Below are 110067 nucleotides of genomic sequence, written 5' to 3'. Positions count from 1 at the left end.
CCATCGAGCACATCGTCGCCCGTGCCACCAGTCAACGTGTCGTTGCCCGCTCCGCCGTACAGCTTGTCGTTGCCAGCCATGCCGAGCAAAGTATCGTTTCCGGCCAGCCCATCGATTGAATCGTTCTCGACACTCCCCTCGAATCGGTCGTCACCATTCGTCAGTTGCTGCGCAATCGACTTCACAAAATCGAAGTTCCAACTGGTTCCATCGATGAACCGAATCTGCTCGACCTTGTAGCCACCCAGTCCTTCTGCGTTGAAGTAGGAGTTGACCAGGATGCTGTCAAGGCTGCCTCTCAGACGAAGGAGAAGCGAATCTCCGGTCCTGGTCACCACGATGTCAGCGGCCGCGATGTCTGGACCGAATTCGATCCTATCCGTCTTCCCCGTGCTGTTGTCGTAGTTGTTGAGCGTGTCCTGACCCCAACCGCGCGCGAACCGATACGTGTCTGATCCTTCGCCTCCCGTGAGTGAGTCATTTCCACCGCCGCCCTCGAGGACGTCGTTGCCGGTTTCGCCGTACAGCGAATCGTTGCCCGAACCTCCCAGCAGCGTGTCCGCGCCCGCGCCGCCCGACAGAGTGTCGTTGCCTGCCCCTCCGTCAACGATGTCGCCGCCCGCGCCTCCGTTGAAGCTGTTGGCGCTTGCGTTGCCAACGTAGATGTCGTCCTTAATGCTGCCCGCTGCTGCTCCGCCCGAATAAACATTCATGGCCCCAAGCTCCGACCTCAGTACAGAGTCTGCGGAAAGAGATTCGACCCAGTTGCGCAGGCGATCCAAACCATCGAATCCCACGGCGCGCAGCGTATCCTGTGCGTAGCGATTGAGCTCCACAAGGTCGATCAAGGCGCTACGCTCGTCACTGGCCTTCAGCGCATCCAGTTTCGCGACCAGTGCTGTGACGTCGAACCCAATTTCATCACTCTGGTCAATCGCCAGGCCAACGGAGTCCAGATAGGGCTTGAGCCTCGTCTGCAAAACCAAAGCACCGTAGATGCTCTCTTTTAGCGCCTCGTAGCTTTGTTTCAGCAACGCCAACTGCGCCGCAGGAGGGTTAATAAGGTAGCCCGGCCTTATCAGAGTTACTCCACCCGAAGTGCTCGTTGTGGTGCTGGTGGTTAATCCAGCAATGGGCCGAGCCGGAGGGGCCGAACCCGGCTTTTCGTAGAAACGCTCACCGTTGAACACCTCCAGCACGCCGATCAAATTGCGGAACTGCTCCTGCGTCATCCCTGCCGGCACCGTAATGCTCAGGCTAAGGTTGTCTTTGCCACCAAGGTTGTCCTCGATGCTGCTCCAGAAATCGCTGCTTTTGGCCCAGCTTGTGATCAGACTGTCGATCAGAGCCATCTGCGCATCACGCGTCGTGGCCGAACTGAAAGTCCCCAGTGCGATGGCCAATTCTGGGCTCAGACTCACGGCCTCCGCCAAATCGCGCACTCTGCCCGACCCCTGCATCGTCGGCAGCGCCTTCGCCATCTCGGTCAATGGAACCTTGTCGGTGAACTCCCGGTGGAAGTTGCTTGAATCGAGATCGATGGCACCTGCAGAAAGGTTGGCTGCTGCCACGCTGTGGTTTTCGCCGTTGCGCGTGAAGCTCGCACTCTGCGCGATGAAATTGCCATTGATGGTCGTCCCGGCCTGATTGCCCCCGGTCGTGTTGGTCGCGCTGCCGTTTACCCCGATGCGGGTGATGCCCAATTGGTCCAAAGAGAACAGTTCGCCAGCATCGGAAACGCCGTCCTGATCGAGATCGCGCCAGACCTTGACTTGGTTCCAGGCCAAGTCGGCGCTGGAGAAACTGCCGTCGGCGTTGCTGTCCAGGTCGGCCAGGGCGTCGAAGGCATTGGCGGCTTTTTCGCCATTGCGCTTGAGAGTATCGACACCGAAGAGCTCGCGTCCGGTCTGGATCAAACCATTGCCGTCGAGATCACGAACGAGGATGCCGTCATCGGAGCCGATCCAACCGGTGCCGGTACGGATGCCGTCTGCGTCGTGATCGAACAGAACCGAGCCGTCGGCTCTCTTGAGCTCCAGACCGTCGCCATCCAAGTCAAGCATCAGTGGGTCGACCGGCTGACGCCAGCCTTTGGCGCCATTGAAGCCTTCATTGACATCCGATTTGATATCCGATCCGGGCCATGGCATTCCCGTGAAAGGATCTCCACCGATATTTGGTACATCTTCGGGGAAAAGAACTTCTCTGTATCGCCACAGAATTTCTGGCAACTGACGCAACAAGTCAAGAAGTGGAGGGGCATTTATTGCCCCAGCATCCCCATTTCCTGGACCAACATTTTCCACCCTGTTATACAAATCTCGCCAGTATCTTTGATCATTCAGTTCTGCGGCTTTGGCTGGAGAAGCGGGGTTGGTGAAATCAAAAGTGGCATCCCATAGCGATGGCTTGTACCAGTTTCCATCCGAAGGGTTATAGCTATAGCCGTCGATAACATTTGGATTTTGATACCCTCCTAAATTTCCTGCATTCAAAATAGCTCCAGGCCCCAAAAGGCTGGGGCCCACCGTCTGGGCTGTTACACCATTCACACCAGCCGACCCCAGAAATCTTGAAAATGCGCTCATGATTCCCCCAAAATTAATATAGCCACAATTAGAACAACCACTATCACCAAAAATCCAGCCGTCACATATGTCCAAGCATTTCTTTCACGGCGCTTTATCCCGAAAATCTCCAAGACAAAAAACACAGCAAGGCCTATTCCATAGCAAATAGCGTTCAGCAAGAAATCAATAATCATTGATGAAGGCTTTCAAAAAATCATCATCCTCTCAAACTCTCACTCGCAGCCCGCTTCGTTATTTTTCGTTTTCGAGACTCAGCCGTCAGCGCTCCCTCAAGCTCTCACTCGTCGCCCGTTGCACGGGACTGAGCAAGAACTCAATAACCCGCCTCTTCCCCGTCTTGATCTCCGCCGTCAGATTCATCCCCGGAGAGAGCTTGATCGGCTTGCCATCCACATCGATGCTGGTGGCGTTGAGGTTGAGCGTCACCGGGAAGATCGCCCCGCGCTTCTCGTCATTGACCGCATCGGCCGTCACCGTCTTCACCGTCGCATCCACCGTCCCGTAACGCGTGTACGGGAAGGTCTCCAGCTTGATGCGCGCTTCCTGTGTCGGGCTCACGAAGCCGATGTCCTTGTTCTCCAGCGTCACCTCGGCCGTGACCTGCGCGTCGTGCGGCACGATCACCATCAGCGGCTGCGCCTCGGTCACCACGCCGCCCTCGGTGTGCGTCACCAGCTGCTGCACCGTGCCGGCCACCGGCGCCTTCAAGGTCGTCAGGCGCTCTCGTTGCCCCGCCTTGGCGAGTTCCTGCGTGCCCTGCTGGCGCTTGAGCTCGGCCGCGGCTTCCCTGGTGCGCAGTGCATTGCGGGTCTCGGCGATGTAGGAGGCCCTGGTGTTCTCGCTCTCGCGCAGCGTCGCGTTCGCCTCGGCCAGCCGCGCGCGCTGAGTGGCGAGGTCGCGCTCCAGCTCGATGCGCTCGCGCGTGCGGTCCTGGTTCGCATGGCTGGACATGAAGCCCTGGTTGGCCAGCTGATGGAAGTCGGCCTCTCTCTGTTTGGCAATCGGCAGCGTGGTCTCGAGCTTGGCCACCATCTCGCGCACGGTGGCGATCTCGGCCTGGCGGCGCTGCAGTTCGGCCGCCGCCTTCGCGAGCTTGGCGGTGATGTCGCTCCATTCGTCGCTCAGCTGGAGCTTCGCCGCGGCGACGTCCACCTCGCTCCACGCCGGCAGGTTCGTGCCCAGCTCCGGCGCTCGGGGAGATGAGGCATTGAGTGCCTGCAGCAAGGCCCGTGTCCTTAGAACCTCCGACTGCGCCGACTTCAACTGCTCGTCGATGCTGGTCTTGTCTGCATTGGCGCTGGTCGGATCGAGCTCGACCAATGCCTGTCCGGCCTCCACATGATCCCCATCCTTCACCAGCACCCGCTTGACCACGCTGACCTCCAGCGGCTGGATCAGCTTGGTGCGCTCGCTCACCACGATCTTGCCCGGCGCCACCGCCACGATGTCCACCTGCCCGACGATGGACCACACCAGCGCGATCAGGAACAGCGCGATCAGCGCGAAGGCCAGTCGCCTCGGTGCGGGGTGCACGGGCGTGTCCTGCAGGCTCAGCGCCGCCGGCAGGAAGGCGGCTTCGTCGCTCAGGCGCTTCGGTCCGGCCAGCTCATGGCGGTGCCGCCAGGCGGCCCGGAAGACCGAGCCATAGCGCCCGAGTAGCTCGAACACCGGATGGCGCACGCTCGGCTGGTTGGCCGCGTCGGTGCGTTGGATGGGGACGGTCATGCCGGCACCTCCATGCCCGCGGGCTTGCCGCCGTTATTGCCCTCCATGTGCCCACCGCCCTGCATGTTCCACAAGTACGCATAGATGCCCTTGGGCCGATTGAGCAGCGCCTCGTGCGTGCCGCCCTCCACGATGCGCCCCTTCTCCATCACGATGATCCGGTCGGCATAGCGCACGGCGCTCAGGCGGTGGGCGATGATGAAGACCGTGCGCCCCTTGCAGATGTGGGCCATGTTGCGCTGCACGATGGCCTCGCTCTCGTAGTCCAGCGCGCTGGTGGCCTCGTCGAAGATCAGGATGCGCGGCTGCGTGAACAGCGCTCGCGCAATGGCGATGCGCTGGCGCTGGCCGCCCGACAGGCTCGCGCCCTGTTCGCCCACCACGGTGTCGTAGCCCTCGGGCAGCTCGCTGATGAACTCGTGCGCGCCCGCCAGCCGCGCCGCGTGCAGCACCGCCTCCAGCGGCGCGGCCGGGTCGGCGATCGCGATGTTCTCGCGCACGCTGCGGTTGAACAGGGTGTTCTCCTGCAGCACCACGCCCACCTGTCTTCTGAGCTGCGCCGCGTCGATCAGGCCGATGTCGATGCCGTCGACCAGCAGTCGTCCCTGCTCGGGCGTGTACAGCCGCTGGACGAGCTTGGTCAGCGTGCTCTTGCCCGAGCCCGAGCGCCCGACGATGCCGATGACCTCGCCCGGGCGCACGTCCAGGCTCACGCCGTGCAGCACGGGCGGGGCCTCGGGCCGGTAGCGGAAGGTCAGGCCTTCCAGCGTGACGCGGCCCTTGAGCGCGGGCAGTTGGGCCGCCGTGCTCGGCGGCACCTCGGTACGCGTGTTGAGGATGTCCCCCAGCCGGGCCATGGAGATGCCGGTCTGCTGGAAGTCGGTCCACAGCTGCGCCATGCGCATGATGGGCTGCGACACGCGCTGGGCGAACATGTTGAAGGCGACGAACTGGCCCACGGTGAGACCTGCACCGGTCGCGTCGTTGTTCATCACGAGGTGGGCGCCGTACCAGAGGGTGGCGGCATTGACCAGCTTACCGATCAGGTTCACGCCCTCGTGGGCCCAGCTCGCGAGGTTCTGGGTGCGGAAGCTCGCGCTGACGTAGGCGGCGAGCTGGTTGTCCCAGCGCCGCGCGAAGGCCGGCTCCAGCGCGGTGGCCTTGACCGTCTGGATGGCGCCCACGGTCTCCACCAGCATGGCCTGGTTCTCCGCGCCGCGCGCGAACTTCTCGTCCAGGCGTCGGCGCAGGATCGGCACCACCGCCAGGCTCAGGCCGAAGTACAGCGGCAGGCTCACCAGCACGATCAGCGTGAGCGGCACGCTGTAGAACAGCATGATGGCCACGAAGACGACCGAGAACACGACGTCCAGCAGCACGGTCAGGGCGTTGCCGGTGAGGAAGCTGCGGATGTTCTCGAGCTCGCGCACGCGCGCCACGGAGTCGCCCACGCGCCGGGCCTGGAAGTAGGCCAGGGGCAGTTGCACGAGGTGGCGGAACAGCCGCGCGCCCAGTTCCACGTCGATGCGGCTGGTGGTGTGGCTGAAGACGTAGCTGCGCAGGCCATTGAGCAGCGACTCGAAGATGACCACCACCACCAGCCCCACGACCAGCACGTCCAGCGTGGTGAGGCCGCGGTGCACGAGCACCTTGTCCATCACGACCTGGAAGAACAGCGGGCTGACCAGCGCGAACAGCTGCAGCATGAACGAGATCAGCAGCACCTCGCCCAGCAGCCGCCGGTGCTTCACCAAGCTGGGGATGAACCAGGAGAAGTCGAACTTGGCCAACTCTCCCACGAGGCTGGCGCGGCTGGTGACGAGGATGAGTTCGCCGCTCCAGTGGGTGGCGAAGACTTCCAGGGGTTCGATGACGGGGCGCGGGGTAGGTGCGGCGGGGTCTTGCAGCAGGACGCGCTGGCCGTCGCACTGGGCGAGGATGACGAAGCGCTCGCTGCCGTCGGGATCACGCAGTGCCGCGAGGGCGGGCAGGGGCGTGTGGGTAAGGCGCTCGATGCCGCTGCGGCTGGACTTGGCCTTCAGGCCCAGGTGGCGGGCTGCGCGCAACAGGGTTGCGGTGTCGACAGCTTCCGAAGAGGCCAAGCCCAGTTGGTGGGCCAGCAGGGCAGGGTCTGCTGCGATCTGGTGGAAGCGCGCGAGCGTGCACAGCGCGGCGAGGGCAAGCCTCGCGTCGGGCGCGCTCATCCCGTGCACTGTGGCCGACGCCGCTTCGGCCGGGTCTTTTTCCTGGCCAATGTTCTCCCCCACTCCCATGCGAGGATCTCCCGATGTTGTTGAACATCAAGATACCTGAACTACAACTGACTAACAACTGAAAAACTAAGACACACCTTTGGTCCACCCCTTTGGGGGATTCCTTTCTTCTTACAAGAAGTGAAAGGCACGCCCACAGCGGTGCCCTCCGATCGAGTTAGCGGCGCGGTCCCTTCAGTTGCCCGAAGCAAGCTGCGAAGCCTTAGCCACCGACGCAGCCAGCAGAAACTCCGTCACCTCCTCCGAGAACGCCTTGCGCTGCCCATCGATCAGCACCGTATCGGCACTCGCCGGATCGGGCCGCGCGGTCGGCATGCCATGCGCGACCAGCGCCTCGGCGCAGCCGAGCCAGTCGCCGTCTTCCACGGGCTGGTTGTACGAGGCCCACGACAGCGAGCCGATGGCGTTGTCGCCATAGCCGTGTTTCTCGGTCCAGCTCGCGCCGTGCTCGAGCAGGAAGCGCGCGAGCGCGGCGTCGCCGCGGAACACGGCCTGGTTGAGCGCAGAAGCATCCCAGTCGCCGCCGCGCGCGGCGATCGGCCAGCCGCAGCGCACCATGGTGCGCACCGCATCGCCGCAGCCTTCCTGCGCCGCGAGTTCGGACAGCAGGCGAAGCTGCGATTCCGACAGCATGTCGACGAGGCCGGGATGCGCGGCCTGCAGCGCGCGGGCCGCCGGCTCATCGGCGCGCGCACAGGCCGCGATGAAGGCTTCCTGCGGCGAGCCTTGCTCAGTGCTGCCCGCGCCTTCGAGCAGGCGCGCGACTTCGACCAGCCCGAAGCGCAGCGCCAGCGTGCGCGAGTCGATGCCTTCGCGCGTGCGCACCGACGCATCGGCCCCCGCGGCCAGCAGGGCTTCGATGTGGGCCGGCGAACGGCGGCGGCGGATCGCCCACAGCAGCGGCGTGCCCCACTCGCTGGTCGGCTCGCTACGGGTGCCTTCGTTGGCATCGCCGCCATGGGCGAGCAGCAGCTTCAGCGCCTCGACATCGTCGAGGTCGAGCACGCGATAGAGCGCGTTGGTGCCGGTCACGCGCGCACCCGCCGCGAGCAGCAGCGCGGTGCAGGCGCGGTTCTCGAGCGAGTGGTAGAGCGACTCGTTGTCATTGGGATCGGCGCCGGCATCGAGCAGCAGCCGCGTGGTCTCGGGGTCGCGCTGCTGGCCGGCCGCGCCGTACAGCGCGCTCAGCCGCTCGTTTTCGTTGGGCATGTCCAGCGACGCGGGCGGCCAGCGGTTGCCGATGGACTGGTCGGCCTGCGCACCGGCCGCGAGCAGCAGGCGCACGCAGGCGCGCATGCGTTCGCGGTACGCCGGCAATTGCAGGAAGGCCGAGTGCGTGACGGCCACCAGCGGCGGCAGCTTCAGCGGCCCGCCCGCGCGATACACCCACGAGGGATCGCGCGCGATCGCGGCGCGCAGCGCGGCCTCGTCGCCGACGGCGCAGGCCAGCCAGGGATCGTCGCCCAGCAGCTGCGGCGTTTCGGCGAGCAGCCGCTCGGCCACCGCGGGCCGCGCGCGGTGGGTGCCGCCGGCCACGTCGCCCGCATAGACCAAGCCGAGCCAATGCCGCAGTGCCTTCGCGGGATCGGCCACGGCCGCCTGGCGCGCGAGCACGAAGCCCTGCAGGTCGGGCCAGGAGACGAAGCCGTATTCGCGCGCGATGCACGACTGCGCGTCGTGCAATCGCAAGTCCATCGCGGCGATGGCCGCGTCGCTCCTCGCGGCCGCGGCCGGCAGGTGCGCGCGAAACTGCGCGATGGCCGCCGTGTCGCCCTGGCGGTAGGACGACAGCAGCGTCTTGGCTTGCTTCTTGAGATGGCCCAGGTCGGGCCGAGGGGGGATGCGCTTCACAGGAACCTCCGTGCATCGACGCCGAAGACCCGCAAATTCGGCTGCACAAAGGACTGCTGGTTGCTCAGCGTGCGAAGGCAAGTGGGTTCAACCCTTCCCGCGGGCCCGGGCGCGGCTTGCAACCGCGGGCCGGATGTTAGCGCATCGCTCAGGCTTCGATGCGCAGCCACGGCCAGCGCGCGCGGTACGAGGCCGCCTTGCGCTCGAACAGTTCGCGGTGCGGCACCAGCGGATTCATCGTGAGCACGCCCTCGTACAGCAGTTCCAGCCCGTTCGGCGCATAGAGCTCGCCGGGCCGCACGCCGACGCAGGTGGCGGGCACGAGGAAGCGGTCGATGCCGTCGCGCGCGCTGTGCAGCGCCTCGTAGCGCTCGCCGAAGTGCGACTCGTACCAGAGATGCACGCGCGCCTGGTTCGCCACCTCGACCTCGATGCCGAGGTCGCCGAGCAGCGCATCGGCGCGCGCCTGCACGCGCGCTTCGCCGGCCTGGCTCAGGTCCTCGGCGTCGAAGTAGAACAGGTCGTAGTCCTTGATCCGCGACGCCGGCGCGTCGCCCGAGCGCAGGTTCCAGACGGTCTGGAACAGGCACCCCGCGACCAGCCAGCCGTCGGGCAAGGCCAGCGCATCCCAGCGCTCGAGGATGGCGCGGTTGTTCGGGTTGCGGCGGATGTCGTCGAGGAAGCGGTCGTGCATGGAAACGGGAAATCGGCTGCGATCGGAAGCCCGGCATTCTGCGCCGTCTCCGCGCCCCGGATCCACGCGCGACCTCAATAGCTCGCGCGCAAGGTCAGCCGCACATTGCGCGGATCGCCATACACGCTGTAGAAGCGCGAAGGCAGCCGCGCGTAGTAGACGCGATCGAACAGGTTGTGCACGTCGAGCGTCAGCGACAGGTTCCTGTTGAAGCGGTAGCCTACCTGCGCATCGGCCACGGCATAGCCGCCCTGCACGGCCGCGCCACGGTCGGTCTTGCTGACGGCGCGCACGCCCAGGCCCACATGCAGGCCCGCGACCGAAGGCTGCTGGAACTCGTAGCGCGTCCAGAGCTTGACGGTGTGTTTGGGCTCCTCGCTCGAGAAGGGCTTGCCGGCGTTGCTCGGGTCGTCGGCGTAGCGCGTGTCGAGCCGGGTGTAGCCCGCGTAGAGGTCCCAGCCGCGCGCGAGGCGGCCCGAGACCTCGGCCTCCCAGCCCTTGCTGCGGACCTTGCCCTCGGCGACGAAGAAGCCGGGGTTGTCGGGGTCGGTGACGGCGCGGTTGCGGTCCTCGATGCGGAAGGCGGCCAGCGAGGCATTGAGCCGGCCGTCCATGAAGCTGCCCTTGGTGCCGATCTCGAACTGCCGGCCCACGCGCGGCAGCAAGGCGGCGTTGCCGACCGCGAGCTGGGTCTGCGGAATGAAGATGTCGCTGTAGCTGCCGTAGACCGAGATGTCGGGCCGCAGCTCGTAGACCAGGCCGCCATAGGGCGAGAACTTGTGATTCACGCCGCCGGCGTCGCTCTTCCATGCGCCGGGCGTGGGCAGCAGCGTCTGGCTCTCGCTGCGGTAGTGGCTCACGCGGCCGCCGAGCACCAGCGTGAGCGGGTCGGCGAGCCGCAGCCGCGTCTGGCCATAGAGGCCGCTCTGCTCGCTGCGCGTGTTGCTGCCGAAGCGGAACGGGATCGGGCGGTCGGGAACGTAGAGGTTGTAGATGTCGACCTGCGGGATGCCGACCGAGCCCGAGAGCGAGGTCTCGTCGCGCTTCGAGTGGTTGGCGCCGATCAGCAGGTCGTGCTTGCGGCCCCACAGCCTGAAGCTGCCCGCGAGGTTCAGGTCCAGGCCCTGCCAGGTGGTCTCGCCGCTCTGCGCCTGCAACGTGTAGGCCGCGCGGTTGTCGAGGCGCACCAGGCCGTTGATGTAGCCGTAGCGCGAGTCGCCGTCGATGCTGCGCCGGATGTAGGCGGCCTTCGCGACCCAGTCGTCGTCGAAGCGGTGCACGAACTCGGCATAGACCTCCTTGGCGGTGCCCGAGCTGCCGCTCCAGGCGGTGCCGAAGAAGGTCTTGCGCGGCGCGTTGAGGAAGCTGCCGTTGGTGTAGGTGCCGGGCCCGTAGTCGACACCGCGGTCATGCTGCGGCTGCACGCTGCCCGACAGGCTCAGCGTCGAGCGCGGACCGAGGTCGGCCTCGACGATCGCGTAGCCCAGTGTGTGGCGGCTCGTGCCCTGGGTGCGGAAGCTGTCGCCGCCCTCGGAGGACAGCAGCGCGCGGCCGCGCACGGTGCCGGCTTCGTTGAGCGGGCGGCTGATGTCGATCTCGCCGCGGTGCTGGTTCCACGAGCCGGCCGACAGCAGGCCCGAGATCGCGGGCTCGGCCAGCGGTCGCTTGCGCACCAGGTTCACGGTGCCGGCCGGCGTGCCCGATCCCTGCAGCACGCCGGCGGGACCGCGGAACACCTCGACGCGGTCGTACATCGAGAGGTCGAACTGGCGCAGGTACTGGATGCCGTTGTTGAACGGCAGGCCGTCGTACTGCACCTCGGAGGCATAGCCGCGCGACTGGAAATAGGCCGTGCCGTCGCCGTAGGGAATGGCGGTGACGCCGACGGTCTGGCGCAGCGCGTCCTCGACCGTGGTCATGTTCTGGTCGTCCATCTGCTGGCGCGTGATGACCGAGACCGAGTTCGGCACGTCCTTCCACGGCGTGGGTGTCTTGCCGGCCACGGTCACGGCGCGGGCGGCGTAGGAGCCGCTGCCTTCGGTGAGCGCGCTGCGCTCGCCGCGCGCGGTCACCACCACGGGGGCCAGGCCGCCGTCGCCCGATGCCGCGGCGCCATCGGCCACCGCCTTGCGCAGGCGGTAGTTGCCGGGCGCGACCGGCACCGCCTCGAGGCCGCTGCCGGCCAGCAGGCGCCGCAGGCCCTGCTCGATGCCCTGGCCGCCTTCGAGGCCGGGCGAGCGCAGGCCCTCGGTCAGCGCCGGATCGAAAGACAGCGTGATGCCGTTCGCGCTCGCGAAGCCGTAGAGCGCCTGGCTCAATGGCCCGGGCGCGACCGCCTGGTTGGCGGGCGCGTCGGCGGCCTGGGCGATGGCGGGCGGCAGCGCGGCGGCGAGCGCCGCGGCGAAGGCGATGGCGGTGAAGCGATGGCGCGAAGCGAAGGAGGAAGGCATGGCGGGTCCGGTCGGCAAGTCGGTGAAAAGGTGTTGCTTTCTGACTTGTCGAACGAGCGCCGAAAAAGGGACACGCAGCACCGCGACGCGCGCGCCGGCCGCTCTTAACCCGGTGCGCGCGCCCCGACCGTGACCCAGTAGCGCGTGCGCGTACGGACCTGCACCGGCAGCGTCTGCGCCAGGGTGGCGAGCACCTGGTCGGTGTCGGCGACCTGGAACACGCCCGAGATGCGCAGGTTCGCGACCTCGGGCGCGCAGTGCAGCACGCCCGGGCGGTAGCGCGAGAGCTCGGCGAGGAAGTCCTCGAGCCGCTGCCGGTCGGCCACCAGCGCGCCCTGCGACCAGGCATCGGCGCCGGCCGCGATGGCGCGCGGCGTGCCGGCGGCGTCGCGCGTGAAGTCGACCTCCTGGCCGGCGCGCACGACGAGGCGGGTAGCGTCGGTTGTGCGCGGCGCGATCTCGACCGCGTGCTCGAGCACCGCCACGCGCGTGCGCTCGTCGCCGCCACGCACCGTGAAGCGCGTGCCGAGCGCGCGCACCCGGCCCTGCGCGGTCTGCACGAAGAACGGCCGCGCGGGCAGCCCGGCGGCATGGCCGGTCTCGACCAGGATCCGGCCCGCGCGCAGCAGCACCAGCCGCTCGCGCTCGTCGAACACCACGTCGGCCGCGCTGCCGGTGTCGAGCAGCAGCCGGGTGCCGTCGGCCAGCACGAAGCTGCGCCGTTCGCCGACGGCCGTGCGGTACTCGGCCGCGAGCTCGACGCCCCAGGTGCGCCAGGCCAGCCAGGCGGCCGGCGCGCCGGTGGCCAGCAGCACCGTGGAGCGCAGCAGCACGCGGCGGCGCAGGCGGCGCGCGCTCTCGAGCGTGGGCACGCCGAGTCCCGTCGGCACGCGGCCGAAGGTGCGCGCCAGTTCGTCGGCGGCCTGCCAGGCGCGCTCGTGCTCGGGCGCCTGCGCGCGCCAGGCATGCAGGGCGCGGTGCCCGGCCTCGTCCATCTCGCCGGCATGCAGCTTCACGAGCCAGTCCGCGGCCTGCAGCACCACCGGGTCGTCGCCGCGCGGGCGCGTGGGGTTCAAAGCATCGAGGCGATGCATTGGGCAAAACCCGTGCGCATGTCGCGCTTGACGGTGCGCACCGACACCTCGAGCCGCTGCGCGATCTCCTCGTAGCCCAGGCCCTCGAGCTGCGACAGCAGGAACACGGTGCGCGTGCGCGCGGGCAGCGCGTCGAGCATGGCGTCGATGCGGTGCAGCGCCTCGATCACGAGCAGGCGGTCTTCGGGCGAGGGCGCCAGCGGCTCGGGCATGGCGGCCAGTTGCTCGACATAGGCCTGCTCGAGCGCGCGGCGGCGGAAGTGATCGACCAGCAGCCCGTGCGCGACGGTGCGCAGGTAGGCGCGCGGCTCGTGCAGCTGCTGCGCCTTCGAGGGTGCGGCGACCAGCGTGAGGAAGGTGTCATGCGCCAGGTCCGCCGCATGGTGGATGTCGCCGAGCTTCCTGCGCAGCAGGGCCTGGAGCCAGCCGTGGTGGTCGGCATAGAAGGCTTCGACGGCTTGCATTGGCGTGGCGCGCGGACCCATGGCGAGACTGTCTACACAAGAGAGGACGCTGGGCCCTACGATGCAAATGAGAACTATTATTATAAACAGACGCTCGGCACCGTCCGCATCGAAGCGCGCGAGCGCCCGCTCACTTCAGCAACGGAAAGCTCTGCGGCAACACCGCGAGCCAATGCCGCGCGGCCACCGACAGCCGCGTGGTGCGGCGGCGGATCAGCGAGATCCGGTGGCGGAAGCTCGCGAGGTCGGAGATCGCGATCCGCCGCATGCCCCACTGCTGCGCGATGTCGGCGGCATAGCCCGGCACGATCAGGAAGCCGGCGCCCTGCCGCGCGAAGCCCAGGGCCGCCGTGAGCGACCCGACCTCGATGTGGTTCTCGAAGCGCAGCGGCGTGCGCGCGAAGATCTGGTCGAGCGTGCGGCGGATGCTGTAGGAATCGCGCAGCGAGATGTAGTTGTAGGGCAGCAGCTCCGCGGCCCGGATGGAACGCCGGCGCGCGAGCGGATGCGCGTCGTCGACGATGGCATACATCGCGTCCTCGATCGCCACGGTGGCCTCGAGGCCGCTGATCTCGGAATCCGTGGTGCAGAAGCCGATGTCCACCACGCCCGAACGCACGCGGTCCAGCGTCTCGTCGGTCGAGCATTCGTGGATCTCGAAGTCGATGCCCGGATAGCGCTGGCGGTAGCTCGCGATCGGCCCCGCCAGCAGGCCGTAGTGCATCAGCGGCGAGGCGGCCACGCTGACCTTGCCGCGCTCCAGCGTGATCAGCTCGGTGATGCTGCGCTTGGCGGTCGCCATGGTGGCCGTCACGTCCTGGGCGAACTCGAAGAACTCGCGCGCCGCATCGTTGGGCACCACGGTGCGCGTGGTGCGCTCGAACAGGGTCATGCCGAGCTGGTTCTCGAGCTCGGCCACCATCTTGCTCGCCGCGGACTGCGAGATGTGCAGGCCGTTCGCCGCCACGGTGAAGCTGCCGGCCTCGTAGACGGCGAGGAAGACCTGCAACTGGCGAAAGGAGATATTCATTCCATCTTCTACTGAATGCAGTAGAAAAATTCCATTGTGGCATGGGACTTCGCCGCGCAAGATGCGCCGGCTCACACAGACCAGAGACATCCCATGCATCCCTCCGACACCCGTCCCCAATGCCATGTCGCCCGCACCGCCGAAGGCGTCGTCACGGTCCGTTTCGACAACGGCCGGCTGAACCTGCTGACCGGGGACGCCGCCCACATCTACGCCGACACGCTGCAGGAACTGGCCGCCGACGAGACCACGAAGCTGCTCGTGATCCGCGGCGGCGACAGCGCCTTCCTCGGCGGCGCCGACATCAAGTTCCTGAAGGACGCCTCCAGGCGCGACATCGATGCCTACATCCGCAGCGTATGGCGGCTGTGCGAGACCATCCGCGACATCCCCTTCGCCACGATGTCGGTGATCTCGGGCTACTGCCTGGGCGCCGGCATGGAGGTGGCCGCCGTCTGCGACATCAAGCTGGCCGCGCACGACGCCAGGTTCGGCATGCCCGAGGTCAAGCTCGGCGTGCCCTCGGTGATCCACGGCGCGATGCTGCCCGGCATGATCGGCGCCACGCGCACGCGCGACCTGCTGCTCAGCGGCCGCATCATCCCGGCCGCGCTGGCGCTCGACTGGGGCCTGATCACCGACGTCGCGGGCGACGACGGCCTCGATGCCGCCCTCGCGCACTGGCAGGCCGAGATCGAGGCCAACGGCCCGCTCGCGATGCGCATCCAGAAGAAGCTGATCCGCGACTGGGAGCGCATGCCGCTGCAGGAAGCCATCAACGTCGGCATCGCCGGCCTCGTGAGCGCCTACGACAGCGACGAGCCCAAGCGCTACATGGAAGCCTTCCTCGCGAACCGGAAGCGCCGCTGAGACGGCACCGGCGAGCCCACGAGACATCCAAGGAGACACCATGAAGTTCAAGCCCCTGCGCCGCGCCCTGTGCGCCCTGTTCGCGCTGCCCTTCGCCCTCGGCGCCGCGCATGCCGACGACTATCCCTCGCAACCGCTCACGCTGGTGGTGCCCTTCGCGGCCGGCGGCATGACCGACATCCTGGCCCGGCAATTCGCGAAGACGGTGCAGGAGAAGCTGCGGCAGACCGCCATCGTCGACAACAAGCCCGGTGCAGGCGGCGTGATCGGCGCGACCCGGGTCGCGCGCGCCAGGCCCGACGGCTACACGCTGCTGATCACCACCACGGCGCACGTGGTGAACCCCTCGATCACCAAGAACCTGCCCTACGACACCGAGAAGGACTTCGCGCCCATCGCCATGCTGGCGCGCACGCCCAACGTGCTGCTGGTGAACCCGTCGCTGCCGGTGACGACGGTGCCCGAGCTGCTGGACTATGCGCGCAAGAACAAGGGCGTCACCTACGGCTCCTCGGGCACGGGCGGCACCACGCACCTGTCGGGCGAGCTGCTCGCGAGCCGAACCGGCGCGCCGCTGATCCACGTGCCCTACAAGGGCACGGCGCTGGCGGTCAACGACCTGCTCGGCGGCCAGATCCAGGCCTCCTTCGTCGACGGCCTGAGCGCGCTGAAGTACGTGAAGGCCGGCAGCCTGCGCGCCATCGGCGTCTCGACGCGCGAACGCAATCCCACGCTGGCCGAGGTGCCGACCATCGCCGAGCAGGGCGTGCCCGGCTACGAGACCGAGATCTGGATCGGGCTCTACGCGCCCGCGGGCACGCCGCCGGCCATCCTCGAGAAGCTCAATGCGCTGGCGCTGCAATCGATGGGCGAGCCCGGCTTCCGCAAGACGCTCGACGAGCAGGCGACCACGCCGGGCACCATGGACGTGGCCGCGACGCGGCGCTACGTGGCGAGCGAGATCCGCAAGTGGGGCGACATCGTCAAGAAGGCCGGCATCGAGGCCCAATGACGACCGCCGCGACGCGCAACGCCGGACTGCCGCTGTCCGGCATCCGGATCCTCGACCTCACCAGCGTCATCATGGGTCCGTTCGCGACCCAGATGCTGGCGGAGTACGGCGCCGACGTGGTCAAGCTCGAGCCGCCCGAGGGCGACATCATGCGCGAGATGGGCCCGCACCTCGAGCCGGGCATGGGGCCGGTCTACCTGAACCTCAACCGCGGCAAGCGCAGCGTCTGCCTGGACCTCAAGCAGCCCGAATCGCGCGAGGTGATCGCGCGTGCCGCGCAGGCAAGCGACGTGTTCGTCACCAACATGCGCAAGAAGGCGCTCGCCAAACTGGGACTGGACTGGGACACCCTGCGCCGCCACAACCCGCGGCTGATCTACGTCTTCCTGGCCGGCTTCGCCGAGCACGGCCCCGACGCGGGCAAGCCGGCCTACGACGACCTGATCCAGGGCATGGTCGGACTGCCGGGCCTGGTGGCCCGCGCCGCGGACGGGCGCCCGCGCTACCTGCCGCTCAACATCGCGGACAAGACGGTGGGCCTGTACGTGGTGCAGACGGTGCTCGCCGCGCTGCTGCAGCAGCGCCGGGCCGAGCAAGGCCAGTACATCGAGGTGCCGATGTACGAGACCATGGCCTCCTTCATGCTCAGCGACCACCTGGGCGCCGCCACCTTCGCGGCCAACGATGCCGACCAGGCCGGCAACCCGCGCCTGCTGTCGGCCTACCGCCGGCCCTACCGGACGGTCGACGGCTGGATCTGCACCATCGTCTACACCGACCGCCACTGGGAGTCGTTCATGCGTCTCGTGGGCGACGGCGAACTCTGGGACCGCGATGCGCGCTTTCGCAGCATGGCGAACCGCACGAAGCACATCGATGCCGTGTATGCCTATGTGGAGAGCCGGCTCGCCACGCGCAGCACTGCAACCTGGCTGCAATTGCTGGCGGATGCGGACATTCCCGTGGCCGCCTGCCCCGAACTCGGCGAGCTGATCGATTCGCTGGAGAGCGCCGAGCGCGGCGTCGTGCATCGTTACCAGGATGCCGCAGGCCGCTGGTACCGGGGCCTGTCGCCGACCGTGCAATGGACGCGCACCCCGCTGGCTGCCGGCGCGATGGCGCCGCGCCTGGGCGAGCACACCGACGAGGTGTTGCGCGAGTGGATGGGCGTGGCGGTTCCGCTTTGATGCCGCCCTCTCCTTGAATTGGCGCGCGTCATCGCGCCAATTTACTGCGCCAATTCATTGCGCCATGGCAGCATGGCTGCGCGCAATTCACCGATCCGAATTGGCAATGCGCCATCGCGAATGCCAAACCCTCATGGCGCCATGCAAAAAAATCGACCCGCGCCAGGGCCGATGCACGCCTGTACAGAGGGCCAGGGTAAGTAATCGGTAAGGAAGATTTCCAACACTGGTTTCGACATTGGCGATCGCGCCGATGTGCAGATCGGCCGCATCCGCGGACCGCAATAACACCTCATTGGAGACAGACCATGAACAAGCGCCAGGCAGCGTTGGCTTCGTCACGCCCATCGTTTTCGCATCCCTCTTCATCACGACCGCGGCGCCATGCGCTGGCCGCCGTCGCCGTGGCCGCGCTGCTGGCCACGGCCTGCGGCGGCGGCGGAGGTGGCGGCAGCGGCTTCCTGCCGATCGCGGGCGGCGGCGGCACGGGCGGCGGCGATGGCGGCAACAACGAACCGCCCGTGAAGATCCAGGCGCTGAGCACGCTGCAGGGCAGCACCAAGGACGTCGCGATCGAGTTCCACGAGGGCACCAACATGGCGGCCGCGCCCTCGCCCGATGGCCAGCGCGTGGCCTTCACCGCGCAGGGCGTGCTGTGGGTGGTGCCGATCGCCGGCGGCAAGGCCACGCGCATCACGGGCTGGGACATGGAGCCGACCTCGCCGGTGTGGTCGCCCGACGGCAGCCGCATCGCGTTCCAGAACTACGACGCCGAAGGCAACTTCCACATCTGGACCGTGCGGCCCAATGGCGCGGACCTCACGCGCATCACCAGCGGCGCGTTCGACGACCGCGAACCGGCCTGGACGCCCGATGGCCGCACGCTGGTCTTCGCCTCCGACCGCAGCCAGGACCGCCAGTACAAGATCTGGCAGGTGGAACTGGGCTCGCGCAAGTACTCGGCACTCACGCAGGGCGCGGGCACCGAGAGCAACCCGGTGGTCTCGCCCGACGGCACGCAGCTCGCGTTCGTCAGCGCGCGGCGCATCTTCATGCAGCCGATGGGCAGCACCGAGGCACCGAAACTCGTCGGCCCCGGCGTGCTGCCGGTGTGGCTGCCCGACGGCTCGGGCCTGGCCTACCAGGGCACGACCAAGTCGATCGTGGTCGCCGGCAAGGAGGTGGTGGCGCCCAACGAGGACATGTTCGCCTTCCCGCCGCGCTGGCTGCCCGGCGGGCGCTTTCTCTACACGGCCGACGGCAAGATCAAGATCCGCAACGCGGGCGGCGACGGCCTCGCTGAAGTACCGTTCAGCGCCACGCTCGAGGTGCGCCGTCCGGTGTTCGCCAAGTCGCGCGAGCGCGGCTTCGGCGTGCTCGGCGACCAGCCGGTGCGCGGCATCAGCAGCCCGGTGATCTCGCCCGATGGCCGCCGCGTCGCCTTCGTCGCGCTCAACGACATCTGGGTGATGCCGATCGGAGGCACGCCGGTGCGCCTGACCAACGACAAGGACCGCGACGGCAATCCGCAGTTCACGCCCGACGGCAGCGCGGTCTACTTCTCGACCGAGAAGGGCAACGGCGGCGCGCTCGCGATCGACCGCATCGACATCGCGAGCCGCGCGCGCACGCGGCTCGGCGCGCAGACCGGCAAGTCGATGGTGATGCCGAAGATGTCGCCCGCGGGCGACCGCATCGCCTACACCACGGGCTCGGGCACGCTCGAGGTCTGGGACATCGCCTCGAAGACCGCGCAGAAGGTGGTCGAGGCGGTGGGCTCGCAGATCAGCACGCCGCAGTGGACGCCCGACGGCAAGAAAATCGTGGTGGTCGACAACGACTCGGTCAGCAGCCGTTCCTTCGAGGGCTACAACAAGCTGCGCGTGATCGACCTCGGCACGAAGAGCGGCACCTTCTACCCGGTGGGCGACGCGCCGCGCCAGATCTCGGACCGCGAGGAAGGCGCGGCCGTGGTCTCGCCCGACGGCAGCAAGGTGGCCTTCGTGATGGACTCGGTGCTGCACGTGATGCCGCTGAAGGCCGACGGTTCGCCCGACGGCCCCGCCAAGGCCATCACCACCGAGGCCGCCGACCTGCCCTCGTGGGCCGGCGACTCGCGCACGCTGCTCTACAAGGCCGCCGACAAGCTCAAGACCATCGGCGCCGACGGCGCGGGCGCAACCGAGGTGCCCGTGAGCCTGACGTGGAAGCAGGCCACCTCTCAAGGCACGACCGTGGTGCGTGCGGGCCAGCTGTGGAGCGGCAAGGACGGCCAGCTGCAGAACGACGTCGACATCGTCATCAAGGGCAACCGCATCACCGCGATCCAGCCGCACGACGAGGCGGTGGCCAAGGCCGCGGACAAGTACGTCGATGCCTCGGGCCTCACGGTGATGCCCGGCCTGTGGGATGCCCACTCGCATCCGCTGACGCTCTACCAGGGCGGCCAGTACGGCCAGGGCTCGGCCTCGATGCTGGCCTACGGCGTCACCTCGACGCAATCGGTCGGCGGTCCGCTGCACCAGAGCATCGAGATGCGCGAGGCGCTCGAGGCCGGCAACCTGCTGGGCCCGCGCCTGTTCGTCTCGCCGCCGCTGTGGGACGGCAACCGCATCACCTGGAGCTTCGCGCGCAGCGTGCGCACGCCCGAGGCGGCCGACCTCGAGATCGCGAAGGTGCGCACGCTCGGCGTGGACTACCTCAAGGCCTACATGCGCGCGCCGATCCCGCTGATGCACAAGATCGCGCAGGCGGCGCTCGACATCGGCATCCCGAGCGGCACGCACAACCTGTCGCCGGGCGCGGCCTCGGGCCTGGCGGAGACCACGCACCTTTCGGCACCGCAGCGCCTGGGCTACGGCTGGTCGCGCTCGGCCGGCGGCACCACCTACCAGGACGCCTACGACCTGCACGGCAAGGGCGACTTCCGGCTGATCCACACCGCCCTGTTCGCCTATCCCTTCGTCGGCGCGGACCTGACCGGCGGCGACCGCTTCGAGCTGCTGACCTCGCCGAACTTCCTCGATGTGCTGCGCAGCAATCCGCAGCCGCCGACCGAGGCGGCCGTGGCCAGCGCGCGGCTGCAGGAGGACCAGGTGAGCAAGCTGCGCACGGCCGGCGCCATGATCGCCATCGGCACCGACTCGCCGCTGGTGCCGCCGGGCATCGCGCTGCACAACAACATGCGCGCCGCCGCGCTGACCAACTCGAACCTGCAGGTACTGCAGGACGTGACGGTCAATGCCGCGCGCATGAGCCTGGTCGACAAGGACCTGGGCACGGTGGAGGTGGGCAAGCTGGCCGACCTGGCCATCGTGCGCGGCAACCCGCTGCAGGACCTGAAGGCCGCGGCCGACGTGCGCTACGTGGTGAAGAACGGCGTGAGCTACTCGCTCGCGGAGATCCTCGCGCCGTTCCGCACCCCGGCCGCGCTGGCCGAGCGGCGCAGGACGGTGCTGGCCTACCAGCGCCTGTGCCGGACCACGCCGCACGAATGCGGCGAGGTCGCGAGCGGCTATGGGCATGACCACCACCACTGAGGTGGCACGCGGCCGGAGGGCGGGGCCACGGCCCCGCGCTTCAGCCGCGGCGCAGCACCATGCCCGCGTGCGCGTCCTTCAGCACGCCGTGCGCGACGGCCACGCGGCCGTTGACCAGCACGGCGTCGATGCCATCGGGCGCGGCCAGCGGGTCGTCGTAGCTCGCGCGGTCAGCGATGCGCGCGGCATCGAAGACCACGAGGTCGGCCGCGCAGCCCGCCGCGATGCGGCCGCGGCCCGCGAGACCGAAGCGCGCGGCCGGCAGGCCGGTCATCTTGTGCACCGCGGTCTCGAGCGCGAACAGCTTCAGGTCGCGTGCATAGTGGCCCAGCACGCGCGGAAAGGCGCCCCACAGCCGCGGGTGCGGCTGCACGTCGTTCGGCAGGCCGTCCGATCCGACCATGGTGCCGGGCGCCGCGAGGATGCGCTGCACGTCGGCCTCGTCCATCGAGAAGTAGACCGCGCCGGCCGGGCAGAGGCGCTGCGCGGCCTGCTCGAGGCCCAGGCCCATCTCGGCGGCGATGTCCGCGAGCTCGCGCCCGGTGTGCTGCGGCATCGGCTCGGACCAGGTGATGCGCACGCGCGCCGACTGGCTCACGCGCGCGGGAATCAGCAGAGTGGAAGAAGCGGCATAGGGATAGCAGTCGATGCACACCGGCTGCCCCTTTGCGGCCCGCGCGAGCAGGCGCAGCGTGGACGCGGAACGCCCGTGGTTCGACAGGCCCGTGAGCTTGTGGTGCGAGATCACGAGCGGCACGCCGAGCGCACGGCCCACGCCGAGCGCCTCGTGCAGCGCTTCGTCGATCGCATCGGACTCATCGCGGATGTGCATCGCGATCAGGCCGCCGTGCGCGCGCAGCGGCTCGCCCACGGCCGTCATCTCGTGCGCCGTGGCGGCGCGCGCCGGGGCATAGAAGACGCCGGTCGACAGGCCGATCGCACCCGCCTCGAGCGCTTCCTCGACATCGCGCGCCATGGCCGCGGTCTCGGCGGGCATGGCGGCGCGATCCAGGTCCCGCACATGCTGCGCGCGCAGCGTGGTGTGGCCGACCAGGAACGCGGCATTGGTCGCGGGACAGATCTCGCGCACCGCATCGAGGTAGTCGCCGAAGCGCGCGAAGCGGCGGTCGTCGCGCCCGATGAATTCGCGCAGCGGCGGCGGCACCCGCTCGAAGGGAATGCGCAGCGGCGCCAGGCTCCAGCCGCAGTTGCCGGCCACCACGGTGGTCACGCCCTGCATCAGCTTCGGATGGCGGTCGGCGGGCGGCTCCAGCAGCAGCCGGTCGTCGTGCGCATGCGCATCGATGAAGCCCGGCGCGACGATGCGGCCGCGGGCATCGATGCGCCGGTGCGCTGGCACGGCGCGCAGGTCGCCCAGGCGCTCGATCACGCCATCGCGCACGCCCACGTCCTGCCGCACGCGCGGCGCCGCGCTGCCATCGATGACGTCGCCGCCCTCGATGACCAGGTCGAGCGGCGGCATCAGTCGACGCGGGCGTTCGCGCGCCGGATCACCGCGGCCCAAACCGGCGTCTCGCGCCGCGCCAGTTCGAACAGCCGCTCGGGCGGCCCGCTCGCGGTCTCGAGCGACAGCCGCGCGAGCCGCTCGCGCACTTCGGCGTCGTTCATCATCGCGTTGAACTCGGCATTGAGCCGCGCCACCACCTCGGCGGGCGTTCCCGCCGGCACCACCACGCCGCCCCAGGCCACGCTCTCGTATCCCGGCACGCCGGCTTCCTGCACCGTCGGCAGCGCCGGAAAGAGCGGCGAGCGATGAGCGCCCGTGACCGCCAGCGCGCGCACCCGGCCCGAGGCGATGAAGGGGCTGATCGAGGACAGGTTGTCGAACATCACGTCGACCCCGCCGCCGATCAGGTCCTGGATCGCCGCCAGGCTGCCGCGGTAGGGCACGTGCAGCATGAAGGTGCCCGTCATGCTCTTGAACAGTTCGCCGCCCAGGTGACTGGTGGTTCCGTTGCCGGCCGAGGCCAGGGTCAGCTTGCCGGGATGCGCGCGCAGGTGCGCGACCAGTTCCGCGACGGTCTTCACCGGCAGCTCGTTGCGCACCACCAGCGCGTTCTGCACGAAGCCGGTCATCGCGACCGGCGCGAGTTGCCGATCGGGGTCATAGGGCAGCCTCGCGTAGAGCGACTTGTTGATCGCGAGCGTGCCCACGTTGGCATAGCCGATCGTGTAGCCGTCGGGCGCCGCGCGCGCCACTTCGGAAATGCCGACGATGCCGCCCGCGCCCGGCCGGTTCTCGATCACCACCGCCTGCCCGAGCCCCTTGGCCAGCGCCGCGCCCATCACGCGGCACAGCAGGTCGGGCGCGCCACCCGCGCCGCCGGGCACCACGAAGCGCAGCGGCCGCTCGGGGTAAGCCGCGGCGCGCGCGATGTGCCAAGGCCCGGCCGCCAGCGCGGCCGCCGACAGCAGCGCGCGGCGCCGGCCGCGATCGATCCCGGTCTCCAACATGGCTTGCATCCTTCCAGAAAGCACGATGCCCGAGGATCGACGCCCACGGCGAGCGCCACAATCGAAAATAACTCCTGCTCGCATGCAAAAAGCTGATGCCGCTTCGCCTTCCCTCCACCATCGCGCTGCAATGCCTGGAAGCCAGTGAAAGGCTGGGCAGCTTCACGCGTGCCGCCAAGGCACTCAACCTCACGCAGGGCGCCATCAGCCGCCAGGTCATCGGCCTCGAGCAGCGGCTCGGCGCGCAGCTGCTCGAGCGCCGGCGCGAATCGCTGGTGGCCACGCCCGCGGGGCAAGCCTACCTGGCCGAGGTCCGGCCCCTGCTGCTGCGGCTCGAGCGCGCCACCACCGACATCGCGCTGCACCAGGGCCGCGGCGGCCGCCTGCAGCTCTCCGCCCCCTCCTCGTTCTGCAACTACTGGCTCGCGCCGCGGCTGTCGGGTTTCGTGAACGCGCATCCGCACATCACGCTCGACCTCTCGACCTACCTCGGTCCGGTCGATTTCACCGCGAGCCGGATCGACGCAGCCATCATGGTGGTGGGCGCGCCGGTGCCGGGCCTGCATGCCATCCCCGTCCTCGACCTGACCGTGCGGCCCTATGCCAGCCCTGGCCTGGCGGCACGCTGGGCCGGCGACGATTTCGCCACCGTGTTGCGGCAGGCGCCGCCCGAACTCACGCTGATCCACAACAGCTCGCTGCCCGGTGCGTGGGCGCTCTGGCTGCGGCAGGCTGCGGGTGCCGACGAGGTCCTGCCCGAGCTGCATGCCGGTCCTAGCTATGACCTGCTGTCGATGTCGCTGCATGCGGCCATCGCGGGCATCGGGGTGGCGCTGCTGCCGGCCTTCATGGTGCGCGCGGCGCTCGATGCGGGGCAGTTGGTGGCGCTGTCGGACCTCGAGTCGGCGACGGGGCGGTCGTATCAGCTGTGCTATCCGGAGCACAGTGCGGGCTTGCCGGCGCTTGCGCAGTTCATCGACTGGCTTTTGCAGGTGCGGAAATAGCCGTCCCTCGCCGAACTCGCCCCCGGGTGCTCACTCGACGGGCAGCTTGTATCCGGCCTTCACGGCCTTGAGAGAGAACGACGATTCGATGGAAGTGACGCCCGGAAGCAGGCGCAATCGGGTGCTCACGAACTCGCCATAGTCCTGAAGGCTGCGGGCGACCACGCAGAGCAGGAAATCGGTGCTGCCCGACACGTTGTGGCACCACACGACCTCCGGCATCAACAGCACCTGCTCCTCGAACGCGAGCTGAAGCTTCGGGTCATGGCTCGAAAAGCGGATCTGCACGAATGCGGTGACCGCGTAGCCCAGCGCCTGCTGATTCAGCACGGCGCTGTAGCCGCTGATGCAACCCGCTTCCTCCAACGCTTTGACGCGTCGCCAGGTCGGCGCCTCCGCGATGTGCAACTGCTTGGCAAGCGCCGCGTTGGTGATCCGGCCATCGTCTTGCAGGGCGCGCAGGATCAAGGTGTCGCGTTTGTCCATTTCACACGGGGGCCGATGAAGAATTGAAGGATTCTTACCTGAAAGTCGAATATCAGGGTAATTTTTAGAAGCACATTACCCGATGAAGGAGCCAGACTTCCAGGCATCGACTTCATCACTCCGCCACGAGTTCTCGCCCATGGACACCGCCTCCCGCTCCTTCTCCACGCAAGCTATCCACGCCGGATACGCCCCGATGACCCATCAGGGCGCGCTCAATCCGCCGATCTACTGGTCGTCCACCTATGCGTTCGAGAACGCCGCCCAGGGATCGGCCCGCTTCGCCGGCGAGGAGGCCGGGATGATCTATTCGCGCGTCACCAATCCGACCGTGCAGGTGCTCGAGGAGCGGCTCGCCGCGCTCGAAGGCGGCGAAGCGGCCCTCGCCTTCGGTTCCGGAATGGGCGCCATCTGCACCTTGATCTGGACCTTGCTGCGGCCGGGCGACGAACTGCTGGTCGACCTCACGCTCTACGGCTGCACGCATGCCCTGGCCAACCACCTGCTGCCCGAGTTCGGCATCGTGACCCGCGCGGTGGACTTCACCCGGCCCGACGAACTGCGCGAGCATCTGAATGCACGGACCAGGCTCGTGCTGTTCGAGACGCCCGCCAATCCGAACATGCGGCTGGTGGACATCGAAGCCGTCAGCGCCGTCGTGCATGCCCACAGCAGCGCGCTAGTCGCGGTGGACAGCACCTACTGCACGCCTTACCTGCAACGGCCGCTGGCCCTCGGCGCCGACGTCGTCGTGCATTCGCTCACCAAGTACATCAACGGGCACGGCGATGTGATCGCCGGGGCGCTCGTCGGAAGCGGCGAGCTGATGGCGCGGATGCGCTTCGTCGGCATCAAGGAACTCACGGGTGCCTGCATGTCGCCAATGGACGCGTTCCTGGTGTTGCGCGGCCTGAAGACCTTGCCCGTGCGCATGGATCGCCACTGCCGCAGCGCGCAGCGGATCGCCGAGTTTCTCGAGGCATGCCCGCAGGTGGCGGTCGTCCACTACCCCGGTCTTGCGTCCCATCCCCAGCATGCACTGGCCCGACGCCAGATGACACAACCGGGCGGCATGATCGCGTTCGACCTGCACGGCGGCGTGGAGGCCGGAAAGCGCTTCATCGACGCGCTCCAGCTCGTGACGCGAGCGGTGAGCCTCGGCGACGCGGAGAGCCTGGCCCAGCATCCCGCCAGCATGACCCATTCGCCCTACACCGAGGAAGAGCGCCGGCGGCATCTCATCGGCGACGGGCTCGTGCGTCTTTCCGTGGGCCTGGAGGACGAAGCCGACCTGATGGCCGACCTGCGGCAGGCTCTTGAAGCGGCGATGCGCTGACACGGGAGCAAGCGCCATGTCCTCTTCAGCCAACGATCAGGCCGCCCCTCTGCGCTGGCACCACGACGACGCCGTGACGACGGTGGTGCTCGACCGACCGCGGCAACGCAACGCGCTGGACAGCGCGACCGTGCAAGCGCTGCTGCAACTCGCATTGACGCCGCCCGAAGGAACGGCAGTGTTCCTGCTCAGCGCCGAAGGACCTCACTTCTGTGCCGGACTGGACCTGGCGGAGCACGTGGCGCTCCAACGCGGTCCGGACGATTTCTTCCGCTTGTGCCGGCTCTGGCACTCGGCGTTCGACGCGCTGCAGCAAGGGGGCGTGCCGGTCGTCGCCGCGTTGCAGGGCGCGGTGCTCGGCGGCGGTCTCGAGCTTGCGGCATCGGCGCATGTGCGCATTGCCGACGAAACCGCGTTCTTCGCGCTTCCCGAAGGCGAGCGAGGCATCTTCACGGGTGGCGGCGCGACCGTCCGTGTCGCACGCATCGTCGGCACGGACCGGATGACCGAGATGATGCTGACTGGCCGCGTCATCGATGCGCAGCAGGCGCTTCGCATCGGCTTGGTCCACGAGGTCGTGAAAGAAGGCACGGCGCTCGCGCGTGCCCGAGCGCTGGCACAAAAGATTTCGCGCAACGCGCATGCCACCAACAGGGCCATCGTCACCGCCCTGCCTCGCATCGCCGGCATGTCGCACTCCAACGGCCTGTACATGGAAGCGCTGGTCGCCGCCCATGTTCAGGCGACGGGCGAAGTGCATGAACGGCTGACGCGATTTCTGCGGAGGAAGGCGGGCTGACAACGAGGTCTGGCGCTAGCTGGTGGGTGGATTCGGTCTCGGGCTGAGTGGCCGCTTTAGGGGAGTCTTCGAGGTCCCATATGGGCCCGAAGCGGATGTAGCATCTTCTCCAAAGCCACCATTGAGTTCGACTTTGGTAGCGATAGCCGCGAACACCCAGCATCGCTGAGGCCTGACAACCCAAACGCCAAGGCGTATTCAAAGGCAAACCCCATGGGCGCCCCCATCTTGATCAACAACAAAATGGACCTCTGGGTCAGCAACGGGATGAAAGATGCTTTTTGTGAAGTGCTGACGACTGTCGCGACTCTTGAAGGTCAAGATGTCATGGCCATCTACGAGGATGCAGCCGGCGTGGCTGGCACCTATGGAATCTCCGGGCTAGGCATTGATCTAGACGAATTTCACTCCTACCTCGGTGGACCTGAAGGGGTCCGGCGCCACCTCGATATCTGCCGTGCGCGACTGGGGGAAGTTGCCGAGTCATGTGGACTGTCACCAAGTGGGTCCGAGAACATGGCGCATGTACTCGCATGGGCTGCACACATCATGGATGGGCGACCGATCCCCGAAGGCAGCAGCTTCTACGAGGACTGGCCACCCGGCATGGAGAGTTGAGGCGTCTGCACATCGCTCAGTAGTCGAGCGATGACTGCTGGTGAACCTTCATCCATCGACGACTGCTCTTTGCAGACTGTCGCCGGTTGCGCCACCGCGGCGAAAGAGCGCGAAACCGCCACCAGGATTACTCCCGCGTAGCCATTCATTTCCGGCGCACCACGAGATCAAACTTCACGCCTAGCAGACGGGTTCCAGATGTTTGTGCGTGGCACGTACTTCTCATATCCCGTCCCGTCATCAACGCCAATGACTCGATGGCCGAAGCACTCGACCAGCGCAACAAGACTGTTGGTGCCACCGTACGGATAGCCGTGTGGATTGAACTCCAGCACATGCCGTGTTGCCTGCGGCCGGATCGCGATCAGATCGTAGTCTCCATCCTGAGCCATCGAGCATGGATGCGAAGTCCCATCGGAGGATCGGCATCTAAGGGGAATGCCGCTCCGGAAGCGGAGTGGAAAACCAATAGTCGTTCCATTCGGCCATTTCTTCCGAGCCCCAGTCCGAAAAGTACCCGCACTCACCATCGGTCAGATCATGGGAGTAGCCAACGCCAATTCGATTCAAAAATTTTCGTACACTGTACAAAAACGGATGGCGACCTGAAGAAAGCGTCCCTGCCAATTAATAAAACAGTTTGCAAAAAGTATGTTGACGCTTTTGCGTTGTCGGGTGCCCCATATTTTTGCCACCTTAACTCGAGGAGTTTATGCTACTCACCTTCAAAAAACTCATGCTCCGAGAGTATTCCGACAGCAACTCTCGTAATACATTCCAATTATCTCCAGGGAATTGGGATGACTACTCATTTAAAACAAGCTTTTCGCTTTTATTCATAGCTCATGACGGGGCGCGACTTGATTTTGGCACGGTCAAGATTGGGTACTCTGGTCAAACGCATGGCTGGACAGAAGAGGCCATGCCAAAATCTTTTAATGAACTACCCGAAGGGTGGTTTTCGTTGGGGCAAGATGTTGATTATTATCAAACTCTTAAAAATAAACTCCCAGATGAAGTGCGCGAAACCCTTTTACTTGCATTGAGAGACGTTGTCGCCAACGATTCCATCCATAAATTGGCAGAGTCGGAGCAGGTATTCAAGAATTCGCTAATGCGCGGAGTGAGCTCTTCGGTTATTAATGGGCAATACAAGCGAGTCCTTAGAGGCGAGGCGCAGCTTTCGGACTTTAAATTCACATTCCAACAAGATGCCGACGAGCGCCATGCGGCAGTTAGTTTGATTTTCAACGTCAATGCCGCGTCTTATCCTTCAACCAACATCCATGTTCTTATCGGCCGGAACGGGGTCGGCAAGACTACGCTATTAAATAACATGGTGCGAGCATTGGTTGCAAATGGCCCGCCGACCAAGCCACCCTGCCGGTTCATCGATCGCGCAATGTTTGCCTCCGGTATGCAAAAAGATTACTTCAGCAGCGTTGTTTCCGTTTCCTTTAGCGCGTTTGACCCGTTCATCCCTCCCATGGATAGACCAGATAGAACTGAAGGGCCGGCCTACTACTACGTGGGGATGAAAACAATTCGCCAAGGTGACGGCCAGGAATCGAGTCCTCCCAAAACAGATGCTGACCTAGTAAACGAGTTTGTGGAGAGCTTTAGTTTCTGTATGAGCCAGCCTACAAAAAAGATAAGATTTTTCGACGCAGTCTCACGACTTGAATCCGATACAAATTTTAAAGAGATGGGTTGGACACACCTCACCGACCTAACTGACGACCACGCAATTCAAGAGGCGCGCTCGATGGCCCGTCGAATGAGTTCAGGTCATTCCATCGTATTGCTGACGCTTACGAGACTTGTCGAGCTGGTGGAAGAGAAGACGCTAGTTCTTCTGGACGAACCGGAGAGCCATCTTCATCCGCCTCTTCTCTCCGCGTTTACTCGCGCAGTTTCAGAATTGCTGTACAACCGCAACGGAGTTGCCATCGTTGCTACGCACTCGCCGGTCGTTCTTCAAGAAGTTCCCAGATCGTGTGTTTGGAAGCTCACAAGAAGCCGCCTTGAGGCTCGAAGCGACAGACCCGAGCGTGAGACCTTCGGTGAGAATGTTGGGGTGCTGACCCGTGAGGTATTTGGATTGGAAGTTTCAAAGTCAGGCTTCCACGAAATGCTAGAGCGAGCTGTTGAAGGCGGAGGGACTTTCGCAAGCATCTTGCAACATTTCAATGGGCAACTTGGTGATGAAGCTCAAGCCATCCTAATAACGCTTCTTAGAGCAAAAGCAGATCGGGAGCAGCAATGAGGCTATTGCCGATCCCGGCTCTAAGCCGAGCAACGGTATATTCGGATTGCGTGGCAGGCGTGACGGCTGCGGAGTTATCTGTTAGATTTAATTCAGCAATTCAAGTCGTGGATGCGGCATCTGGGCAGTATGCCTTGCATGCGGGAAATAGGCAATTGCACATGCTTAACTCCTGCGATTGGGGAGATGGGGAGCAAGTCATTCTGGCGAACATTACTAAATCCGAATTTGTTGCACTATACGATGATCAAATGTCGAGCGCCAAAGGTACTGGCCGTTTGCACTACGATAGATTGCGATTGACCAAACTGGGAATTTGCCCATTCTGCGGATTCGGACATGTTTCCACGTTGGACCACTTTGCCGCAAAATCCAGGTATCCTGCATTCTCTGTTTTACCTATTAATTTGGTGCCATCTTGCGCGGACTGCAACAAAGGTAAAGGCTCCGGCGTAATAACGCCAGAGACGGAAATGCCGCATCCATATTTTGAGGACTCGCGCGTCGAAACAGATGGCTGGCTATTTTGCGATGTGATTGAAACTTTGCCAGTGACAGTCACTTACCGAATGGAAACTCCATTGAATTGGGACGACCGCTTAAGCCGAAGGGTGCGGAATTATTTCACGGAACTTAAGCTAGCCTCGAGATATGCCGTGCAGGCAGCAAGCCATTTATCGGGAACCAAAGAATTCTTCCGCAACCTAACCTCAGTAGAGTTGGAATGGTATTTGAACAAGAAGGCGAATTCCTACGAGTATTCGAACGAGTGGGAGGCAGCTCTTTATGCTGGATTAGTGCGATCACAGTGGTTTTTGCAAACCGGGTATCAGAGCTAACTTCAACACTTGGCGACGACGGAAATCTTCCCATCAGGCCGAGTGGTAACGGGGTGAACGTAAACAATCACTGTGGAGTCAGCATGTTCCAGAATCACATCTGAGCGCTTACCTATTCTTGATGAGTGCCCGCGTTGACCTGCTCAATTGGGGTGCGTTCCACCAGTTCGATTTGCAAGGCAAGGTCTTATTAGCTCGGCTGGCGCACCCACCGAGGCGCCGAAGCCGCGCGATGGACAAGACCCGGCACGGTCCGCCGCACAAGCGACCATCGAATCGCGCTCCGAGCAAACCAGCCAAGCCCGCGCTACATTCCGCAGTCATGCACAGAAAAATCAACGTGCTCTTCGTCTCCCGACGAAACACGCTGCGCAGCATCATGGCGCAGGCCTGTCTCACCCACATCGCCGAGAAACGCTTCCACGCCCGCTCCTGCGGCCAGCCCCTGCGCATTGGCGCAGCGGTGGATCCGGCGGTCGTGTCGGCGCTGCGCACCGCGGGTATTCCCTTACCCGAGATCAAGCCGCGTGGCTGGAACGAGTTCGTACCCGTGCGCGGCTTCGAGGCCGAGTTCGTGATCGCGCTCGATGCCGACATCGACCGCCTGCAGCCGGCCTGGCCCGGCCAGCCCCATACCGCGCTGTGGGCCTATCCCGATACGGCCGCCATCGCCGATCCCGAGGAGGCGGCGCACAAGGCGCTGCAGACGCTCTATTCGATGCGGCGGCGGCTCGAGCTGCTGGCCAGCCTGCCGCTGTACGGCTCCGACCGCGAGTCGGTGCGCGCCGACATCCGCGATCTCGGCTACATGGCTTGAGCCGTGTCGGCTACAGCCTGAACGCCTTCGCCATCTCCACCACCGCCTGCTTGTCGAAGGCGTTGACCTCGTCGATCAGCTCGTTGGTGAACAGCCGGTTCGGGTCGCCGAGCTCGTCGGCCAGCTTCGGGTTCCTGCTGCCGTCCACGGCCATCTCGATGTTGGACTTCCACTCGGCCAGCGACGAGGCACCGATGCGCTGATCGGGATCGTCGGGCCGACGCATCCAGCTATTGCGGCGGTCCTTGAGGATGAAGGCCAGCTCCTTGCGCGCCTCGTCCTCGCTGCGGCCCTTGGGCCGGCTCTCGGGATACACGGCCCAGTGCAGGTCGATGCCGGCCTCGAGGTTGTGGTGCGCGAACAGGGTGGACTTGGCCATGCCGCGGAACAGGCCCACCAGGGCCTTGCGCTCCTTCTTCAGCAGTTCGCGCGGCACGCACAGCCAGCCCGAGCCGAACTGCGCGAACTTCGGCGTGAGCGGCACGTAGCGCAGCTTGGTGCCGACGAGCTCGACGCGCGCGGCCGCGGTGTCGAAAGCCACCATCGCGTCGACGCGGTCGTTGTCGATCGCCGCGCCGGCTGGGGCGCCATCACCGATGGCGATGTACTCGCACCGGTCGTCCTTCAGGCCCAGCTCGGCCAGCATGGTGCGGGTGACGACGATGCCGGTGTCGCCCTGGCTGCGCACGCCGATGCGCTTGCCCGCGAGATCGGCCACCGAGCGGATAGCGCTGCCGGGCTTGACGACGACGACGTTGGCATTGCGCGGCAGCCACTTGTAGACGCTCACGAGGTCGAGCCCCGGGTCCTTGGCCATCGCGGGCAGCAGGATGCCGGGCACGGCGGGCCCGTAGTCGACGTGGCCGGCGCGCAGGCTCTGCAGCGCCTGCGTCATGCTCGACATGTTGACGTACTCGACGTCCACGCCCTCGGGCTTGTAGAAGTTCAGCCGCGGATGCTGGCCCGCGGTCACGAAGCACTGCTGCGGATCGTTGACGCCGGCGGTGTTCGCCACCTTCATCACGCGCAGCTTCTGCGCCAGGGCCGGCAGGCTGCCCGCCAATCCCAGGGCGCCGAGGCCCAGGCCGAAATCGCGTCGTGTCCACATGGTTCGCTCCTCACCGGCGTCGCGCCGGACGTTTCGAGATGGCAAGAGAAAAAGGGGAAGGAAGGGATCAGACGTTGACCGTGCGCTGCGAGGCATCGGCCGGCATCCAGTGCAGCACGCGCTGCTGCACGCGGCGCAGGGCACTGGTCAGCGCGATGCCGATCACCGAGAGCACGACGCAGACGGCGAAGCTGCCGCCGCTGTCGGCTTGGGCTTCCATCTGCAGGATCAGCACGCCGAGCCCGGCCTGGGCACCGACGAACTCGCCCACCACGGCGCCGACCACGCTGAAGGCCGCGGCCATGTTGAGGCCCGCGAAGATGTAGGGCAGCGCACTCGGGAACTTGGCCTTGCGGAAGATCTGCCACGGCGTGGCCGACAGAGACCGCAGCAGGTCGATGCGGTCCGGGTCAACGGCCTTGAAGCCCGCGATGCTGGTCACCAGCACCGGGAAGAAGGTCAAGAGGCAGATGATCATCACCTTGGAGCTGATGCCGAAGCCCAGCCAGACCACGATGATCGGTGCCACCGCCACCTTGGGCACGCTCTGCAGCGCGGCCACGTAGGGCTCGAGCAGGCGCTCGAGCCGCGGCATCTGCGAGACCACGATGCCGATCGCCAGCCCGATGCCGCCGCCGACGAAGAAGCCCAGCAGGATCTCGGCCAGCGTGATGCCGCCGTGGTACCAGAAGCCGTCCTTCGCGAACGGCCCGGTGGCGAGGCCGCGCCACAGCGCGATCGCGATGTCGCTGACCGGCGGTACCAGGTGCCTCGGCACCTTGAACAGCCGCACGGCGCCTTCCCACGAACCGAGCAGCGTGATCAGCAGCAGGATCGACTGCACGCGCGGCGAGGCCAGCGGGTTGGTGCGGCGCGGGCGCGGTGGCTTGGCCGATAGCGGCGCGGCCTCGGAACTCAACAGGGCGGTGGTCATGGCGTCGGCCTTTCTCTCAATCGAAGGAAGCGGCATGCGAGAAGCGCTCGCGGATCGAGGCGGCCGCGGCCGCGAAGGCCGGGTGCGACATCGCCTCCATGCCGCGCGGGCGCGGCAGGTCGATGGGCAGCACGCGCTCGAGCATGCCGGGGCGCGGCGACATCACGAACACGCGATCGCCGAGGAACACGGCCTCGGGAATGGAGTGCGTGATCAGCACCACGGTCTTGCCGCTCTCCATCCAGATGCGCTGCAGCTCGAGGTTCATGCGCTCGCGCGTCATCGCGTCGAGCGCGCCGAAGGGCTCGTCCATCAAGAGGATCTTGGGGTCGTGCAGCAGCGCCCGCGCGATGGAAGCGCGCTGCTGCATGCCGCCGCTGAGCTGGCGCGGCAGCTTGTGCTCGAAGCCCTCGAGCCGCACCATCGCGAGCAGCTGCATCGCGCGCTCGCGCGCCTTCGCCTTGTCGAGGCCCAGCACCTCGGCCGGCAGCATCACGTTCTCGAGGATGCTGCGCCAGGGCAGCAGGATCGAGCTCTGGAACACCACGCCCACGTCGCGCCGCGTGCCGCGGATCGGCTGGCCGTCGAGCAGCACGGTGCCGACCTCGTAGTCGAGCAGGCCGGCCAGGATGCGCAGCAGCGTGCTCTTGCCGCAGCCGCTCGGGCCGACGATGGTGACGAAGGAACCCTGGCGGATGCCGAAGTCGATCTGCTTCAACGCGAGCACGCCCTCGCTGCCGCCGCCGAAGGTCTTCGACAGGCCTTCGACGCGGATGTAGTCCTCCTTGCCGGCGGGCGCGGCGGGGACGGTCTCGGGCTCCAGGACGGCATTCATGCGTGGACTCCTTCGGGGTTCAGGAAACGGACCATGTGGCGCGCGAGCACCTCGGGCGCCTGCATCGCGGTCACGTGGCCGATGGCGGGCAGCAGCACGGCATCGGCGCCGCGGATGCGGCCAGCCATCGCGAGCGTCACGGTCGGCGGCACCACGCGGTCGAGCTCGCCGGCGAGCACCAGGGTCGGCGCGACGATGTCGGCCACGCCCTGCGCCAAGGTGGTGGCGACGGTCGCCATGCGCCGCGCCGAGCGCGCGGTCTCGGGCCGCGCGGCGGCGAACACGCGGCGCAGCTCGGGGCGCTGCGCGAGGAAGGCCTCGGGAAAGAACCAGGTCGCGAGCTCCTCGGCCGTGCCCGGCAGGCCGCGGCGCAGCTCGGCCAGGCGGCTCGCATCGGGGCACAGCTCCTCGTAGGGGCGCGGCAGCGGCCAGGTGCTGCCGAGCACGAGCCGGTCGACCGCGCGCGGATGCAGCAGCGCCAGCGCCTGCGCCACGCGGCCGCCGAAAGAGGAGCCGAACACATGCGCGCGCTTGAGGCCCAGCGCCTTCACGAGCTGCTGCGCATCGTTCGCGAGGTCCGCGAGCGTGGCCGCGCGCTCGGGCGCCTCGGTCTCGCCGCAGTCGCGCTGGTCGTAGGCGATCACGGTGAACTGCTTCGCCAGATGCGGCACCAGCGCGGCGAACATCTGGCGCGAGGCTTCCGCGCCATGCATCAGCAGCAGCGCCGGACCCTGGCCCGCGCGGTCGAAGGCGATGCGGACCTCGCCGGCCTGCACGAACTCGGTCATGCCGCGTCCTCCCACGGTTCATCCTCGCGGTCCAGCCAGAAGGTCATCTCGACCTTCAGTCCGCGCGGGTCGTGCAGAAAGAGCTGGTGGATGTCCCAGCCCGGGATCGGCGCCTCGGCGAAGAGCACGTCGAGCGCGCGCAGGTGCGCGCGCATCTCGCGCAGCCCGTGGGCGCGGAACGAGATGTGGTCGACATGGCCCGTGGGCGGCTGCGGCGGCGCATCGGCCGTCGCAAGGTGGGCGAACAGGTGCACGATGGGCTGGCCCTCGGCATAGAGCCAGGCGCCGGGCGCCGGAATCTCGGGCCGGGCGCCGGCTTCCAGGCGCAGCACGCGCGTGTAGAAGTCCAGCAGCGGCGGCAGCTCCGCGGGCGTGCAGCGGATCGTGAAGTGGTGCAGCGCGGTGACGGGCATGGCGTCAGTCCAGCAGCTTCGACAGCACGGCCGACAGCTCGGCGGCCGGGTCCGTCGGCGTCCACGGCATGCGGAAGGCGACGTGGCCGTCGGGCCGTACCAGCACCGCGCCGTGCCGGCCCAGCAGCAGGCCGTCCTTCTCGTACGCGTCCTCGAGCTGGCGCGCCTGCACCACGCGGCCGTTGCGGCCCGACACCTGGCGCGCCGCCTCCATCCAGGCATCGGCGCGCGGACCAGCCACGAGCACGAACTCGCGGTCGAACCAGTCGAGCGTGGTGTGGCGCCGCGCGAGGTCCAGCCACAGATGCGGAAAACGCATGCCGGGCTTGTCGGCCGGCTCGTACCAGCGCGCGCGCATCACGTGGCGGCCGGTGCCGTCGGGGATCACGGCGCCGTCCTCGTAGCAGAAGCCCAGCGACTGGCCGATGCTGTGGATGTGGTTGTCGCTGTCGCGGATCCAGAACTCGATGCGCTCGCGGTTGCCCGAGCGCAGCGCCTCGTCGCAATGGTTGAAGCGCATCGCGTTGTGCAGGCTGAAGTCGGCGTTCGATTCGGCGATCGGCCGGCGCTCGCTCTCGTAGCTGTCGAGCAGCCGCGCGCTGGCGCGCCCGCTGAGCACGAAGGCCAGCTTCCAGGCCAGGTTGTGCGCGTCCTGGATGCCCGAGTTCATGCCATAGCCGCCATTGGGCGGAAAGCGGTGCGCCGAATCGCCGACCAGCAGCACGCGGCCGCGCCGGAAGTTCGCGGCCACCTGGCGGCTCATGCGCCACACCGAGCGGTTGATGACCTTCACCTCGAGGTTGGGCACGCCCGAGACGGTGCGCGCGAGCTGCACCACCTCGGCGTCGCTGCGCGCGCCGCTGCGCTCGTCGGTCTCGCGGCCCACCGGCAGCAGGTTGAGCCAACGGTCCTTTCCGTTGGTGTTGAGCACGGTGGTGATCGGGTACGGCGAGTCTTTGGCGTAGACGCGCCAGCCGGCGCAGGTGGCCGAGTCGCGCACCTGCGAGAGATCGGCCTGCCAGAACTCGTTGGCCATCACGGCCAGCGTGGCCGGCCCGCGCATCTCGATGTCGGCCTGGCGCCGCACCGAGCTCGCGGCGCCGTCGGCCGCGATCAGGTACCGGGCCTGCCAGGTCAGCGTCTCACCGGTGTCGAGCCGGCGGCCGGTCACGGCGATGCCGTCGGCGCTCTCGGCGTAGTGCAGGAACTCGTGGCCGAACAGGAAGCGGCCGACCTCGCTCTTCTTGGCATGGGCGAGCAGCTCCTGCTCCACCGTGTCCTGCGACTGGATGATCTTCCAGCACGGCGAATGGCCCAGGTTCGGCTCGGGGTGGGTGCGGCCCCATTCGTGGCCGGTCATCGATTCGCAGAAGGCGAAGAAGTCGGCGCCGTCGGGCAGCGCGTGGCGCTTCATCAGGCCGTCGATGCCCCACTGCCTAAAGATCTCCATCGTGCGCGTGTAGGTGCCGCGCGCCTTCGGATGGTCGGTGGTGGTCGGGCTGCGCTCGAGCAGCACGAAGTCGACGCCGAAGCGCTGCAGCAGGATCGCCATCGACAGGCCCACGGGGCCGCCGCCAACGATCACGACGAGGTTCTTGGATTGCATGGTCAGGCCTTCATGGAGAGAGCGGGGAGATCGATCGGCACCGCGTCGGCGGCGAAGCGGTAGGCCAGGCCGGGCGCGACCGGCACCCAGCGCGCGGCGGCCAGCGCCAGCAGGCGGATGCCGAGCAACTCGTCGGGCTGCCAGCGCTCGCGGACGCCGAACACGTTGAAGGTGGCGAAGCACTGCGCGCCTTGCAGCAGCGGCACGTTGACCACGCTGCACAGGCCCGCGGGCCGCATCTGCTCGAAGTCGTCGAAGTGGCGCGCCAGCACCTGCGAGCCCTCGCCCACGAACACGCGGCCCTCGCGAAACAGGCGATCGGTCCAGCGCGTGTGCGTCTTGCGCTTGGCGCCATTGACCGGGTAGCGGTGCGCCTCCGACGAATAGAAGCGGCGCAGCCGGATCTCGCCGGCCGGGTCGTCTTCGGTCGTCACGTTCTGCTGGATGCTGAAGATGCTGCCGGGCACGAGCTCGCGCCGGCAGCGATCGATCCGGCGCAGCGCCTCGTCGGCATCGCGCGCTGCGTCGAGCGCGTCGAGGAGATCGGCCAGGGTGGCCATGAGCGTCGTGGCGGTGGCTGCGGGCATGGAGAAAAGTCTAGGCCTCGCGATTCACCAAAGTGGACTAAATTCTGATCGGGCGATAACCTGACGGTTATGGCCTCCCCGACCGCCCGCGACCCCGCCGCCGACCTGCAGCACGCGCTGCTCTCGCGCCTCAAGCTGCGCCAGCTCTCGCTGCTGCAGGCCATCGACCGGCACCGCACGCTGGGGCGCGTGGCGGCCGAGATGCGGCTGAGCCAGCCCGCGATCACCAAGGCGCTGCGCGAAACCGAGGACATCTTCGGCAACCGGCTGTTCGAGCGCAGCAGCCGCGGCCTGGTGCCCACCGCGGCCGGCGAGGCGGTGCTGCACTACGCGCGGCGCTGGCTCGCCGAGCTCGAGGCCACCACGCGCGTGCTGACCTCGCTCGAGGCGGGCCGCGGCGGCCGGCTGCGCCTGGGGCTCACGCAGCAGGTGCCGCAGCAATTGCTGTCGGCCGCGCTCGCGCACCTGCTCGACCGCACGCCGCGCATGGCGGTGATGACGCGCGAAGGCACCACCGACGAACTGGTGGCCGGCCTGCTCGCGCGCGAACTGGACTGCGCAATCGGCCGTTCGTACGACGGCGACGCCACCGGCCTGGTGCAGGAGGCGATCCACCAGCAGGAGCCCTGCCTGGTGGTGTCGGCCAAGAGCGCGAAGCGGCTCTCGCGCGGGCCGCTCGACTGGGCCCGGCTCGCGCAGCTCGACTGGATCCTGCCGCCGCCGAACACGCCGATGCGCCGCACCTACAACGCGATCTTCGTCGGCGCCGGCGTGCAGCCGCCGGTGCCGATGCTCGAGACCACCGCCATCCGCAGCATGGAGACGGTGCTGCGCACCGAGTCCAATGCCATCGCCATCCTCGCGCGCGACGTGGTGGCCGAGATGGAACAGGCCGGCCACTGGGCCGCGCTGCCCTACCGGTTGAGCTGGAACTTGCCGCCGGTGAGCTTCTTCACGCTGAAGGAACTGGAAGGGCAGCCGATGGTGCAGTCGCTGCGCGCGGTGGTGGTGGAGACGGCGCGCAAGATGCAGCGCAAGACGGGCTGACACGGCCCTTCCCTATAATTTCCGCTCCCTCTCCCGCGCCACGGATCAGCCGCCGCCACATCTCAGCCAAGACGGGAGTTCCCTGTTTCCACACCGGCTGAGGTGTACCGTGCTCGAGCGCTACCACAGAGAATTGCTGCGCTATTTCACCCGCAAGGCCGGCGATGGCGACACCGCCGCCGACCTCGTGCAGGAAGCCTACGCACGCGTGCTCGGCCACCAGGACGCGGGCGGCCTGGTGCTCGAACCGCGCGCGCTGCTCTACCAGACCGGCCGCAACCTGCTCGCCACCCAGGCCGCGCGTCGCGCCGCCGAACTGCGCATGCTCGACACGCTGGCGCTGGTCGCGCCCGACAGCGCGCCCTCGGTGGAACGCCACGTGGCGGCCCGGCAGCAACTGCGGCGGCTGGTCGCGCTGCTCGAGGCCATGCCGCGCAAGCGCCGCCATGCCTTCCTGCTCGTGCGCATCCACGGCCTCAGCTATGCGCAGACCGCGGCCCACATGGAAATCAGCGAGAAGGCGGTCGAGCACCACATGACGCGCGCCCTGCTCGACTGCGCGGGCTACGGCGGGGGAGCGGACTGACCATGGCCGCGCGCGCACAGCCCCTGCTCGGCGCCGACGAACGGCGCGCGCCGCGCGCGCTGGTCGAGCATGCGCTGACGCTCATCGGACGCATCCACCGCGGCAGCCCCGAGGCCGCCGACGCCGCGCAGGCCGAGCTGGGCCGCTGGCGCGCGCTGTCGCCCGCCAACGCGGACGCCGCGGCGACCGCGCACCGGATCTGGAACGCGGTCGACGACGGCGCGCTGCGCGGCCAGTTGCCGATGCCGCCGAGCGCCGCGCAGGAACGGCGCGCGCGGCGCCGCACGATCGGCCTGCTGGGCGTGGCCGGCCTGGCGGCGCTGGCCGGTGCCGGCGGGCGCTGGTACTGGCAGCGGCCGGTCTACGAGGCCGCGCCGAGCACCGGCCAGGCACAGACCCTGGCCCATGCGCTGCCCGACGGCAGCACGCTCGACCTGGCAGCCAACACGGCGCTGCATGTCCTGCTCTACCGCGACCGCCGCACGGTGCACCTGGCGCGCGGCGAGGCGCGCTTCGCGGTCGCGCGCGATGCCGAGCGCCCCTTTACCGTCACCACAGACTGGGGCCGCGTGCGCGTGCTCGGCACCGTGTTCACGGTGTCGGTGCGCGAGGGCCGCATGCGCCTCGCGGTGGCCGAGGGCCGGGTCGCGGTCTGGGGGGCCGGGCAGGACGAGGCGGCCGCTCCCAGCACCGTGCTGCAGGCCGGCGAGGCCATCGAGGCCGATGCGCGCGGGCTGGGCCCGCGCAGCAGCGTCGACGTCGGCGAGGTGGCCGACTGGCGGCAGGGCTGGCTGGTGTTCCGCAACACGCGCCTGCCCGAGGCCATTGCGCGCTGGAACGACTACCTGCGCCAGCCGCTGCAGCTGGCCGACGACCCCGCGCTGCGCGAGCTGCGCGTGACCGGCAGCTACCGGCTGCGCGATCCGCAGGCCTTCGTGGGCGCGCTGCCGGTGATGCTGCCGGTGCGCACGCAGCGCCTGGCCGACGGCGGCACGCGGATCGTGGGCCGCGCCGCCGGCGCGGCGCGCCGGCCCTGAAAAAAGTTTTGATTATTTTTGGGGGGTACGTGGCGTCTCGCTGGTCTTCTGTAGCAAACCAGCTCCAGGACCTTCGGACATGAACCAGCAGACCCCGCGGCGCCCCCGCATCGACTCCCTCCAGGCCGCGGCCCTCGCCTGCGCCATCGCCTCGGCCCTGCTCGCGATGGGCGGCCCCGCGCGTGCGCAGGGCGCGCCGGCGGCCCCGTCCACGACCTTGCAGCTCGCGCTGCCGGCCCAGCCGCTGGCCCAGAGCCTGGGCGTGCTGTCGCGCCAGTACGGCATCGCCATCGGCGGCGAGAGCTCGCTGCTCGAGGGCCGCACCGCGCCCGCGGTGCGCGGCGCCGTCACGCTGCAGCAGGCGCTCGAGCGCGTGCTCGCGGGCAGCGGCCTGGGCTACGTGCGCAACGGCGACGCGGCCTTCACCGTGGTGCGCGCCTCGGCCGGCGACACCGGCGCGCTGCCGCCGATCGTGGTCACGGCCGGCACCGAGGAGACTGCCACCGGCCATGTTCCCGGCTACATCGCGCGGCGCGCCACCGCCGGCAGCAAGACCGACACGCCGATCATCGAGACGCCGCAATCGATCTCGGTCGTCACCGCCGACTTCATCGAGGCCACGGGCGCCACCCGGCTCAAGGAATCGCTGGCCTACACGCCGGGCATCAACGTCTCGCCCTGGGGCGCCGACTCGCGCTTCGACTGGACGATCCTGCGCGGCTTCGACGCGCAGGCGCCCGGCTACTACCTCGACGGCCTGCAGCTGCGCAACAACAACGGCTGGGCCATCTGGCAGACCGAGAGCTACGGCACCGAGCGCGTGGAAGTGCTGCGCGGCCCTAGCTCGGTGCTCTACGGGCAGAACGGCCCGGGCGGCATGATCAACGTGGTCAGCAAGCGCCCCACCGCGCAGCCGCTGCGCGAGCTGCAACTGCAGTTCGGCGACAACGCGCGGCGCCAGATCGCGGGCGATTTCTCGGGCCCGCTCGATGCCGAGGGCAAGCTGCTCTACCGCCTCACGGGCCTGCTGCGCGATGCCAGCCTGCCGGCCAGCGGCCTGCCGAACGACCGCAGCTTCATCGCGCCCTCGCTGACCTGGAAGCCCTCGGGCGACACCTCGCTGACGCTGCTGTCCCACTACCTGCGCATCCGCGACGGCAGCTCCTACGGCAGCTTCCCCGAGGTCGGCACCCTGCTGCCCAATCCCAACGGCCAGTTCTCGCGCAAGACCTACGTCGGCGATCCGAACTTCGACCGCTTCAACCAGGACCAGTGGATGGTCGGCTACCTGTTCGAGCACCGCCTGAACGACACGCTGAGCTTTCGCCAGAACGCGCGCTACGGCTCGATCAAGGTCGACTACGGGCAGGTCTACAACCAGCCCAGCTTCGTGACCGTGGATGCCGACAACCCGGACAGCCCCGCCAACTACCGCGTGCTGAGCCGCTTCCCGTTCGCGAGCAAGGAGGCCGCGCGCATCGCCTCGATCGACAACCAGCTGCAGGCGAAGCTGCGCTGGGGCGACTGGCAGCACACGCTGCTGGTCGGCCTCGACTACCAGCGCTCGCGCAACGACCAGCGCACCTCCAACAGCGGCACCGTGAGCGACATCGACGGCTACCTGCCGGTGAGCACCGGCCTCACCACCACCGCCGACCCGTGGTTCGATGCGCGCACCACGCTGTCGCAGACCGGCTTCTACCTGCAGGACCAGATCAAGTGGGGCGACTGGGTGGCCACGCTGGGCGGCCGCTACGACAGCGCGCGCGCCGTGTCGTTCAGCCACATCGACGGCTCGACCACGCGCATCGACGACCACAAGTTCACCAGCCGCGCGGGCCTGGTCTACCTGCATCCGAGCGGCTGGGCGCCCTACTTCAGCTATTCGGAGTCGTTCTCGCCCACGGTCACGGTCGACCCGCAGACCAACCAGCCGCTGAAGCCCGAGACCGGCCGCCAGTACGAGGTGGGCGTGCGCTACCAGCCGGTGGGCCGCAAGGACAAGTACAGCGCCGCCGTGTTCGACCTGCGGCGCCAGAACTACATCACCTACGACGCCGACTACACGCCGCGCCAGACCGGCGAGATCCTGGTGCGCGGCCTCGAGCTCGAGGCCTCGTTCGAACCCATGCCGCGCATGAACGTGACGGCCGCCTACACCTACACGCCCAAGGCCGAGGTCACGGCCAGCAGCACGCCCAGCGAGATCGGCAAGCAGATGCAGGCCGTATCGCGCAACCAGCTCTCGGTGTGGGCCGACTACCGCTTCGCCAACGGCGTGAAGCTCGGCCTGGGCGCGCGCTTCATGGGCTCGAACCGCGGCTACCAGCAGAGCACGCCGGTGCCCGTGCCCTCGTACACCGTGTTCGACGCGCTGCTGGGCTACGACTTCGAGCGCTGGAGCCTCGCGCTGAACCTGCGCAACCTGGGCAACCGCAACTACGTGGCGAACTGCAGCTCGGGCAGCTGCTATTACGGGGAGCCGCGCAAGGTGCTGGCGACGGCGACGTACCGCTGGTAGGCCCGTGGGGCGCGGCGCTACTTGAGCTTGATGCCCGTTTCCTGCACCACGCGCGTCCAGTAGGCCCGGTCGGCCTGCACGCGCTGCTCGAGCTCCTGCGGCGTTCCGCCCTCGGCGATCAGGCCGAGCTGCACGTAGCGCTCGCGCACCTCGGGCACGGCGAAGGCCTTGCGGACCTCGCGCGCCACCTCGTCGCGCACCGCCTGCGGCGTGCCCAGCGGCGCGAACAGGCCGACCCACGAATCGCGGTCGAGCCCCGCGATGCCCAGCTGCGTGAAGCTGGGAACGCCGGGCAGCAGCATCGAGCCGCCGGGCGTGGTGATCGCGAGGATCCTGGTCTTGCCGGTCTGCTGCGCCTTCTTCGCGCCCGAGGCGCTGAGGAAGGCGCTCTGGATGTGCCCGCCGAGCAGCTCCGTGAGGTTGGGCCCCTCTCCCGCGAACGGAATGTGCGTGATGTCGATGCGGCTCTCGCGCTTGAGCAGCTCGCCGTAGAAGTGGGTGCTGGTGCCCTCGCCGCTGGAGCCGAAGCTCACGGCGCCCGGGCGCCGCTGCGCCAGCGCGATGTACTGCGCCATGCTGTCGACGCCCGTGCCGGTGTGCACCAGCAGCGCGACCGGCGTCGTGAAGATGGTGACCACGGGCACGAGGTCGCGCGCCAGCAGGAAGGAGCCATCGCCGCCGCGCGTCAGCTCGTCGCTGATGGTCGAGTTGGTGGCGGCCACGAAGTTGTAGCTGTGCGGACTCTTGGCCACCAGCGCGAGGCCCAACCGGCCCGAGGCGCCGGCCCGGTTGTCCACGATGACGGGCTGGCCCCAGGCGGCACCGAGCCGCTCGGCCAGCACCCGGATCGCACCGTCGGTGGCGCCGCCCGCCGGGTAGGGCACGACGAGGCGCACGGGGTGTTCCGGGTAGGGGGCCGCCCAGGCCGCGGTGCCGGCGTACAGCGCGGCCAGCAGCCCTCCGAGCAGCGCCCGCAGGCGCGCGAGTGATTTCATGTCCTGTCTCCGTTCGTTCTGGTGAGGGGGTCAGATCACGCCGTCGGCGCGCAACTGCGCGAGCGTGTCGTCGGGCAGGCCGAGCAGCTCGCGGTACACCTGCGAGTTGTCCTGCCCGAGCGCCGCGCCCGCATGGCGCGGCGCGCTCGGGCTGCCGGCGAAGCGCGGCACCACCGCCGGCATCTGGAGGCTGCCGAAGTCGCGGTCGGGCACCGGCACGATCGAGCGCCGCGCGCGCACCTGCGGATCGCTCACCACCTGGTCGATGCCGTAGATCGGCGCCAGCGTGCCGCCGGCCTGCGCGAAGGCGGCCAGCACCTCCTCGAGATCGCGCGCCGCGCACCAGTCGATGAAGATGCGGTTGAGCTCCTGCTCGTGTACCACGCGGCTCGCGTTGTCGGCGAAGCGCGGGTCGTCAATCAGCTCGGGCCGGCCGATGGCGCAGCAGTTGTTCGCGAACATGGAGTTGATCGATCCCGCCATCGACACCCAGCGGTCGTCGCGCGTGCGGTAGACGGCCGAGGGCGCCGAATAGGGGCTGCGGTTGCCGCTGCGCGTGGGCACGGTGCCGAGCTGTTCGTAGACGCCGGGCATGAAGTCCAGCAGCCGAGTGATGCACTCGGTCAGCGAGAGGTCGATCTCCTCGCCCGGCAACGAGGGGTCGCGCGCGCGCGGCCACAGCGCGGTCAGGATGCCGATGGCGCCGAACAGCCCGCCGATCGAGTCGCCCAGCGGCACGCCCGCATGCATCGGCTCGCCGTCCGCGTGACCGGTGACCGTGGTCAGCCCGCCCATCGCTTCGAAGATGCGCGCGAAGCCGGGGCGCTCCGAATAGGGCCCGGTCTGGCCGAAGCCGGTGACGCGCAGGATCACGAGGTTGGGCTTCAGCGCCCACAGCACCTCCTTGCCCAGGCCCCAGCGGTCGAGCGTGCCGGGGCGGAAGTTCTCGATCAGCACGTCGAACTGCGGCAGCAGCTGCTTGAAGAGCGCGAGCCCCTGGGGCCGGCGCAGGTCGAGCGTGCCGAAGCGCTTGCCGCGCTGCGCCGCCTTCCACCAGATGCTCTTGCCGTCCTTGAAGGGCGGGAAGGCGCGCATGCCGTCGCCCTTGCCGGGCAGCTCGAGCTTGAGCACGTCGGCGCCGTAGTCCGCCAGCAGGGTGGCGGCGAAGGGGCCGGCCAGCACGGTCGCGATGTCGAGCACCCGCAGGCCCGCGAGCGGGCCGCTCCCGGTGTGGTTCTCGGCGCTCATCGGGGCACCAGCTGGCGGGCGATGATCTCCTTCATCACCTCGTTGGCGCCGCCGTAGATCTTCTGGCCGCGCGAATCGACGAACATGCGCCCGATCGGGTACTCGCGCATGAAGCCGTAGCCGCCGAACAGCTGCAGGCAGCGGTCGATGGTCTCGCACTCCTTCTGCGTGCCCCACCACTTCGCCATCGCGGCGGTGGCCGCGTCGAGCCGCCCCTCCTGCTGCCAGCCGATGCACTGGTCGACGAACAGCCGCGCCAGCGTGGCCTCGGTCTTCATCTCGGCCAGCTCGAAGCGCGTGTTCTGCAGCTTGAACAGCGGCTGCCCGAAGGCCTGGCGCTGGTGCACGTGCGCCAGCGTGAGCTCGAGCGCGCGCTCCATGTTGCAGACGGCCCGGATGCCGATCAGCATGCGCTCGTAGGGCAGCTGCGACATCATCTGCGCGAAGCCCTGCCCCTCGCCCGTGCCCAGCAGGCTCGACACCGGCACCCGTACCTGGTCGAAGAAAAGCTCCACCGTGTCCTGCGCCTTCAGGCCGATCTTGTCGAGCGGCGCGCCGCGGCGAAAGCCCGCGAGATCGCGCGTCTCGACCATCAGCAGCGACACGCCCTTCGCGCCCAGCGCCGCGTCGGTCTTCACCGCCAGCATCACCAGGTCGGCATGGTGGCCGTTGGTGTTGAAGGTCTTCGAGCCGTCGATCACGTAGTGCTCGCCATCGCGCCGCGCCCGCGTGCGGATGCCCTGCAGGTCGGAGCCCGCGCCGGGCTCGGACATGCCGATCGAGGCCACGATGTCGCCGCTGGCCATGCCCGGCAGCCAGCGCCGCTTCTGCGCCTCGCTGCCGTAGTGGTGCAGGTAGTGGCCCACGATGTAGTGCGGGCCGAAGCCCGGGCCGAAGCCGCACGCGGCGCTGGTCTCCACCAGCGCGGCCAGGTGCGCGTAGTCGCCATCGCCGCCGCCGTAGCCGGAGGGCAGGTCGGCCAGCAGGAAGCCCATCTCGCCCAGCCGCCTCCACACGCCGCGGTCGATGTGGCCCTGGGCTTCCCAGCGTTCCACGTGGGGGATCAGCTCGGCCGTCCAGAAGCGGCGCGCGGTTTCCTGGAACTGCTCGACCTCGGGCGTTCGCCAGGGCGATCGGTATTCGTCCATCAGCACGGTATGTCTCCTTTGTGTTTGTCGTCCGGCGCCGCGTCAGGCGCCGTACTTGCCCAGCACCGACACGCTGCACACGTTCTGCCAGGGGAAGCCGCCCAGGTTGTGGATCACGCCGAGGGACGGGTCGTCGCTGCGCTGGCGGGCGCCGGCGCGGCCCTGCATCTGCAGGTACATCTCGTAGGCCATGCGCAGGCCCGTCGCGCCGATCGGATGGCCGAAGCACTTGAGGCCGCCGTCGATCTGGCAGGGCATGGTGCCGTCGGCGTCGTAGAAGCCGTCGAGCACGTCGTGCGAGGCGCGGCCCTCGGGCGAGATGTGCATGTCCTCCATGGTCACCAGCTCGGTGATGGAGAAGCAGTCGTGCACCTCGAGCAGGTCGATCTGCTCGCGCGGGCGGCGGATGCCGGCTTCCTCGTAGGCGCGCGCCGAGGCCACGCGCGTGGTCTGGAAGTAGCTGCCGTCCCAGTCGTCGAACGAGGCCTCGCTGCCGCTGGAGACCGCGAGCTGCAGTGCCTTCAGCGCCACCAGGTCCTTCTTGCCCAGGCCGCGCGCGATGTCGGGCGTGGTCAGGATGGCGCAGGCCGCGCCATCGGACACGCCGCAGCAGTCGTACAGGCCCAGCGGCTCGGCGATCATCGGCGAGTGGATGACGTCGTCCATGGTGATCGGGTTGCGCAGGTGGGCCTTGGGATTGCGGCCCGCGTTGGCATGGCTCTTCACCGACACGTGGGCGATCGCGCGCTTGAGGTCCTTCGCGTCGATGCGGTGCTTGGCGCGGTAGGCGCTGGCCAGCTGCGCGAACGAGCCCGGCGCGCTGATGTTGGGCCACACCATGTCGTTGAACGGGCCGCGCGGGCGCTGCGGCAGGCCGCCGTAGCCGGTGTCCTTGAGCTTCTCGATGCCGAAGGCCAGCGCGAAGTCGCAGGCGCCCGACGCCACCGCATAGGCCGCGCCGCGCAATGCCTCCGAGCCCGAGGCGCAGAAGTTCTCCACGCGCGACACCGGGATGTTCGGCAGCCGCAAGGTCACGCCCAGCGGCACGCCGCCGCTGCCCAGGTGCTGGGTCTCGATGCCCATGCCGAGCCAGGCGGCCTGCAGCTGCTCCTTGCCAATGCCCGCGTCGGCCAGGCATTCGGTGAAGGCCTCCACCGCGAGGTTCTCGGCGCTGCAGTCCCAGCGCTCGCCGAAGCGCGAGCAGCCCATGCCGAGGATGACGACCTTGTCACGAATTCCCGTTGCCATGCGTGTTCTCCTGCGGACCTGCGACGGCCGCCTTCCAGAAATAGCGGACGTAGCCGCGGGCGGTGTCGACGGCCTTGATGCGGAAGCTCATGCGCATCGGCAGGCCGACGGCGAGCTGCTGTTCGTCCACGTCGGTGAAATCCATCATCAGCCGCCCACCACCCTCGAACTGCACCATGCCGTAGCAGGCCGGCGGGCTCGGCGAATAGGCCAGCCGGTCGGCGGTGTAGGTCATGACGCGCGCCGGCGTGTCGGCGAACGGCAGGTCCTGCTGCGTGCCGGTGGCGCCGCAGGCCGAGTTGACGCAGATGTCGGTGCGCGGCCACTGCGCGGTGCCGCAGGCGCCGCAGCGGCCGCCGACGAAGCCGTGCACCGTCTTGCGGTGGCGGTACTCCACGCTCAGCGGCGTGAGCTTGTCGTTGTCCGCGCGCATGCCGCGCTCCAGCGGCAGCAGGTCGTTGAAGACCAGGAACTTCATGTAGTTGTGCTCGGCGCTGCCGCGCGCCAGCCAGCCCTGCGCGCCAGTGCGCGGCGGCCGCGCGCGCAGCGCCTCGGTGGTGCGCAGCACCAGCACGTCCACGCCCTGCCCGAAGGCCACCAGCACCAGCACCTGGCCCGGTGCCGCCTCGCCCAGCGCATGCGCGAGCATCAGCAGCGGATGGGCCGCGCCGGCATTGCCGACGCTCGCGGCGAGCGTGTCGTGCAGGCGTTCGGGGGCGATGCCCGCGAGCTTGGCCAGGCGCTGTGGCACGCCCTTGTGCGGCAGCGCAATGCACAGCCGGTCGACCTGCGCCGCCGTCAGCCCGGCCTGCGCGAGCGCATCCGCGATGGCCGGCGGCACCTGCCGCAGATGGCCCTCCTCGCGGATCCAGCGCTCCTCCCAGTAGGTGTCGGTGGCGGCGCCGGCACCGCGGTAGTGGTCGGCCATGTCGACCGTACGGCTCACCATGGCCAGCGGCTGCGCGATGACCTCGCCGTCGCCGACCAGCACCGCCGCGGCCGCATCGCCGTACAGCAGTTCCTGCGCGCTGGCCACCTTGGCCTTGCGCCGGTCGCTCGCGACCACCAGGGTGCGGCGGCCCGCGCCGCCGCGCAGGGCCTGCATCAGCGCCGAGGTGGCGCCGCGCTGCGAGCCCGTGACGTCGATCGCGCCGACCTCCTCGCCGAGGTTCAGCGCCTGCGCAACGATGCTCGCGTTCAGGCGGCTCGCATAGGGCAGCGAGGTCGAGGCCAGCTGCAGGTCGTCGACCTTCGCCGCATCGAGCGCGCCGAGGCAGTCGCGCGCCGCCTCCACCGCCATCGTGACCGCGTCCTCGTCGAAGTTGCACATGGCGCGTTCGCCCGCGCGGTGCGCCGCCAGCGATCCGTCGAACCAGGCGTTGGCGCGCACCACGGCCTCGCGCTGCAGGCGCAGCCGCGGAACGTAGGCACCGAAGGCCACGATGCCGTTCATCGCGCGCCTCCCTCGGCAGCGTCGATCACGGCCAGGCCGTTGTTCAGCACCATGACCTGGCGCTCGAGCGCGGTGGCGCGAAAGCGCACCTCGCCCTGCGAGCCCCAGATCTCGACGCGAATCGTCTCGCCCGGATACACCGGCGAGGTGAAGCGCGTGTCGATGCGCCGCAGCCGCTGCGGCACGTAGCCGCACAGCGTGCGCAGCAGCGCATGGCAGGCGATGCCGTAGGTGCACAGGCCATGCAGGATCGGCCGCTCGAAACCGCCGACGCGCGCCACCTCGGGGTCGGCATGCAGCGGATTCAGGTCGCCCGAGAGCCGGTACAGCAGCGCCTGCGAGGGCGAGGTCGGCAGGTCGCACACATGGTCGGGCGGCGTGTCGGGCACCTTGGCCGCGGCGGGCGACGGGCCGCTCGCGCCGCCGAAGCCGCCGTTGCCGCGCGCCATCACGGCCTGCTCCACCGTGGCCAGCAGTTCGCCGTCGCTGTCCTCGAGCGTGCGCTCGACGAAGAACAGCGCGCCCACCTCGGGCCCCTTGTCGAGGATCGCCTTGACGCGCGTGCGCCCGATCACGGTGGCGGCCGGCGCGAGCGGCCGGTGCAGCTGCACCGACTGGCTGGCATGCAGCACCTTGCGCCAGTCGATGCCGGTGTCGGGCTCCTTCATCCAGAAGCCCGGATAGCCGAGCACGGCGGCCTGGGTCGGCACGGCCTGCTGCCGTTCCTCGTAGACGAAGGGCAGCTCGCGCGCATCGAGCGGGTCGCGGCCGAAGCCCAGGCCCAGCGCGTAGAGGATCGAGTCCTTGGCGGTGTAGCTCTGCGCCACCGGCGCGAAGCGGCGCTGCAGCAGCTTGTCGGGATCGAAGGCCATCGCGCGACTCACACCGGCGTCCATGCGAAGGCCTCGCGCGCGCTTTCCATCGGCACCAGGCTGGATTGCATCGCGGGCATGGCGTGCTCGGCGATGCTCTCGACGGTCCAGCCCTCCGAGCGGTGCACGGTGCGCAGCGGCCGCGGCTGGCTGAACAGCATGATCTCGTTCTTGCGCACGCCGAAGATCTGGCCGCTCACCGCCGCGGCGAGGTCCGACAGCAGGTACACGACCATCGGCGCGATCTTGTCGGCCGTCATCTGCTTGAAGCGCTCGAGCCGGCGCTTCTGCTCCTCGGTCTCCGCGGGCAGGGTGCCGATCAGGCGGCTCCAGGCCCAGGGCGAGACGCAGTTGGAGCGCACGTGGCAGCGCGCCATCTCGAGCGCGATCGAGCGCGAGATGCCGACGATGCCGAGCTTGGCGGCCGAGTAGTTGGCCTGGCCGATGTTGCCGACCAGCCCCGCGGCCGAGGTCATGTGCACGTAGGCGCCCGACTGCTGCTCGCGGAACAGCATCGCGGCCGCGCGGCTCACGTGGTAGGTGCCCTGCAGGTGCACGTCGATCACCTGCTGCCAGTCGAGCGTGCTCATCTTGTGGAACATGCGGTCGCGCAGGATGCCCGCGTTGTTGACCACCCCGTCGAGCCGGCCGAAGTTGTCGATCGCGGCCTGCACCATGCGCGCCGCGGCGTCGGCATTCGACACGCTGTCGCCGTTGGCCACCGCCTTGCCGCCCTCGGCGCGGATCAGGTTCACCACCTCCGAAGCGGGATCGATCGTGCCCTCGCCTTCGCCGTCGGGCGCGCCGCCGAGGTCGTTGACCACCACGCTCGCACCCTGCCGCGCCGCCAGCAGCGCGATCTCGCGTCCCACGCCCCGGCCCGCGCCGGTCACGAGCACGACCTTTCCTTCCAGAACTCCTGCCATTTCGTCTCCTGTGAATGTTCGATCCGGTTCAACAACGAACGGGATGCGTTCAATGTAGGCAGCGAGGCCGCGTGGCGTACCCACGCGATGCGGATGGCAGCTATGCAGGTTTGGCGAAGGCCGGCCAGCGCCCGCGCGCGACCTCGCCCTCGGCGCGCAGCGCGAAGCAGCTGTCGAGCAGCGGCGGCCGCGTGCGCGCCGCGCCTTCGGGGTCGCTCCGCAAGCGCGCGCGGCGCCGCTGCTCGAACACCGGGAACAGCGTCTGGAACGCGGTGGTGGCCACGGGACCGAGCAGCTCGGTCAGGTGCGTGCAGCCGGCCGCGCCGCCGAAGCGCTCCTTCACGCGCGAGGTGAAGCCCGGCCCGATCGAGAGGCCGACGAGGGCCTCGTAGGACGCCCCGATGTCCATGCACTCGGCATTGGGCGCATGCTCGGTCCAGGCGCGCGCCGCGACGATGCGCAGGCCCTCGTCCACCGTGAGGCACAGGCCCATGCGGTGCATGAAGCGGCCCGCGGGCAGGCGCACGCGGCCGTCGTCGTGGTGCATCGGATGGGTCTTGACGTCGCTCATGCGCGCCTCGATGTCCCACAGGCCGTCGTCGCGCTCGTAGCCCTGGCAGAGCACTTCGCGCGTGTGAAGCAGGCGCCGCGCGGGCGAGGAGAGGGAGGCGTCGGAAGTCGTCATCGCGCATGCGACGCGAACCGCCGCTCTAGGGTAAATACCCGGACTCTAGAACCCGCGAAGCGGCCTCGCAGCCCTGCACCGCGCATGCCTGCTATGTGAAAATTGCAGGCCGCAAGTCCTGCTGCCGGGAGGAGACAGAAAGTGAAGTTGCTGGTTCGCGCGGCCGACGATCTGAAGATCGAAAACGTCTCGGCCTTCGTCGCCACGGCCGAATCGGGCAGCTTCTCGCAAGCCGCCCTGCTGCGCGGATGCTCGCAGTCCATGCTGAGCCGGCGCGTGCTCGAACTCGAGGAGCTGGTGGGCGGCCGGCTCTTCAACCGCACCGGCCGCGGCGTGCTGCTGACCGAGCTCGGCTCCTCGTTGCTGCCCGTGGCGCACGGCCTGCTCGACGGCGCCACCGGCTTCCTCGAGCTCGCCTCCTCCACCAACGAACAGCCCTCGGGCACGGTCGAGATCGCGCTGCCGCGCTGGGCCGCCGAAGGGCCGGTGTCGACGCTGGTGAACCACATCACCGAGCAGTTCCCGAAGATCCGGCTGGTGATCCACGAGAGCTACAGCCGCGACGTGATGGACCGGCTGGCCGCCGGCAAGCTCGACGTGGGCGTGTTCAACAGCTGCCATGCCGAGCCGCCCGCGCAGGCCCAGCTGCTGTTCTCCTCCGACCTGGTGCTGCTGGGCCGCCGCGACTCGCCGCTGATGCGCCAGCCCACGCTGCCGCTGTCGGCGCTCAGCGGCATTCCGCTCGTCATACCGCCGACGCCGAACCCGGTCGAGGCCGTGGTGCGCGAGATGGCCAAGGGCATGGATCTCGACCTGCGCGCCGACCTCGAGATCAACTCGGGCGCGATGATCCGCGACGTGGTGCGCCACAGCGGGCGCTACGCCATCATCCAGGTGCACCGCGTGGTCGACTACCTGTCGAAGGACGAGCGCGACCTCGCCAGCGCGCGCATCGTGAGCCCCGCGCTGACGCTGCACACCTTCTGCGCCACCGGCGCCAAGCACCGCATCAACCGCGCGAGCCTCGCGGTCGAGCGCTGCGTGGTGTCGGTGCTGCGCGACCACCACGAGCGCGTGCTGCGGCTGCTGCAGGCGCGCGAGACGCAGCCGGCCTGAGTACGTCCGGCGCGGCCCGGTGCCCGGATCGCGCATAGCTGATTGCCCCATTCCGCATGGCTTGCGCGGGGTCCTGTCGCTATCGTGGAACGCGACAAGAACCACAGGAGACAAGACCATGCCCAACGCCAGGATCGCGTGGATCGCGGCCGCCTTCGCCTGCGCCTCGCTGCTGACGGCGACGCCGCCGGCCCGCGCGCAGGCCGCCGACTATCCGTCGCGCCCGATCCGCTTCATCGTGCCCATCGGGCCCGGCAGCAGCGGCGACACCATGACCCGCACCTTCGCCGAGCACTTCCGCGAGGTCGCGGGCCAGCCCGCGGTGGTGGAGAACAAGCCCGGCGCCGACCTCACGCTCGGCACGCAGGCCGCGCTGAGCGCGCCGGCCGACGGCTACACGGTGGTGCTGGTGAGCCCGAGCGCGACCGTGATCAATCCGCTGTTCGTGAAGAACCTGCCCTACCGCCCCGAGGACCTGCTGCCGGTGCTCAACATGACGCGCCACGTGGCCGTGCTCATCACCTCGCCCGACTCGCGCTACAAGAGCCTGGCCGACGTGGTCGCCGCCGCGCGGCGCGACAAGGGCGGCGTCAGCCTCGGCACCTACGGCAACACCTACCGCCTGGGCGCGCTCGACCTCGGCCAGCGCGCCGGCATCGCGTTCAACCACGTGCCCTACAAGGGCGCCTCGCAGGCGGTGACCGACGTGGTCGGCGGCGCGGTCGACCTGGCGCTGATGGACATCGCGGGCGCCGCGCCGCTGGTGAACGCGGGCAAGGTGCGCGCGCTGGCCGTGGCGGGCGCCACGCGCCATCCGCTGCTGCCCAAGGTGGCCACGGTGCAGGAAGCGGGCTACCCGGGCTACACGCTCTACACCTTCATCGGCTTCGCGATCCATGCCAAGACGCCGGCGCCGGTGGCGCGCAAGCTCGAGGAGATGATGCGCAAGGTGATGGCCGACCCGGCCGTGCGCGCGCAGCTCGCGCAGCAGAGCGGCGGCGAGGTGGTGGGCACCGGCCGCAAGGAATTCACGCAGTTGATCGCCGACGAGGCGGTGCGCTACCGCGAACTCGCGAAGCTGGTCGGCGATGAGATCCGCTGACACCCCCGAGGGCGCCGCGCCCCTGGAGCGCACGCTGCGCGAATCGTGCCTGCGCGTGCGCGAAGGCATCGCCGAGCTCTCGCACCAGCGGCCCGCGGTGCGCAACGTGATGTCGCTCGAACTGCGCGCCGACTACATCGAGGTGCTCGAGCTGGTCGAGCGCACGCCCGAAGTGCGCGTGCTGATCCTCACCGGCTCGGGCGGCAGCTTCTGCGCCGGCGGCGACGTGAAGGCCATGCTGTCGCGCGCCAGCGAACCCGGCGTGGCGGCCGCCACGCGCCAGCGCCTGCTGGCGGTGCACCGCGGCTGGCTCGACCGGCTGCGCTCGCTCGACGTGCCGGTGATCGCAGCGGTCGACGGCGCCGCCTACGGCGCGGGCCTGTCGCTGTCGCTGATGGCCGACTTCGTGCTCGCCTCCACGCGCGCCGATTTCTGCTGCGCCTTCGCACGCATCGGCGCGGTGCCCGACTTCGGCGCCTTCTACATGCTGCCGCGGCTGCTCGGCCTGGCGCGCGCGAAGGAACTCGCGATGACGGCGCGCCGCTTCGGCGCCGAGGAGGCCCGGGCCATGGGCATGGTGCACGCGGTGCATGCGCCGCAAGACCTGCTGCCGGCGGCGCATGCGCTGGCCGCGCGGCTGGCACGAGGTCCGCGCGAAGCGCTCGGCATGATCAAGAGCTCGCTCAACCGCAGCTTCGATGTCGACTACCAGACCATGGGCGAGATCGAGGCGCACCAGCAGGCGGTGGCGCTGACCACGGCCTTCCATGCGGAGGCCGCGGCGCGCTTCGCGAACCGCCAGCCACCGCTCTACGACTGGGGCTGAGCGGGCGAGACGCCCATCGCGCCCATCACGCCCATCACGCCCGCGCGGCGCCAGGCCTCGATGCGCGCCGGCGCGAGCCAGCCTTCGAGGCCGTCGTCGCTCGGCGCCTGCGGCGCGGTCGGCCGGCCCGAGGGCGTGCGGCTGAAGCGCGGGGCCGGTGCCGGTTGCGTCACGCCCTCGATCTCGACGAAGCTGCCGCGCGCCTGCAGGTGCGGATGCGCGGGCGCCTCGCCGAAGGACAGCACCGGTGCGAAGCAGACATCGCTGCCCTCGAGCAGCTCGCACCAGGCCTGGCGCGTGCGCGTGCGGAAAGCCGCGGCGAAGACGGCGCGCGCGCGCGGCCAGTCGCGCGGATCGAGCTGCGTGCCGATCGCCTCGGGCGCGATGCCCAGCCGCTGCAGCAGCTCGGCATGGAAGCGCGCCTCGATCGGGCCGATCGAGATCCACAGGCCGTCGGCGCATTCGTAGACCTCGTAAAAGGGCGCGCCCGAATCGAGCACGTTGCTGCCGCGTTCGTCGCGCCACTGGCCGGCCGCGCGCATGCCGAAGAAGGCCGTGGCCATGTGGACCACGCCGTCGACCACCGCGGCATCGACCACCTGGCCGCGACCAGAACTCCGCGCCTCGATGATGCCGGCCAGCACGCCCATCGCCAGATAGAGCGCGCCGCCGCCGAAGTCGCCCACCACCGCCAGCGGGATCGACGGCGGCTGGTCCTTGCGGCCGATGGCATGCAGCACGCCGGTCAGCGCGATGTAGTTGAGGTCGTGGCCCGCGGCCTGCGCCAGCGGCCCGTCCTGGCCCCAGCCCGTGATGCGGCCGTAGACCAGGCGCGGGTTGCGCGCCAGGCAGGCCTCGGGCCCGAGGCCCAGCCGTTCGGTGACGCCGGGGCGGAAGCCCTCGATCAGCGCATCGGCCCCTTCGATCAGTTCGAGCACCAGCGCCACCGCCTCGGGGTCCTTGAGGTCGAGCGCGATCGAGCGGCGGTTGCGCATCAGCAGGTTGTATTGCAGCGGTCGCTTGACGCCGAGGTCGGCCGGCGTCTGCCGATCGATGCGCAGCACCTCGGCGCCCATGTCGGCCAGCAGCATCGCGCCCATCGGGCCCGGGCCGATGCCCGCGAGTTCGATCACCTTCACGCCGGCGAGCGGACCCTGGCGGGTCGGGGGAGACATCGGTTCGGTCATTCGCGCTTTCGGATCGTTGGATGATTCAGTCGTGCACCGCCGCCGCCAGCCGCAGCCGGACGGCATCGAGCAGCCCCTCGGGCCGTGCCAGCACGGCTTCGCCGAGCAGGCGCGCGCACTGCGCCTCGGTGCCCGGTGCGTGGCGCCATTCGTGCAGGCGCCGCGTGTAGAGGCCCAGCACATGCTCCTCGGTGATGCCGATGGCGCCGAACACGGCATGCGCGATGGCCGCGACACCGCGCGCGGCCTCGCAGGCGCGCAGCTTGGCGACGGCGGCCAGCAACGCATCGGGCTGCCAGCCCTCGGCGCTGCAGCCCAGGCGCGCGGCCAGCGTGGCCGAATGCGCCTGCTCGGCCAGCACCGCGAGCTCCTGCTGGATGGCCTGGAACTGCGCGATCGGGCGGCCGAACTGCCGGCGGTCCTGCGCATAGGCCGTGGTGAGTTCCAGCACGCGCGCCATCGCACCCGCCATGCCCGCGGCATGCAGCGCATTGCACAGCGCCGTGGCATCGGCGTCGCCCCTCTCGAAGCGCGCCACGGCGAGCGCGGGCGTGTCCCAGTGCAGGGTGGCCGAAACCCGCGGGCGCCAGGCACCGGGCTGCATCACGGCGCGTTCGCGCGGCAGCAGCAGCCAGTGGCCTTGCCAGCCGACCAGCACCCATTGCGCCAGCGCGCCACCGGGCACCTCGCGGCAGACGATGGCATCGCCTTCGTGCGCCGCCGCCGGTGCGATGGCGATCGGCCCGTCGCCGCCCGCTTCGCGCTGGCCGGCCGCGGCCAGCAGGGCGCGCGCCACGGCGGTCTCGGCGAACGGCAGCGCGAGCCCCGCGCGGCCCGCGGCGAAGGCCGGTGCGAACAGCTCGCGCAGCGACAGGCCCGCGCCGCCCTGCGCCTCGGGCAGCAATGCGTCGGTGAAGCCGAGGCCGTCGATGGCCTGCCACAGCGCCTCGGCGGAAGCCCCCGCCTCGATGGCACGCAGCGTGTCGTCGGTGCACAGGTCGGCCAGCGGACGCTCGAAGTCGTCGAGCAGCATGTCGTCGTTCATCCCGTTCTCCTCCTACCGGACGCCCAGGCCGCGCGCGATGATGCCGCGCATGATCTGGCGCGTGCCGCCGCGCAGCGAGAAGCTCGGGGCCAGTTGCATCACATAGGCCAGCGTCTGCCGCAGCCCATCGGAGGGCACGGGATGCCCGGGCGCATCGAAGGCCTCCTCGATCCAGCCCGGCAGGGCCTGTTCGAACTCGGTGCCCAGGTCCTTCACGAGCGCGGCCTCGAAGGCCGGGTCGAGGCCCTGCCCCAGCTGCCGCGCCACGCTCAGCGACATCGCGCGCAGCACCGCCATGCGCCCCGCGATGCGCCCGGCCACGGCCAGCGCGCCGTCCGGCACCCGCGGCGCGCGGCGCAGCTCCGCCAGCCAGGCCTCGGCCAGCACCAGGCTCGAATGGATGCGCTCGGGTCCGCTGCGTTCGAAGGCCAGCTCGGCCGTCACCTGCTGCCAGCCCGCGCCTTCCTCGCCGACCAGCGCATCGGCCGGCAGCTCGACGTCCTCGAACAGCACCTCGCAGAAATGGCCATCGCCACTCAGGTCGCGGATCGGCCGCACCGTGATGCCCGGCAGCGAGAGGTCGACGAGCAGCTGCGACAGGCCCCGGTGCCGGTCCTCGGGCGCGCCCGAGGTTCGCACCAGCGCGCACAGGTAGTGGGCGCGGTGCGCATTGGTCGTCCAGATCTTGCGCCCGTTCAGGCGCCAGCCACCACCGGCCGTGGGCACCGCGCGCGAACGCACGCCCGCGAGGTCGGAGCCGGTGTCGGGCTCGCTCATGCCGATGCTGATGAAGAGCTCGCCGCGCACGATGCGCGGAATGAAGAAGGCGCGCTGCGCGGGCGTGCCGTAGCGCAGGATCAGCGGCGCGGTCTGGCGGTCGGCGATCCAGTGGGCCGAGACCGGCGCGCCGGCCGCGAGCAGTTCCTCGAGCAGCACGAAGCGCGCGAAGCTGCTGCGCCCGCCGCCGCCATAGGCCGTCGGCAGCGTGAGGCCGATCCAGCCGCGCGCGCCGAGGGCACGGCTGAAGTCGGCATCGAAGCCCATCCACGAGCGCGCGCGCACCGCGTCGGGCACGCCCTGCAGCGCCGAGCGCAGGAAGTCGCGCACCGGTGCGCGCAGCGCCTCGTCCTGCGCGGGGATCGCGGCGAGCGCGAAGGATTGCAACGGGTTCATCGGGACGCCCTCCTCGAGATGGCATGGGGTTTTGCCCCGCTGCGCGGAGCGCACGCGGTCGACATAATCGGCGGGCTGCCGCCATCACCGAGACATTCACATCCATGGAGCTTCGCCAGCTGCGGCAGGTCCTCGTCCTGTCCGAAACGCTCAACTTCCATCGCGCGGCCGAACGGCTGCACATGGCGCAACCGCCACTGTCGACGTCGATCAAGAAGCTCGAGGAAGAGCTCGGCGTGCTGCTGTTCGAGCGCCTGTCGACCGGGCTGCAGCTCACGCCCGCGGGCGAGGCCGTGCTGCAGAACGCCAAGCGCGCGCTGTTTTATGCCGACGAGATCCGCCGCGCCGCGCGCGAAGGCATGGCCGGCGAGCAGGGGCTGCTGCGCATCGGCTTCGTCGGCTCGGCCACCTACTCGCTGATGCCGCAGATCGTGCGCGGCTTCCACCGCCAGTACCCGCGCGTCGACCTGGTGATCGAGGAGTCGACCACCACCGAGCTGCTGCGCCGCATCGAGGACCATTCGCTCGACATCGCGCTGGTGCGCCACCCGGTGCTGTCGCCCACCACCGCGCTGCTCACGGTGCTGCAGCTCGATCACCTGGTGCTCGCGGTGAGCGCCGATTCGGCGCTCGCGCAGCGCGGCAAGGTCGCCATCGCCGACCTCGCGGCCGAGCCCTTCATCGCCTACTCGCGCACCCTCGTGCCCGCCATGCACGTGCTGACGATGCAGGTGTTCCAGGATGCCGGCGTGCGGCCGCGCATCGCGCAGGAGGCGGTGCAGGTCCAGACCATCCTCGGCCTGGTGGAGAGCGGGCTCGGCGTGGCGCTGGTGCCGGCCGTGGTGCAGCGCTACGCCAGCAACGGCGTGCGCCTGCTGCCGCTGACCGACATGCCCTCGAAGTACACCGTGGGCATCGCGATGGCGACGCTGGCCGACGCGCTCACGCCGGCCGCGCGCAATTTCATTGCGGTCGCACATGCTGCCGTCCAGCCGCTGGCTCAATCTTCGTAGCCGATGTTGGCGCTGCGCACGACGCGCCGGGCGCGCTCGATCTCGGCACGCTGGAACTCGGCGAAGGGCTGCGGCGCGCCGTAGAACACGGTGCCGCCCTGCGCCGCGATGAAGGCCTTGGCGTCGTCGCCCTCCATCAGTTCCTTGATCGCCTGCGACATGCGCGCGAGCACCGGCGGCGGCACGTTGGCCGGGAAGAACACCCCGGTCCAGGCATAGGACTCGTAGCCGGCGGTGCCGCTCTCGCTCACGGTCGGCACCTCGGGCAGTTCCTTGATGCGTTCGCCTGCCGCGACCGCGAGCGCGCGCACCCGGCCGCCGCGCACCAGCGGCATCACGGCGCTGACCTCGGCCATCGTGTAGTCGATGTTGCCGCCGGCCAGGTCGGTCATGGCGGCCGAGGTGCCCTTGTAGGGCACGGCCGTGGCCTTGATCTGGTTGCGCTCGTGCAGCAGTTCGAGCGCGACCCGGTAGGTGGCGGTGCCGCTGCCGAAGTTGAGCTTGCCCGGCGCCTGGCGCGCCGCGGCCACCAGGTCCTGCAGGGTCTTGAAGGGCGAGTTGGCCGGCACCACCAGCACCATCGGGAAGCGTGCGATGCGCGCGAGCGGCTGGAAGTCCTTCACCGCGTCGTAGGGCAATTGCCGGAACACGGCCACGTTGGTCACCATCGGCGAGTTGCTGGCCACGAACAGGGTGTAGCCGTCGGGCGGCGAGGCCGCCACCGCGCGCGCGGCGATGAAGCTGTCGGCACCGGGGCGGTTGTCGACCAGGAAGGGCTGGCCGAACTTCTCGCTCAGGTGCCGCGCGAGAAAGCGCGCGGTGGTGTCGGCGCCGCTGCCCGGCGGCAGCGAAACGATCAGCTTCACGGGCTTGTCGGGATAGTCGGCCGCGGCCAGGGTGGCGGCGCAGCCGAGCAGTAGCGCCAGCAGCCAGCGCGGGAGGAAGCGGGGGATGGTCATGTCTCGAAGTCCTTGTCGTTGTTGTCGCGGGTATCAGGGGCATGGTGCCCGTGTTCACTCGGGCTCGATGCGCGCGGCCTGCACGGCCCCGGCCCAGCGCTGCAGTTCCGCGCGCAGGTAGCTGCCGAACTGGGCCGGCGTGGAGGCCTGCAGCAGCACGCCCTGCGGTTCGAACTGGCCACGCAGCGCCGGATCGGCCACCGCGCGGTTGACCGCCTCGTTGAGCGCCTGCACGACGGCCGGCGGCGTGCCCGTCGGCACCAGCAGGCCGTGCCAGGTCGGCGCATCGAAGCCCGGGATCAGCGATTCGCCGAGCGCGGGCACGCCCGGCAGCACCGCCACGCGCGACTTGCCGGCCACCGCCAGCGCGCGCACCCGGCCGTCGCGGATGAAGGGCAGCGAGGAGTTCACGGCATCGAGCAGGAACTGCGTCTGCCCGCTCATCAGATCGGCCATGGCCGGCGCCGTGCCCTTGTAGGGCACGTGCACCGCGTCGAGCTGCAGCGCCTGCAGGAACAGCGCCACGCCCAGGTGCGTGACATTGCCCTGCCCGCCCGAGCCATAGCTGAGCCGCCCCGGGTTGGCGCGCATGTAGCGCACGAACTCCTCGACGTTGCCGACCGGCAGCTTCGGGCTGGCCATCAGCACGGTCGGGATCAGGGCCGGCAGCGCCACGGGAACGAGGTCGCGCAAGGTGTCGTAGGGCAGGCGCCGGTGCAACGCCGGACTGATCGCCAGGCCCGAGGAGTGATAGAGCACGGTGTAGCCGTCGGGTGCCGAGCGCGCGACGAACTCGGTCGCGATGTTGCCGCTGGCGCCGGTGCGGTTGTCGACCACCACCGGCTGCCCGAGCAATTGCGCCAGCCGAAAGCCGATGGCGCGCGCGACCACGTCGGTGGGCCCGCCGGCCGCATAGGGCAGCACGAGCCGGATCGGCTTCTGCGGCCAGGCGTTGGGCTCGCCGGCCGCGCGCGCGGCCTGCATCAGCGGCGAGATGGCGAGCGCGCCGGCGGCGTGCAGCAGGTGGCGTCGTTGCATGGGCATGGTCATTTCCCCGGTTCGATGGATGCGGATGCGCGTGCGGCGGAACGGGCCTCGGCCGCCGCGACGAAGGCGTCGAGCGCGGACTCGTGCGCCGCCGTGTGATGGGCCAGGGCCTGGAAGCCGGCCGACATCTCGAGCACGGTGTCGAGCCGCGACTGCTGTGCCTCGCGCAGCAGCCGCTTGGTCATGCGCAAGGCATGCGGCGGGTTGGCGGCGATGCGGCGCGCGAGCCCGAGCGCCGTGGGCAGCAGCGCCTCGGGCTCGACCACCTCGGACACCAACCCCCATTGCAGCGCCTGCGCGGCATCGATGGCCTCGCCGGTGAAGGCCATCTCGCAGGCGCGCGACATGCCGATGGCGCGCGGCAGCAGCCAGGCGCCGCCGTCGCCCGGGATCAGGCCGAGCTTGACGAAGCTCTCGGCGAACACGGCATGGCGCGAGGCGATGCGGATGTCGCACATGCAGGCCAGGTCGTTGCCCGCGCCATGGGCCGGGCCGTTGACGGCGGCGATGGTCGGCACCTCGAGATTGCACAGCGCCAGCGGCAGGCGCTGGATGCCGTCGCGGTAGGCGTAGCGGCTGTGCGCCGGCTCGCCGAGGCCGCTGCCCACGCTGTCGCGCAGGGTCTTCAGATTGCCGCCCGACGAGAAGGCCGGGCCCGCGCCGGTCAGCACCAGCACGCGCACCGACAGGTCGCGGTTCACGGCCTCGCACAGCGCGAGCAGGGCCTCGATGGCATCGGGGTCGGACAGCGCGTTGCGGGTCTGCGGCCGGTTCATGGTCACGATGGCGATCGCGCCCTCGCGTTCGACCTGGAGGAAGTCCTGCATCTCAGTCCTTCCCGCCGTCGCGCATGCGCATCATGCGCAGCGGCGTGTAGCTCAGCACGGCCTTGCCGTGCTGGTTGTGCACGACGTTGCGCGTGCGCACCAGGCCGCGGCCGGACTTGGAGGTGGCCCGCTGCTCGATCACCTCGCATTCGACATGAATGGTGTCGCCCACGAAGGTCGGCGCCGCGATGTCGAGTTCGGCATGGAGGAACGCGAGCCCCGTGCCCTGCATCGACGGCGTGATCAGGCCCTCGGCGAAGGCGTAGACCAGCGCGCCCGGCACCACCCGGCCCGGGATCGCCATGTGCGTGCGGTCGCTGGTGTCGGTGAACAGTTCCTCGTGGAGCCAGCTCAGGTTGATGAAGCTCACGAGGTCGGCCTCGGTCACGGTGCGCGCGCGCGAGCGAAAGCGCGTGCCGAGGGGCAGGTCGTCGAAATGAAAGCCGGTGTTCAGCTGGATCAAGGAGGCACTCCGTTCGGATCGGTACGAGGATCAGTACGATTTGGGCAGGCCGAGCACCTTCTCGGCGATGAAGCACAGGATCAGCTGCGGGCTGATCGGCGCGATGCGCGGGATCAGCGATTCGCGCAGGTAGCGTTCGACGTGGTATTCCTTCGCGTAGCCATAGCCGCCGTGCGTCATCACCGCGGTCTCGCAGGCCTTGTAGCCGGCCTCGGCCGCCAGGTACTTGGCGGCGTTGGCCTCGGCGCCGCAGGGCTCGCCGCGGTCGAAACGCCCGGCGGCATGGAACACCATGAGGTTGGCCGCCTCCAGCGCCATCCAGCACTCGGCCAGCGGATGCTGGACCGCCTGGTTCTGGCCGATGGGCCGGTCGAACACGATGCGCTCGCGCGCGTACTGCGTGGCGCGCGCCAGCGCCGCGCGGCCCAGCCCCACCGCTTCGGCGCCGACCAGGATGCGCTCGGCATTCATGCCGTGCAGGATGTAGTGGAAGCCGCGGCCCTCCTCGCCGATGCGGTCCTCCACCGGCACCCGCAGTCCGTCGATGAAGACCTGGTTGGTGTCCACCGCCTTGCGGCCCATCTTGTCGATCTCGCGGGTCTCCACGCAGGCGCGGTCGATGGTGGTGTAGAACAGGCTCAGGCCCTCGCTGCGGCTCCTGACCTGCTCGAGCGGCGTGGTGCGCGCCAGCAGCAGCATCTTCTCGACGCTGCTCGCGGTGGAGATGAAGGTCTTGGTGCCGTGCACGCGGTAGTGGTCGCCCTCGCGCTGCGCGCGCGTCTTCAGCTGCGTGGTGTTGAGGCCGGTGTCAGGCTCGGTCACCGCGAAGCAGGCGCGCTCCTCGCCCGCGATCAGCGGCGGCAGCATGCGCTGCTTCTGCGCCTCGGTGCCGAAGGCGACCACCGGGTTCAGCCCGAAGATGTTCATGTGCACGGCCGAGGCGCCGCTCATGCCCGCGCCCGACTCCGCGATCGCCTGCATCATCACCGCGGCCTCCGCGATGCCCAGGCCCGAGCCGCCGTAGGCCTGCGGAATGCAGATGCCCAGCCAGCCTTCCTGTGCGAGCGCGCGGTGCAGCTCGACAGGGAAGCCGCCCACGCGGTCCTTCTCGAGCCAGTAGTCGGCATCGAAGCGCGCGCAGGTCCTGAGGATCGCCTCGCGGATCTCGCGATGCCCGGGGGAGAGTTCCAGCGCCATGGCTCAGCCCGCTTCGGTGCAGGTTTCGGCCGGCAGCAGGGTCGCGCCCTGCGCCGCCATCGCCGCGATCTGCGCCGCGCTGTAGCCGGCCTCGGCCAGCACCTCGGCGCTGTGCTCGCCGAGCCGCGGCGCGTGGCGCGACACCGAAGGCGGCGAGCCCGACCAGCGCGTCGGGATGGCCATCGAGCGCATGCGCCCCTCGCTCGGATGTTCCACCGTCTCGAAGAAACCCACGGCCGCCAGGTGCGGGTCGTCCAGCAGCGATTCCAGCGTGTGCATCGGCATCACCGGGATGTCGGCGGCCTCGAGCAGCGCCGTCCATTCGGCCGAGGTGCGCGTGCGCATCGCCTCGCCCACGAGCTGGTAGAGCTCGCCGATGTGCTCGGTGCGCGCACCGATCGAGCTGAAGCGCGGGTCGTCCTCCATCGCCTGCGCGCGGCCGATCAGGCCGAAGAAGGTCTTCCACTGCTTGTCGTTGTAGATCAGCACGCACAGGTGGCCGTCGCGCGTGGCGTAGGGCCGGCGCTGCTCGTTGAGCAGGCGCGCATAGCCGGCCGGGCCCAGCGGCGGCTCGAAGGTCTGGCCGCCCATGTGGTCGCCGAGCACGAACTGCGCCATGGTCTCGAACATCGGCACGTCGATGGCCTGTCCGCGGCCCGTGCGCTCGCGGTGGAACAGCCCGGCCGACACCGCGTTGGCGGCGCTCATGCCGACGATGCGGTCGACCATCGCGCTCGGCACGTAGCGCGGCACCGGCGCGCCCGCGCGCACGCCCAGCGTGGGGATCGCCACCGCGCCCTGGATCAGGTCGTCGTAGGCCGGCTTGGCCGCATAGGGCCCGTCCTGCCCGTAGCCGTACACGCCCACGTACAGGATCCGCGGGTTGACCGCCGCGACCTCGGCATGGCCGAGCCCGAGCCGTGCCATGGCCTGCGGCCGCACGTTGTAGATCAGCACGTCGGCCTCGGCCGCGAGCCGCAGCAGCGCCTCGCGGCCGGCGGGCTGCTTGAGGTCGAGCACCACGCTGCGCTTGCTGCGGTTGGCATGCAGGAAGATGCCGCCCATGCCCGCATGGCGCGCGGGGCCGATGCCGCGCACCGTGTCGCCGCCGGGCGGCTCGATCTTGATCACGTCCGCGCCGAGGTCGCCGAGGATCTGGGTCGCGTACGGTCCCATCAGCACCGACGTCATATCGACGATGCGCACGCCCTCGAGCGGCCCGCTCATCGGCCGGCCTCCGGGGCGGTTCGTTCATCGGTGCGCAAGAAAGCGCGGGTGCGCGCAGGCGCCGGGCTGGTCTCCATGGAATCCCCTTTTCGTCGTTGGGACGATGCTAGGGAGATGGAGGGCGGGCGTGAAATACCGTGTCTGTGTCGGGCGATACGTTCGGTGTATCGGGTTGCGCCGGTGAAGCTGAGGTCGGACGGGGGCTAGCGCATTCCTCGCTCTCAGGCCGAAGCCCCATCCGCCTTGCGTTGTTCGATCTGCAACTGCGCCCGCCGGGCCGCCTGGTGCAGCCGCTCCATCAGCACCGCGCGCGGAGGCAGGGTGGTCAGGTACTCGGCAACATGGATACCGGACTTGTTCAGCTCCAGCAGTTCGATCTGTTCGGACTTCTTGCCGGTACAGAGAATGATCCCCAGTGGCGAAGCCTCCTCGGGCTCCCTCTCGTATCTGTCTAGCCAGCGCAGATACAGCTCCATCTGCCCCTTGTATGCCGCCTTGAACTCGCCGACTTTCAGCTCCACCGCCACCAGGCGCCGCAGCTTGCGGTTGTAGAACAGCAGATCGAGATGGAAATCGTCGCCGTCGATCTGGATGCGCTTTTGCCGGGCGACGAAGGTGAAGCCCGCACCCAGTTCCAGCAGGAAGGACTCCATTTCCCGAATGATGGCCGCCTCGAGATCGCTCTCCTGCCAGGTGTCGCGCAACCCCAGGAAGTCGAGGATGTAGGGATCGCGCATGACCAGCGCCGGCGACATGCGCTCCGCGCCCTGCAGCGCCGCCAACTCCTGCGCGATCAACGCTTCCGGCTGCCTGGACAGCGCCGTCCGCTCGTACAGCATTGAGTCGATGCGCTCGCGCAGCGTCCGCACGCTCCAGCACTCGGCGCTGGCCATCTGCGCGTAGTAGTCGCGCTGGAACGGGTCTTTCAGCGGGATCAAGGCGATGAAGTGCGTCCAGCTCAATTGTCGTATCAGCGATACGACAATCTGCTCGTCCGGGAAGGTGACGGCAAACTGCACCATGCGGCGCAGGTTCTTGACCGAGAAACTGCCGCCGTAGTCCCGCACCAGTTGCGCCGCCAGATTGGGCAGCACCTCCTCGCCGTAGTCGGCTCGCCGCCCCTCCAGGACCTGCGTATGGATACGCTGGCCGATGCGCCAATAGAGCGTCGTCAGCTCGCTGTTCACCGCCGAGACGGTGCGTTGCCGCGCCATCTCGATCAGAGTCCGGATGTCGCCCAGCAGCGCGGATGGTCCTGACGCGTCCGGGGTGGGCCCGATGCGCTTGATTCTTCCCATGATGGTTCCTCCCAGAAAGCCCAATTCCCGGGCGCACCGCAAGAATCGGCGGGCGAAGTTCGATGTTCAAGCCACGATGAGAGAGAAAAATCCGAAAAGCGTGAGGGATTGACAGCACCTCGCGGAACAGACGAGGCGAGTCCACGTGCACAGCCGCTCCATGCCCGGCATGGCGCCGATGCCCGACAACCGACACACACGCAGGCCGCTCAGCCGAGCACCCAGACCACGAACACCGCATCCGCCGCCGCGAACGCCAGGTCGACGAAGAAGATGAACCGCATCGGCCCGCGCAGCACCACCCAGCTGCCGGGCTGGCCGCGGCGATGCTGGCCCACCATGTGGGCATTGACCGCGAACTGCCCCGCATGCACCAGCGCGAGCACCGCGGCCATCGACGCGCGTTGCGCCGGCGTCTCGAACAGGCCGTGTCCCGCCAGCAGCACGAGGCAGAACACCATCCAGGCCAGGTTCATCGCGCCGAGAAAACGCACGGCGCCGGCGATGGCGGGCAGCAGCGGCGATGCACGGTCCGTCTTCGCCACGAGCAGTCGCGCGGCGCGCAGCGAGTCGAGGCAGAAGAAGCGCGCGCCCAGCGCGAACCAGACGGCATTGAGCAGCAGAAGACCTGTCCAGACCGTGGATTGCACCGCAACGTCCTTGAGCTTGTTCGCGAAGCCACGACTTTAGGTCAATAATGTTGACATGACAAATCCAACCGCATCGACCCCTTCCTCGCCCGCCAAGGGCCTCGACGTCCTGCAAGCCATGATGGACGGGCGCATCGAGCGCTCGGGCATCGCCCACACCATGCCGATGCAGCTCTCGGCGATCGAGGCCGGCAAGGTCAGCATGCGCGTCACGCCCGACGAGCGGCATCTCAATCCCGCGGGCATGGTGCACGGCGGCTTCGCGGCCACCTGCCTCGACGGCGCCGCGGCACTCGCGCTGTATTCGGCGCTCGACGCGGACACGGCCTACTCCACCGTCGACCTCAGCGTGAAGTACCTGCGGCCGCTGGCGCCGCACACCGAATACCTGGCAAGCGCCACGCTGGTCGAGCGCACGCGCTCGCTGGGCATCTGCAATGCCGAGCTGCGCGGCGCGGACGGCAAGCTGCATGCGATGGCTTCCGCCACGCTGATGGTGAAGGGCTGAACGCGACGGCCAGGCGGCACGACGCGCCCCGCGATCCATCGGAATTCACGATGCAATCGCATCGAAGACTCGCGCGTTCGCCGCGCGAGGTCCGCTGTAAGCTGGACCTGGCCGATGGGAGAGATCCCATCGCTTCGAACCGCCATCGCGTGTCAAGGAACCCAGTGCCATGCCGTCCGTCTCCCACCGCCGCCGTTTCCTGGTCGGTCTGACTTCACTGCTCGCCGGCGCTGCCGGCAACGGCTTCGCCGCCGACGCCTCCGCGCCCCTCAAGCTGATCGTGCCCACGCCGCCCGGCTCCGCGGCCGATGCGCTGGCACGCGCGCTGTCGGTGTCACTGGGGCGCCAGAGCGGCCGTGGCGTCGTCGTCGAGAACATCGCCGGCGCGGGCTCGCTGGTCGGCACGCAGCAGCTCGCGCGCGCGCCGAAGGACGGGCTGGTGCTCGGGGTCGTCAGCTCCAACCACACGATCATTCCCGGTATCTTCAAGAACGCTCCTTTCGACGCGATCGCCGACTTCGAGCCGATCACGATGATCGGCAGCCTGCCCATGATGCTGGTCGCGTCGAGGAACGTCGAAGCATCGACGGCGGCGGAGCTGGTGAAGCTCGCGAAATCCCGCTCCACGACCCTGGCGGAGGGACTGGTGACCGGCAGCGTGTACCAGATCGCCAGCGAGGTCTTCAAGGAACAGGCGGGCATCGCCACCAACCGCATCTTCTACAAGGGCTCGGCACAGATCACGAACGACCTGCTCGCCGGCATCCTGGACATCGCGTTCGTCTCCGCGCAGGGCGCGGCGCCGCACATCGCCGCGGGCAAGCTCAAGGCCATCGCGGTGAACACGCCCACGCGCACGGAGATCGCGCCGCAGGTGCCGACGCTCGCGGAAAGCGGGTTCCCGAAGTTCGATGTCGATGCCTGGCTCGCGATCGTCAGCCCCGCAGGCATTCCGGCGGACAGCGCGGCGGCGCGGCGCCGGGAGATCGAAGCCGCGCTGGCACAGCCCGAGATGAAGAAGGCGCTGCAGATGCAGGGGATTCAGCTGCGGCGCATGACGCCTGCGCAGATGGTCGATTTCATGAAGGCCGAGGTGGTCCGCAACGAGCAGGTGATCCAGCGCGTGGGCGTCAAGGTCGACTGAGGACGTGCACGCGCGGACTCGCGTTCGCTGCCACCGCGACAGCGTCCGGCGAGGCGGAGCGCAGCCTTCGAGACGCGCGTTCGAACACGCGCAGCACGATCGGGTCGGCCTCGTCGCGGCGGCGCACGGCGTGGAGCTCCAGCGCGTGAGGCGCGGCCTCGATGTCCAGGCGCCGCAGCACGCCGCGTGCCAGGTCCTCGCCCACCAGATGCTCGGGCAGCATGCCGATGCCGGCCCCCGCCCGCACGATGTCGATCATCGCCTGCACGTGGTTGCAGGCATTGATGCCCGAGGGGGGCAGGCCGGCCTCGCGCAGCATGCCGGCCGTCAACAGATGGTGGTGCGAGGGACGCGGCAAGGCCCAGATCGGGCCATCGTGCAGCGACACCCGGTCCTGCCTTGCGGCGAAGTAGGTGGCGCTCGCCATCCAGGCCAGCCCGGTCCGGCCGATCGGCTGGGCGACCAGTTCCTGCGCATCGAGGGGGCCGCTGACGATGCCCATGTCGAGCACGCCATCGGCGATCTTCTGTCGCAGTGCCGCGCCGGCATCGACGATCAGGTCCCAGTTCAGATGCGGCATGTCCGAGCCGACGTCGTGCACGAAGCCGAACACGCGCGGCGCCGCGGCGATCTCGTCGAGACCGAGTCGCACGGTGCCGGTCGCGTAGGCCTCGTCGGTCACCGACAGCAGCACGCCATTCACCTGTTGCAGCAAGGGTTCGCAGCGCCGCACCAGGTCCCGGCCTCGCAGCGTGAGCAGCATGCGACGGCCTTCCTTCTGGAAGACGCGTGTCTTCAGCCGCGCTTCCAGCTCGCGCACGCGGCTCGAGATGCCCGACTGGGTGGTGTTCAGGCGTTCCGCCGCGGCCGCGAACGAGCCGAGCCGATCGATCCAGAACAGCGTCTCGAGGTGGTGCAGGCCGAGGCGAAACATGGCCGCGCTCCCTCAGGGCCGCGTGCGGGTGGCCGGGGACAGCTTCTTCCACGTCAGCGCCCCGGGATCGGAGGGGAACATTCCCTTCGCGTGCGCGATCACGACATCGGTTTCGGGATGCTCGGTCAGCGGCTCGAAGTCCGCGCGGAAGTGGTGCGAACTCTTGACGACGACGATCTTCATCGCCTCCGGCGCGATGTCGACCATGCGAAAGAGCTCGCGATCCTGTGTGCCGATGCGCCCGCTGGAGACCACGATGAGCACGCCCTCGATCTCCAGGCAGGCGGTGGGACCGAGCACGGCCTGGAACCCGGTCATCTTCGGGCCCTTGAAGGTGACGGCGCCATCGGAAAGCGAACGGACCTCGAACCTGCCCTGCAGCGGCGGCTCGCTCTGGCCGATGGGTGTGGCCAGCGACTCCCCGAGAGCGCAGTCGATCGTCTGGCCGATGCCGGCACGATGCGCCAGCATTGCCGCCGCGGGGTCGTAGAGCACGCCCAGCGCCACCCGGCCCGGAAAGCGGCGCCCCGCGCCGGCCGCGAGCAGTGCGTGGAGCATGCCGGTGGTGGACGCGGTGCCGCCGACGCCGGGGTTGTCCTGCAGGTCCGCGACCACCACGGTGCGCGGGCTCTGGTCGGCGCGCTGCAAGGCAGCATCCACGGCCTCCTTGGCGTCGAGTGCCGTCAACCGCCACTGGCCGGGCTCGCCGACATGCGCATGGAGCAAGCCCACGGCCTCGCGCGCACGCTCGCCATGGGACCAGACGGTCGGCCCGCATTCCTCGAAGTCCGAGGCCGGGAAAGCCATGCAGAAGCTGGAGACCGTGCCCAGCCGCCGGTCGATGTCCTCGAGCAGTTCGTAGCAGCCTCGGGCGGGTTCGGCCGAAGTGCTTTGCATGCTCACCGAGATGAGGAAGGGAAGGCGTTCGCAATGCCAAGGCTCGCGCCCGCCATGGCGCGTCAATCGATCGAGCAGATCCGCCGCGCGCTCGCCCGTCTTCACGTAGTCGATGTGCGGATAGCTGCGGAACGCCACCAGCGCATCGGCATGCGCGAGCATCGCGCGGGTGACGTTGGCATGCAGGTCCAGGCTCGCCACGAGCGGCACGTTCCTGCCGACGGCCTTTCGGATGCGCGCGAGCAGTTCGCCCTCGGCATCGTCGAACGACTCGCTCATGGCGGCGCCATGCAGCTCGAGGTAGATGGCGTCGTATGCGAGCGTCTTCACGTCACGCAGGATGGTGTTGCAGATGCGCTCGAAGGCATCGTCGGTGATGTATGACGAGGGAACGGCGCCAGCCCACAGGCTCGGAACCAGCGTCCAGCCATGGCGCTTCGCGACGCTGGCGAAACCGCTGGCGGAGACGTCCACCTTCGAGATCATCTCCAGCATCGCGTCGCCGTGCGTGGGTTTCGGAAAGCTCTCGCCACGCTCGAAGGCGGCCCAATCGGCACGGTTCGAGGCAAAGGTGTTCGTCTCGTGCTTGAACCCGGCCACCAGTACGCGCATATCGACTCCACATCAGTTTTGTTGAGGCGATTCTTTGCGTCGAACCAGCAACCAGCAATGGATTTATAGTGCTACTACCTCAATGAAACTAATGATTCCTAGCACCACGCCCTCGTTGTCCCCCTCGCTGCTGGCATGGCTGCGCTGCTTCGACGCAGCCGCGCGCTGTTGCAGCTTCACCAAGGCGGCCGCGGAACTGCACGTCTCGCAGGGCGCAGTGAGCCAGCAGGTCAAGCGACTGGAGGACCGGCTCGGACACGTGCTGCTGCTGCGCACGCCCGCGGGACTGGCGCTGACGCCGCAGGGGGAGCAGCTCTACGCGGCAACGCGCGAGTCGTTCCGCAACCTCGCGAGCACCGTGCACCGGTTGCAGCTCGCGCATGTGGGCGAGCCGGTCAACATCAGTTGCTCGCCGTCGCTCGCCATGCTGTGGCTCACGCTGCGGCTGGGCAGCCTCTACCGCGCCAATCCGGACATGGCGTTCCGGGTGGTCGGAGAGTCCGACCGCGTCGATCCCTCGCGCATGTCGCGCGAAGGCATCGCCGCGGCGGTGCGGCTGGGTGCCGCGGGCAGCGAGGATGCGAAAGCGGTCGACCTGCTCGACGAATGGCTGGTGCCGGTGGCTGCGCCTAGCTTCATGCAGGCCCATCCCGAGTTGCGCAAGGCGAGCAAGCTCAAGGGTTCGCAGCTGCTGCATGCCGCGGACCCGGGGGAAGGCGGCGAGCCGACGGAGGAGTGGGCGCAGTGGCTCGGCGCCGTGGGCGTGGACATGGCGCCCTCGGCGCTGCGGCAGGGGACGCAGTTCAACCTGTCGCTGTTGGCGGTGCAGGCGGCACTGGGAGGCCAAGGCATCGCCATGGGGCGGCTGGCGCTCGTGCTGCACTACCTCACGTCGGGACGGCTGGTGCTCGCGTTCCGCCAGCGGGTGCTTTCCAACGCGACGTACCGCTTCATCGGCAGCCCTTCCCATCCCGCCACGCCGACCGTGCTGGCATGGCTGCTCGATGAGGCGGCGCGTTTCCGCCAGCAACGCGATGCCTACTTCGAGAATGCGGGCATCTCGGCGGCCTAGATCTGCCGCGCCAGCTCGAGCATGACCGTGCGCCAGGCCTGGCGCTCGCTTTCGCCGACCGACTTCAGCGCGCGCTCCATCGCCGCCGCCTCGTGCGCGGAAGCCTGGCGCTCGATGCGCGCACCCTCGCGCGTGAGCCGCAGCAGCTTGCTGCGATGCTCGTGCGGGCTGCGCTCGGCCAGCACCAGCCCCTGTTCCTGCAGATGCTTGAGCGGCCGGTGCATCGCCTGCTTCGACACGCCCAGCAGCGCGATCAGCTGGCCGACCGCGATGCCGTCGGTGCGCGCGATCGCATAGAGCATGCGGTGATGGACGCGCGACAGGCCATGGCCAGCCAGGAACACATCGGCCTTCGCGACCAGGCCGCGGAACGCGAAATGCATCAGCAGCAGGGCGCCGTCGTCGGCGCGTGCTTCCTTGAGGCCGGCTTGCGCCACCTGCAGCAGATCGAAGATGTTCTCGGGGCGGGGGGTTGCCATGGGCTGGGCGATCGGAACGAAGAGACGACGGCCCGCCAGTCTAACGACGCCTCACTCGCGCAACACCAGCCGCTCTAGCTTCGGATCGGCCGCGATTTCCGCCTCGGTGAACGGCGGCGTCACGAGCTGCTTGCGCGAGAACAGTGGCAGCTGGTCGTCGTGGTGCGGCGAAGCCGGGTCGGTGGACTGGCCGGCCGCCATCATCAGCCTGGCCACCAGCCGGCCCTGGTCCCAGGTCACGAGGTGCACGTAGGAGGTGCCCGCAATGATGACGCCGAAGCCCTCGCGACCGAGCGGCGCGCCGTCGAGCGCGTTGAGCACGCCCTGCTCGCCCGAACCGCCGTGCAGCGGCACGCGGCCTCGCGGCGTGGGGCGCGCGAGCATGTCGCCCCAGCGCTCGTCGCCACGCAGGCCCAGCGCCGCGAGCGCCTGCGCCGTGTCGCGCACCGCGGCGACGATGGCCGCGCTCACGGCCGGCGCGGTGGAGACCGGCCGCACGCGGTAGGGCCGCGCGCTGTCGTAGGGCTCGGCGTAGAGGCCCGGCACGGATGCAAGCCGCGGGCCCAGCTCATGGAACAGCAGCGCGCCGCGGCTGTCCACGTCGTGGCGCCGGTCCCAGGCCGAGAGGATGGCGCAGGCCGCCTGCACCTGCGCATCGCCCTTCGCGCCCGCGCAGGCCGCGAGCACCGCATCGAGCGTGGTTTCCGCCAGGTAGTTGCGGTTGTCGAACACCATGCCGAGCGCCTCGGCGCTGTCGATGCGGCCATCGCGCATACCGTCCTGGATCTGGCGCTGCGACATCAGCGTGCGCATGCCGGGTGGCGCCTTCGGACTGCCAAGCAACAGCGAATAGCCGTCGAGCTGCTGCCCCACCAGCGACAGGCTGTAGCTGTCGTTCGCGTTCTGCACGATGCTGCGCGTGGCGAGCGCCGGAATGCGGCTCGCGGGCGCGAGCTTCGGCCGGCCCTGCGCATCGCGCACGGCGCAGGCGCCGCGACGGCCATCGAGCGCGGCCGGCACCGTCATGTCGTCGGGCGGCGGCACGGTGGCGCAGCCGCGCAGCGCCGTATCGCCGATGTCCAGCAGCGGGCCCGACTCGATGTACATCGCGCGGCCCTGGCTGTCGCCCGCGATCAGGTGGGCGGTGATGCCGCGGTTGCTGGCCACCGCTTGCTCGAAGCTCGCGATGTCGCGCGCCTTCGCGACCGCGAGCATCTGGTCGAGCGCGCGCGCGTTCGCGATGCTGGGGTCGGTGATCGCATACCAGCCCGCGGCGCGGTCGCCATCGGCCGGCAACCGGTACAGCGGGCCGAGGTGCGACACGGGCAGCTCGTGCTGCTGCGTGGCCACGCTGCCATCGGCCTGGCGCACGCGCAGCGCCACGCGCTTCGTGCCGAGATCGCGGCGCTGGCCGTCGACCGTGTACGAGGGCTTGTCGCCGTCGCGCACGTCGAGCGCGATCAGCAATGGATAGGTCACGGTCGACGGCGCCTCGATGCTCCACGCCAGGTGCTGCGTGAAGCCCGAGAGCGGCAGCGGCAGGCCGAGGAAGTCGGCGCCCATCACGTCGATTTCGCCAGGGATGCTCAGGTGCATCTGGTGCATCAGCAGCCAGTGGCCCTGCCACAGCGTGTGCGGGTTCGCGACCATGATCGATGCACCGGTGCCCGTGGCCTCGGCGCCGAAAGCCCAGGCATTGCTCGCCATGCGCTGCGCGGGCGGACGGTCTTCGGCGACCTTGGCGACGGCGGGCGCGCCCAGTTGGTCCCAGGTCGAGGCCGCGGCATAGGGCGCGACGGCCAGCGCCTTCCACAGCGAGTTGACCTGCATCGTGGCGCGCACCACGTCGCTGGCGCGCATCTGCGGCGGCGCCGCGCCCTGGCAGGCGGTGGTGGCGGCCTCGGCGCCGATGTCGCGCAGCCGGCGGTTGAAACCGGCCGCATAGCCCTCGGCGAGGCCGCGCGCATCGGCCGAGAGATTGCGCCATGCGGCCTCGACCTCCTCGTCAGACAGTTGCACGCGGTAGAACAGGTCGCTGTTCAAGTTCGAGGTCTGCAGGAACGCGACCAGCGATGCACCGTCGGGACTGAAGCGTTCGGAACGCTCGCCACGCAGCGTGATCACGCGGTCGGCGAGCAGGCACAGATGGTCGCGCGCCACCGCATAGCCGTAGCCGTAGCCAAGACCCGCGTAGTCGGCGGCCTTCACGTGCGGCAGGCCGTACTGCGTCCAGCGAACTTCCGCGCTGTACTTGTCCGGCGTTGCAGGAGGATTGCCGCCGACGGGGCCGGGCAGAAAACCGCCGCCGCTCCCGTCGCCGCCGCAGGCCACAATCGCGCCCGCGACCACGGCACCGCACGCCAGCGCGCGCAGCAGCGGCGTCTTCACCGCGCGCCTCCGCCGGCACCGTGGCTCTTGCGCGCGATCACCTGCATCTCGACCCAGGCCTTGGGCACCGCGATGCCAGCCAGCATCGCGGTGCCGGTGGGCTTGGTCGGCAGCACTTCGGACAACGTGCGCACCACCGCGCCCAGGTGCTCGGCGCCCGCGACGATCAAGGTGTAGTTGACGATCTGGTCGAGCCGTCCGCCGCAGGCCGCGAGGTAGCGCTCGATGTTGCGCATCATCAGCCGGGTCTGGTCCTCGGCGCTCTCGGCGAGCTGCTGCGTGTCGTAGTCCATGCCGATGGTGCCCGAGACGAAGATCCAGTCGTCGTCGAACAGCGCGCGGCTGTACGGTGCATTGACGAAGGGCAGCGGGAACTCGGCGGTCTGCATGCGGTGTCTCTCTTTCTGGCGATGGAATGAACGAAGGGAAGGAAAAAAATCAGGTGCGGAGCATCTCGCGCACGATGGCGCGCGCATGGATCTCGGTCGCATCGAAGATCGGTGCGCGGCAGCGCAGCCAGGGCCTGGCGTAGCTCAGTTCGGAGCAGCCCAGCACCACGCCCTCGGCGCCGCGCGCCACCAGCGCGTTGCACAAGGTCGAGACCATCAGGCCCTCGTCACGGCCGGCCTCGCCGCGCGCCAGCGGCCCGAAGATCGCGGCATCGAGGGTGCGGCGCTGGGCCGCGTCGGGCAGCACCAGTTCGAAGCCCGCGCCCTCGCCGAGCAGGCGGCCGAAGAAGGGCGCGTCGAGCGCGAAGCTGGTGGCCAGCACGCCCAGGCGGCGCAGGCCCGGCTGCTCGGCGGCGACGGCATCGCCGGTCTCGCGCGCCACGTGCACCAGCGGCACGACGGCCGCGGCCTGCACCTCGTCGGCCGCGAAGTGGCCGGTGTTGGCGAGGATCGCGATCAGCTCGGCGCCCGCGGCGCGCGCCTGCCGCGCGGCCGTCTCCATCTGCGCGCGCGCATCGGCCGGCCGGCCCGCGGCCATGGCCGCATGGATGCAGGCGAAGTCCAGGCTCACGATCACGCAGCGCGCCGAGTGCAGGCCGCCGAGTTCGCGCTGCACGCCTTCGTTGAGCAGCTTGTAGTAGCCGAGCGTGGAGGGCCACGCGACGCCTCCGATCAGGCCCGCGACTTTCATGATGGGAAGGCCCTCAGTCGAGCTTGAAGCCGAGCCGGCGGATCACCGGCGCATAGCGCGCCAGGTCGGCGTCGATGCGCGTCGCGAGCGCCTGCGGCCCGGTCTGGGCCGCGGGCTCGAAGCCGAACACCAGCAGCTTCTCGACCACGTCGGGCTGGCGCAGCGCCCAGTCCACGCCTTCGCTCACGCGCGCCACGATCTCGGGCGGCAGGCCCCTGGGCCCGACGATGCCGAACCAGACCGAGAAGTCCACGCCCTTGTAGCCCAGCTCCTCGAGCGTGGGCACCTCGGGCTGGCCCGAGAAGCGCCGCGCCGACGCGAAGGCCAGGATCTTCGCGCGGCCCGCCTTCGCGAACTGCACATAGGGCGCGATGCCGTCGAAGGCCGCGTCGATGTCGCCCGCGACCGTGGCCTGCGCGACCTCAGCGCTGCCCTTGTAGGGCACGCGCGTGCTCTGGATGCCGGCGCTGCGGTTGAACTCCTCGAGCGCCATCTGCGACAGGATCGCCGCCGCGCCGATGTTGACCTTGCCGGGCTCGGCCCGGGCACGCTTCACGAGCTCGTGCACGTCGGCCACCGCGCCCGGCACGCCGGCGCGCACGATCACCGCGTTGGGCGAGGTGATCGCGAGCGCCACCGGCGCGAAATCCTTGCGCGGGTCGTAGGGCAGGCGGTTGTAGAGCGAGGGGTTGAGCACGAAGGTCTGGTCGATCGACCACAGCAGCGTGTAGCCGTCAGGCTGCGCCTTCATCAGCTCCTGCGCGCCGATCAGCGTGTTGCCGCCGGGCTTGTTGTCGACCACGATCTGCTGGCCGAGCCGCTCCTGCAACTTCGCTGCGATGAGCCGCGCCGTCACGTCGGCGCCGCCACCCGCCACGAAGGGCACCACCAGCCGGATCGGCCGCGCGGGCCAGGCGGCCTGGGCCGCCGACAACGCCGGCAGCACCAGCGCCAGGGAGGCCGCCGCAAGCCCCAGAAACCGGCAGACACGTCGCACATTCATACCTAAACTCCGCGCTCCATCAAAGTATTGCAACGCTAACGCCGCAGGGCAGGGTTTTCTATGCCGATCCGCTCGCAGACTGTGCCGATCCCGTCGCTGCTCCCGGCCATGCCCCCGGGTGCGCTGCCCGAGGACGACTTCAACGCGGCCCTGATCCGGCTGCCGGTCGAGCGGCCGCTGGCGCTCGCGGGCCTGCACGACGGCGCGAGCCGCGAGGTGCGCTGGCCGCGCGACGGCGGCCGCATCCTGCGGCTGCGCACCATGCCCTGGGAAGGCGCGAGCGCGCTGTACTTCGACTTCCGCCTCAACGACGACCTGCACGTGCAACTGCCGCCCGGCGACGAGCTGCTGGTCACCTTCTTCCTGGCCGGCCACGTCACGGGCGAGATCGGCAGCGCGCAGGGCCGCGCGCTCGATTTCCGCGTCGACCGCGCGCTGCTGCGCACGCCTAACCGCGACGGCGGCTACCTGATCCACATCCCGGGCGCCTGCCGCAACAACTTCGTGCAGTTCCGGCTGCGGCGCGCGCTGCTGCCGCGCTGGCTGCAGGCACTGGGCGTGCAACTGCCGGCGCGGCAAATGGCCGAACTCGTGGACCGCGACGACGGCCGCGTGCTGTGCAACGCCGCGCTCACGCCGCGCGTGCGCGACTGCCTCGCGCGCATCCGCGACGAGCCCGCCGACCAGCCGGCCTTCGTGCCGCTGTTCCATGCGCGCGCGACCGAGCTGCTGACCTGCGTGCTGCTCGACCTGCACCAACTGCTGCGCCCCGCGCGCTCGGGCGCCGAGGAAGGCGCCGACGACGCCGAGGCCACGGTGCGCCGGCTGCGCGCGCTGGTCGGCGAGGCGCCGGCACGCGCCTGGTCGGTCGACGAGCTCGCGCAACGCGTCGGCCTGCGCACGCCGCGGCTGCAGGCACAGGTGCGCGCGGCCGCGGGGCTGTCAGTGCATGGCCTGCTGGTAGACGAGCGGCTCGCGCTTGCGGCGCGGCTGCTGCGCGACACGCAGCTCGGGGTGCAGGCGGTGGCGGCCGAGGCCGGGTGGGAATGCCACGGGCGCTTCAGCGCGGCGTTCCGGCGCCGGCACGGCATGGCACCGCGCGACTACCGGCTGCGGCACGCGCCGACGGTCGACGCGGGGCCGCGCAGGCACTGAGCGCTTTCAAGCGCGCCGGCGCGAGACCCACATCGGGTGGTGGCCTCGCGCGATCGAACGCGACCCGCGTCTGCTCGCTCTCAGATCTTGAACGAACGCAGCGCCTTCAAGGACTCCGACTTCGACGGCAAGGCCTTCATGGCACGCGCCTTGAACGGCAGCACCTTCGAAGGCAGTGCCTGGAGTGCCTGCCAGCGCGAGGGCGGCGAGCGGCGCGCATAGACCAGCGCCGCGATCAGGCCCAGGCCCGTGAGCGCGGCGCCGCCCCATGCGACGGCGGGGCTGTGCAACGCGCGGCTGAGGGCCGAGCGCTGACGCTCGGGGTGCGCGGGCGTGCCGGAAGCGGCGCGCTCTAGCGGGGTGATGGCGCGTGCGGTGTTGGGGTTTTCCTCGCCTTCGAGGACGGCCCGCGAAATCTCCAGCGGCGTCAGCTCTTCTGCGCTCGGTTCGGACAGGGACCGGGGGGTGTTCGGCTGGATCGTCATTGAAATCTCCGCTTTGCTGATGTGTTGAACGCCAGCCTCTCCCACGCGGGCCGCGGTCGCCTAAGGCGAGCGCCCGGCATTCGCGTAGGCGAAAGCCGCATGCCCGGCCAGTCCGTCGACAGGGACACCATTTGAATTGCAAGAACCACTAAAATGGCTCTTATCTGTGAAAGCACGACATAAAGACCATAAGAATGGCATTTGCTCTGGCACCCGCTACCGAAGTCCTGCAGGCCCTGGGCCAGCGCGTGCGCGCGCAGCGGCTGGCCCAGCAAGTACCTCAGCGCGAGCTGGCCCAGATGGCCGGCCTCTCCCTGGGTGCGGTGCGCAAGCTGGAAAGCAGCGGCCAGACCTCGCTGGAAACCCTGGTCCGCGCGGTACAGGCGCTTGGCCTGGTGAATGAGCTGGAAGACCTGTTCGTGCTCAAGCGCCAATCCATCGCCCAGATGGAGCAGGCGGAAGCCGTGAGCCAACGACAGCGGGCCACACGCCGACGAGGAAGCCGTTCATGAAACAGCTGGCCGTCCGCTACTGCGGCTGGGGCGAGGACTGGCCGCTGGGCCGGCTGGCCGACGACGGCCACACGCTGCTGTTCGAGTACGCGCCCGAAGCGCTGGGACAAGGGCTGGAACTGTCGCCGCTGCACCTTCCCTTGCGCGCCACGGCCCATGGCGGTTTCCCGCAGCATCTGCACCGCCTGCCCGGCCTCATCGCCGACAGCCTGCCCGACGGCTGGGGGCTGCTGCTGATGGACCGGCTGTTCCGCCAGCAGGGGCTGCGCCATCCCGGACCGTTGGATCGCCTGGCCTTCATCGGCGACCGCGCCATGGGCGCCCTGCGCTTCGTGCCGGCCACCCCACCCGATGCCGAAGAGCCGGACTGGAACCTGCTGGCATTGGCGAAGGAAAGCGAACGCGCCCTGGCCGGGGAAGCGGGCGCCGCCCTGCGCGAACTGGCGCTGACCGGTGGTTCCCCGCAAGGCGCGCGACCCAAGGCCCTCGTGCAGTACGACGCGGCGTCGGGGCACGTGAGCACGCGCAGCGACGCCCCGGGCGAGCCCTGGCTGGTGAAGTTCCCTGCCCAAGGCGAGCACAAGGAGGTCTGCGCCATCGAGCAGATGTATGCGCAGCTCGCGCGCGACTGCGGGCTGGAGATGCCGGCCAGTGCATGGTTCGATCTGTCGCCCGCGCTGGCGGCCTTCGGCGTGGCGCGCTTCGATCGCGAAAAGGGATTGCGCGCGCCGGTGCAAAGCCTCGCGAGCCTGCTGCATTTGGACTTCCGCATCCCGGGCAGCACGGACTACACCGCCTTGCTGCGCGCCACGCGCTTCCTGACCCGCGACGAGCGCGAGGTCGAGAAGGCCTATGCGCGAGCCGTCTTCAACGTGCTGTTCCACAACCGCGACGACCACCCGAAGAACTTCGCGTGGCGCCTCGAACGCGATCGCCGCTGGCGGCTGGCGCCCGCCTTCGACCTGAGCTTCAGCGAAGGCCCGATGGGGCAGCACCACATGGACATCTGCGGCGAAGCCCGTGCCGTGGAACGGGGCCACCTGATGCGTCTGGCCTCGGAAGGCGGCGTGCCAGCGGCTGCGGCCGAGGCAACCCTCGAACGGATGCTCGCGCAGGCCGAGACCTTCGCGCAACGCGCGACCGACTGTCCGATCCGCCGAGCGACGGTGCGGCAGATGAAAACGACGGTCGACAAGTCCCGCGCGCGACTCGTGCGCGCTTGATGCGGTACCCGCGCAATCAACCCGCCTCCAACCCCGCCAGCAACAACCGAAGACTCGCCTGGAATTCATCCTCCGCCGTACTCCGCATCGCGGCGGAAGCCACGCCGATCAGTTGCGGAAAGCGATCGGCCGGTAGCGCGCGGAAACGCGCAATGGTGTCCTCGGCCGATTCCGCCGCCTGCAGCGACAGCGGCCCCGCCAGTTCGGCCTGCGCCATGCCCGTGACCAGCGCGGAGATGGCCCGGAAGGCCACCAGCAACCGCGTGCCCGAACGACCGCTGCGCGCCAGCGCGGCCAGCAGCGCCTCGGCCACTTCGAAGGTCGCGGGGGCGCGGCTGCGGCGGGTCAGGATCAGCGGAATGGCGTGGGGATGCGCACGCACCGCGCGCCACAGCGCGGTGGCGATGGCGCGCACCTCGTCGCCCCATGCGGCGTACGGCCCGCGATCCCAGGCCACCTCGGCGAGCACCGCCTCGATCACCAGCAGATCGATCGCCTCGCGCTGCGGCACGTAGTTGTAGAGCGTCATCGCGCCCGTGCCCAGCTCGGCCGCGAGCGAGCGCATGGAGAGGCCGGCGAGGCCCTCCCTGTCGAGCAGGCGCAGGGCGGCAGCCTGCAGTTGCGCATGCGTGAATCTGGCGGGTCGGCCCATCGCTGCTCCATTGACTTTCTTCGGACGGGACGATTATAGTTGTTTACGTACATCGTACGTATTTGAATCTTTCACCGCCTTCCAGCAAGGAATCACATGAAGCTCACCCCGGGTTCCATCGCGCCGGCACTCGTCGCCCGAACGATCCTCGGCCAGTCCGTCCGCATACCGAGCGACGGCGCGCCCTACCTGCACCTGCAGTTCCGCCGCTTCGCCGGCTGCCCGGTGTGTAACTTCCACCTGCGCACGATGAGCCTGCGCCAGCCGGAGATCGCCGCGGCCGGCGTGCGGCAGCTCGTGTTCTTCCATTCGTCGCCCGAGGAGATGCTCGAGTACCAGGCCCAGCTTCCCTTCGACTGCATCGCGGATCCGACGAAGCGGTACTACCGCGCCTATGGCGTCGAGACCTCGTGGCGCGCGGTGCTGCATCCCGGGGTGTTCTGGAGCGGCCTGCGCTGGGTGCTGTCCACCGGCCGCTTCTATCGCAGGGCCGAGAACGGCATCCTGGGCCTGCCGGCGGACTTCCTGATCGACGCTCGGGGCCGCGTGGTGGCCTGCAAGTACGGCCAGCATGCGGACGATCACTGGGAAGTGGACGACCTGCTGAAGCGGGTCGGCGATGCGATGGCCCCGCCGGTGTCCAGCGCGCCGCGCCCGGGCGCCGTCGGCTGAGCACCGCCCGGAGCGCGGCTCAGGCGTCGCGCGCGCAAGCCAGCATCAGCTCGCGCAGCCACTCGTGCGCCGGCGAATGGTCGGTGCGCGGATGCCAGACCATGCGCACGTCGAACAGCGGCAGGTCCAGCGGCAGATCGAAGGCCTCGACCTCGGCCATGCGCGACATGCGGCGCGCGAGCCGCGCCGGCACGCTGGCCACCATGTCGGAGGTCTCGAGCACGAAGGGCAGCGCGAGGAAGCTGGGCTTGATCATCTGCACGCGCCGACGCAGGCCGTGCGGCTCGAGCGCGGCGTCGATCTGCACGTTGTAGATCTGGGATGCGTCGGGTTCGATCGTCACGTGCGGCAGCGCGCAGAACGAGGGCACGTCGAGCGCCGCGCCATGCACCGGGTGCGAGCGCGCGGCCAGGCCCAGGAAGCGGTCGGAGAACAGCTTGCGGCCCTTGACGTAGGCGGGCGCGTTCGGGAAGTAGGTCAGCGCCAGGTCGAGCTCGCCGGCCGCCATCATCTCGCCGAAATGATGCGGGTTGGTCTGCAGCATGTGCACCCGCACGCCCGGCGCCTCCTGGCGGATGCGGCGCATCACCGAGGGCATCATCAGCAGGTCGATGTAGTCGATGACGATGAGCCGGAACACCTGTGTCGAGGTCGCGGGGTCGAAGCGCACGGGCTCGGTCAGGCGCTCGAGCGCGGCGATCGCCTCCTGCACGCGCGGCCACAGCACGAGCGCGAGCTCGGTCGGCATCCAGCCGGTGCCGGCGCGCATCAGCAGCTCGTCGCCCAGCAGGTCGCGCAGCTTGGCGAGCGAGACGCTCATCGACGACTGGCTCATCTCGAGCCGCTCGCCCGCGCGCGTGACGTGTCGCTCGCGCATCAGCGCATCGAAGGCACGCAGCAGGTTCAGGTCGAGGTCTTGCAGCTTCATCGGGGGCGATAGCGGGGCGCGGGCGGGTAAACCCGCATGGATCATCACGAACGCGATACCGGGCATCGGCGGCTTCGATGGACCGCGCGGCCGCGGCCTCGAATACTGGCGGCCATTATTCACTCCGCGAGAAAGATCGCCATGGCCATTCCCCAGATCCGTGTCACCCGCGAAGAGATGCGCCAGCGCGTCGCCTACTTCAAGGACCTCAAGGGCTTCGACGGCGGGCTGCCCGACAGCCGCCATCCGAGCGCCGAGCGCAAGCTCTACAACGCGGTGGGCTTCCAGCCGCCGCGCGGCAAAGGCGGCGACGAGGTGGTCTCGCCGGTCGGCGCGCAGGCGGCCGAGAACGCCGCCATCCGCATCAGCGAGGGCTTCAACCTCGGCTTCTGCGAAGCGAAGCCCGGCAAGGGCCCGATGATGCACAACCACGACACCAACGAGACCTTCATGCCGCTCACGGGCCGCTGGCGCTGTTCGTGGGAGCTCGACGGCCGCGAGGAATACTTCGACGTCGGGCCGTGGGACATCTTCTCGTTCCCGGCCGGCGTCAACCGTCGCTTCGAGAACATCACGCACGAGGAGCCGGGCAAGACGCACTTCCTGATGTTCGTGATCGGCGGCAACGCGCCCGAGGCGGACTTCACCGAAGAAGCCAAGAAGACGCTGCGCGAAGAAGGCCTGCTGGCCTGATGCGCGCGACGGCCCACCGCATGACAACGATCGCCGAAGACCTGCCCGCGATGCCCGAGGCCCTGCGCCGCTTCGTCGCCGCGCAGCCGCTGCATCGCTTCACCGACACGCGGGGTTTGGCCTGGTCGCTGCGCGACAGCGGCGCGCGCGGCGACACGGCCACCGCCGAGCCCCGGCCGCTGGTCCTGCTGCCGGGCGCGCTGGGCAACGGCGACAGCGCCTGGCGCATCGCGCAGGCCTTCGCCGCCGAGCGCCGCGTGCTGAGCATCACCTACCCGGGCGGCGTCGCGCCCGAGCTGCTCGCGCTCGGGCTCGAGGAGCTGCTGCGCGAACGGCGCACTGGCGCGGTCGCGCTCTGGGCCTCGTCGTACGGCGCCTGGTGGGCGCAGGCCTTCGCACTGCGTTTCCCTGATCAGGTGGCGGCGCTGTGGCTCGGCAACACCTTCGTCGACGGGCGCGACGTGACGCAGCATCCGCTGTTCGATGCGCTCTGGCTCGCGGCCAGCGACAGCGCCACCGTGATCGCGCGCTGGAACCAGGCGCTGCGCGCGCGGCCCGACGACCTGCTGCGCGCGGTGCAGCTGCACATGCTGCATGCCGGCCTGCCCGCTTCGGATTTCCACGGGCGGCTGCGCCAGGTGGCGGGCGCGGCCGAGCTGCCGGCACCGCAGGCGATCGCCAACACCGTGGTCTTCGAATGCGAGGACGACGCGATCATCGCGCCCGCGACCCGTGCCCGCGTGCGGGCACGCTATCCGAAGGCCCGCCATCTCGCGCAGGCGCAGGGCGGCCATTACCCGCACATCGTCACGGCCGAGCTGCTGGTCGAGCGCATGCGCGACTGGCTGCAATGACCACACCCATCACACCTGCATCGACCCACCCTGAGGAGTTCCCCATGCCCGTCTCTCGTTCCCGGCGCCTCGCGCTCCAGCGCCTGGGCCTCGCGGCCCTGGCCGCCACCACGGGCCGCGCGGCCTTCGCGCAGGCCGCCTGGCCCACCAAGCCGATCAAGCTCGTCGTGCCGTTCTCGGCCGGCGTGTCGCCCGACGTGGTGGCGCGCATCCTCAGCGAGCCGCTGGGCCAGGCGCTCGGGCAGCCGATCGTCATCGACAACCGCGCCGGCGCGGCCGGCATCATCGGCGCCGAAGTCGCGGCGCGCAGTCCCGGCGATGGCTACACCCTCTTCATGACCGTCAACTCGATCATGGGGATCAATCCCAACGTCTACGCCAAGCTGCCCTACGACACCTTCCGCGACTTCGCGCCCGTGACGCAGGTCGCGCTGGTGCCCTATGTGCTGATCACCGGCCCGACCCAGCCCGACGCCAGCCTGCGCGAGCTGCTGGCGCGCGCCAAGGCCAAGCCGGGCTCGGTCGACTACGGCTCGCTCGGCGTGGGCTCGGGCCCGCACGTGGTGATGGAGATGATGAACAACATGGCCGGCGTGCAGATGGTGCACGTGCCCTACAAGGGCAGCCCGCTGGCCGACGTGATGGCCGGCCAGATGCCGATCGCCTTCGAGCCCGCGACCACGGCGATCCCGCTGGTGCGCAGCGGCAAGCTCCGCGCGCTCGCGGTGACGAGCCCGAAGCGCAGCGCGCTGCTGCCCGAGGTGCCGGCCGTGGCGGAACTGCTGCCCGGCTACGACGGCGACGGCTGGCAGGGCTTCTACGTGCCGGCCGCCACGCCCCAACCCATCGTCGCGCGCTACAACCAGGAGCTCGTGAAGATCCTGCGCAACCCCGAGGTGCAGCGCAAGCTCACCGAGCTGGGGCTGGTGCCGGTGGGCAATTCGGTCGAGCAGTTCGGCGCGATCTCGCGCAGCGAGTTCGAGAAGTGGGGGCGCATCGCGAAGGCGAATCGGATCCGCATCGACGGTTAGTGCGGCCAATCGCGCCATCTTTGTTACTCCCCTCGCCGCGTGCACGGGGGTAACCTGAGCCCTCGTTGAACCCTCGAGGACTCACCATGACTTCCTGGCCCGATGCACTGCGCACCCACTACCGCTGGATCATCGTGGCCGCGGGCGGCGCCCTCGGCTGCGTGGCGATCGGCGGGCTGTTCTCGCTGCCGGTGTTCCTGCGGCCGATCGCGCAGGACACCGGCTGGTCGAGCACCGGCATCTCCACGGCGATGACGCTCGCCTTCGTGGCGCTGGCGCTCGGCAGCATCGCCTGGGGCGCCCTCAGCGACCGCGTGGGTCCGCGCCTCGTGGTACTGGTGGGTGCCGTGCTGCTCGCGCTCGGGCTCGCGCTGGCCAGCCTGGCGACGTCGCTGCTCGCCTTCCAGCTGCTGTTCGGCGTGGTCGTCGGCATCGGCGCGGCGGCGATCTTCGCGCCGATGATGGCCTGCGTGACCGGGTGGTTCGACACGCACCGCAGCCTGGCGGTGTCGCTGGTGTCGGCCGGCATGGGCGTGGCGCCGATGACCATGTCGCCGCTGGCGGCATGGCTCGTGCAGACGCACGACTGGCGCAGCGCGCTGCAGCTGATCGCGGCGCTGGCGGCGGTCACCATGATTCCGCTGGCCCTGCTGGTGCGTCGTCCGCCCGCGCTGCGGCAGGCCGCCTCCGCCGCGGCGCCGGAGGCCTCGCGCGAATCGTCGCTGTCCGTCGCGCAGGCGCTGCGCTCGCCGCCCTTCCTGATCCTGGTGCTGACCAGCTTCCTGAGCTGCGCCACCCACTCGGGACCGATCTTCCACACCGTGAGCTATGCGGTCACCTGCGGCATTCCGCTGATGGCCGCCGTGTCGATCTACAGCATGGAAGGACTCGCGGGCCTGGGCGGGCGCCTCGTGTTCGGGCTGCTGGGCGACCGGTTCGGCGCGGCGCGCGTGCTGGTGCTGGCGCTGCTGGCCCAGGCGATCGTGGTGCTGGGCTACGTGTTCGCGCGGCAGCTGGGCAGCTTCTACACCGTGGCCGCGCTGTTCGGTTTCACCTACGCGGGCGTGATGCCGCTGTTCGCGGTGATCGCGCGCGACAACTTCCCGCTGCGCATGATGGGAACGGTGATCGGGAGCACCACGATGGCCAGCAGCCTCGGCATGGCACTGGGCCCGGTGCTGGGCGGGCTGATCTACGACGCGTACTCGAGCTACACGTGGCTGTTCATCGGCGCGTTCTCGCTGGGCATCGGGGCCTTCCTGGCCGCTTTCGCGTTCACACGGCTGCCGCGGCAACGGCCGATCGCCGCGGCCGCCTGAACGGCGTCAGGCCGGCCTCTCGAACCGCTCCGCTCGCCCGGCGCGCTGCCGGCGCCGCGATACCCACAGATAAACCCCGCTCCCCAGCACCACGATCGTGATCAGGTCGAGCGCCGCCCAGATCAGCTTCAGCGGCAGCCCGCCGTAATCGCCGAAATGCAGCGGCCGCGACACCTCGAGCGCGCGCAGGTACCAGGGCATGCGCACGACGGTGGTCAGCGCGCCGGTGCGCGCATCGACCAGCACGGGGCTGAAGAGCCGGCTGGTCAGCGCGGTGTCGCCCTTCGTCCACAACAGGAAGTGGTAAGGGCTGCCGAAGGGATTGCCCGGGAACACCACGCTGGTGATGCGCATCGTGGGCACGGCCGCCTGTGCCGTGTCGAAAGCGGCCTGGGCCGAGGCCAGGTCCTCGAACTTCGGCGGCGGCTTGCCGGCGTACGGCGCGAGCATGGTGCGCACGTCGGTCAGTTGCCAGAGGCCGAACAGCGGCTTCGAGAGCTCGTTGATGAAGCCGGTCGCGCCCACCACCAGCGCCCACACCAGCGTGACGATGCCCAGCAGGTTGTGCAGGTCGAGCCACTTCAGCCGCGGCGAGCGCGTGTCGCGCACGGTGCCGAAGGCCAGCTTGCGCACGTAGGGCGCGTAGAGCAGCACGCCCGAGACGGTGGCGACGACGAAGCACAGCCCCACCACGCCGAGGAACAGCTCGCCCGCGAGCCCCGCGAACAGGTCGGTGTGCAGCGAGAGCACCACGTCCATGACACCGCGGCTCTGCGCGATCGGCAGCATCTGCTTGAGCTCGCGGCCGGTGTGCAGGTCGTAGCGGATGCGCCGCCGGGTCTCGATGCCGGCCGTGGCCGAAGGCCGCATGAAGACGGTGGCGTAGGGCTTGTCCTCGTCGAACACGACGAAGTCGGTGGTCCAGCCCGGCAGGCGCTCGCGCGCGGTCGCCACGATGCGGTCGATGCTCAGCGCCGGCGTGCCCGCGGGCACGGTGGCGGCGGGCACGCCGTCGTCGAACCCCTCTTTGATCTCCTCCGAGAAGATCAGCGGCAGGCCCGTGAGGCAGATCAGCAGCAGGAACAGCGTGCAGGCCAGGCTGGTCCACTTGTGGATGGCACTCCAGCGTTGCAGGGCCGTGCGGTGGCCGTCGCGCGCGTTCATGGCCCGGTGCCTACCAGTTGTACTTGAGCGTGGCGTAGACCGCGCGGCCCAAGCCGTAACGGCAGCCGATGGCCGAGCAGATCGAGATGTACTCCTTGTCGAACAGGTTCGAGACATTGAGCGCGGCCTTCAGCCCGCGCAGCGAGGGGTCGAGCACGCCGAAGTCGTAGCGGATCGCCGCGTCGAACACGGTGGCGCCCGGAATGAGCTGCGTGTTGGCATTGGTGGTGTAGGCCGAGCCGATGCGGCGCACGCCGCCGCCGATGCTCAGGCCCTTGAGCGCCTCGCCGCGAAAGGCGTAGTCGGCCCACAGCGAAGCCTGCTCGGCCGGCGTGCCGGCGAGGCGGTTGCCCAGCGTCGAGGTGGTGGTGGTCTTGCTGATCTCGTTGTCGAGATGGCTGTAGGACGCGCGCAGCTTGAGCTGCTCGCCGAGGTTGGCGACGGCCGAGAGCTCGATGCCGCGCGAGCGCACCTCACCGGTCTGCACCGTGAAGTTGGCATGCAGCGGGTCGGGCGTGCCGACGTTGCTCTGCCGCAGGTCGTAGGCCGCGGCGGTGAACAGCATGTCGGTGTTCGACGGCTGGTACTTGAGGCCGATCTCGGTCTGCTTGCCCTTGGTCGGCAGGAAGGCATTGCCGTCGAAGCCGGTGCCGGCCTGCGGCTGGAACGAGGTGGCGTAGCTGAGGTAGGGCGCGACGCCGTTGTCGAACAGGTAGAGCAGGCCGGCACGGCCGGTGAAGGCATCGTCGCGCTGGCGCGTGACGCTGCGCGCCACGTAGTTGTCGGTGTCGGTGCGCGCCCAGTCCTTGCGCACGCCGAGCTGCAGCCGCAGTCGGTCCCAGGCGATCTCGTCCTGCGCATACAAGCCGATCTGGCTCTGCTTCTGGTGCGCGTTCTGGAAGATGCCCGGCAGCGCGATGGCCTGGTTGTAGTTGGGCGCGAGGATGTCGAGCGTGGGCGCGTTGCCGAAGCGCGTGAGGTTGTCCCAGTCGAGGTGCTGGTAGTCGATGCCGGTCAGCAGCTTGTGCGCGAGCGCGCCGGTGCGAAAGCGCCACTCGGCCTGGGTGTCGAGCGTCAGCGTGTCGAGCTGCTCGTTGGCGGTGTAGGCCTGGCGGTTCATCGTGCGGTAGTCCGCCTGCAGCCCGAGGCCCTGCACCGAGCGGTAGTCGATGTCGAGGTGGCGATAGCGCAGGTTCTGGCGCACGGTGAGGTGGTCGTCGACCTGGTGCTCGGCGGCCCAGCCCAGCGAGTACTGCGTGCGCGCGAAATGCTCGAACGAGGACTGGCCGGTGTAGAAGCTGCGGTCGATGCGGCCATAGGGATTCGGCAGCAGGGTGCCCTGGTAGGGCAGCAGGTTCCAGAAGCCGCCCGAGGGATCGCGCAGGTAGTCGGCCATCAGCGTGACCTTGGTGCGCGCATCGGGCTGCCAGGTCAGCGAAGGCGCGATCGCGATGCGCCGCTCCTTGAGGTCGTTGACCTCGGTCTCGCTGTCGCGCACCACGCCGGCGATGCGCGCCGACAGCGTCTTGTCGGCATCGATCGCGCCGCCGATGTCGAAGGCGCCTTCCTTGAAGGCATTGCTGCCGTACTGCAGCTGCACCTCGCGCACCGGCTCCGGGCTCGCGCGCTTGCTCACGAGGTTGAGCACGCCGCCGGGCGAAGCCTGGCCGTAGAGCACCGACGACGGCCCCTTGAGCACCTCGACGCGCTCGAGCAGGTAGGGCTCGACCTTGGTCACCGACCAGGTGCCGGCGATGGTCTTGAGGCCGTCGAGGTACTGGTCGAGCGCGAAGCCGCGCGAGCTGATGGTGTCGAGCCGGTTGTCGGCGTCGTCGCTGATGCTCACGCCGGGCGCGAAGCGCAGGGTGGCGCGCACGGTCTGCGCCTGCTGCGCATCCATTTCCTCGCGCGTGATCACCGCGACCGACTGCGAGGTCTCGAGGATCGGCGTGTCGGTCTTGGTCGCGGTGGCGCTGCGCCGCGCCACGAAGCCGGTGGCCGGGCCCCAGGGCGACTCCTGTTCCGCGCCGGCCGTGACCGTCACCGCGGGCAGCGCCGAGGTGCCCGCCTCGCCTTCGCGCCGCACGGTGACGGCGCCGCCGTCGATGTCGGCCACGAGGCCGCTGCCGGCCAGCAGCCGGTCGAGCGCCTGGCGCGGCGTCAGCCGGCCCGACACGGCCGGCGCCGTGCGGCCCGCCACCAGCGCGGGCGACACCAGCAGCGTCACGCCGGTCTGGCGCGCGAGCTCGGTCAGCGCCTGCGACAGCGGCTGCGCGGCGACGGACACCTGCGCTGGAGCGCCGGCCGAGGGCTGCGCCCGCGCGGGCAGCGCGGCGGCCAGGGCCAGGCAGGCCGCGAGCGCGAACGGCAACGGGCGCAGCGGGAAGGACGAATCACGGAACGACATCGAAACGATCTCCAGGGGAACGACGCAGGGCCGGAATCGGCGCCTTTCCGATGAAGACGGATCGCCGCGCGCGATCCTGACGTGGAGTGAAGAAAAAAGTTGGACGGCGCGCCGGCGCCTCGTCAGTGCTTCGCCGCGACGATCTCGGTCGTGCCCTGCCGGCGCTCCAGCCGCACCGGCAGCACCTGCGGCAGGCTGCGCACGAAGTCGCCCATGCGCTGCAGGTCGACGCTGGCCGTCACCGGCAGCGCGGCCACGGCCGGGTCGTGCACCGCGATGCCGACGTCGCCATAGCGGCCGAGCTCGGCCAGCACCGCGGACAGCGGCAGGTTGTCGAAGCTCAGGCGATTGTCGCGCCACGCGGCGACGCCCTCGGGCGTGATCCGGGCAACCGGGCCGGGCCGGCCCTGCGCGTCGGCCGCCACGGTCTCGCCCGGTGCCAGCTCGATCGCGTTCTGCACGGCGTCGTTGCCGGCCGCCGCCACGCGCACGCGGCCTTCCTGCACCGCGACCTGCACCTCGGGACGGCCGATGGACGGCGTGTAGCGCACCGAGAAGCGCGTGCCCACCACCGTCACGCGCGTGCCGCCCGCGCGCACGTCGAAAGGCCGTGCCTTGTCGGACTGCACTGTGAACATCGCCTGTCCCTCGGCGAGGCGCACCTCGCGGCGACCGCGGTACAGGCTGACCTCGGCCGTGGTGGCCGTGTCGAGCCGCATCTGGCTGCCGTCGGGCAACGCCACGTCGAGCTGCTGGCCGCGCTGCGTCTGGTAGCGCTGCTCGAACACCGGCTCGCTGCGCCAAGCCTCCCAGCCGAACCAGCCGCCGCCCGCGGCCGCGAACACCGCCGCGGCGGCGGCGAGCGCGCGGCGGCGCGTGGGGCGCGGCGGGACCGGCGGCGTTGCGGGCGCAACGGGCACGGCGGCATGGGTGGCCGATTCCCCGGCCCGGTCGATCGCCACGCGCGCCTGCAGCCGTGCCGTGCCCGCCGCGGGCATCGCATCGATCGCCTCGCTCACGCCGGTCATCTCGTCGTAGGCCGCCTGGTGCGCGGGGTCGGCCCGCCGCCAGGCCTCGAACTCGGCGCGTTCCGCGGCATCGAGTCCGTCGCCGATGCGCACCGACCAGCGCAGTGCCTCGAACTCCGCGGGCGACAGCTCCTCGAGCAGTTCCTCGCCCGCGGTGTCGGGCACGTCCGGCATGCGCGCGCCATCGCGCGCCGGCATGCCGGGGGCGGTGGGGCGCGTGCGGTCGTTCATCGGGGTGCGGAAATTCGGTGTCTCGGCCTGGATGATGACGGATCGGCAGCGCCGATCCTGAGGCGGCGACTCAAATTTTCTCGGGCCGCGCGGGCATGGGCTCGGGCGCTTCGGTCGTGTCGCGCAGCCGCTTGCGGCAGGCCGCGACCGCGATCATCACGTGTCGCTCGACCATGTTGCGCGAGATGCCCATGCGCTGCGCCACCTCGGCCTGCGGCAGGCCCTCGATGCGGTGCAGCACGAAGGCCTCGCGGCAGCGCGGCGGCAGGTTCTCGATGGCCGCGACCAGCAGCCGCATGCGCTGCGTCGCCGCATAGGCCACCTCGGGGTTGTCGGCATCCGGCGCCGGCATCTCGAGCAGCACGTCGTCGCTGTCGTGCGCGCGCACGATCTGCTGGCGATGGTGGTCGACCAGCAGGTTGCGCGCGATCTGGTAGAGCAGCCCGCGCACCTCGACCACCGGCTGCGCGCCATGGCGCTCGAAGGCGGCGAAGCGCGCGTAGACCTCCTGCACGATGTCCTGCGCCAGCGCGCGGTCGCGCAGGTACCGGTTGCAGAAATTGAAAAGCTCCAGGTAATAACGTGCCGCCACGATGCACTCCAGCCACACCGGCTCTGTTGAATCCGTCCGGGTGCTGGAGATGTGGCGGCGGCTGGATCTGGCGCGGGCCGGGCGGGAGGGTCGCGATTATAGGAAGGCGAGCGGATGGGCGTGGGCGGCTCGCGGCATCGCCCCTTGCTTCAACGTCCCGACAGCGCCAACGGCCCCAGCAACCGGATCAACTCGCTCTGCCGCCGCACGCCCGTCTTGTCGAAGATGTTGCGCAGATGGGTGCGCACGGTGTTGATCGAGATGCCGCAGCGCTCGGCGACCTGGGCCGGCCGCGCGCCTTCCGAGAGCTGCACGACCAGCTGGAGCTCCGAGGGCGTGAGCCGGTACTGCTGCGCGAGCGCCTCGAGCCGGCGGTCGCTGGCCTCGCGTTCGGGCGGCTCCTCGACCATCAGCAGCGCCACCGCATGCGGCCAGGCGAGCCGGCAGGCGTTGCCCTCGTCCAGCGGCACCAGCCGCGCGATGGCCGGTGCATTCGGTCGCGCGGTTTCGGGCGTCCACAGCACGTGGGTCTGGATCAGGCCGCGCGCCACCTCGCGCAGCGAGGCCTCCACCGCTTCCGGGCCCAGCTGGCCCAGGCGCGCCAGCTTGCCGTTGCGGATGCCGATCCAGTCGCTGCGCGACAGCAGGGCCGCGGCCGCGACGTTGGCATGCAGGATCGCGCCCGTGGCGGCCAGCACGACGAGCGGCTTGGGCACCACGTCGAAGGCGTCGGCGGTGGCCTTCTCGACCGGCGTGGAGCGCACCAGCGACCAGTGCGCGTGCAGCGCGAGCTGCAGCGGCTTGTGCACCGCCTCGAAGGCGCGCTTGTCCTGGTAGCTGAACTCCTCGAGCCCGGGCCGGCGATAGAGACCGATGGCCGTGAGCGGCGCCTGCGCGGGCCGGCTGCCGTCGTCGACGATCATCGCCAGCAACCCATGCACGCCGGTCGGCGCCGCGAACTCGTGGTAGTAGTCCATGCGCTCCAGCTCGCTCCATTCGCAGAGTTCGCGGCCGATGCCGCATTCGCCGGTGCGCACGCAGATCTCCTTGGTCGCGGCGCCAGCGAACCACGGATCCCTCTGTGACCAGTAGTCGATGTAGTCGGGCACCGTGTGCTGGGGCAGCCCGATGTCGACGAACAGCGGCTTGCCCGCCGGTGCACCGCGCGGCGTGTGGATGGCCGCGGCGGTGGCGCCGAAGCGTTCGCACAGCGCCTCGAGCATGGTCTCCCAGCGCGAGGCATCGGTGGCCGCCGCGCAGGCGGCGGCGATGGCGGGGTTCAGGCCGGCGTCCCAGTTCATGGCTTGTCGCGAACGTGTTCTCGGCGAACCGTTCAGCGCCCGCCCTTGTAGGTGAAGACCTGGACCACGCCCTTGCCGGGCGCGTAGATGTACCCGTAGTCGAGGCCGTTGTTCGTGCGCCAGCGGTACTGCAACGCGCCGGCGATACCGTCGTAGGTGCACGAGAGCTTCTCGATCTCGAGCGACGACACGGCGCTGCGCGTGTTGTAGAGCGTGTCGTAGCTCTTCTTCTGGCCCTGCTGCCACTTGCCGACGGGAAACTTCCCCTCGTTGTAGGCGTTGCCGAAGCGCTGGTCGTAGACCCGGCCGATGGCGCTCTTGTCCTCGGTCAGCGCGAAGCGCTCATGCGCCCGCGGCACCTTGCGCTCGTAGACCTCGAACTCGATGCCCCGGTAGCCCGACCACTTCATCGGTCCCTTGAGCGCGACCTCGCCGGACCCCACGCTGCCGTCGGGCAGCACGTCGACGAAGGGATAGGTGCGATCGACCTCGCCGAAAGTCAGCGCCTGCGACTCGGGCGCGGGCAGCGGCAGGCCGGTGAGCAACTCCACGGGAATGAAGCGCTCGGTGACGGCGGTGTCGTGCTCGCACACGAGAGCCTCGGCGGCATGGGCAATGCCCGTGCCGGCCGCCACGAGCACCGCGGCGGCGATGGCCATCACGCGCGGCCGGGGCCGGCGCACCGCGACGCCGATGCAGGAACGCTGGAATGCACGCGCCATGGGGGAAAGCTCCTCGTCGTAGATCCTGTTATCCGGGTTCGCCCCTCCGAGCGCCCTGGAAACCAGTGTTCTTGAACACGAAGGCATTCACATCATGCAAATGAATGAGGGGCGCGGACCGGCGGGCGCGGGAACTGATCTACCGGATACGGTGGTGCTTCGTGGCTCTGCTGCCGCAACAGGCCGGCGGGTCTCAGGGCATTGCCGAGCGCGATCGATAGAGGCCGGCGTGTTCCATCGTGTATTCGGTCAGCGGACCCAGCCTCGCCAGCGATCCATCGAATTGCTCGGGCGGCTTGACGTAAGCGTGAACGGTCCCTGGCTGCGCGGAGGCATCGCCAACCCCTTCGACGCCGATCGAGATCCGCCGATAGCCATCGGCCTCGCTCACCCGCTCAAGCAGGTCCATGGCCGCCAATGCCGCATCGTCGACCTCGAACAACTGGCCGACGATTCGCTCCCCTTCGCCCGGCAGAAAGACCAGCCATGGCGAGAAGCGCTCGCCCATCAGGTACAGCGGATAGCGTTCGAGCGTGACGAAGTCGCCGGGGATGCGGCGACCGCGATTGGTGGCGAAGTTGGGGTAGCCCTCTTTCAGGGTTCCGAAGACGAAGACGATGTTTGGCATGGAGGATGCACCTTCAGGCGAATGTAGATCAAGCCCTCGCCGCCTCGTTCCCATCGTCGGGCGCGATCCGCCCAGCCAACGCCAGCAGATCCCGATCCCTCCCCCGCCCCGCGATCAGCCCCAGCCCCACGGGCAGGCCATCGACCAGCCCCAGCGGCAGGCTGACCTGCGGCAAGCCGCACAGCCCCGCGATGCAGGTATGGGCCAGCACGCGCATGCGGGTCTGCGCATCGGGCTGCGTCGAAGCGCCCAGCAGCGGCGCCACGTCGGGTGCGGTCGGCAGGCACAGCACGCCGTCGTGCGCGAGCAGGTCGTCGATCCTCGCGCGCAGGGCGTCGGCCTCGCGTTGCGCGGCATCGGTCTCCCGGGCCGTGACCTGCGACGCGGCGCGCAGCCGCGCCGCGATCTCGGGCGCCATCGACGGCCGGGTGCGCTCGAACCATTCGCCATGCGTGCGCCAGACCTCGGCGCTCTGCAGCACGCGGTAGGTCTGCGCCGCGGCACCCAGCGGCAAGCCTTGCGCGGACGCATCGAAGACCAGGCCCAGCGACGCCAGACGGTCCAACGCAGGACGCAACGCGGCGGCGACGCCCGACGCTGCATCGTCGAAGGCGTCGGCCATCGGCACGATGCGCCGCAGTGGCCGTGCCTCGCCCGGCGGCAGCAGCACCGCCCCCACGCGCTCGAGCACCGCCGCGGTCGCGGCGAACCAGCCGACCGTGTCGAAGGCCGGCGCCAGCGGCGTCACGCCATGCGCATCGATCGTGCCATGCGTGGGCCGCAGGCCGTACAGGCCGCAGTAGCTGGCCGGGATGCGCACCGATCCCGAGGTGTCGGTGCCCAGCGCGAAGTCGACGCAGCCACCGGCCACGGCAGAGGCCGAGCCGCTCGATGAACCGCCGGGCACGCGGCCGGGCGCGCGCGGGTTCAGCGGCGTGCCGTAGTGCAGGTTCTCACCGGCGAGCGAGAACGCGAGTTCGTCGCTGAGCGTTCGCCCCCGCAGCCGCGCGCCGGCCTCGAGCAGGCGCGCGACCGCGGGCGCATCGGCCTTGGCCGGCGCATGCGTGCGCAGCCAGTCGGGATTGCCCGCGCGCGTGACATAGCCCGCGAGGTCGAACACCTCCTTGGCGGCGAAGCCGAGGCCGCTCAACGGGCCATCACCGTACGGATCGCTCGGATCGCGCGCGAACGAAGTATCGAGTCCGAAGCGTTCCGGACTCTCGAAGGGAGCGCGGGCCATCACTCGGCCGGATCGGAAGCGCCGCGATCGGGCGGCAAACCGTAGATCGCTTCTGCATGCACGATCGACTCAGCCATCGACGACACCGGCAGCTGCTTGCGCATGGCCTCGCGCCGGATGATGGCGTAGGCCTCGTCCTCCGAGATGCCCTGGCGCGTGGCGAGGATCTTCATCGCGCGCTCGACGATGCGCCGCGTGCGCAGCGTTTCGTCGAGCTTGGCGATGCGGTTGAGCAGCCGCTCCTCGTAGCGGAACAGCATGCGCGCGACGTACAGCGTGGCGAGCACGCCGAAGGGACGGATCGGCTTGGGCAGCACGCCGTGCACGTTGGCCGCCGCGGCAGCCTCGAGCACGGCCGGGTTCTCGTAGGCCAGCAGCGCGATCAGCACCGCGTGCGAGGAACCGGCCAGCCACGGGTGCGCGGCATCGCGCTCCGACTGGATGCTGAAGAACACGGCCTCGGTGCCCTCGGGCAGGTGGTTCGGCTCGGGCCACAGCGCGGTGACGCGGCAGCCGAAGCGGCGCAGCTGCTCGCACAGCACGCGGGCGTCCTCGTCGTCGGGATGGATGACGGCGACCCGGATGTCACGCAGGGAGCGCAGCTGGATCGGATCGGGCGACATCAGAGGATCTTCCGTTCGTAGGCGACGAGGTAGGGATCGGGGCGGACGATGGAAGCATCCTCCCACAGCAGGTCGAAACCGCCATCCTCGCGCGAGCGACCGATGCGGGCCTTGAGCGCGGTGTGGTTGGTGTCGGCGTCGATCTCGACCTCGCCCTGGGCCGAAGCATGGCGCGTGCCACCGAGGCTGCGCACGATGCGGTCGGGGTCGGGCGCGCCTTCGCGCGGCACGGCGCGCGCGAACAGGTGCACCTGCAGGTAGCCGGCCTCGGCGTACATGTTGGGCCGGCGGCCGGCGCCGTAGCGCTTCTCGTAGAGCGCGGTGAAGCGCGCGCTGGCCGGGCTTTCGATGCCCGCGAAATAGGGCGCGACCGTGAGGTGCCCCGCGCGCGCGGCCGGGCTCAGCGCCGCGATCTCGGCCTCGCTCGCGGTGAGGCTCGCGATCGGGTGTTGGGCCGAGGTGGCGCCGATGGCATGGCAGGCCGCATAGAGCCGCGCGGTGTCGGCGCCCACCACGGTGCTGAGCACCACGTCGGGCCGCGCGGCGGCGATGCGCTCGGCCACCTCGGCGAAGGCGCTGTCGGGCGCGCCCATGGGCAGGTAGGTCTCGCCCGCGACGCTGCCCGCGCTTTCGAGCAGAAACTCCTTCGCGATACGCGAGATCTCGCGCGCGAACACGTACTCGGAACCGACCAGGAAGAAGCGCCGCCCGTGGTGCGCGAACAGGTACTTGATCAGCGGCACGATGGTCTGCGCGGGCGTGGGCCCGGTGTAGATCACGTTGGGCGAATACTCGAAGCCCTCGTACACCGAGGGATAGAACAGCACCGCGCCATGGCGCTCGACCACCGGCAGCACGGCCTTGCGGCTGGCCGACGAGCAGCAGCCGAAGATCACCGGCACCTGGTGGTGCAGCACCATGCGGCGCGCGATGTCGCGGTAGCTCGCGGGATCGGGGCCCGGGTCCTCGATGATCGGCACGATGGGCCGGCCCGCGACGCCGCCGCCCGAGTTGATCTCGTCGATGGCGACCAGCGTGCCGCTCAGCAGCGCCTGCTCGGTCACGGCCATGTTGCCGGTCTGGGCGAACAGCACGCCCACGCCGATCTCATCGGACATGCGCACCCTCCTCGCGGCCCGTCGCCGCCGCAAGGCCGGGCCGCATGGCGTGCCAGGCGGTGTCGTCCTGGAAGGCCGCGGCCAGCCCGAGCAGCGCGAACTCGCCGCCGGCATGGCCGATCAGCGTGAGGCCCACCGGCAGGCCCGTGTCGCCGAAGCCGCAAGGCAAGCTCACCGCCGGCAGGCCGGTGAAGTTGGCGAGGCAGGGCATGGCGGTCATGGCGTCCTGAACGGTGGTCGTGCGGCCGGCGAATTCGATGCGCGATTCTGCCAAGGGTGGCGCGGTCACGGGCAGCGTCGGCAGCACGAGCGCGTCGAGCCCCGCCATGTCGCGCGCGAGCGCGGCGCAGAAGGCGCCACGAAACTGCTGCGCCGCGAGGTAGTCGACGGCCGACACGCTCTCGCCCGCATGGAGCAGCGCGCGCACGTCGGGTGCGTAGTGCTGTGCCCGGTCGTGCATCAGCGGACGGTGGAAGGTGCTGGCCTCGGCGTACATGATGGCCTTCCAGGCCGCGAACACCGCCGCCATGCCGCGCACCGGCATGGGCACGAGATCGCTGCCGCGCTGGCCGAAGACCTCGAGCGCTGCCTCGAAGGCCCGGCCCACGTCGGGTGCGGTCTCGAAGCCATCGCCCGCCAGCACGCCGATGCGCAGCCGGGCGCGGCCGCGCGCCTCGCGGAACTGCGCGGCATGGCGCGACGAATCGCCAACCGAGCCGGGCAGCATCGCGTCGAGCCCCAGCCACAGGTCCTCGGCGCTGCGCGCCATCGGCCCGGCGGCATCGAAGCTCCAGGCCAGCGGCAGCACGCCCTCGCCCTCGACGCGGCCGGTGCCCGGCTTGATGCCCGAGATGCCGCAGGCCGCGGCGGGAATGCGGATCGAGCCGCCGGTGTCGGTGCCGATGGCCAGCGGCAGCAGCCCGTCGGCCACGCAGGCGGCCGAGCCGCCGCTGGAGCCGCCGGTGATCGCACGCGGATCCCAGGGATTGCGCGTGGCGCCATGGTGCGATCCCTTGTTGGTCGCGCCGTAGGCCCACTCGTGCATGTTGGTCTTGGCCACCACGATGGCGCCGGCCCGGCGCAGCCGCGCGACCAGCGGCGCCTCGCCCTGCAGCGGCGCGTCGGCCAGCACGGCCGAGGCCGCGCTGCTGCCGAGGCCGGCGGTCAGCACGTTGTCCTTCACCGCGATCGGCACGCCATGCAGCGGCCCCACGGGCAGGCCGCGCGCCAGCGCACGGTCGGCCTCGCGCGCCTGGGCCAGCGCGCCTTCGCGGTCGACGGCCACGAAGGCATTGGTGCGCGCGGCGCGGTGCTCGATGTCGGCCAGCCGGCACTCGGCCAGCTCGACCGCGCCGAGCTCGCCGCGGCGAATCAGCGCGGACAGCTGCGCCACGCCAGCGCCGTCGATGGTCTCAGCGATGGACATGATCGGTCTCCGTCGACGGTGGAACGAGCGCGAACCAGGCACGCCCGGGCATGTCGCACAGGCCCGTGCGCAGGTCCTCGAGGATCGCCGCGACCTCGCCGCACAACGCGGGGTCGAGCGCCGCGAGGCCCGCGGCGCGGCGATGCGCGGCCACGCTGTCGGCGTTCCAGGGTGCGGCGGCCTTGGTGGGAGCGGTTGCCATGGTCATGCCGCCAGCAGTTCGCGCAACGCGTTGTCGATGAACACGTTGTCGGGTTCGTGCAGGCCCTTGCCCGCCAGGTGGCCCCAGTCGGAAGGCAGCACGCGCAGCTCGGCGTTGGGCATGTGCGCGACCTCGAAGGCCGAATCCTCGGGCGGAAAGTAGAGATCGCTCGACGAGGGCATGACGATGGCGCGCGCCTTGATCGCCGACAGCGCCGCGACGAAGTCACCCCGGTAGACCGGGTTGTCGGCGATGTCGCCGTGCTGCCCGGTCCACAGCGACGCGACCAGGTTGTTGGCATCCTTCGACAGCAGCCAGCCTTCCCAGAACTCGATCAGGAAGTCCTCGAGCGAGGCGAAGCCCAGTGCCTCGATGTCGAGCCGGTCGCGCAGGAACTTCTGCGAGAAGCCCCAGCCCGCGTACACCCGGCCGGCGGCGCGCAGGCCGCGCTCGGGCTGGCGCTCGTAGAAGCCCTCGCGCCATTCGGCGTCGGCCTGCAGCGCGGCCTTCACGCCCGCGAAGAAGACCTGGAAGTGGCGCGACGCGCGCGCGGCGCCCTGGAACGGCAGCAGCCGCTGCACCATGTCCGGGTACAGCGCGGCCCAGTGGAACGCATGCACCGCGCCCAGCGACCAGCCCGTGACCAGGCGCAAGCTGTCGATGCCCAGGTGCTCGGTCACCAGCCGGTGCTGCTGCACCACGTTGTCGTAGACGGTCACGTCGGGGAAGCGGCCGCGGTCGTTGGGCGCGGGCTGGTTGCTCGGCGAGCTCGAGACGCCGTTGCCGAAGGAGTTCGGCACGACGATGAAGTACTCCGACGGATCGAGCGCCTTGCCGGGCCCGATCAGCCATTCGTTGTCGGCGTGCGTGCTCGCGAACCAGGTCGGGTAGACGATGGCGTTGTCGCGCTTCGCATTGAGCTTGCCGTAGGTCTTGTAGGCCAGCTTCGCGTTGCGCAGCATGCGGCCCGATTGCAGGGCGATGTCGCCTGCCTCGAAGATCTCGTGATCCATGGTGTTCGTTCCTCTCTTTGGATGTGTGCGTGGATGTGGGGGCTCAGACGCCGAGCAGTTCTTGCAGCAGCGCGCGGTCGCCCTCTAGCTCGGCCTTGCGCGTCTCGCGCACGATGCGGCCCTGGTCCATGACGTAGGCGCGCTCGGCGATCGAGAGGCAGAAGTTCAGGTCCTGCTCGGCAACCAGCACCGACAGGCCGTCGCGGCGCAGCCGCAGCAGCACCTCGGCGATCTCGTCGACGATCGAGGGCTGCACGCCCTCGGTCGGCTCGTCGAGCAGCAGCAGCCTGGGCCGCGTGGCCAGCGCGCGCGCCATCGCGAGGATCTGCTGCTGGCCGCCGCTGAGCCGGCCCGCGAGGTCGTTGGCCTTGGGCACCAGCGCCGGGAAGTCGGCGAAGGCGCGCGCGATCGCCTCGGCGCGCGGATGGCCGCAGGCCACGGCCGCCAGTGCGATGTTCTCGCTGACCGACAGCCGCGGAAACACGAAGCGACCCTGCGGCACGTAGCCCAGGCCGCAGCGCGCGCGGTCGTCGGTGCGCTCGGGCAGCGGCCGGCCGTCGAGGCTCGCGTTGCCGCCCATGGGCGTGGCCTGGCCGACCAGCAGGCGCATCAGCGTGGACTTGCCCACGCCGTTGCGGCCCAGCAGCGCGACGATCTCGCCGCGCCCCACGCGCAGGCTGGCGCGCTCGACGATCGACGTCTTGCCGTAGCCGCCGCTGATCTCAATGGCTTCGAACATGCTGCTGTCTCCCGAGATAGATGTCCAGGATGCGTTCGTCCTGGCGCAAGGTGTCGAGGTCGCCCTGGGCGAAGACCTCGCCGCGGTGCAGGACGGTCACTTCGGCGTCGAGTGTGCGCACGAAGGCCATGTCGTGCTCGACCACCACCACGGCCGCCGTTTCGGCCAGCACGCGCACCAGCTGCGAGAGCTCGCGGCGCTCGTCGCCGGTCATGCCCGCGGCCGGCTCGTCGAGCAGCACCACCGAGGGCTGCAGGCACAGCACCATGCCGAGGTCCAGCCATTGCTGCTCGCCATGCGAGAGGTCGGCCGCGCCGCGCTCGGCCAGCGCCTCGAGGCCGAGCGCGCGCAGCGTGCGCTCGCTGAGCCGGTCGGCCACCGCGGCATCGCGGTCGCGGCTGTAGGCGGCGATCCAGAGGTTGGTGCGCACGCTCAGTTCGCCGAACACCTGCGCCACCTGCATCTTGATGCCCACGCCGGCCTGCACGCGGCGGTACGGCATCCAGCGCGTGACGGGTCGCCCGTCGAGCACGATCTCGCCCGCGTCGAGCAGGTGCGTGCCCGTAAGGCAGCGCAGCAGCGAGCTCTTGCCCGCGCCGTTCGGTCCGATCAGGCAGCGCACGCGGCCCGGCGCGAAGCGCTGGGTGACGCGGTTGACGGGCACCACGCCGCCGAAGCGCTTGACCCCGTCGCGGATCTCGAGCACCGGCGCCGGCACGGCCGCGCCCTCGCGCAGGCCGCGCACCAGGTCCACGTCCATCGCGGTCTTGGCCTGGCGCGCCTTGCCCTGCGCGCCGCCCTGCCCGCGCAGTGCCCACAGCCGCCCGAGGCCGCCGAGCAGCCCGCCGCGCAGGAACAGCACGAGCAGGATCAGCGCCACGCCCATGATCAGCGTGGTCTGCCCGCCGACCACGCCGCCGCCCAGCCAGTACGACAGGCCACCGACCGCCACCGCGCCGACAAAGGGGCCGGCCAGCGTGCCGAGCCCGCCCACCAGCACGTAGATCGGCACCAGCAGCGCCTGCTGCGCGCTGAACAGCGAGGGGTTGAGGTAGTTGGCCCAGGCACCGTAGAGCGCGCCGGCCAGGCCCGCGATGCCGCCGGCCAGCGTGAACACCACGAGCTGGCAGCGCCGCACGTCGTAGCCCAGCAACTCGGTCTTGGGGCCGTCGAGGCGCACGCAGTCCACCACCGTGCCGAAGGGCGAGCGCAGCAGCGCGCGCACGCCCAGCAGCACCAGCGCCGAGACCGCCAGCACGCAGGCGAAGGTGCCCTGCGGCCCGAGCCCCTGCGCGTCGGCGCCGAAGCCCAGCACGATGCCCGGGATGTTCGACAGGCCGTTGTCGCCGCCCACCACCGCGTCGCCGAAGCGCGCCGAGAACGAGATGCTGCCGGTCCACAGCAGCAGGGTGACGGTGTAGGTCAGGATGGTGGCCTGCAGCGCGCCGAGGCGGCCGTGGAACAGCAGCCAGCCGACCGCGCCGGCGGCGGCCGCGCCCACGATCGCACCGACCGGTAGCGACCACATCAGGGTGTTGCCGGTGATGCTCGCGAGGTTGATCGCCGCCACGCTGCCGGCGTAGCCGCCGAGGCCGAAGAAGGCCGTCTGCCCGAGGCTCAGCATGCCGCCGCGGCCCCACACCATGTCCAGGCTCAGGCCCAGCAGGCCGAAGATCAGCCAGGAGCTCGCGAGGTAGGCGAGGTACTCGTCGACGAAGAAGGCGCCGGCGCCCAGCACGACGGTGCCGGCGACGGTGGCCAGCCACCAGGGTGCCGCACGGCGCGCGGCGGTATGGGTTGCGGTCGCGGGCGCCGCCAGGGTTCTGCTCATGTTCATGCGTGGCCTCCGTTCAGAGCTTCAGGCGCCAGCGCTCGGAGATGCCCTGCGGCCAGGCGCGCAGGGCCACGAGCGTGATCACGAAGAACACCACGTCGCCCGCGACGGTGGACCAGACGCTGGCCACCGCGCTCGCGGCCGAGCCCAGGATGCCACCCGCGGCGATGGTGCCCGCGAGCGTGACCGGGCCCGCCACCACCACCGCCAGGAAGGCCTTGATGCCGAAGGCGAAGCCCATGCTGGGCGTGGCCGGCACGGCCGGCACCAGGATCGCGCCGGCCAGGCCCGCGAGGCCGCAGCCCAAAGCGAAGGTGAGGTTGTTGATGCGCACCGTGCGCACGCCCATCGCGGCCGCGGTGGCCGGGTCCTGGATCGCGGCGCGCGCCATCAGGCCGTAGTTCGTGCGCGTGAGCAGCGCATACACGGCCGCGATCAGCACCGCCGCCACCACGATCAGGAACAGCAGGTAGCTGGAGATCGTGTAGTCGCCGATGCGCACGTTCGACGCCGGCATGCCGATGCCCGGCGTGACTGTGCCGAACAGCAGCACCGCGCTCTGGTAGAGCGCGAGGCTCAGGCCCCACATGGCCAGCAGCGTGTCGAAGGGCCGGCCGTGCAGGCGCCGCACGATCAGCCATTCGACCAGCGCGCCGAAGGCCGCGGCCGCCAGCGCGGCCAGCGCCACCGCGAGCGGGAACGGCACGCCGGCACGCACCGCGGTCAGCGCCGCGTAGGCGCCGAACATGATGAATTCGCCGTGCGCGAGGTTCACCACGCCCATCAGCCCGAACACCACGGCCAGGCCGAGCGTCGCGATCAGCAGCACCGAGCCGCTGGCGACCGACGAGAGCACGCCGGTCAGCAATTGATCCCATGCCATCGGGGGCCTCGCTCAGTTCGACGCGCCGGGCGTGAAGTGCTGCGCCGTCTGCGGCTTGGCGACCAGGTCGCAGACCTGGTCCTCGAACTTCGGCGCCACCGAGGCATAGGTCTCGACGATGTCGAAGCTCTGCGTCTTCGTGCCCACGCCGATGTAGATGTTCTGGCGCACGTGGTGCGACTTCGGCTGCATCGACACCGGACCGGCCGGCGAGTCGAAGGCCACGCCCTCGCCCTCCTCGAAGGCCTGGATCACCTTCGCGGGTTCGGCCGACTTCGCCTTGTTCGCGGCCTTGGCCCACAGGTGCACCGCGTTGTAGACGTCGACCGCGACCGCGGTCACCGGCTCCTTGTTGCCGTAGGCCTTCTCCCAGGAGGCCTTGAAAGCCTTGTTGCGCGGCGTGTCGAGCCAGGCGAAGTATTCGAGCGCGGCCACGATGCCCTCGCCGGCCTGCGGCGACACCACCACCTGCTGGTTGCCGCCGCCGTAGTTGGTCGACACCACGCCCACGCGGCTCTTCAGGCCCGCGGCCGCCATCTGCTCGAGGAAGCCGGTCTGGTTCGCGCCCACCGGCAGCGCGACCACGAAGTCGGGTTTGGCCTGCTGGATCTTGTTGATGGTGGGCGAGTAGTCGGTCAGCGTGAGCGGCAGGAAGTCGGCGCCGACCACTTCGCCGCCGAACTCCTTGGCGTAGAGCCGCACCCACTGCGCCGAGATGGTGCCGAAGTTGTAGTCGGGCGCCATGATGTAGACCTTGGGCCCGTACTTCTTGATCGCCCACTTCACGAGCACGCTGAGCTGCTGCGAGGCCGTGGCGCCCGTCACGAAAGTCTGCCGGTCGCAGGCACCACCCTCGTAGAGCGAGGAATAGAAATACGGGATCTTCGAGCGCCGCACGATCGGGCGGATCGCCTCGCGGCTCGAGCTCGTGAGGCCCGCGAACAGCGCCTGCACCTTGTCCTTGAGGATCAGCGTGGTCGTGTACTGCGTGTACTTGGCGTCCTCCGACTGCGCGTCGGCCTCGGCCACCTCGACCTTGGCGCCGGCCACGCCGCCCGCCGCGTTGATCTCGTCGACAGCGAGCCGCAGCGCCCGGCTCTGCTGGATGCCGTAGATGTTGAGGCCGCCGGTCTTGTCGAAGATGGCGCCGATGCGCACGGGCTCGCCGGCGGCGAAGGCGTGGGTGCCGAAGGCGGCGAGGCCCGCGGCGAGGAAGAGTCCGGCAAGCCGCGCGAAGGGACGCGAAGAAGGGGTGTGCATGGTGGCTGTCTCCTGGGGTGTCTGGATGGATCGACGTGCCCGGGACGCCATGCCGATGCAGGCGCCGGCACGCGCGCATGGGCAGACCATGCGAAGCGCGCGCAAGCGCGTCGGCAATGCGGTGCGACCGCGGACACGAAGGGGACGGCAGAACTGCCGAGGGGAGAACCAGCGAAGCTGCCGGTTGCGCCGCGAGGGCGCCGAGGAAATCCGGCAAAGCTGCCGGAGAAGGGAACGGCGCGCAGGTTAACGCAGCGTGAGTGCGGGTGTCAACGGGATGACACCCGAGGCCGCGCTGCGCTTCCACTGCGAGGGCGAAGGCGCTCCGAGGCGGTCGAGGGTATCCGCTGATGCAGATGGATTAATCAACTTGCATTATTCCGCCCGTGCCCGCCCTCGCCCGCCGAACTTCCAAGCCCGCCGCCCCCGCGCCGCATGTCGACGCCCCCGGCGACAGCACGCATGCGCGGCTGCTCGCCGAGGCCATGAAGCTGATGGCGCGCGAAGGCATGAACGCGGTCTCGCTGCGGCGCATCGTGGTGGCGGCCGGCGCGAACAACGCTTCGGCGCTGCACTACCACTTCGGCAGCCGCGAGGGACTGGCGGGCGAGATCACCGCGATGCTGCAGCAATGGCTGGAGCCGCGTTCGTGCGCGGGCCTGGAGGCGTTGCGCGCGCGGCCGCACGGCGTGCGCGACATCATGGAGGCCGCCTTCGGTCCGATGATCGAGATGCTGCAGACGCCGGGCTTCGGCCGCGACGCCGTGAGCTTCATCGGCCGGCTCGGCTGGGACTTCGGCGAAGCCGGCCAGCGGCTGTCCGCGAAGCTGCACCGCAGGCTGCTGGGCCTCGCGGTCGAGCTGCTCGAGGCGCAGTTGCCCGGCACGCCGCGCGAGACGATCCAGTACCGGCTCATCCTCAGCATGAACGTCGTGTACTACGGCATCTCCTACCGCAGCTACCTCAAGCGCTCGCCCTTCGGCGTGATGCCGATGTCGGAGCGCGGCAACGAGGCGCGCGAACGGCGCGAGTTCATGGACTACCTGGAGGCCGGCGTGCGCAACGTGCCCGGCGCCGGCTGAGCCGTGTCGCACGTTGCATCGGAAGCAGCAGCATGTCGATGAGCTTTCCCATGCCCACCTTTAGCGCGCCGCCATCGCCCGCGCTCGCGCAGACCAGGCGCCCGGCCGTCCCGCGGCAACTGGCGCTGCAGTTGCGCGGCAGCTACGAGAAGCTGCGCGAGCGCCGCTGCGCCTGCGCGCGTGGCGAGGCGCTGATCTTTCACTGCCAGCAGCAGATCCTCGAATACGAAGCCGATCCGGGACAGTTCGCGCGCACCTACTTCGCGGGCAGCGCGTCGAACGCATTCCCGGTGCTCGCGAGCCTCCGGCGCGCGCGTGAAACCCTGGCGCGCTACCAGGGCGAGATCGACGGCCTCCAGGCGGAACTGGCCGCGGCGGAAGCCGAATGCGCACGCACGGAGCAGGTGGTCATGGCGCGGCTCGCGGCCCTTGGCGCACCGCGGCCGAACTGGTGCCGCTGGCCCGAAGAACCGCATGCGCTCGAGAAGATGCGCAAGAGCCATCTGAGCCACTATCGGCTGCGGCCGCAACCGGTCGTCGTTGCAGACGGAAGATTCGCAGAGACCGCTATACGGTTGTAGGAGGTTCGGCGGCCCAGCGCCGCCAAGCTATCCCGCAGCTTTCTGGTGATCTGAGGGCTTGCTCGACCCCGACCCAATCTGCGCCTGGAGTAGCAACTACGATTTCAGCCGTGCGATGCGGCCCTCAATCACCGGCGAAACCGATCGCTCGTCGTACATATGCAAGAGCACGACGTCGTAGATATGACGCCCCGTGCTCGTATGAGCAACTTGCTCGGCATCGTGAAATTTTCGGACATGTCCCGCGGCATCGAAACTTGTGGTGGCGACCAGATACTTCTTTTCGGGGGAGATCAGATCTCCCCCCACGATCAGCGACTCTATTTTTATCTTTGACTTGTCTTCCGAGTACTTCACGGACAGTCCCGATACCTGAGGAATGCCACCTGCTCCTGGCTGATTCGCGGTTTCCTGAATTGCATCCATCAACTGAGCACCGCTCATCGAAAGCAGAACCACCGAATTAGAAAACGGCATCTCTCTCAAGAAATCTTCCCTGGTGAGCTTGACCCCCGGAGAATAGATTCTCTTTCCTCGAAAAGAATTCGAGGTGATGATCGCGAAATCGGCCTTCGGCGCACCAGAGAAAGCGGAACGCAGAGCATCTGTCACCAGATTTCCAAAGCTCATCTCGATAGGAATACCAGGGCCTCTGCGGCTATCGAGCGTGGTCAGCGTCACCCCGACCTCTGCCGCAAGCCCCTTGCCAGTGAGTTGCAGCGAGTTCTCGAGGCCGGACTTCGCAAGCGCTGGCAAAGGGACTTTCGAGTACTCTTCCAAGGTATCGACCGCCCATTTCCTCATCGCTCGGTAGTCATCGAAGGGCTTTGGCTCGGATGAAAGTATCGCGACAGACAGTTCGATGTACTTTGTCTGAGCGTCACGATCCTTCAGGGCGAGATTGATCAACCAGCCACCGATAGCAATAGCGATCGGGATAGCGATCGCCGCAATCCAGCCGGCGACGATCTTTCGTATCTCCCACTGCGCCTCGACGTGCTTCCGATGAACGTCTTCTTCCTCTTGAGAGCGTCGTTTGGCGTCCCCGGACCGCTGTTTCTGTCTTGCGGAGATCATCGACCTTGGTTCGCATCGGCCTGGCATCTTTTCCGGCTCCTACTATTGGATTTTTCCGAACCAGAGCACAAGCCTGATGGCGCCAAGACAGCCACTGGCCAAGATGCTCGAATCAACTCCGCCTGGGGACAGGGATTCTTGAGAGCGAGAGGTTATCGCAATTCGGTTGTGGCAGACATCCTCCCAACGGGGCTGGGCACAGTTCTCGTTGGCTTGGATACGGAGAGCATCGCCTTGAAGCCTTGCTGACGCGAGGTTTGGGTGTTCAGTGCAATGCAGCCCTCCTGCTCAATCAGCAAGACCGGCAACGATAGCGCTCACTTTTTCCAGGGCCCGCTTCAGATCGGCATGCGACACCGAGCCCAGCGCCAGCCGGATGGCGTGCGGCGGCTGAGAGCCCACGGCATACGGCGCGGCGGTGGAGACCAGCACGTTGTCCTCTTTCAGCCGCATGGCGACCGCGTCCGACCGCACCCCGGCAGGCAAGGGCAGCCAGACGAAGTACGACGCCGGATGGCGAACCATCTCGAACTGCGCCAGCACCGTCGACACGATGCGCTGGCGCGCGACGGCATCGCGACGCTTCTCCTGCTCGAGCCGCGCGACCGTGCCGTCCTGCAGCCAGCCGCAGCACAGGGTGGTCACCAGGGTCGGCGTGTTCCAGACCGTGGCGCGGATGGCGCGGTGGATGCGGGGAACCAAGGCGGCGGGCGCGCATGCAAAGCCGAAGCGCAGGCCGGCCGCCACGCTCTTCGAGAGGCTGGAGACATACACGGTGATGTCGGGCGCGAGCGCCGCCAGCGGCGCGGGCGCCTTCTTCTCGAGGAAGGCGTAGGTGCCATCCTCCAGCAGCAGCAGGCCGCGGCGGCGCGCCACCGCGATCAGGGCCTCGCGCTGCGCCAGCGGCATCACCCAGCCGAGCGGGTTGTGCAACGTGGGCATGCAATAGACGGCGCGGATCTTTCGCCGGCGGCACAGCGCATCGAGCGCGTCCGGATCGAGCCCCGGGCCGGACGCCGGCAGCGCCACCAGTTCCAGCCCGCTGAACTCGGCCACTACCTGGATGCCCGGGTAGCTCAGGGCGTCCACCGCCACCGCGTCGCCGGGCCGCAGCAGGGACATGGCGGCACAAGCGAGCGCATGGATGGCGCCGCAGGTGATCAGCACCTCGTCGGCGGCGACCGACAGGCCCCGGCTCTTCAGGTGCGCCGCCACGATGGCTTTCTCGTGCGGACGGCCGCCATGCGGCTGGTAGCGCAGCACGGACTCGAGCTCGCCCGCCGAGGCCAGTTGCCGGAGCGCAGTGCGCAGCAGGTCCGTCTGCATCGGCAGCGCCGGATAGTTGAAGCTCAGGTCCAGCAGGTCGCCGCTGGCCACGTGCATCTCCACGCCATCGCCGAAGGGGATGGGCTCGCGCACGAAGGTGCCGCGGCCGACCTCGCCGGAGACCAGCCCCATGGCCTGCAGCTCCGCGTAGGTGCGCGTGGCCGTGGCCAGCGAGATGCCCTCGCGCGTGGCCAGCCGGCGATGCGTGGGCAGCGCCGTTCCGGGTTTCAAGCGGCCCTGGCGGATGTCCTCCGAGAGCCGGTCGACCAACTGCTTGTAGCGAGCCTGGGGCATTGCGCGATTGTATTCATGACAATAATTTGATTGTCTTGCATCGGGGAACTACGATCCGGGCCTTCCACCGATCCACCCGTTTCCGCCGCATGGAACTGACGCTCACCACCATCCTCGTCACCTTCGCCGGTGTGTTCCTGATCTGCTTCATGAAGGGCGCCTTCGGCGGCGGCTTCGCGATCATCGGCATTCCGCTGCTGTCGCTGGTGATGGATCCGGTGACGGCCGGTGGCCTGCTCGCGCCGCTGTTCATCGCAATGGACCTGTTCAGCCTGCGCTACTGGAAGCCCTCCACGTGGTCCAGGCCCGACCTGCTGCTGCTGGTGCCCGGGCTCGTGGTCGGCATCGGCGCGGGCTATGTGCTGTTCCGCGTGCTCGACCACCGTGCGATCGCCATCGTGATGGCGGCGATCACGCTGGTCTTCGTCGGGCTGTGGTTCGTGCGCGGCGGCGAGGTGGTGGTGCGGCCGCGCTCGTCGCCCAAGGCGATCGCCGCCGGCCTGACATCGGGCATCACCACGATGGTGGCGCACTCGGGCGGACCGCCGCTGGCCATGTACCTGCTGCCGCTCGGCCTCAGCAAGCAGGTCTACGCCGGAACCACGAGCATGTTCTTCACGGTCGGCAACATCCTCAAGGCCGTACCGTGGCTGGCCCTGGCCCGTCCCGCGGGCAGCGTGTGGACGCTGATGGCCATCTGCCTTCTCGCCATTCCCTCGGGCGTCTGGCTGGGCTGGCGCCTGCATGCACGGCTCGACCAGCGGCAGATGTACCGGGTCTGCTATGGCCTGCTCGTGATCACGGCCATCAAGCTGCTATGGGACGGCGTGTCGGGCTACCTGCACTGAGAAGGTGTGTGAATGAACCTGCTGCGCGCCCCGATCTCGCATCTGCGGTCCTCGCCGTACGTCAGTGCGGCTGCGGTCCTCGGCGCGACCTCGGGGCGCTCGCGACGGTTCCTTCACACCTTCTGAGAGGGTGTATTTGAAATAAACAATCACACGTTAT

General features: G+C 69.2%; 100 protein-coding genes. 33 read left to right on the top strand and 67 right to left on the bottom strand.

What is annotated here, in order from left to right:
- The 9 genes from AC07PU_RS39475 to AC07PU_RS39435 all read right to left on the bottom strand — a co-directional run.
- Positions 1-2588, bottom strand: a 2588-nt coding sequence (locus AC07PU_RS39475; protein WP_495323319.1) for an SPM autocatalytic domain-containing protein, incomplete at its 3' end; no start/stop codon positions are given.
- A gap of 261 nt (positions 2589-2849) precedes the next feature.
- A complete protein-coding gene (locus AC07PU_RS39470) occupies positions 2850-4316 on the bottom strand; it encodes an HlyD family type I secretion periplasmic adaptor subunit (RefSeq protein WP_495323318.1) in 1467 nt (488 codons plus the stop codon).
- Positions 4313-6520 carry a type I secretion system permease/ATPase gene (locus AC07PU_RS39465; RefSeq protein WP_495323317.1) on the bottom strand — a complete coding sequence of 736 codons (2208 nt, stop codon included), beginning with the start codon at positions 6518-6520 and terminating at the stop codon, positions 4313-4315. The genes AC07PU_RS39470 and AC07PU_RS39465 overlap by 4 nt, the downstream gene beginning before the upstream one ends.
- Before the next feature lie 243 nt (positions 6521-6763).
- Complete coding sequence (locus tag AC07PU_RS39460; protein ID WP_495323316.1) at positions 6764-8440, bottom strand: ankyrin repeat domain-containing protein; 1677 nt, start codon at positions 8438-8440, stop codon at positions 6764-6766.
- 148 nt (positions 8441-8588) lie between these two features.
- Positions 8589-9134: a nucleotidyltransferase family protein gene (locus AC07PU_RS39455; RefSeq protein ID WP_296786786.1), complete on the bottom strand. Its 546-nt coding sequence runs from the start codon at positions 9132-9134 to the stop codon at positions 8589-8591.
- Positions 9135-9208: 74 nt separating this feature from the next.
- Positions 9209-11584, bottom strand: a complete 2376-nt coding sequence (locus AC07PU_RS39450; RefSeq protein WP_495323315.1) for a TonB-dependent siderophore receptor — start codon at positions 11582-11584, stop codon at positions 9209-9211.
- A gap of 104 nt (positions 11585-11688) precedes the next feature.
- On the bottom strand, positions 11689-12660 hold the full coding sequence (locus AC07PU_RS39445; RefSeq protein WP_495323314.1) for a FecR domain-containing protein: 972 nt from the start codon (positions 12658-12660) through the stop codon (positions 11689-11691).
- On the bottom strand, positions 12657-13142 hold the full coding sequence (locus AC07PU_RS39440) for a sigma-70 family RNA polymerase sigma factor (RefSeq protein WP_281078368.1): 486 nt from the start codon (positions 13140-13142) through the stop codon (positions 12657-12659). The genes AC07PU_RS39445 and AC07PU_RS39440 overlap by 4 nt, the downstream gene beginning before the upstream one ends.
- 130 nt (positions 13143-13272) lie before the next feature.
- Positions 13273-14172 carry a LysR family transcriptional regulator gene (locus AC07PU_RS39435; protein ID WP_495323313.1) on the bottom strand — a complete coding sequence of 300 codons (900 nt, stop codon included), beginning with the start codon at positions 14170-14172 and terminating at the stop codon, positions 13273-13275.
- 93 nt (positions 14173-14265) lie between these two features.
- On the opposite strand from AC07PU_RS39435, the gene AC07PU_RS39430 reads away from it, so the two are divergent.
- The 4 genes from AC07PU_RS39430 to AC07PU_RS39415 all read left to right on the top strand — a co-directional run bounded on the left by AC07PU_RS39430 (position 14266) and on the right by AC07PU_RS39415 (position 20780).
- Positions 14266-15042: an enoyl-CoA hydratase-related protein gene (locus AC07PU_RS39430; RefSeq protein ID WP_495323312.1), complete on the top strand. Its 777-nt coding sequence runs from the start codon at positions 14266-14268 to the stop codon at positions 15040-15042.
- Positions 15043-15082: 40 nt separating this feature from the next.
- Entirely contained in the window at positions 15083-16054 is a 972-nt protein-coding gene (locus tag AC07PU_RS39425) for a Bug family tripartite tricarboxylate transporter substrate binding protein (RefSeq protein WP_431512962.1), read from the top strand.
- Positions 16051-17241, top strand: coding sequence for a CaiB/BaiF CoA transferase family protein (locus AC07PU_RS39420; RefSeq protein WP_495323311.1), 1191 nt, complete (start codon positions 16051-16053; stop codon positions 17239-17241). The genes AC07PU_RS39425 and AC07PU_RS39420 overlap by 4 nt, the downstream gene beginning before the upstream one ends.
- Positions 17242-17549: 308 nt before the next feature.
- Positions 17550-20780 (top strand): amidohydrolase family protein, encoded by a 3231-nt coding sequence (locus AC07PU_RS39415; RefSeq protein ID WP_495323309.1) that lies wholly within the window; start codon positions 17550-17552, stop codon positions 20778-20780.
- Positions 20781-20820: 40 nt separating this feature from the next.
- On the opposite strand, the gene AC07PU_RS39410 is transcribed toward AC07PU_RS39415, so the two are convergent.
- Together AC07PU_RS39410 and AC07PU_RS39405 are read right to left on the bottom strand one after the other, a co-directional pair.
- Positions 20821-22263 carry an N-acyl-D-amino-acid deacylase family protein gene (locus AC07PU_RS39410; protein ID WP_495323307.1) on the bottom strand — a complete coding sequence of 481 codons (1443 nt, stop codon included), beginning with the start codon at positions 22261-22263 and terminating at the stop codon, positions 20821-20823.
- The gene (locus AC07PU_RS39405) at positions 22263-23255 is read right to left on the bottom strand and encodes a Bug family tripartite tricarboxylate transporter substrate binding protein (RefSeq protein ID WP_495323306.1); all 993 of its coding nucleotides are present in this window, start codon (positions 23253-23255) and stop codon (positions 22263-22265) included. Before AC07PU_RS39405 ends, AC07PU_RS39410 begins: the two co-directional genes overlap by 1 nt.
- 95 nt (positions 23256-23350) lie before the next feature.
- Here AC07PU_RS39405 and AC07PU_RS39400 point away from each other — a divergent pair, with 95 nt between their 5' ends.
- A complete protein-coding gene (locus AC07PU_RS39400; RefSeq protein ID WP_495323305.1) occupies positions 23351-24259 on the top strand; it encodes a LysR substrate-binding domain-containing protein in 909 nt (302 codons plus the stop codon).
- A 30-nt stretch (positions 24260-24289) separates the two neighbouring features.
- Here the strand turns inward: AC07PU_RS39400 and AC07PU_RS39395 are convergent, their stop codons facing one another.
- On the bottom strand, positions 24290-24745 hold the full coding sequence (locus tag AC07PU_RS39395) for an Lrp/AsnC family transcriptional regulator (RefSeq protein WP_495323304.1): 456 nt from the start codon (positions 24743-24745) through the stop codon (positions 24290-24292).
- A 139-nt stretch (positions 24746-24884) separates the two neighbouring features.
- Between AC07PU_RS39395 and megL the strand changes: the two genes are divergently transcribed.
- The 6 genes from megL to AC07PU_RS39365 all read left to right on the top strand — a co-directional run bounded on the left by megL (position 24885) and on the right by AC07PU_RS39365 (position 31420).
- Positions 24885-26081 (top strand): methionine gamma-lyase, encoded by a 1197-nt coding sequence (gene megL / locus AC07PU_RS39390; protein ID WP_495323302.1) that lies wholly within the window; start codon positions 24885-24887, stop codon positions 26079-26081.
- A 16-nt stretch (positions 26082-26097) separates the two neighbouring features.
- Positions 26098-26880 carry a crotonase/enoyl-CoA hydratase family protein gene (locus AC07PU_RS39385; protein ID WP_495323301.1) on the top strand — a complete coding sequence of 261 codons (783 nt, stop codon included), beginning with the start codon at positions 26098-26100 and terminating at the stop codon, positions 26878-26880.
- A 213-nt stretch (positions 26881-27093) separates the two neighbouring features.
- Positions 27094-27498: a hypothetical protein gene (locus tag AC07PU_RS39380; protein WP_495323300.1), complete on the top strand. Its 405-nt coding sequence runs from the start codon at positions 27094-27096 to the stop codon at positions 27496-27498.
- Positions 27499-28210: 712 nt separating this feature from the next.
- Positions 28211-29764, top strand: coding sequence for an AAA family ATPase (locus AC07PU_RS39375; RefSeq protein WP_495323299.1), 1554 nt, complete (start codon positions 28211-28213; stop codon positions 29762-29764).
- A gap of 50 nt (positions 29765-29814) precedes the next feature.
- A complete protein-coding gene (locus tag AC07PU_RS39370) occupies positions 29815-30603 on the top strand; it encodes a hypothetical protein (protein ID WP_495323298.1) in 789 nt (262 codons plus the stop codon).
- A gap of 232 nt (positions 30604-30835) precedes the next feature.
- Positions 30836-31420 (top strand): arsenate-mycothiol transferase ArsC, encoded by a 585-nt coding sequence (locus tag AC07PU_RS39365; RefSeq protein ID WP_495323297.1) that lies wholly within the window; start codon positions 30836-30838, stop codon positions 31418-31420.
- A gap of 10 nt (positions 31421-31430) precedes the next feature.
- Here AC07PU_RS39365 and AC07PU_RS39360 read toward each other — a convergent pair whose 3' ends face one another.
- The 7 genes from AC07PU_RS39360 to AC07PU_RS39330 form a co-directional block, all read right to left on the bottom strand.
- Positions 31431-32528 (bottom strand): ABC transporter substrate-binding protein, encoded by a 1098-nt coding sequence (locus AC07PU_RS39360; RefSeq protein WP_495323296.1) that lies wholly within the window; start codon positions 32526-32528, stop codon positions 31431-31433.
- A 67-nt stretch (positions 32529-32595) separates the two neighbouring features.
- A complete protein-coding gene (locus AC07PU_RS39355; protein WP_296786844.1) occupies positions 32596-33462 on the bottom strand; it encodes an ABC transporter permease in 867 nt (288 codons plus the stop codon).
- 16 nt (positions 33463-33478) lie between these two features.
- Complete coding sequence (locus AC07PU_RS39350; protein WP_261206264.1) at positions 33479-34297, bottom strand: ABC transporter ATP-binding protein; 819 nt, start codon at positions 34295-34297, stop codon at positions 33479-33481.
- Complete coding sequence (locus AC07PU_RS39345; protein ID WP_495323295.1) at positions 34294-35085, bottom strand: alpha/beta fold hydrolase; 792 nt, start codon at positions 35083-35085, stop codon at positions 34294-34296. Before AC07PU_RS39345 ends, AC07PU_RS39350 begins: the two co-directional genes overlap by 4 nt.
- Positions 35082-35498 carry a VOC family protein gene (locus tag AC07PU_RS39340; protein ID WP_495323294.1) on the bottom strand — a complete coding sequence of 139 codons (417 nt, stop codon included), beginning with the start codon at positions 35496-35498 and terminating at the stop codon, positions 35082-35084. The genes AC07PU_RS39345 and AC07PU_RS39340 overlap by 4 nt, the downstream gene beginning before the upstream one ends.
- Before the next feature lie 4 nt (positions 35499-35502).
- Entirely contained in the window at positions 35503-37104 is a 1602-nt protein-coding gene (locus AC07PU_RS39335; RefSeq protein ID WP_495323293.1) for an FAD-dependent monooxygenase, read from the bottom strand.
- Positions 37105-37106: 2 nt separating this feature from the next.
- Positions 37107-37691: a GAF domain-containing protein gene (locus AC07PU_RS39330; protein ID WP_495323292.1), complete on the bottom strand. Its 585-nt coding sequence runs from the start codon at positions 37689-37691 to the stop codon at positions 37107-37109.
- Between the two features lie 69 nt (positions 37692-37760).
- Between AC07PU_RS39330 and AC07PU_RS39325 the strand changes: the two genes are divergently transcribed.
- The 4 genes from AC07PU_RS39325 (at position 37761) to AC07PU_RS39310 (ending at position 42882) form a co-directional block, all read left to right on the top strand.
- Positions 37761-38738: a LysR family transcriptional regulator gene (locus AC07PU_RS39325; RefSeq protein WP_495323291.1), complete on the top strand. Its 978-nt coding sequence runs from the start codon at positions 37761-37763 to the stop codon at positions 38736-38738.
- A gap of 109 nt (positions 38739-38847) precedes the next feature.
- Complete coding sequence (locus AC07PU_RS39320; protein ID WP_495323290.1) at positions 38848-39324, top strand: RNA polymerase sigma factor; 477 nt, start codon at positions 38848-38850, stop codon at positions 39322-39324.
- 2 nt (positions 39325-39326) lie between these two features.
- Positions 39327-40361: a FecR family protein gene (locus AC07PU_RS39315; RefSeq protein ID WP_495323289.1), complete on the top strand. Its 1035-nt coding sequence runs from the start codon at positions 39327-39329 to the stop codon at positions 40359-40361.
- 79 nt (positions 40362-40440) lie between these two features.
- Complete coding sequence (locus tag AC07PU_RS39310; RefSeq protein WP_495323288.1) at positions 40441-42882, top strand: TonB-dependent siderophore receptor; 2442 nt, start codon at positions 40441-40443, stop codon at positions 42880-42882.
- Between the two features lie 17 nt (positions 42883-42899).
- Here the strand turns inward: AC07PU_RS39310 and AC07PU_RS39305 are convergent, their stop codons facing one another.
- The 8 genes from AC07PU_RS39305 to AC07PU_RS39270 all read right to left on the bottom strand — a co-directional run bounded on the left by AC07PU_RS39305 (position 42900) and on the right by AC07PU_RS39270 (position 51457).
- Positions 42900-43877 carry a Bug family tripartite tricarboxylate transporter substrate binding protein gene (locus AC07PU_RS39305; protein WP_495323287.1) on the bottom strand — a complete coding sequence of 326 codons (978 nt, stop codon included), beginning with the start codon at positions 43875-43877 and terminating at the stop codon, positions 42900-42902.
- 30 nt (positions 43878-43907) lie between these two features.
- A complete protein-coding gene (locus AC07PU_RS39300) occupies positions 43908-45125 on the bottom strand; it encodes a CaiB/BaiF CoA transferase family protein (protein ID WP_495323286.1) in 1218 nt (405 codons plus the stop codon).
- Positions 45122-46273: an acyl-CoA dehydrogenase family protein gene (locus AC07PU_RS39295; protein ID WP_203208485.1), complete on the bottom strand. Its 1152-nt coding sequence runs from the start codon at positions 46271-46273 to the stop codon at positions 45122-45124. The genes AC07PU_RS39300 and AC07PU_RS39295 overlap by 4 nt, the downstream gene beginning before the upstream one ends.
- A gap of 42 nt (positions 46274-46315) precedes the next feature.
- Positions 46316-47521: an acetyl-CoA acetyltransferase gene (locus tag AC07PU_RS39290; protein ID WP_093346284.1), complete on the bottom strand. Its 1206-nt coding sequence runs from the start codon at positions 47519-47521 to the stop codon at positions 46316-46318.
- Positions 47502-48974 carry a 3-oxoacyl-[acyl-carrier-protein] synthase III C-terminal domain-containing protein gene (locus AC07PU_RS39285; RefSeq protein WP_495323285.1) on the bottom strand — a complete coding sequence of 491 codons (1473 nt, stop codon included), beginning with the start codon at positions 48972-48974 and terminating at the stop codon, positions 47502-47504. Before AC07PU_RS39285 ends, AC07PU_RS39290 begins: the two co-directional genes overlap by 20 nt.
- Positions 48971-49846, bottom strand: a complete 876-nt coding sequence (locus AC07PU_RS39280) for a MaoC/PaaZ C-terminal domain-containing protein (protein ID WP_495323284.1) — start codon at positions 49844-49846, stop codon at positions 48971-48973. Before AC07PU_RS39280 ends, AC07PU_RS39285 begins: the two co-directional genes overlap by 4 nt.
- Before the next feature lie 8 nt (positions 49847-49854).
- Complete coding sequence (locus AC07PU_RS39275) at positions 49855-50772, bottom strand: SDR family NAD(P)-dependent oxidoreductase (protein WP_495323283.1); 918 nt, start codon at positions 50770-50772, stop codon at positions 49855-49857.
- 100 nt (positions 50773-50872) lie between these two features.
- Positions 50873-51457 (bottom strand): DUF2889 domain-containing protein, encoded by a 585-nt coding sequence (locus AC07PU_RS39270; RefSeq protein ID WP_495323282.1) that lies wholly within the window; start codon positions 51455-51457, stop codon positions 50873-50875.
- 141 nt (positions 51458-51598) lie between these two features.
- Here AC07PU_RS39270 and AC07PU_RS39265 point away from each other — a divergent pair, with 141 nt between their 5' ends.
- The 3 genes from AC07PU_RS39265 to AC07PU_RS39255 all read left to right on the top strand — a co-directional run bounded on the left by AC07PU_RS39265 (position 51599) and on the right by AC07PU_RS39255 (position 54501).
- Positions 51599-52573 (top strand): LysR family transcriptional regulator, encoded by a 975-nt coding sequence (locus tag AC07PU_RS39265; protein ID WP_177239409.1) that lies wholly within the window; start codon positions 51599-51601, stop codon positions 52571-52573.
- Positions 52574-52691: 118 nt separating this feature from the next.
- Positions 52692-53675, top strand: a complete 984-nt coding sequence (locus AC07PU_RS39260) for a tripartite tricarboxylate transporter substrate binding protein (RefSeq protein ID WP_495323281.1) — start codon at positions 52692-52694, stop codon at positions 53673-53675.
- Positions 53662-54501, top strand: a complete 840-nt coding sequence (locus tag AC07PU_RS39255; RefSeq protein WP_495323279.1) for an enoyl-CoA hydratase/isomerase family protein — start codon at positions 53662-53664, stop codon at positions 54499-54501. Before AC07PU_RS39260 ends, AC07PU_RS39255 begins: the two co-directional genes overlap by 14 nt.
- On the opposite strand, the gene AC07PU_RS39250 is transcribed toward AC07PU_RS39255, so the two are convergent.
- The 3 genes from AC07PU_RS39250 to AC07PU_RS39240 are packed head-to-tail and all read right to left on the bottom strand — an operon-like array spanning position 54486 to position 57906.
- Entirely contained in the window at positions 54486-55676 is a 1191-nt protein-coding gene (locus AC07PU_RS39250) for a CaiB/BaiF CoA transferase family protein (protein WP_495323278.1), read from the bottom strand. The two genes, AC07PU_RS39255 and AC07PU_RS39250, sit on opposite strands and share 16 nt — an antisense overlap.
- Before the next feature lie 37 nt (positions 55677-55713).
- The gene (locus AC07PU_RS39245) at positions 55714-56733 is read right to left on the bottom strand and encodes an acyl-CoA dehydrogenase family protein (RefSeq protein ID WP_495323277.1); all 1020 of its coding nucleotides are present in this window, start codon (positions 56731-56733) and stop codon (positions 55714-55716) included.
- Positions 56734-56745: 12 nt separating this feature from the next.
- A complete protein-coding gene (locus AC07PU_RS39240; RefSeq protein ID WP_495323276.1) occupies positions 56746-57906 on the bottom strand; it encodes an acyl-CoA dehydrogenase family protein in 1161 nt (386 codons plus the stop codon).
- Between the two features lie 104 nt (positions 57907-58010).
- On the opposite strand from AC07PU_RS39240, the gene AC07PU_RS39235 reads away from it, so the two are divergent.
- Positions 58011-58919: a LysR family transcriptional regulator gene (locus AC07PU_RS39235; RefSeq protein WP_093346256.1), complete on the top strand. Its 909-nt coding sequence runs from the start codon at positions 58011-58013 to the stop codon at positions 58917-58919.
- Here the strand turns inward: AC07PU_RS39235 and AC07PU_RS39230 are convergent.
- The 8 genes from AC07PU_RS39230 to AC07PU_RS39195 form a co-directional block, all read right to left on the bottom strand.
- A complete protein-coding gene (locus AC07PU_RS39230; RefSeq protein WP_203206606.1) occupies positions 58907-59878 on the bottom strand; it encodes a Bug family tripartite tricarboxylate transporter substrate binding protein in 972 nt (323 codons plus the stop codon). The two genes, AC07PU_RS39235 and AC07PU_RS39230, sit on opposite strands and share 13 nt — an antisense overlap.
- 54 nt (positions 59879-59932) lie before the next feature.
- Positions 59933-60922 (bottom strand): Bug family tripartite tricarboxylate transporter substrate binding protein, encoded by a 990-nt coding sequence (locus AC07PU_RS39225; protein ID WP_208512739.1) that lies wholly within the window; start codon positions 60920-60922, stop codon positions 59933-59935.
- A gap of 2 nt (positions 60923-60924) precedes the next feature.
- Positions 60925-61752, bottom strand: coding sequence for a crotonase/enoyl-CoA hydratase family protein (locus tag AC07PU_RS39220; RefSeq protein ID WP_296786901.1), 828 nt, complete (start codon positions 61750-61752; stop codon positions 60925-60927).
- Position 61753: 1 nt separating this feature from the next.
- Positions 61754-62215, bottom strand: a complete 462-nt coding sequence (locus tag AC07PU_RS39215) for a MaoC family dehydratase (RefSeq protein ID WP_093346246.1) — start codon at positions 62213-62215, stop codon at positions 61754-61756.
- A 30-nt stretch (positions 62216-62245) separates the two neighbouring features.
- The gene (locus AC07PU_RS39210; protein WP_495323274.1) at positions 62246-63412 is read right to left on the bottom strand and encodes an acyl-CoA dehydrogenase family protein; all 1167 of its coding nucleotides are present in this window, start codon (positions 63410-63412) and stop codon (positions 62246-62248) included.
- 3 nt (positions 63413-63415) lie between these two features.
- Positions 63416-64639 carry a CaiB/BaiF CoA transferase family protein gene (locus AC07PU_RS39205; RefSeq protein ID WP_203206601.1) on the bottom strand — a complete coding sequence of 408 codons (1224 nt, stop codon included), beginning with the start codon at positions 64637-64639 and terminating at the stop codon, positions 63416-63418.
- A 221-nt stretch (positions 64640-64860) separates the two neighbouring features.
- Positions 64861-65937, bottom strand: coding sequence for a PDDEXK nuclease domain-containing protein (locus AC07PU_RS39200; protein ID WP_495323273.1), 1077 nt, complete (start codon positions 65935-65937; stop codon positions 64861-64863).
- A 209-nt stretch (positions 65938-66146) separates the two neighbouring features.
- Complete coding sequence (locus AC07PU_RS39195) at positions 66147-66587, bottom strand: hypothetical protein (protein WP_495323272.1); 441 nt, start codon at positions 66585-66587, stop codon at positions 66147-66149.
- Between the two features lie 55 nt (positions 66588-66642).
- Between AC07PU_RS39195 and AC07PU_RS39190 the strand changes: the two genes are divergently transcribed.
- Both AC07PU_RS39190 and AC07PU_RS39185 read left to right on the top strand, forming a co-directional pair.
- On the top strand, positions 66643-67095 hold the full coding sequence (locus AC07PU_RS39190) for a PaaI family thioesterase (protein WP_495323271.1): 453 nt from the start codon (positions 66643-66645) through the stop codon (positions 67093-67095).
- 169 nt (positions 67096-67264) lie between these two features.
- A complete protein-coding gene (locus AC07PU_RS39185; protein ID WP_490877011.1) occupies positions 67265-68239 on the top strand; it encodes a tripartite tricarboxylate transporter substrate-binding protein in 975 nt (324 codons plus the stop codon).
- Here the strand turns inward: AC07PU_RS39185 and AC07PU_RS39180 are convergent.
- Both AC07PU_RS39180 and AC07PU_RS39175 read right to left on the bottom strand, forming a co-directional pair.
- Complete coding sequence (locus AC07PU_RS39180) at positions 68226-69173, bottom strand: LysR family transcriptional regulator (RefSeq protein ID WP_495323270.1); 948 nt, start codon at positions 69171-69173, stop codon at positions 68226-68228. The genes AC07PU_RS39185 and AC07PU_RS39180 overlap by 14 nt on opposite strands.
- A 12-nt stretch (positions 69174-69185) precedes the next feature.
- Positions 69186-70682 carry a M81 family metallopeptidase gene (locus AC07PU_RS39175; RefSeq protein WP_495323268.1) on the bottom strand — a complete coding sequence of 499 codons (1497 nt, stop codon included), beginning with the start codon at positions 70680-70682 and terminating at the stop codon, positions 69186-69188.
- A 91-nt stretch (positions 70683-70773) separates the two neighbouring features.
- Between AC07PU_RS39175 and AC07PU_RS39170 the strand changes: the two genes are divergently transcribed.
- Positions 70774-71754, top strand: coding sequence for a LysR family transcriptional regulator (locus AC07PU_RS39170; RefSeq protein WP_495323267.1), 981 nt, complete (start codon positions 70774-70776; stop codon positions 71752-71754).
- Here the strand turns inward: AC07PU_RS39170 and AC07PU_RS39165 are convergent.
- Genes AC07PU_RS39165 through AC07PU_RS39145 form a run of 5 tightly spaced genes read right to left on the bottom strand, consistent with a single transcriptional unit; the run spans position 71751 to position 76764 of the window.
- Positions 71751-72233, bottom strand: a complete 483-nt coding sequence (locus AC07PU_RS39165) for a MarR family winged helix-turn-helix transcriptional regulator (protein WP_495323266.1) — start codon at positions 72231-72233, stop codon at positions 71751-71753. The two genes, AC07PU_RS39170 and AC07PU_RS39165, sit on opposite strands and share 4 nt — an antisense overlap.
- Before the next feature lie 51 nt (positions 72234-72284).
- The gene (locus tag AC07PU_RS39160) at positions 72285-74621 is read right to left on the bottom strand and encodes a penicillin acylase family protein (RefSeq protein WP_495323265.1); all 2337 of its coding nucleotides are present in this window, start codon (positions 74619-74621) and stop codon (positions 72285-72287) included.
- On the bottom strand, positions 74618-75010 hold the full coding sequence (locus AC07PU_RS39155; RefSeq protein WP_495323264.1) for a Rid family hydrolase: 393 nt from the start codon (positions 75008-75010) through the stop codon (positions 74618-74620). The genes AC07PU_RS39160 and AC07PU_RS39155 overlap by 4 nt, the downstream gene beginning before the upstream one ends.
- A 49-nt stretch (positions 75011-75059) precedes the next feature.
- Complete coding sequence (locus tag AC07PU_RS39150; RefSeq protein ID WP_495323263.1) at positions 75060-75761, bottom strand: aspartate/glutamate racemase family protein; 702 nt, start codon at positions 75759-75761, stop codon at positions 75060-75062.
- A 13-nt stretch (positions 75762-75774) separates the two neighbouring features.
- Positions 75775-76764 carry a Bug family tripartite tricarboxylate transporter substrate binding protein gene (locus AC07PU_RS39145; protein WP_495323262.1) on the bottom strand — a complete coding sequence of 330 codons (990 nt, stop codon included), beginning with the start codon at positions 76762-76764 and terminating at the stop codon, positions 75775-75777.
- A gap of 108 nt (positions 76765-76872) precedes the next feature.
- Here AC07PU_RS39145 and AC07PU_RS39140 point away from each other — a divergent pair, with 108 nt between their 5' ends.
- On the top strand, positions 76873-77919 hold the full coding sequence (locus AC07PU_RS39140; protein WP_495323261.1) for a helix-turn-helix transcriptional regulator: 1047 nt from the start codon (positions 76873-76875) through the stop codon (positions 77917-77919).
- A gap of 80 nt (positions 77920-77999) precedes the next feature.
- Here AC07PU_RS39140 and AC07PU_RS39135 read toward each other — a convergent pair whose 3' ends face one another.
- Positions 78000-78404 carry a hypothetical protein gene (locus AC07PU_RS39135; RefSeq protein WP_296786950.1) on the bottom strand — a complete coding sequence of 135 codons (405 nt, stop codon included), beginning with the start codon at positions 78402-78404 and terminating at the stop codon, positions 78000-78002.
- Positions 78405-78598: 194 nt separating this feature from the next.
- On the opposite strand from AC07PU_RS39135, the gene AC07PU_RS39130 reads away from it, so the two are divergent.
- Positions 78599-78916, top strand: coding sequence for a helix-turn-helix domain-containing protein (locus AC07PU_RS39130; protein ID WP_495323260.1), 318 nt, complete (start codon positions 78599-78601; stop codon positions 78914-78916).
- On the top strand, positions 78913-80139 hold the full coding sequence (locus AC07PU_RS39125) for a type II toxin-antitoxin system HipA family toxin (RefSeq protein WP_495323259.1): 1227 nt from the start codon (positions 78913-78915) through the stop codon (positions 80137-80139). The genes AC07PU_RS39130 and AC07PU_RS39125 overlap by 4 nt, the downstream gene beginning before the upstream one ends.
- A gap of 16 nt (positions 80140-80155) precedes the next feature.
- Here the strand turns inward: AC07PU_RS39125 and AC07PU_RS39120 are convergent, their stop codons facing one another.
- Complete coding sequence (locus AC07PU_RS39120) at positions 80156-80791, bottom strand: TetR/AcrR family transcriptional regulator (protein WP_431513002.1); 636 nt, start codon at positions 80789-80791, stop codon at positions 80156-80158.
- Between the two features lie 96 nt (positions 80792-80887).
- Between AC07PU_RS39120 and AC07PU_RS39115 the strand changes: the two genes are divergently transcribed.
- Positions 80888-81463 carry a peroxiredoxin-like family protein gene (locus tag AC07PU_RS39115; RefSeq protein ID WP_495323258.1) on the top strand — a complete coding sequence of 192 codons (576 nt, stop codon included), beginning with the start codon at positions 80888-80890 and terminating at the stop codon, positions 81461-81463.
- Between the two features lie 19 nt (positions 81464-81482).
- On the opposite strand, the gene AC07PU_RS39110 is transcribed toward AC07PU_RS39115, so the two are convergent.
- Complete coding sequence (locus tag AC07PU_RS39110) at positions 81483-82391, bottom strand: LysR family transcriptional regulator (protein WP_177239575.1); 909 nt, start codon at positions 82389-82391, stop codon at positions 81483-81485.
- A 141-nt stretch (positions 82392-82532) separates the two neighbouring features.
- Here AC07PU_RS39110 and AC07PU_RS39105 point away from each other — a divergent pair, with 141 nt between their 5' ends.
- The 4 genes from AC07PU_RS39105 to AC07PU_RS39090 all read left to right on the top strand — a co-directional run bounded on the left by AC07PU_RS39105 (position 82533) and on the right by AC07PU_RS39090 (position 86288).
- Positions 82533-83084: a cupin domain-containing protein gene (locus AC07PU_RS39105; protein ID WP_209542178.1), complete on the top strand. Its 552-nt coding sequence runs from the start codon at positions 82533-82535 to the stop codon at positions 83082-83084.
- 20 nt (positions 83085-83104) lie between these two features.
- Complete coding sequence (locus AC07PU_RS39100) at positions 83105-83938, top strand: alpha/beta fold hydrolase (protein ID WP_495323256.1); 834 nt, start codon at positions 83105-83107, stop codon at positions 83936-83938.
- 44 nt (positions 83939-83982) lie between these two features.
- Positions 83983-84969: a Bug family tripartite tricarboxylate transporter substrate binding protein gene (locus AC07PU_RS39095; RefSeq protein WP_495323255.1), complete on the top strand. Its 987-nt coding sequence runs from the start codon at positions 83983-83985 to the stop codon at positions 84967-84969.
- Between the two features lie 86 nt (positions 84970-85055).
- Positions 85056-86288, top strand: coding sequence for an MFS transporter (locus AC07PU_RS39090; RefSeq protein ID WP_495323254.1), 1233 nt, complete (start codon positions 85056-85058; stop codon positions 86286-86288).
- A 6-nt stretch (positions 86289-86294) separates the two neighbouring features.
- Here AC07PU_RS39090 and AC07PU_RS39085 read toward each other — a convergent pair whose 3' ends face one another.
- The 17 genes from AC07PU_RS39085 to AC07PU_RS39005 all read right to left on the bottom strand — a co-directional run bounded on the left by AC07PU_RS39085 (position 86295) and on the right by AC07PU_RS39005 (position 104699).
- Positions 86295-87452, bottom strand: coding sequence for a PepSY-associated TM helix domain-containing protein (locus AC07PU_RS39085; RefSeq protein WP_495323253.1), 1158 nt, complete (start codon positions 87450-87452; stop codon positions 86295-86297).
- 10 nt (positions 87453-87462) lie between these two features.
- Entirely contained in the window at positions 87463-89859 is a 2397-nt protein-coding gene (locus AC07PU_RS39080) for a TonB-dependent siderophore receptor (protein WP_495323252.1), read from the bottom strand.
- 122 nt (positions 89860-89981) lie between these two features.
- Positions 89982-91118, bottom strand: a complete 1137-nt coding sequence (locus tag AC07PU_RS39075) for a FecR family protein (protein ID WP_495323251.1) — start codon at positions 91116-91118, stop codon at positions 89982-89984.
- Positions 91119-91188: 70 nt separating this feature from the next.
- A complete protein-coding gene (locus tag AC07PU_RS39070) occupies positions 91189-91710 on the bottom strand; it encodes an RNA polymerase sigma factor (RefSeq protein WP_495323249.1) in 522 nt (173 codons plus the stop codon).
- Positions 91711-91859: 149 nt separating this feature from the next.
- On the bottom strand, positions 91860-93011 hold the full coding sequence (locus AC07PU_RS39065; protein WP_495323248.1) for a helix-turn-helix transcriptional regulator: 1152 nt from the start codon (positions 93009-93011) through the stop codon (positions 91860-91862).
- Positions 93012-93043: 32 nt separating this feature from the next.
- Entirely contained in the window at positions 93044-93733 is a 690-nt protein-coding gene (locus tag AC07PU_RS39060; RefSeq protein WP_495323247.1) for a hypothetical protein, read from the bottom strand.
- Between the two features lie 193 nt (positions 93734-93926).
- On the bottom strand, positions 93927-94361 hold the full coding sequence (locus tag AC07PU_RS39055; RefSeq protein WP_495323246.1) for a gamma-glutamylcyclotransferase family protein: 435 nt from the start codon (positions 94359-94361) through the stop codon (positions 93927-93929).
- 28 nt (positions 94362-94389) lie between these two features.
- Positions 94390-95601: an amidase gene (locus AC07PU_RS39050; protein ID WP_495323245.1), complete on the bottom strand. Its 1212-nt coding sequence runs from the start codon at positions 95599-95601 to the stop codon at positions 94390-94392.
- The gene (locus AC07PU_RS39045) at positions 95601-96224 is read right to left on the bottom strand and encodes an ANTAR domain-containing response regulator (protein ID WP_495323244.1); all 624 of its coding nucleotides are present in this window, start codon (positions 96222-96224) and stop codon (positions 95601-95603) included. Before AC07PU_RS39045 ends, AC07PU_RS39050 begins: the two co-directional genes overlap by 1 nt.
- On the bottom strand, positions 96224-97342 hold the full coding sequence (locus AC07PU_RS39040; RefSeq protein ID WP_495323243.1) for a transporter substrate-binding domain-containing protein: 1119 nt from the start codon (positions 97340-97342) through the stop codon (positions 96224-96226). The genes AC07PU_RS39045 and AC07PU_RS39040 overlap by 1 nt, the downstream gene beginning before the upstream one ends.
- Entirely contained in the window at positions 97332-98768 is a 1437-nt protein-coding gene (locus AC07PU_RS39035) for an amidase (protein WP_495323242.1), read from the bottom strand. The genes AC07PU_RS39040 and AC07PU_RS39035 overlap by 11 nt, the downstream gene beginning before the upstream one ends.
- Positions 98755-98970: a hypothetical protein gene (locus AC07PU_RS39030; protein ID WP_495323241.1), complete on the bottom strand. Its 216-nt coding sequence runs from the start codon at positions 98968-98970 to the stop codon at positions 98755-98757. The genes AC07PU_RS39035 and AC07PU_RS39030 overlap by 14 nt, the downstream gene beginning before the upstream one ends.
- A gap of 2 nt (positions 98971-98972) precedes the next feature.
- The gene (locus tag AC07PU_RS39025; protein ID WP_495323240.1) at positions 98973-99983 is read right to left on the bottom strand and encodes an alpha/beta fold hydrolase; all 1011 of its coding nucleotides are present in this window, start codon (positions 99981-99983) and stop codon (positions 98973-98975) included.
- 43 nt (positions 99984-100026) lie between these two features.
- Positions 100027-100722 (bottom strand): ABC transporter ATP-binding protein, encoded by a 696-nt coding sequence (locus AC07PU_RS39020; RefSeq protein WP_495323239.1) that lies wholly within the window; start codon positions 100720-100722, stop codon positions 100027-100029.
- On the bottom strand, positions 100706-102559 hold the full coding sequence (locus AC07PU_RS39015; RefSeq protein WP_495323238.1) for an ABC transporter permease subunit: 1854 nt from the start codon (positions 102557-102559) through the stop codon (positions 100706-100708). Before AC07PU_RS39015 ends, AC07PU_RS39020 begins: the two co-directional genes overlap by 17 nt.
- 13 nt (positions 102560-102572) lie before the next feature.
- Positions 102573-103439, bottom strand: coding sequence for a branched-chain amino acid ABC transporter permease (locus tag AC07PU_RS39010; protein ID WP_057591005.1), 867 nt, complete (start codon positions 103437-103439; stop codon positions 102573-102575).
- A 12-nt stretch (positions 103440-103451) separates the two neighbouring features.
- Positions 103452-104699 (bottom strand): urea ABC transporter substrate-binding protein, encoded by a 1248-nt coding sequence (locus AC07PU_RS39005; RefSeq protein ID WP_495323237.1) that lies wholly within the window; start codon positions 104697-104699, stop codon positions 103452-103454.
- Between the two features lie 386 nt (positions 104700-105085).
- On the opposite strand from AC07PU_RS39005, the gene AC07PU_RS39000 reads away from it, so the two are divergent.
- Both AC07PU_RS39000 and AC07PU_RS38995 read left to right on the top strand, forming a co-directional pair.
- The gene (locus AC07PU_RS39000; RefSeq protein WP_495323236.1) at positions 105086-105781 is read left to right on the top strand and encodes a TetR/AcrR family transcriptional regulator; all 696 of its coding nucleotides are present in this window, start codon (positions 105086-105088) and stop codon (positions 105779-105781) included.
- A 38-nt stretch (positions 105782-105819) separates the two neighbouring features.
- Positions 105820-106362: a hypothetical protein gene (locus AC07PU_RS38995; RefSeq protein ID WP_495323234.1), complete on the top strand. Its 543-nt coding sequence runs from the start codon at positions 105820-105822 to the stop codon at positions 106360-106362.
- A 96-nt stretch (positions 106363-106458) separates the two neighbouring features.
- On the opposite strand, the gene AC07PU_RS38990 is transcribed toward AC07PU_RS38995, so the two are convergent.
- On the bottom strand, positions 106459-107439 hold the full coding sequence (locus AC07PU_RS38990) for a 5'-nucleotidase C-terminal domain-containing protein (RefSeq protein ID WP_495323233.1): 981 nt from the start codon (positions 107437-107439) through the stop codon (positions 106459-106461).
- A gap of 288 nt (positions 107440-107727) precedes the next feature.
- Positions 107728-109059, bottom strand: coding sequence for an aminotransferase-like domain-containing protein (locus AC07PU_RS38985; protein ID WP_495323232.1), 1332 nt, complete (start codon positions 109057-109059; stop codon positions 107728-107730).
- A gap of 89 nt (positions 109060-109148) precedes the next feature.
- Here AC07PU_RS38985 and AC07PU_RS38980 point away from each other — a divergent pair, with 89 nt between their 5' ends.
- Positions 109149-109907 (top strand): sulfite exporter TauE/SafE family protein, encoded by a 759-nt coding sequence (locus AC07PU_RS38980; protein WP_296796576.1) that lies wholly within the window; start codon positions 109149-109151, stop codon positions 109905-109907.
- Positions 109908-110067: the final 160 nt, after the last annotated feature.

The sequence above is a fragment of the Variovorax sp. GW821-FHT10D07 genome (genome assembly GCF_059415325.1).
This window is presented reverse-complemented; position numbering and strand designations above follow the sequence as displayed.

Excerpts from the sequence above, each read along its gene's own strand:
- AC07PU_RS39030 (WP_495323241.1), bottom strand. The coding sequence starts at position 98,970 with ATGGCAACCGCTCCCACCAAGGCCGCCGCACCCTGGAACGCCGACAGC.
- AC07PU_RS39190 (WP_495323271.1), top strand. The coding sequence starts at position 66,643 with ATGACAAATCCAACCGCATCGACCCCTTCCTCGCCCGCCAAGGGCCTC.
- AC07PU_RS39110 (WP_177239575.1), bottom strand. The coding sequence starts at position 82,391 with ATGAAGCTGCAAGACCTCGACCTGAACCTGCTGCGTGCCTTCGATGCG.
- AC07PU_RS38985 (WP_495323232.1), bottom strand. The coding sequence starts at position 109,059 with ATGCCCCAGGCTCGCTACAAGCAGTTGGTCGACCGGCTCTCGGAGGAC.
- AC07PU_RS39310 (WP_495323288.1), top strand. The coding sequence starts at position 40,441 with ATGAACCAGCAGACCCCGCGGCGCCCCCGCATCGACTCCCTCCAGGCC.
- AC07PU_RS39470 (WP_495323318.1), bottom strand. The coding sequence starts at position 4,316 with ATGACCGTCCCCATCCAACGCACCGACGCGGCCAACCAGCCGAGCGTG.
- AC07PU_RS39100 (WP_495323256.1), top strand. The coding sequence starts at position 83,105 with ATGACAACGATCGCCGAAGACCTGCCCGCGATGCCCGAGGCCCTGCGC.
- AC07PU_RS39385 (WP_495323301.1), top strand. The coding sequence starts at position 26,098 with ATGTCCTCTTCAGCCAACGATCAGGCCGCCCCTCTGCGCTGGCACCAC.
- AC07PU_RS39315 (WP_495323289.1), top strand. The coding sequence starts at position 39,327 with ATGGCCGCGCGCGCACAGCCCCTGCTCGGCGCCGACGAACGGCGCGCG.
- AC07PU_RS39075 (WP_495323251.1), bottom strand. The coding sequence starts at position 91,118 with ATGAACGACCGCACGCGCCCCACCGCCCCCGGCATGCCGGCGCGCGAT.
- AC07PU_RS39170 (WP_495323267.1), top strand. The coding sequence starts at position 70,774 with ATGATTCCTAGCACCACGCCCTCGTTGTCCCCCTCGCTGCTGGCATGG.
- AC07PU_RS39045 (WP_495323244.1), bottom strand. The coding sequence starts at position 96,224 with ATGTCGCCCGATCCGATCCAGCTGCGCTCCCTGCGTGACATCCGGGTC.
- AC07PU_RS39240 (WP_495323276.1), bottom strand. The coding sequence starts at position 57,906 with ATGAACCCGTTGCAATCCTTCGCGCTCGCCGCGATCCCCGCGCAGGAC.
- AC07PU_RS38980 (WP_296796576.1), top strand. The coding sequence starts at position 109,149 with ATGGAACTGACGCTCACCACCATCCTCGTCACCTTCGCCGGTGTGTTC.
- AC07PU_RS39140 (WP_495323261.1), top strand. The coding sequence starts at position 76,873 with ATGCCCCCGGGTGCGCTGCCCGAGGACGACTTCAACGCGGCCCTGATC.
- AC07PU_RS39025 (WP_495323240.1), bottom strand. The coding sequence starts at position 99,983 with ATGGATCACGAGATCTTCGAGGCAGGCGACATCGCCCTGCAATCGGGC.
- AC07PU_RS39205 (WP_203206601.1), bottom strand. The coding sequence starts at position 64,639 with ATGAGCGGGCCGCTCGAGGGCGTGCGCATCGTCGATATGACGTCGGTG.
- AC07PU_RS39040 (WP_495323243.1), bottom strand. The coding sequence starts at position 97,342 with ATGTCCGATGAGATCGGCGTGGGCGTGCTGTTCGCCCAGACCGGCAAC.
- AC07PU_RS39375 (WP_495323299.1), top strand. The coding sequence starts at position 28,211 with ATGCTACTCACCTTCAAAAAACTCATGCTCCGAGAGTATTCCGACAGC.
- AC07PU_RS39435 (WP_495323313.1), bottom strand. The coding sequence starts at position 14,172 with ATGAATATCTCCTTTCGCCAGTTGCAGGTCTTCCTCGCCGTCTACGAG.
- AC07PU_RS39325 (WP_495323291.1), top strand. The coding sequence starts at position 37,761 with ATGGCCTCCCCGACCGCCCGCGACCCCGCCGCCGACCTGCAGCACGCG.
- AC07PU_RS39270 (WP_495323282.1), bottom strand. The coding sequence starts at position 51,457 with ATGACGACTTCCGACGCCTCCCTCTCCTCGCCCGCGCGGCGCCTGCTT.
- AC07PU_RS39210 (WP_495323274.1), bottom strand. The coding sequence starts at position 63,412 with ATGGCGCTGGAACTCTCCCCCGGGCATCGCGAGATCCGCGAGGCGATC.
- AC07PU_RS39295 (WP_203208485.1), bottom strand. The coding sequence starts at position 46,273 with ATGGACGAATACCGATCGCCCTGGCGAACGCCCGAGGTCGAGCAGTTC.
- AC07PU_RS39220 (WP_296786901.1), bottom strand. The coding sequence starts at position 61,752 with ATGCAGGACTTCCTCCAGGTCGAACGCGAGGGCGCGATCGCCATCGTG.
- AC07PU_RS39180 (WP_495323270.1), bottom strand. The coding sequence starts at position 69,173 with ATGTTTCGCCTCGGCCTGCACCACCTCGAGACGCTGTTCTGGATCGAT.
- AC07PU_RS39400 (WP_495323305.1), top strand. The coding sequence starts at position 23,351 with ATGCCGCTTCGCCTTCCCTCCACCATCGCGCTGCAATGCCTGGAAGCC.
- AC07PU_RS39425 (WP_431512962.1), top strand. The coding sequence starts at position 15,083 with ATGAAGTTCAAGCCCCTGCGCCGCGCCCTGTGCGCCCTGTTCGCGCTG.
- AC07PU_RS38990 (WP_495323233.1), bottom strand. The coding sequence starts at position 107,439 with ATGATCTCCGCAAGACAGAAACAGCGGTCCGGGGACGCCAAACGACGC.
- AC07PU_RS39330 (WP_495323292.1), bottom strand. The coding sequence starts at position 37,691 with ATGCCCGCAGCCACCGCCACGACGCTCATGGCCACCCTGGCCGATCTC.
- AC07PU_RS39280 (WP_495323284.1), bottom strand. The coding sequence starts at position 49,846 with ATGGCCTTCGATCCCGACAAGCTGCTGCAGCGCCGCTTCGCGCCGGTG.
- AC07PU_RS39410 (WP_495323307.1), bottom strand. The coding sequence starts at position 22,263 with ATGCCGCCGCTCGACCTGGTCATCGAGGGCGGCGACGTCATCGATGGC.
- AC07PU_RS39105 (WP_209542178.1), top strand. The coding sequence starts at position 82,533 with ATGGCCATTCCCCAGATCCGTGTCACCCGCGAAGAGATGCGCCAGCGC.
- AC07PU_RS39020 (WP_495323239.1), bottom strand. The coding sequence starts at position 100,722 with ATGTTCGAAGCCATTGAGATCAGCGGCGGCTACGGCAAGACGTCGATC.
- AC07PU_RS39455 (WP_296786786.1), bottom strand. The coding sequence starts at position 9,134 with ATGCACGACCGCTTCCTCGACGACATCCGCCGCAACCCGAACAACCGC.
- AC07PU_RS39155 (WP_495323264.1), bottom strand. The coding sequence starts at position 75,010 with ATGCAGACCGCCGAGTTCCCGCTGCCCTTCGTCAATGCACCGTACAGC.
- AC07PU_RS39150 (WP_495323263.1), bottom strand. The coding sequence starts at position 75,761 with ATGAAAGTCGCGGGCCTGATCGGAGGCGTCGCGTGGCCCTCCACGCTC.
- AC07PU_RS39225 (WP_208512739.1), bottom strand. The coding sequence starts at position 60,922 with ATGCCCATGCAACGACGCCACCTGCTGCACGCCGCCGGCGCGCTCGCC.
- AC07PU_RS39090 (WP_495323254.1), top strand. The coding sequence starts at position 85,056 with ATGACTTCCTGGCCCGATGCACTGCGCACCCACTACCGCTGGATCATC.
- AC07PU_RS39125 (WP_495323259.1), top strand. The coding sequence starts at position 78,913 with ATGAAACAGCTGGCCGTCCGCTACTGCGGCTGGGGCGAGGACTGGCCG.
- AC07PU_RS39145 (WP_495323262.1), bottom strand. The coding sequence starts at position 76,764 with ATGAATGTGCGACGTGTCTGCCGGTTTCTGGGGCTTGCGGCGGCCTCC.
- AC07PU_RS39165 (WP_495323266.1), bottom strand. The coding sequence starts at position 72,233 with ATGGCAACCCCCCGCCCCGAGAACATCTTCGATCTGCTGCAGGTGGCG.
- AC07PU_RS39200 (WP_495323273.1), bottom strand. The coding sequence starts at position 65,937 with ATGGGAAGAATCAAGCGCATCGGGCCCACCCCGGACGCGTCAGGACCA.
- AC07PU_RS39465 (WP_495323317.1), bottom strand. The coding sequence starts at position 6,520 with ATGAGCGCGCCCGACGCGAGGCTTGCCCTCGCCGCGCTGTGCACGCTC.
- AC07PU_RS39335 (WP_495323293.1), bottom strand. The coding sequence starts at position 37,104 with ATGCAATCCAAGAACCTCGTCGTGATCGTTGGCGGCGGCCCCGTGGGC.
- AC07PU_RS39060 (WP_495323247.1), bottom strand. The coding sequence starts at position 93,733 with ATGGCGCGTGCATTCCAGCGTTCCTGCATCGGCGTCGCGGTGCGCCGG.
- AC07PU_RS39230 (WP_203206606.1), bottom strand. The coding sequence starts at position 59,878 with ATGACCATCCCCCGCTTCCTCCCGCGCTGGCTGCTGGCGCTACTGCTC.
- AC07PU_RS39450 (WP_495323315.1), bottom strand. The coding sequence starts at position 11,584 with ATGCCTTCCTCCTTCGCTTCGCGCCATCGCTTCACCGCCATCGCCTTC.
- AC07PU_RS39305 (WP_495323287.1), bottom strand. The coding sequence starts at position 43,877 with ATGAAATCACTCGCGCGCCTGCGGGCGCTGCTCGGAGGGCTGCTGGCC.
- AC07PU_RS39115 (WP_495323258.1), top strand. The coding sequence starts at position 80,888 with ATGAAGCTCACCCCGGGTTCCATCGCGCCGGCACTCGTCGCCCGAACG.
- AC07PU_RS39345 (WP_495323295.1), bottom strand. The coding sequence starts at position 35,085 with ATGACCGAGTTCGTGCAGGCCGGCGAGGTCCGCATCGCCTTCGACCGC.
- AC07PU_RS39130 (WP_495323260.1), top strand. The coding sequence starts at position 78,599 with ATGGCATTTGCTCTGGCACCCGCTACCGAAGTCCTGCAGGCCCTGGGC.
- AC07PU_RS39420 (WP_495323311.1), top strand. The coding sequence starts at position 16,051 with ATGACGACCGCCGCGACGCGCAACGCCGGACTGCCGCTGTCCGGCATC.
- AC07PU_RS39245 (WP_495323277.1), bottom strand. The coding sequence starts at position 56,733 with ATGAACGACGACATGCTGCTCGACGACTTCGAGCGTCCGCTGGCCGAC.
- AC07PU_RS39005 (WP_495323237.1), bottom strand. The coding sequence starts at position 104,699 with ATGCACACCCCTTCTTCGCGTCCCTTCGCGCGGCTTGCCGGACTCTTC.
- AC07PU_RS39290 (WP_093346284.1), bottom strand. The coding sequence starts at position 47,521 with ATGGCAACGGGAATTCGTGACAAGGTCGTCATCCTCGGCATGGGCTGC.
- AC07PU_RS39395 (WP_495323304.1), bottom strand. The coding sequence starts at position 24,745 with ATGGACAAACGCGACACCTTGATCCTGCGCGCCCTGCAAGACGATGGC.
- AC07PU_RS39085 (WP_495323253.1), bottom strand. The coding sequence starts at position 87,452 with ATGAACGCGCGCGACGGCCACCGCACGGCCCTGCAACGCTGGAGTGCC.
- AC07PU_RS39430 (WP_495323312.1), top strand. The coding sequence starts at position 14,266 with ATGCATCCCTCCGACACCCGTCCCCAATGCCATGTCGCCCGCACCGCC.
- AC07PU_RS39285 (WP_495323285.1), bottom strand. The coding sequence starts at position 48,974 with ATGAACGGCATCGTGGCCTTCGGTGCCTACGTTCCGCGGCTGCGCCTG.
- AC07PU_RS39010 (WP_057591005.1), bottom strand. The coding sequence starts at position 103,439 with ATGGCATGGGATCAATTGCTGACCGGCGTGCTCTCGTCGGTCGCCAGC.
- AC07PU_RS39440 (WP_281078368.1), bottom strand. The coding sequence starts at position 13,142 with ATGCAAGCCGTCGAAGCCTTCTATGCCGACCACCACGGCTGGCTCCAG.
- AC07PU_RS39015 (WP_495323238.1), bottom strand. The coding sequence starts at position 102,559 with ATGAACATGAGCAGAACCCTGGCGGCGCCCGCGACCGCAACCCATACC.
- AC07PU_RS39360 (WP_495323296.1), bottom strand. The coding sequence starts at position 32,528 with ATGTGGACACGACGCGATTTCGGCCTGGGCCTCGGCGCCCTGGGATTG.
- AC07PU_RS39300 (WP_495323286.1), bottom strand. The coding sequence starts at position 45,125 with ATGAGCGCCGAGAACCACACCGGGAGCGGCCCGCTCGCGGGCCTGCGG.
- AC07PU_RS39080 (WP_495323252.1), bottom strand. The coding sequence starts at position 89,859 with ATGTCGTTCCGTGATTCGTCCTTCCCGCTGCGCCCGTTGCCGTTCGCG.
- AC07PU_RS39050 (WP_495323245.1), bottom strand. The coding sequence starts at position 95,601 with ATGGCCCGCGCTCCCTTCGAGAGTCCGGAACGCTTCGGACTCGATACT.
- AC07PU_RS39095 (WP_495323255.1), top strand. The coding sequence starts at position 83,983 with ATGCCCGTCTCTCGTTCCCGGCGCCTCGCGCTCCAGCGCCTGGGCCTC.
- AC07PU_RS39275 (WP_495323283.1), bottom strand. The coding sequence starts at position 50,772 with ATGGCAGGAGTTCTGGAAGGAAAGGTCGTGCTCGTGACCGGCGCGGGC.
- AC07PU_RS39135 (WP_296786950.1), bottom strand. The coding sequence starts at position 78,404 with ATGACGATCCAGCCGAACACCCCCCGGTCCCTGTCCGAACCGAGCGCA.
- AC07PU_RS39260 (WP_495323281.1), top strand. The coding sequence starts at position 52,692 with ATGCCCAACGCCAGGATCGCGTGGATCGCGGCCGCCTTCGCCTGCGCC.
- AC07PU_RS39340 (WP_495323294.1), bottom strand. The coding sequence starts at position 35,498 with ATGCCCGTCACCGCGCTGCACCACTTCACGATCCGCTGCACGCCCGCG.
- AC07PU_RS39065 (WP_495323248.1), bottom strand. The coding sequence starts at position 93,011 with ATGAACTGGGACGCCGGCCTGAACCCCGCCATCGCCGCCGCCTGCGCG.
- AC07PU_RS39380 (WP_495323300.1), top strand. The coding sequence starts at position 27,094 with ATGGGCGCCCCCATCTTGATCAACAACAAAATGGACCTCTGGGTCAGC.
- megL (WP_495323302.1), top strand. The coding sequence starts at position 24,885 with ATGGACACCGCCTCCCGCTCCTTCTCCACGCAAGCTATCCACGCCGGA.
- AC07PU_RS39035 (WP_495323242.1), bottom strand. The coding sequence starts at position 98,768 with ATGTCCATCGCTGAGACCATCGACGGCGCTGGCGTGGCGCAGCTGTCC.
- AC07PU_RS39405 (WP_495323306.1), bottom strand. The coding sequence starts at position 23,255 with ATGTTGGAGACCGGGATCGATCGCGGCCGGCGCCGCGCGCTGCTGTCG.
- AC07PU_RS39415 (WP_495323309.1), top strand. The coding sequence starts at position 17,550 with ATGAACAAGCGCCAGGCAGCGTTGGCTTCGTCACGCCCATCGTTTTCG.
- AC07PU_RS39355 (WP_296786844.1), bottom strand. The coding sequence starts at position 33,462 with ATGACCACCGCCCTGTTGAGTTCCGAGGCCGCGCCGCTATCGGCCAAG.
- AC07PU_RS39250 (WP_495323278.1), bottom strand. The coding sequence starts at position 55,676 with ATGTCTCCCCCGACCCGCCAGGGTCCGCTCGCCGGCGTGAAGGTGATC.
- AC07PU_RS39175 (WP_495323268.1), bottom strand. The coding sequence starts at position 70,682 with ATGCGCGTACTGGTGGCCGGGTTCAAGCACGAGACGAACACCTTTGCC.
- AC07PU_RS39120 (WP_431513002.1), bottom strand. The coding sequence starts at position 80,791 with ATGGGCCGACCCGCCAGATTCACGCATGCGCAACTGCAGGCTGCCGCC.
- AC07PU_RS39350 (WP_261206264.1), bottom strand. The coding sequence starts at position 34,297 with ATGAATGCCGTCCTGGAGCCCGAGACCGTCCCCGCCGCGCCCGCCGGC.
- AC07PU_RS39255 (WP_495323279.1), top strand. The coding sequence starts at position 53,662 with ATGAGATCCGCTGACACCCCCGAGGGCGCCGCGCCCCTGGAGCGCACG.
- AC07PU_RS39055 (WP_495323246.1), bottom strand. The coding sequence starts at position 94,361 with ATGCCAAACATCGTCTTCGTCTTCGGAACCCTGAAAGAGGGCTACCCC.
- AC07PU_RS39185 (WP_490877011.1), top strand. The coding sequence starts at position 67,265 with ATGCCGTCCGTCTCCCACCGCCGCCGTTTCCTGGTCGGTCTGACTTCA.
- AC07PU_RS39235 (WP_093346256.1), top strand. The coding sequence starts at position 58,011 with ATGGAGCTTCGCCAGCTGCGGCAGGTCCTCGTCCTGTCCGAAACGCTC.
- AC07PU_RS38995 (WP_495323234.1), top strand. The coding sequence starts at position 105,820 with ATGAGCTTTCCCATGCCCACCTTTAGCGCGCCGCCATCGCCCGCGCTC.
- AC07PU_RS39365 (WP_495323297.1), top strand. The coding sequence starts at position 30,836 with ATGGACAAGACCCGGCACGGTCCGCCGCACAAGCGACCATCGAATCGC.